Source organism: Halomonas salsilacus (assembly GCF_051216275.1).
Taxonomy (GTDB): domain Bacteria; phylum Pseudomonadota; class Gammaproteobacteria; order Pseudomonadales; family Halomonadaceae; genus Halomonas.
The window spans coordinates 57672-170929 of sequence record NZ_JBPKAQ010000003.1 but is presented as its reverse complement, the minus strand read 5'-3'; the positions used below and the strand labels follow the sequence as shown (position 1 = coordinate 170929).

Annotated in this window: 103 protein-coding genes, 1 tRNA gene and 3 pseudogenes (2 of these 107 cut by a window edge); 54 read left to right on the top strand and 53 right to left on the bottom strand. The window is 66.5% G+C overall.

Features of this window, described 5'->3' with window-relative positions:
• Together ACR80S_RS06320 and ACR80S_RS06315 are read right to left on the bottom strand one after the other, a co-directional pair.
• Window positions 1-2017, bottom strand: partial view of a molybdopterin-dependent oxidoreductase gene (locus tag ACR80S_RS06320; protein WP_435401972.1) — the 5' portion only. The gene continues 467 nt to the left of window position 1, outside the view; 2017 of the gene's 2484 nt are visible here — the first part of the coding sequence; it begins with the start codon at window positions 2015-2017; its stop codon lies beyond the left edge, outside the window.
• A 102-nt stretch (window positions 2018-2119) separates the two neighbouring features.
• On the bottom strand, window positions 2120-3181 hold the full coding sequence (locus tag ACR80S_RS06315; RefSeq protein WP_435401973.1) for a 4Fe-4S dicluster domain-containing protein: 1062 nt from the start codon (window positions 3179-3181) through the stop codon (window positions 2120-2122).
• A 261-nt stretch (window positions 3182-3442) separates the two neighbouring features.
• Here ACR80S_RS06315 and ACR80S_RS06310 point away from each other — a divergent pair, with 261 nt between their 5' ends.
• Window positions 3443-3883 (top strand): hypothetical protein, encoded by a 441-nt coding sequence (locus ACR80S_RS06310; protein WP_435401974.1) that lies wholly within the window; start codon window positions 3443-3445, stop codon window positions 3881-3883.
• 47 nt (window positions 3884-3930) lie between these two features.
• Here the strand turns inward: ACR80S_RS06310 and ACR80S_RS06305 are convergent, their stop codons facing one another.
• The 21 genes and pseudogenes from ACR80S_RS06305 to ACR80S_RS06205 all read right to left on the bottom strand — a co-directional run bounded on the left by ACR80S_RS06305 (window position 3931) and on the right by ACR80S_RS06205 (window position 23310).
• The gene (locus ACR80S_RS06305) at window positions 3931-5016 is read right to left on the bottom strand and encodes an FAD-binding oxidoreductase (protein ID WP_435401975.1); all 1086 of its coding nucleotides are present in this window, start codon (window positions 5014-5016) and stop codon (window positions 3931-3933) included.
• Window positions 5017-5036: 20 nt separating this feature from the next.
• Window positions 5037-5462 carry an OsmC family protein gene (locus tag ACR80S_RS06300; RefSeq protein ID WP_435401976.1) on the bottom strand — a complete coding sequence of 142 codons (426 nt, stop codon included), beginning with the start codon at window positions 5460-5462 and terminating at the stop codon, window positions 5037-5039.
• A gap of 60 nt (window positions 5463-5522) precedes the next feature.
• Window positions 5523-6467: a PLP-dependent cysteine synthase family protein gene (locus ACR80S_RS06295; RefSeq protein WP_435401977.1), complete on the bottom strand. Its 945-nt coding sequence runs from the start codon at window positions 6465-6467 to the stop codon at window positions 5523-5525.
• 289 nt (window positions 6468-6756) lie between these two features.
• Window positions 6757-7125, bottom strand: coding sequence for a tautomerase family protein (locus ACR80S_RS06290; protein ID WP_435401978.1), 369 nt, complete (start codon window positions 7123-7125; stop codon window positions 6757-6759).
• A gap of 157 nt (window positions 7126-7282) precedes the next feature.
• Complete coding sequence (locus ACR80S_RS06285) at window positions 7283-7519, bottom strand: thioredoxin family protein (protein ID WP_435401979.1); 237 nt, start codon at window positions 7517-7519, stop codon at window positions 7283-7285.
• Window positions 7520-7531: 12 nt separating this feature from the next.
• Window positions 7532-8542, bottom strand: coding sequence for a permease (locus ACR80S_RS06280; protein ID WP_435401980.1), 1011 nt, complete (start codon window positions 8540-8542; stop codon window positions 7532-7534).
• Window positions 8543-8629: 87 nt separating this feature from the next.
• Window positions 8630-9181 carry an RNA polymerase sigma factor gene (locus ACR80S_RS06275; RefSeq protein ID WP_435402846.1) on the bottom strand — a complete coding sequence of 184 codons (552 nt, stop codon included), beginning with the start codon at window positions 9179-9181 and terminating at the stop codon, window positions 8630-8632.
• 98 nt (window positions 9182-9279) lie between these two features.
• Window positions 9280-10464, bottom strand: a complete 1185-nt coding sequence (locus ACR80S_RS06270) for a thiolase family protein (RefSeq protein ID WP_435401982.1) — start codon at window positions 10462-10464, stop codon at window positions 9280-9282.
• Between the two features lie 829 nt (window positions 10465-11293).
• Window positions 11294-11575: pseudogene (locus ACR80S_RS06265) on the bottom strand (integrase core domain-containing protein); the annotation flags it as partial.
• A gap of 16 nt (window positions 11576-11591) precedes the next feature.
• Window positions 11592-12676, bottom strand: a pseudogene (locus tag ACR80S_RS06260) (IS110 family RNA-guided transposase).
• A gap of 297 nt (window positions 12677-12973) precedes the next feature.
• Window positions 12974-13833: pseudogene (locus ACR80S_RS06255) on the bottom strand (IS3 family transposase); the annotation flags it as partial.
• A 209-nt stretch (window positions 13834-14042) separates the two neighbouring features.
• Entirely contained in the window at window positions 14043-15275 is a 1233-nt protein-coding gene (locus tag ACR80S_RS06250) for a DUF3422 domain-containing protein (protein WP_435401983.1), read from the bottom strand.
• A gap of 204 nt (window positions 15276-15479) precedes the next feature.
• Window positions 15480-15620 carry an SHOCT domain-containing protein gene (locus ACR80S_RS06245; protein ID WP_435402901.1) on the bottom strand — a complete coding sequence of 47 codons (141 nt, stop codon included), beginning with the start codon at window positions 15618-15620 and terminating at the stop codon, window positions 15480-15482.
• 204 nt (window positions 15621-15824) lie between these two features.
• The gene (locus ACR80S_RS06240; RefSeq protein ID WP_435400392.1) at window positions 15825-16634 is read right to left on the bottom strand and encodes a universal stress protein; all 810 of its coding nucleotides are present in this window, start codon (window positions 16632-16634) and stop codon (window positions 15825-15827) included.
• A 57-nt stretch (window positions 16635-16691) separates the two neighbouring features.
• A complete protein-coding gene (gene arsA / locus ACR80S_RS06235) occupies window positions 16692-18551 on the bottom strand; it encodes an arsenical pump-driving ATPase (RefSeq protein WP_435402845.1) in 1860 nt (619 codons plus the stop codon).
• 4 nt (window positions 18552-18555) lie between these two features.
• The gene (locus ACR80S_RS06230; protein ID WP_435402844.1) at window positions 18556-18849 is read right to left on the bottom strand and encodes a CC/Se motif family (seleno)protein; all 294 of its coding nucleotides are present in this window, start codon (window positions 18847-18849) and stop codon (window positions 18556-18558) included.
• Between the two features lie 3 nt (window positions 18850-18852).
• Window positions 18853-19953 carry an ACR3 family arsenite efflux transporter gene (gene arsB, locus ACR80S_RS06225; RefSeq protein WP_435402843.1) on the bottom strand — a complete coding sequence of 367 codons (1101 nt, stop codon included), beginning with the start codon at window positions 19951-19953 and terminating at the stop codon, window positions 18853-18855.
• Window positions 19954-19966: 13 nt separating this feature from the next.
• Window positions 19967-20692 carry an arsenical resistance protein ArsH gene (gene arsH / locus ACR80S_RS06220; protein ID WP_435400388.1) on the bottom strand — a complete coding sequence of 242 codons (726 nt, stop codon included), beginning with the start codon at window positions 20690-20692 and terminating at the stop codon, window positions 19967-19969.
• Window positions 20689-21183 (bottom strand): arsenate reductase ArsC, encoded by a 495-nt coding sequence (locus tag ACR80S_RS06215; RefSeq protein WP_435402842.1) that lies wholly within the window; start codon window positions 21181-21183, stop codon window positions 20689-20691. The genes arsH and ACR80S_RS06215 overlap by 4 nt, the downstream gene beginning before the upstream one ends.
• A gap of 97 nt (window positions 21184-21280) precedes the next feature.
• Entirely contained in the window at window positions 21281-21943 is a 663-nt protein-coding gene (locus ACR80S_RS06210; protein WP_435402841.1) for an NADPH-dependent FMN reductase, read from the bottom strand.
• A 179-nt stretch (window positions 21944-22122) separates the two neighbouring features.
• On the bottom strand, window positions 22123-23310 hold the full coding sequence (locus ACR80S_RS06205; protein ID WP_435400385.1) for an acetyl-CoA C-acyltransferase: 1188 nt from the start codon (window positions 23308-23310) through the stop codon (window positions 22123-22125).
• Window positions 23311-23455: 145 nt separating this feature from the next.
• Between ACR80S_RS06205 and ACR80S_RS06200 the strand changes: the two genes are divergently transcribed.
• From ACR80S_RS06200 to ACR80S_RS06150, 11 genes are all read left to right on the top strand, one after another.
• Window positions 23456-24025: a TetR/AcrR family transcriptional regulator gene (locus ACR80S_RS06200; RefSeq protein ID WP_435400384.1), complete on the top strand. Its 570-nt coding sequence runs from the start codon at window positions 23456-23458 to the stop codon at window positions 24023-24025.
• Between the two features lie 232 nt (window positions 24026-24257).
• Window positions 24258-25916, top strand: coding sequence for an AMP-binding protein (locus ACR80S_RS06195; RefSeq protein ID WP_435402840.1), 1659 nt, complete (start codon window positions 24258-24260; stop codon window positions 25914-25916).
• 16 nt (window positions 25917-25932) lie between these two features.
• Window positions 25933-26700, top strand: a complete 768-nt coding sequence (locus tag ACR80S_RS06190) for an SDR family NAD(P)-dependent oxidoreductase (RefSeq protein WP_435400382.1) — start codon at window positions 25933-25935, stop codon at window positions 26698-26700.
• A 143-nt stretch (window positions 26701-26843) separates the two neighbouring features.
• Window positions 26844-28655: an acyl-CoA dehydrogenase C-terminal domain-containing protein gene (locus ACR80S_RS06185; protein ID WP_435400381.1), complete on the top strand. Its 1812-nt coding sequence runs from the start codon at window positions 26844-26846 to the stop codon at window positions 28653-28655.
• A gap of 301 nt (window positions 28656-28956) precedes the next feature.
• Window positions 28957-30258 (top strand): LysM peptidoglycan-binding domain-containing protein, encoded by a 1302-nt coding sequence (locus ACR80S_RS06180; protein WP_435402839.1) that lies wholly within the window; start codon window positions 28957-28959, stop codon window positions 30256-30258.
• A gap of 481 nt (window positions 30259-30739) precedes the next feature.
• Entirely contained in the window at window positions 30740-32167 is a 1428-nt protein-coding gene (locus tag ACR80S_RS06175) for an amidase (RefSeq protein ID WP_435402838.1), read from the top strand.
• 193 nt (window positions 32168-32360) lie between these two features.
• Window positions 32361-34376, top strand: a complete 2016-nt coding sequence (locus ACR80S_RS06170; protein WP_435402837.1) for a recombinase — start codon at window positions 32361-32363, stop codon at window positions 34374-34376.
• 480 nt (window positions 34377-34856) lie between these two features.
• Window positions 34857-35822 (top strand): zinc-binding metallopeptidase family protein, encoded by a 966-nt coding sequence (locus ACR80S_RS06165; RefSeq protein ID WP_435402836.1) that lies wholly within the window; start codon window positions 34857-34859, stop codon window positions 35820-35822.
• Between the two features lie 73 nt (window positions 35823-35895).
• Entirely contained in the window at window positions 35896-36777 is an 882-nt protein-coding gene (locus ACR80S_RS06160) for an HTH domain-containing protein (RefSeq protein WP_435402835.1), read from the top strand.
• 5 nt (window positions 36778-36782) lie between these two features.
• The gene (locus ACR80S_RS06155) at window positions 36783-37529 is read left to right on the top strand and encodes a hypothetical protein (protein ID WP_435402834.1); all 747 of its coding nucleotides are present in this window, start codon (window positions 36783-36785) and stop codon (window positions 37527-37529) included.
• Window positions 37519-38379, top strand: coding sequence for a diguanylate cyclase domain-containing protein (locus ACR80S_RS06150; protein WP_435402833.1), 861 nt, complete (start codon window positions 37519-37521; stop codon window positions 38377-38379). The genes ACR80S_RS06155 and ACR80S_RS06150 overlap by 11 nt, the downstream gene beginning before the upstream one ends.
• A gap of 16 nt (window positions 38380-38395) precedes the next feature.
• Here the strand turns inward: ACR80S_RS06150 and ACR80S_RS06145 are convergent, their stop codons facing one another.
• Window positions 38396-38872 (bottom strand): nucleoside deaminase, encoded by a 477-nt coding sequence (locus tag ACR80S_RS06145; protein ID WP_435400373.1) that lies wholly within the window; start codon window positions 38870-38872, stop codon window positions 38396-38398.
• Between ACR80S_RS06145 and ACR80S_RS06140 the strand changes: the two genes are divergently transcribed.
• Window positions 38812-39201 carry a DUF6980 family protein gene (locus ACR80S_RS06140; RefSeq protein WP_435402832.1) on the top strand — a complete coding sequence of 130 codons (390 nt, stop codon included), beginning with the start codon at window positions 38812-38814 and terminating at the stop codon, window positions 39199-39201. The genes ACR80S_RS06145 and ACR80S_RS06140 overlap by 61 nt on opposite strands.
• Window positions 39202-39300: 99 nt before the next feature.
• On the top strand, window positions 39301-39570 hold the full coding sequence (locus tag ACR80S_RS06135; RefSeq protein WP_435400371.1) for a DksA/TraR family C4-type zinc finger protein: 270 nt from the start codon (window positions 39301-39303) through the stop codon (window positions 39568-39570).
• A 252-nt stretch (window positions 39571-39822) separates the two neighbouring features.
• Here ACR80S_RS06135 and ACR80S_RS06130 read toward each other — a convergent pair whose 3' ends face one another.
• Window positions 39823-39972, bottom strand: coding sequence for a hypothetical protein (locus tag ACR80S_RS06130; RefSeq protein ID WP_435402831.1), 150 nt, complete (start codon window positions 39970-39972; stop codon window positions 39823-39825).
• 165 nt (window positions 39973-40137) lie between these two features.
• On the opposite strand from ACR80S_RS06130, the gene ACR80S_RS06125 reads away from it, so the two are divergent.
• A complete protein-coding gene (locus ACR80S_RS06125; protein WP_435402830.1) occupies window positions 40138-40497 on the top strand; it encodes a hypothetical protein in 360 nt (119 codons plus the stop codon).
• A 5-nt stretch (window positions 40498-40502) separates the two neighbouring features.
• On the opposite strand, the gene ACR80S_RS06120 is transcribed toward ACR80S_RS06125, so the two are convergent.
• The 6 genes from ACR80S_RS06120 to ACR80S_RS06095 form a co-directional block, all read right to left on the bottom strand.
• Entirely contained in the window at window positions 40503-41105 is a 603-nt protein-coding gene (locus tag ACR80S_RS06120) for a hypothetical protein (RefSeq protein WP_435402829.1), read from the bottom strand.
• Between the two features lie 244 nt (window positions 41106-41349).
• Window positions 41350-41757: a hypothetical protein gene (locus ACR80S_RS06115; RefSeq protein ID WP_435402828.1), complete on the bottom strand. Its 408-nt coding sequence runs from the start codon at window positions 41755-41757 to the stop codon at window positions 41350-41352.
• Between the two features lie 63 nt (window positions 41758-41820).
• Window positions 41821-42138: a winged helix-turn-helix domain-containing protein gene (locus tag ACR80S_RS06110; protein WP_435400366.1), complete on the bottom strand. Its 318-nt coding sequence runs from the start codon at window positions 42136-42138 to the stop codon at window positions 41821-41823.
• A gap of 33 nt (window positions 42139-42171) precedes the next feature.
• Window positions 42172-43194, bottom strand: a complete 1023-nt coding sequence (locus ACR80S_RS06105; RefSeq protein ID WP_435402827.1) for a hypothetical protein — start codon at window positions 43192-43194, stop codon at window positions 42172-42174.
• A gap of 170 nt (window positions 43195-43364) precedes the next feature.
• On the bottom strand, window positions 43365-44612 hold the full coding sequence (locus tag ACR80S_RS06100; protein ID WP_435400402.1) for an ATP-grasp domain-containing protein: 1248 nt from the start codon (window positions 44610-44612) through the stop codon (window positions 43365-43367).
• Window positions 44613-44756: 144 nt separating this feature from the next.
• Window positions 44757-46745 carry a hypothetical protein gene (locus ACR80S_RS06095; protein WP_435402826.1) on the bottom strand — a complete coding sequence of 663 codons (1989 nt, stop codon included), beginning with the start codon at window positions 46743-46745 and terminating at the stop codon, window positions 44757-44759.
• A gap of 407 nt (window positions 46746-47152) precedes the next feature.
• On the opposite strand from ACR80S_RS06095, the gene ACR80S_RS06090 reads away from it, so the two are divergent.
• Window positions 47153-48469, top strand: a complete 1317-nt coding sequence (locus ACR80S_RS06090; protein WP_435402825.1) for a ferredoxin reductase family protein — start codon at window positions 47153-47155, stop codon at window positions 48467-48469.
• A gap of 662 nt (window positions 48470-49131) precedes the next feature.
• On the opposite strand, the gene ACR80S_RS06085 is transcribed toward ACR80S_RS06090, so the two are convergent.
• From ACR80S_RS06085 to bioB, 3 genes are all read right to left on the bottom strand, one after another.
• Window positions 49132-49216, bottom strand: a tRNA-Leu gene (locus ACR80S_RS06085).
• A 44-nt stretch (window positions 49217-49260) separates the two neighbouring features.
• Window positions 49261-49617, bottom strand: a complete 357-nt coding sequence (gene bioD / locus ACR80S_RS06080) for an ATP-dependent dethiobiotin synthetase BioD (RefSeq protein WP_435402824.1) — start codon at window positions 49615-49617, stop codon at window positions 49261-49263.
• A gap of 2 nt (window positions 49618-49619) precedes the next feature.
• Window positions 49620-50732, bottom strand: a complete 1113-nt coding sequence (gene bioB, locus ACR80S_RS06075; protein ID WP_435402823.1) for a biotin synthase BioB — start codon at window positions 50730-50732, stop codon at window positions 49620-49622.
• 69 nt (window positions 50733-50801) lie between these two features.
• On the opposite strand from bioB, the gene ACR80S_RS06070 reads away from it, so the two are divergent.
• Together ACR80S_RS06070 and ACR80S_RS06065 are read left to right on the top strand one after the other, a co-directional pair.
• Window positions 50802-51518 (top strand): ComF family protein, encoded by a 717-nt coding sequence (locus tag ACR80S_RS06070; protein ID WP_435402822.1) that lies wholly within the window; start codon window positions 50802-50804, stop codon window positions 51516-51518.
• A 64-nt stretch (window positions 51519-51582) separates the two neighbouring features.
• Window positions 51583-52569 (top strand): serine/threonine protein kinase, encoded by a 987-nt coding sequence (locus ACR80S_RS06065; RefSeq protein ID WP_435402821.1) that lies wholly within the window; start codon window positions 51583-51585, stop codon window positions 52567-52569.
• Between the two features lie 67 nt (window positions 52570-52636).
• Here ACR80S_RS06065 and ACR80S_RS06060 read toward each other — a convergent pair whose 3' ends face one another.
• A complete protein-coding gene (locus ACR80S_RS06060) occupies window positions 52637-53182 on the bottom strand; it encodes a hypothetical protein (RefSeq protein ID WP_435400358.1) in 546 nt (181 codons plus the stop codon).
• Between the two features lie 228 nt (window positions 53183-53410).
• Here ACR80S_RS06060 and folE point away from each other — a divergent pair, with 228 nt between their 5' ends.
• The 4 genes from folE to ACR80S_RS06040 all read left to right on the top strand — a co-directional run bounded on the left by folE (window position 53411) and on the right by ACR80S_RS06040 (window position 56446).
• Entirely contained in the window at window positions 53411-53968 is a 558-nt protein-coding gene (gene folE / locus ACR80S_RS06055; RefSeq protein WP_435400357.1) for a GTP cyclohydrolase I FolE, read from the top strand.
• Window positions 53969-53993: 25 nt separating this feature from the next.
• Window positions 53994-54404, top strand: coding sequence for a dihydroneopterin triphosphate 2'-epimerase (folX, locus tag ACR80S_RS06050; protein ID WP_435400356.1), 411 nt, complete (start codon window positions 53994-53996; stop codon window positions 54402-54404).
• A gap of 102 nt (window positions 54405-54506) precedes the next feature.
• A complete protein-coding gene (locus ACR80S_RS06045) occupies window positions 54507-54866 on the top strand; it encodes a hypothetical protein (protein WP_435400355.1) in 360 nt (119 codons plus the stop codon).
• 122 nt (window positions 54867-54988) lie between these two features.
• On the top strand, window positions 54989-56446 hold the full coding sequence (locus ACR80S_RS06040; protein WP_435400354.1) for an NAD-dependent succinate-semialdehyde dehydrogenase: 1458 nt from the start codon (window positions 54989-54991) through the stop codon (window positions 56444-56446).
• A 160-nt stretch (window positions 56447-56606) separates the two neighbouring features.
• On the opposite strand, the gene purH is transcribed toward ACR80S_RS06040, so the two are convergent.
• From purH to dsbD, 7 genes are all read right to left on the bottom strand, one after another.
• Window positions 56607-58187 (bottom strand): bifunctional phosphoribosylaminoimidazolecarboxamide formyltransferase/IMP cyclohydrolase, encoded by a 1581-nt coding sequence (gene purH / locus ACR80S_RS06035; RefSeq protein WP_435402820.1) that lies wholly within the window; start codon window positions 58185-58187, stop codon window positions 56607-56609.
• Window positions 58188-58278: 91 nt separating this feature from the next.
• On the bottom strand, window positions 58279-58611 hold the full coding sequence (gene fis, locus ACR80S_RS06030; RefSeq protein ID WP_435400352.1) for a DNA-binding transcriptional regulator Fis: 333 nt from the start codon (window positions 58609-58611) through the stop codon (window positions 58279-58281).
• A complete protein-coding gene (gene dusB, locus ACR80S_RS06025) occupies window positions 58608-59666 on the bottom strand; it encodes a tRNA dihydrouridine synthase DusB (RefSeq protein WP_435402819.1) in 1059 nt (352 codons plus the stop codon). Before dusB ends, fis begins: the two co-directional genes overlap by 4 nt.
• A 93-nt stretch (window positions 59667-59759) precedes the next feature.
• Complete coding sequence (gene prmA, locus ACR80S_RS06020) at window positions 59760-60680, bottom strand: 50S ribosomal protein L11 methyltransferase (RefSeq protein WP_435400350.1); 921 nt, start codon at window positions 60678-60680, stop codon at window positions 59760-59762.
• Between the two features lie 76 nt (window positions 60681-60756).
• On the bottom strand, window positions 60757-62100 hold the full coding sequence (accC, locus tag ACR80S_RS06015) for an acetyl-CoA carboxylase biotin carboxylase subunit (RefSeq protein ID WP_435400349.1): 1344 nt from the start codon (window positions 62098-62100) through the stop codon (window positions 60757-60759).
• Between the two features lie 43 nt (window positions 62101-62143).
• Window positions 62144-62617, bottom strand: a complete 474-nt coding sequence (gene accB, locus ACR80S_RS06010; protein WP_435400348.1) for an acetyl-CoA carboxylase biotin carboxyl carrier protein — start codon at window positions 62615-62617, stop codon at window positions 62144-62146.
• A gap of 240 nt (window positions 62618-62857) precedes the next feature.
• On the bottom strand, window positions 62858-64708 hold the full coding sequence (dsbD, locus tag ACR80S_RS06005; RefSeq protein ID WP_435400347.1) for a protein-disulfide reductase DsbD: 1851 nt from the start codon (window positions 64706-64708) through the stop codon (window positions 62858-62860).
• Window positions 64709-64919: 211 nt separating this feature from the next.
• Here dsbD and ACR80S_RS06000 point away from each other — a divergent pair, with 211 nt between their 5' ends.
• Window positions 64920-66062 carry a DUF2333 family protein gene (locus tag ACR80S_RS06000; RefSeq protein ID WP_435400346.1) on the top strand — a complete coding sequence of 381 codons (1143 nt, stop codon included), beginning with the start codon at window positions 64920-64922 and terminating at the stop codon, window positions 66060-66062.
• Between the two features lie 130 nt (window positions 66063-66192).
• Here the strand turns inward: ACR80S_RS06000 and ppa are convergent, their stop codons facing one another.
• Complete coding sequence (ppa, locus tag ACR80S_RS05995) at window positions 66193-66723, bottom strand: inorganic diphosphatase (RefSeq protein ID WP_290903649.1); 531 nt, start codon at window positions 66721-66723, stop codon at window positions 66193-66195.
• A gap of 251 nt (window positions 66724-66974) precedes the next feature.
• On the opposite strand from ppa, the gene ACR80S_RS05990 reads away from it, so the two are divergent.
• Window positions 66975-68708, top strand: coding sequence for a protein kinase domain-containing protein (locus ACR80S_RS05990; RefSeq protein ID WP_435400345.1), 1734 nt, complete (start codon window positions 66975-66977; stop codon window positions 68706-68708).
• A gap of 145 nt (window positions 68709-68853) precedes the next feature.
• Here the strand turns inward: ACR80S_RS05990 and ACR80S_RS05985 are convergent, their stop codons facing one another.
• Entirely contained in the window at window positions 68854-70110 is a 1257-nt protein-coding gene (locus tag ACR80S_RS05985) for a 6-phosphofructokinase (RefSeq protein ID WP_435400344.1), read from the bottom strand.
• 206 nt (window positions 70111-70316) lie between these two features.
• On the opposite strand from ACR80S_RS05985, the gene mpl reads away from it, so the two are divergent.
• From mpl to ACR80S_RS05970, 3 genes are all read left to right on the top strand, one after another.
• Window positions 70317-71708, top strand: coding sequence for a UDP-N-acetylmuramate:L-alanyl-gamma-D-glutamyl-meso-diaminopimelate ligase (gene mpl, locus ACR80S_RS05980; RefSeq protein ID WP_435402818.1), 1392 nt, complete (start codon window positions 70317-70319; stop codon window positions 71706-71708).
• Window positions 71701-72339 carry a flavin prenyltransferase UbiX gene (locus ACR80S_RS05975; RefSeq protein ID WP_435400342.1) on the top strand — a complete coding sequence of 213 codons (639 nt, stop codon included), beginning with the start codon at window positions 71701-71703 and terminating at the stop codon, window positions 72337-72339. The genes mpl and ACR80S_RS05975 overlap by 8 nt, the downstream gene beginning before the upstream one ends.
• 67 nt (window positions 72340-72406) lie before the next feature.
• Window positions 72407-73030, top strand: coding sequence for a LysE family translocator (locus ACR80S_RS05970; protein ID WP_435402817.1), 624 nt, complete (start codon window positions 72407-72409; stop codon window positions 73028-73030).
• A 44-nt stretch (window positions 73031-73074) separates the two neighbouring features.
• Here ACR80S_RS05970 and ACR80S_RS05965 read toward each other — a convergent pair whose 3' ends face one another.
• Genes ACR80S_RS05965 through ACR80S_RS05955 form a run of 3 tightly spaced genes read right to left on the bottom strand, consistent with a single transcriptional unit; the run spans window position 73075 to window position 76308 of the window.
• Window positions 73075-74484, bottom strand: a complete 1410-nt coding sequence (locus ACR80S_RS05965) for a bifunctional DedA family/phosphatase PAP2 family protein (protein WP_435402816.1) — start codon at window positions 74482-74484, stop codon at window positions 73075-73077.
• A 35-nt stretch (window positions 74485-74519) separates the two neighbouring features.
• Entirely contained in the window at window positions 74520-75446 is a 927-nt protein-coding gene (locus ACR80S_RS05960; RefSeq protein ID WP_435402815.1) for a diguanylate cyclase domain-containing protein, read from the bottom strand.
• Complete coding sequence (locus ACR80S_RS05955) at window positions 75439-76308, bottom strand: hypothetical protein (protein WP_435400338.1); 870 nt, start codon at window positions 76306-76308, stop codon at window positions 75439-75441. Before ACR80S_RS05955 ends, ACR80S_RS05960 begins: the two co-directional genes overlap by 8 nt.
• A gap of 106 nt (window positions 76309-76414) precedes the next feature.
• Here ACR80S_RS05955 and ACR80S_RS05950 point away from each other — a divergent pair, with 106 nt between their 5' ends.
• From ACR80S_RS05950 to lipB, 11 genes are all read left to right on the top strand, one after another.
• Window positions 76415-77707 (top strand): glutamate-5-semialdehyde dehydrogenase, encoded by a 1293-nt coding sequence (locus tag ACR80S_RS05950; RefSeq protein WP_435402814.1) that lies wholly within the window; start codon window positions 76415-76417, stop codon window positions 77705-77707.
• Between the two features lie 65 nt (window positions 77708-77772).
• On the top strand, window positions 77773-78399 hold the full coding sequence (nadD, locus tag ACR80S_RS05945; protein WP_435402900.1) for a nicotinate-nucleotide adenylyltransferase: 627 nt from the start codon (window positions 77773-77775) through the stop codon (window positions 78397-78399).
• Between the two features lie 128 nt (window positions 78400-78527).
• Window positions 78528-78893 carry a ribosome silencing factor gene (rsfS, locus tag ACR80S_RS05940; RefSeq protein ID WP_435400337.1) on the top strand — a complete coding sequence of 122 codons (366 nt, stop codon included), beginning with the start codon at window positions 78528-78530 and terminating at the stop codon, window positions 78891-78893.
• Window positions 78890-79357 (top strand): 23S rRNA (pseudouridine(1915)-N(3))-methyltransferase RlmH, encoded by a 468-nt coding sequence (rlmH, locus tag ACR80S_RS05935; protein ID WP_435402813.1) that lies wholly within the window; start codon window positions 78890-78892, stop codon window positions 79355-79357. The genes rsfS and rlmH overlap by 4 nt, the downstream gene beginning before the upstream one ends.
• 27 nt (window positions 79358-79384) lie before the next feature.
• Window positions 79385-81292 (top strand): penicillin-binding protein 2, encoded by a 1908-nt coding sequence (mrdA, locus tag ACR80S_RS05930; protein WP_435402812.1) that lies wholly within the window; start codon window positions 79385-79387, stop codon window positions 81290-81292.
• A gap of 3 nt (window positions 81293-81295) precedes the next feature.
• Entirely contained in the window at window positions 81296-82456 is a 1161-nt protein-coding gene (gene rodA, locus ACR80S_RS05925) for a rod shape-determining protein RodA (protein ID WP_435402811.1), read from the top strand.
• A 43-nt stretch (window positions 82457-82499) separates the two neighbouring features.
• Window positions 82500-83558 carry a lytic murein transglycosylase B gene (gene mltB / locus ACR80S_RS05920; RefSeq protein WP_435402810.1) on the top strand — a complete coding sequence of 353 codons (1059 nt, stop codon included), beginning with the start codon at window positions 82500-82502 and terminating at the stop codon, window positions 83556-83558.
• Window positions 83555-84562: a septal ring lytic transglycosylase RlpA family protein gene (locus ACR80S_RS05915; RefSeq protein ID WP_435402809.1), complete on the top strand. Its 1008-nt coding sequence runs from the start codon at window positions 83555-83557 to the stop codon at window positions 84560-84562. Before mltB ends, ACR80S_RS05915 begins: the two co-directional genes overlap by 4 nt.
• 48 nt (window positions 84563-84610) lie before the next feature.
• Window positions 84611-85819 (top strand): D-alanyl-D-alanine carboxypeptidase family protein, encoded by a 1209-nt coding sequence (locus ACR80S_RS05910; RefSeq protein ID WP_435402808.1) that lies wholly within the window; start codon window positions 84611-84613, stop codon window positions 85817-85819.
• A 68-nt stretch (window positions 85820-85887) separates the two neighbouring features.
• Window positions 85888-86199 carry an HP0495 family protein gene (locus ACR80S_RS05905; RefSeq protein ID WP_435400330.1) on the top strand — a complete coding sequence of 104 codons (312 nt, stop codon included), beginning with the start codon at window positions 85888-85890 and terminating at the stop codon, window positions 86197-86199.
• 125 nt (window positions 86200-86324) lie between these two features.
• Window positions 86325-86966: a lipoyl(octanoyl) transferase LipB gene (gene lipB / locus ACR80S_RS05900; protein WP_435400400.1), complete on the top strand. Its 642-nt coding sequence runs from the start codon at window positions 86325-86327 to the stop codon at window positions 86964-86966.
• A gap of 15 nt (window positions 86967-86981) precedes the next feature.
• Here lipB and lipA read toward each other — a convergent pair whose 3' ends face one another.
• Window positions 86982-88037 carry a lipoyl synthase gene (gene lipA, locus ACR80S_RS05895; protein ID WP_435402807.1) on the bottom strand — a complete coding sequence of 352 codons (1056 nt, stop codon included), beginning with the start codon at window positions 88035-88037 and terminating at the stop codon, window positions 86982-86984.
• A 198-nt stretch (window positions 88038-88235) separates the two neighbouring features.
• On the bottom strand, window positions 88236-89219 hold the full coding sequence (locus ACR80S_RS05890; protein ID WP_435402806.1) for a LysR family transcriptional regulator: 984 nt from the start codon (window positions 89217-89219) through the stop codon (window positions 88236-88238).
• 193 nt (window positions 89220-89412) lie between these two features.
• Between ACR80S_RS05890 and ACR80S_RS05885 the strand changes: the two genes are divergently transcribed.
• The 9 genes from ACR80S_RS05885 to ACR80S_RS05845 all read left to right on the top strand — a co-directional run bounded on the left by ACR80S_RS05885 (window position 89413) and on the right by ACR80S_RS05845 (window position 99389).
• Window positions 89413-89547, top strand: a complete 135-nt coding sequence (locus tag ACR80S_RS05885; protein WP_435402805.1) for a hypothetical protein — start codon at window positions 89413-89415, stop codon at window positions 89545-89547.
• A 151-nt stretch (window positions 89548-89698) separates the two neighbouring features.
• Window positions 89699-92152 carry a DUF3141 domain-containing protein gene (locus ACR80S_RS05880; protein ID WP_435400327.1) on the top strand — a complete coding sequence of 818 codons (2454 nt, stop codon included), beginning with the start codon at window positions 89699-89701 and terminating at the stop codon, window positions 92150-92152.
• 246 nt (window positions 92153-92398) lie between these two features.
• Complete coding sequence (topA, locus tag ACR80S_RS05875) at window positions 92399-95038, top strand: type I DNA topoisomerase (protein ID WP_435400326.1); 2640 nt, start codon at window positions 92399-92401, stop codon at window positions 95036-95038.
• Complete coding sequence (locus ACR80S_RS05870; protein WP_435402804.1) at window positions 95035-95499, top strand: DUF6586 family protein; 465 nt, start codon at window positions 95035-95037, stop codon at window positions 95497-95499. The genes topA and ACR80S_RS05870 overlap by 4 nt, the downstream gene beginning before the upstream one ends.
• Before the next feature lie 5 nt (window positions 95500-95504).
• Window positions 95505-95978, top strand: coding sequence for an NYN domain-containing protein (locus ACR80S_RS05865; protein WP_435400324.1), 474 nt, complete (start codon window positions 95505-95507; stop codon window positions 95976-95978).
• Window positions 95979-96120: 142 nt separating this feature from the next.
• Entirely contained in the window at window positions 96121-96585 is a 465-nt protein-coding gene (locus tag ACR80S_RS05860) for a 2-hydroxyacyl-CoA dehydratase (protein WP_435402803.1), read from the top strand.
• A 10-nt stretch (window positions 96586-96595) separates the two neighbouring features.
• Window positions 96596-97027 (top strand): hypothetical protein, encoded by a 432-nt coding sequence (locus tag ACR80S_RS05855; protein WP_435400322.1) that lies wholly within the window; start codon window positions 96596-96598, stop codon window positions 97025-97027.
• Window positions 97028-97245: 218 nt separating this feature from the next.
• Window positions 97246-98838: an ABC-F family ATPase gene (locus ACR80S_RS05850; protein WP_435402802.1), complete on the top strand. Its 1593-nt coding sequence runs from the start codon at window positions 97246-97248 to the stop codon at window positions 98836-98838.
• 128 nt (window positions 98839-98966) lie between these two features.
• On the top strand, window positions 98967-99389 hold the full coding sequence (locus ACR80S_RS05845) for a CopD family protein (RefSeq protein WP_435400320.1): 423 nt from the start codon (window positions 98967-98969) through the stop codon (window positions 99387-99389).
• A 35-nt stretch (window positions 99390-99424) separates the two neighbouring features.
• Here ACR80S_RS05845 and ACR80S_RS05840 read toward each other — a convergent pair whose 3' ends face one another.
• Window positions 99425-99883 carry a DUF2231 domain-containing protein gene (locus ACR80S_RS05840; RefSeq protein ID WP_435402801.1) on the bottom strand — a complete coding sequence of 153 codons (459 nt, stop codon included), beginning with the start codon at window positions 99881-99883 and terminating at the stop codon, window positions 99425-99427.
• 117 nt (window positions 99884-100000) lie between these two features.
• On the opposite strand from ACR80S_RS05840, the gene coxB reads away from it, so the two are divergent.
• The 5 genes from coxB to ACR80S_RS05815 are packed head-to-tail and all read left to right on the top strand — an operon-like array spanning window position 100001 to window position 106712.
• A complete protein-coding gene (coxB, locus tag ACR80S_RS05835; RefSeq protein WP_435400318.1) occupies window positions 100001-101020 on the top strand; it encodes a cytochrome c oxidase subunit II in 1020 nt (339 codons plus the stop codon).
• Window positions 101017-103545, top strand: a complete 2529-nt coding sequence (gene ctaD / locus ACR80S_RS05830) for a cytochrome c oxidase subunit I (RefSeq protein WP_435400317.1) — start codon at window positions 101017-101019, stop codon at window positions 103543-103545. Before coxB ends, ctaD begins: the two co-directional genes overlap by 4 nt.
• A complete protein-coding gene (locus ACR80S_RS05825; protein ID WP_435400316.1) occupies window positions 103542-103898 on the top strand; it encodes a hypothetical protein in 357 nt (118 codons plus the stop codon). Before ctaD ends, ACR80S_RS05825 begins: the two co-directional genes overlap by 4 nt.
• 10 nt (window positions 103899-103908) lie before the next feature.
• Window positions 103909-106290 carry a heavy metal translocating P-type ATPase gene (locus tag ACR80S_RS05820; protein WP_435402800.1) on the top strand — a complete coding sequence of 794 codons (2382 nt, stop codon included), beginning with the start codon at window positions 103909-103911 and terminating at the stop codon, window positions 106288-106290.
• A 50-nt stretch (window positions 106291-106340) separates the two neighbouring features.
• Window positions 106341-106712, top strand: a complete 372-nt coding sequence (locus ACR80S_RS05815; protein WP_435402799.1) for an ATPase, T2SS/T4P/T4SS family — start codon at window positions 106341-106343, stop codon at window positions 106710-106712.
• 40 nt (window positions 106713-106752) lie between these two features.
• Here ACR80S_RS05815 and ACR80S_RS05810 read toward each other — a convergent pair whose 3' ends face one another.
• Window positions 106753-109155 (bottom strand): phosphoketolase family protein, encoded by a 2403-nt coding sequence (locus tag ACR80S_RS05810; RefSeq protein WP_435402798.1) that lies wholly within the window; start codon window positions 109153-109155, stop codon window positions 106753-106755.
• 208 nt (window positions 109156-109363) lie between these two features.
• On the opposite strand from ACR80S_RS05810, the gene ACR80S_RS05805 reads away from it, so the two are divergent.
• Window positions 109364-109978: a L,D-transpeptidase family protein gene (locus ACR80S_RS05805; RefSeq protein WP_435400312.1), complete on the top strand. Its 615-nt coding sequence runs from the start codon at window positions 109364-109366 to the stop codon at window positions 109976-109978.
• Between the two features lie 178 nt (window positions 109979-110156).
• Window positions 110157-110420, top strand: coding sequence for an Lpp/OprI family alanine-zipper lipoprotein (locus tag ACR80S_RS05800; protein ID WP_435400311.1), 264 nt, complete (start codon window positions 110157-110159; stop codon window positions 110418-110420).
• 248 nt (window positions 110421-110668) lie between these two features.
• On the opposite strand, the gene ACR80S_RS05795 is transcribed toward ACR80S_RS05800, so the two are convergent.
• Together ACR80S_RS05795 and mfd are read right to left on the bottom strand one after the other, a co-directional pair.
• A complete protein-coding gene (locus tag ACR80S_RS05795; protein WP_435402797.1) occupies window positions 110669-111694 on the bottom strand; it encodes a L,D-transpeptidase family protein in 1026 nt (341 codons plus the stop codon).
• A gap of 239 nt (window positions 111695-111933) precedes the next feature.
• A protein-coding gene (gene mfd / locus ACR80S_RS05790; RefSeq protein ID WP_435402796.1) for a transcription-repair coupling factor crosses the window boundary here: on the bottom strand, window positions 111934-113258 show its 3' end. The gene runs 2125 nt beyond the window's last position; 1325 of the gene's 3450 nt are visible here — the last part of the coding sequence; the start codon falls outside the window, past its right edge; the stop codon is at window positions 111934-111936.

Genomic DNA, 113258 nt, shown 5'->3' with positions numbered 1-113258 from the left:
CGCGCTCGATGTACTCGGCGTGCTGCTCGAGGAAGCCGGAGCGCACCTCGAACTTGCCGGAGGGCGTCTTGAACAGGTTGTGCTGGACCTCCTCCTCGCTCATCTGACGAGCGTAGCGTTGGCCGTCCCACTCGTAGAACTCGCCACGGATCTGGCGCCACTTGTAGGGCTTCTTGTACCAGACGCCCTTCTCCTTCCAGCTCTCGAAGTCGTTGACGCCGTTGTCGCCCGGATCATCGGCGAAGCCGGCCGCCAGGTGGCGCACCACGTTCTCGATGTTGTCCAGTGCCCGGTAATAGTCGGCGGTGGAGCCCTCGATGCGTTTGCCGAGCTCAATGATCACATCGCCGAACATCTTCGTGTCGTGGATCGGCGCCACGGCCGGTACCCGCAGCGCCGCCATGGGCCAGCCCTCGAAGGGGTAGGTAGGAACGTCCTGCAGGCGCTCGAGATAGGTGCTGTCGGGCAGCACGATATCGGCGTACATGGCCGTCTCGCCGGGGAAGGGCGAGGTGTCGATGACGAAGACGTCCTTGAGCGCCTCCTCCCACACCTTGTTATTGGGCGCCGACCATATCGGGTTGGTGTAGAAAAACATTGCGGTGTCGAGTTTGTAGGGGTCGCCCGCCAGATGGTTGGGGGCGCACTCCTGCATCATGTTGTCGACCATGGGCCAGCGCTCGCTGCCTTTCATGTCGATGCGCGGCTGGTTGCGCCAGTCGCCGTTGCGCGCGTAGTCGTCGAGATAGTCGTCGGCACTGGCCGGCAGCGCTCCATAGGAGGGCCCGACCTGGTAGCCGAGGCCACCCTCGGCGAACAGTGAGCCGACCAAAGCGTTGAGGCTGTGGATCGCCATGCCGTTGTAAGTGCCGTTACTGTGGCCGGTAGCGCCGCGCTCGAAAAGGGCGACCGCCGGGCGGGTGGAGCCGAATTCCATGGCCGTGCGGCGGATGTCGGCGGCCTTGATGCCAGTGACCACTTCGGCCCACTCCGGGGTGCGGTCCTTGAGCTCCTCGTTCCACCAGTCGGCCAGGCCGTGCACCCACTTCTCGGTGAAGTTGCCGGCCGAGATGCGCCGGCCCTCCACGAAGCCCAGGTTCGGGTTGATGAAATCGCCGACGAATTCGCGATCCCACAGCCCCTCGGTGAGTATCACGTGGGCGATGGCCAGGGCGAAGGCGCCGTCGGTGCCGGGCTTGATGTAGAGCGCCCGGTCTGAGGCGGCCATGGTCGGGTTCATGCGCACGTCCACCGTGGTGACCCGAGTCTTGGGGCTTTTAGTGCGCATGTAGCCCCACATCTGCATGACGTTGTTGTAAGGACGGAAGGCCTCAAGGAAGCTCGCCCCGATGATCAGCAGGTAGTTGGTGTTACGGTAGTCGTAGCTGTTGTACGAATTGTTCCCATCAACGGCCTGCTTGGCCTTCTTGGAGCCGTCAGCACACATTGATGAGTGGCCGATGGCCGCGTTGGGCGTGCCGTAGAGTCGGCCGAAGGTGCCCTGCATGCCGGCGTCGGAGGCGCCCCATCCGCGACCGTAAAACATCGAGAAGCGGTGCGACTCGCCTCGGCGGCGCAGGTCGTTCAGGCGCTCGGCCACGGTGTCGAATGCCTCGTCCCAGGAGATAGGCACGAAGCCGGGATCCTCGTCGCGCCCCTTGTTGGGGTTGGTGCGCTTCATGGGCCCCTTGAAGCGATCCGGATCGTAGAGGAAGTAACTGCCCAGGTGCCCCTTGGGGCAGAGCTTGCCGTTGGCGACGGGGTTGCCCGTATCGCCATAGATGGCGTGCACTCGTCCATCGGTGGTGTAGACGTCGATGCCGCAGCGCGCTGGGCACTGGGCGCAGATGTTCTTGGTGATCGTCGTCTCGCCGCGGGGCGTCTGGGCACGCGCTTCCCGCGCAGGGGCCAGGCCGGGCAGGCCGGTGAAGCCCGCCGTCATGGCACCGGCGGCGCCGACGGCGGCCGACGACTGCAGGAAGCGGCGCCGGTTGATCAGGGTCTGGAACAGTTTCATCAGGTCTCCCTCGGGGTGCTCGTCTTGTTGTACGAGTCTTTCTGGAATCGCGGGTGCTGGTCGCCATCGGTCGTTATTGGTCCCTGGGCGCCTTGGCCCGGACTAACCGAAGTGGTCATCAAAGCTCTCCTGCATCAGTGCCGCCTCTCGCCGGCAGGCCGGGCAGGTGGTGGCGTTCTCGATGTCGTCCGGCGTATCCTCGCCGGCGTGCGGGGTGAACGGGCGACCGCACAGGAAGCAGTCAATTCGCCGGGCCTTGCGCAGCGTCACGGTTTCCTTGCCGATTGATTCGCCGGTGGCGAGGGCTCCCTCCGGGCAGGCGGTAAGGCAGTGGCCGCAGTCGAGGCAGGCCTGTGGATCGAAGGTCAGCTCGCCTTCGGGTGTCTCACGCAGGGCCTCGGTGGGGCAGACTCGCGCGCAGACACTATGGGCCCGACAAGCATCGGTATTCAGGGCGAGCCCGGGCAATATCGGTGCGACCCGGGTATCGCCCAGCGCCTCGGCGGCGGCCCGCTGGCGCTGCAGCCGGCGGGCCTTGGGGGCGGCATCATCGTCGGCAATGGCCGGCAGCCGAGGGGCCGGGCGGCCGCGCAGCAGGTCACGGCGGCTCACCGAGGGTCGGGCGGCGCGAAAATCGCTGCTGGCCGGGCTGTTCGAGATGTGACAAAACCGGCGGGCCTGCTCCAGCCAGCGTTCCGGCTCGGCGGGCGCGGCGTCACAGCCGTGGCAGCCCTCGGGCAGGTGGAGCGCTACCGCCTCTGGGGTCGCCCGAGCCGCCAGCGAGGCCAGCAGGTCGGGGCCCAGGGCGTGCAGGCAGTGCAGGCGGGTCAGGGGGGAGTGCTCCGTTTCCATCACCCGGTGGCAGCCCAGGCGCAGCGGCTCACCCTCTGTTTGGCCCACCACCAGGGCTTCGATATCGGCGCTGACCAGGGCCTCGCTGGGGCAGGCCGGCAAGCACTGACCGCAGCCATGACAGGCGTCGCTGGCAAGCAGGGAGACACCGTCGTCATCGTCCTCATGGAAGGCGAGGGCCTCAACCGGGCAGGCGTCAATGCAGCGCGTGCAGGCCAACGGATGGGGCGGTGCCTGCAGGCAGCGCGAGGAGATCCACCCGATGCCGGGTTGGGAATGGCGCAGTGCGGAGGGTGTCAGGAGCGATGGCATGTTGCTCTCGTCGTTGGGCACTCTCGATGCTACATACCCGATGCTGTAAATCGAGAGCATTGAACACTTTGTTATGATTATATGTGGATTGGCATATATGAGAGTCTTGCAGAATTTGGGCAACCTTGCCAACGCCTTTCCCATAAGGTTAGCCGAAATGTCTAGAGCGTCAGGGCGATAAGCTGTCCTGGATCAATTTCATGGCGCCTTGGGTGGTAACGAGCACCAGGAGAGAACGACGAGCACGCAAAGGGGAGCGTCATGGCAGTACTGGTAGAGGCAACGGCGGTGATCGTGCGAGCGGCGGGGGTGGAGCGGCAGATCCCAGGGGGATGGGATGCACTGGGTGCGAGCCTGCCTGAGCAGGGCGTCTGCTCCGACGATGAACTGGTCAGCATCAGCCTGTTCGACCCCGCCGAGGTGCGCCGGCTGGTGGAGCGGCTGGTGGCCCTGGGGCTGCACTTCGAGTGGGAGGGGAATTTCGATGATATTGCCTTCGCCGATCAGAAGCGGGGACTGATTACCCCCTGTGACTGGCTGACCTTCGAGACGGTGAATATCGGCATCGGCGGCACCCCGCCGAGCGTGGCGATCTGCCGGCTAATCGGCAGCCAAAGCCATGAACTGCGGGTGCCGGAGGGTTGGCGCTACCAGGGCTCCCTCAGCGAGGCGTTCGGCGCAGAGGGCACCGGAAAGGCGTAAGGGGGGGGCGGATTGTTCGACGCCACCCCTCCCCACCTGGATCCGATTCAGACCGCGAAAGAATCCACGTGCACGGCGTTCTTGTCGACGCCCTGCTGATCGAGAAAGCGAATTAGCTCGCGCAGCATGGGGGATGGACCGGCGGCATAGATATCGCGCTGCTGGGCCAGCCAGTTCTCTCGACCGAGCACGTCCACGACATTGCCTTGAGCAAAGGATAGACGGTCCGGCGTGGGCGTCGTCTCCTGAGGTATTTGCGTCGCTAATACGACCGATAGCCCCGCCGCCTTCGACGCCAGGGCCTGTAGGGTGTCGAGCCCATAGAAGTCTGCGTCGCTGCGCATGCCCCAGAGCAGCACCATGTCGCGCTCGGGGAACAGCTCGACCTGCTGTTCCAGCAGCGCCAGCACCGGCGCCAGCCCGGTCCCGCCGGCGATGAAAAGAAGTGGTATGCCGGGAACGGAGCGCATGGTGAAATCGCCCAGGGGGCCTCGAGCCTGCAAGGTGTCGCCCACCTTCATGTCGGCAAAGGCCCAGTCCGTGAACCGGCCACCCTCGACACGGCGCAGATGCAGGGTGATACGGCCATCGTCATGGGGGGCGTTGGCAATCGAGTAGGCACGGGAAAGATAGGACGCGCCCGGCTGCCATACCTCGATGTATTGGCCGGGCACGAACTCGCAGAAACACTCCTCGGTGGCAACAGGTGCCAGGGTTACGCGCATGACGTCCGTCGTCGCGGGGTCTATCTGTGCGACGCGAACTGTGATGATGCGGTCGGGATGGGGAATGGTCAGGGGCGAGGCCAGGATGTCGCGGCGCGCCAGCAGATCGTCTTCGATGGCATGGCGCACCTCAGCTCGTCCCTCCATTGCCAGCACGCTGCTCAGGGGTGGAAACTCGATGGCGTTGGCCGGGCAGGTGTTGGCGCAGGTGGTGCAGCCTACCATGCAGTTGAGCGGGTCGACGACCACCGGCTTCTTGCGCTCGAAGTCGTAGCGATACACCAGGCGGCTGCAGCCGGTGACACAGGTGCCGCAGCCGATGCAGGCGTCCTCGATGACGGTCGGGTTCCAGTGAATGTCTTCGCGTGGCACGCCGTGCCAGGGTTTGGCGAATTTGGGGTCGGGCATGTCGGAGCCTCCTGAGTTTGCTATTGAATGGCGCGTCTCAGCACGCCCTGCAACCGGGTCCCCGGGGCCACGGTATTAAAGACGGTGCCGAATTTCCTGATGTTGTCGTGCAGCCGCTCGAGGCGCTGATCGCTCTCGTCGGTATCGACCAGGATCTCGTAGTCGATGCTTTCCATACAGGGTGGCGCGTCCTGGCGCACGCCATGTAAATGGACTTCTACCCTGCGCAGTTCAAACTTCAGGATGGGACTGACGCGCTCGATGCTCTTGAGCATGCAGCCGGCAAGGGCCGCCATCAGCAATTCCGCCGGGTTGAAGGCATCCAGACGACCCGCCAGGTCGGTATCCAGGGTCAGCGCGGCGGACTTGCAGCGGGCCTCGCTGCCGTGGGCATCCAGGCGCTGGGCGGTGACAGTGAAGGTCATCTGGGTTTTGTTTTCGCTCATATCAACTCCTGAATCAATGGCCAGAAGTACACACATAAAATAGCTATTGAACCACCGATATCACTGGTAAGGCCCAAACAATTCTGTCGAAAAATATCGATCCATGCGATCAGGAAAGACCGTTACTACATTGGCATCATGTAGCAAATACCCTACGGCCTGATGTGCAGCAGCAAGGTTTAGTCCCGAACTGGGACCGACGGGGAAGCCGTGGTGAATCAGGGAGTGGGTGGTCTCGATCGCGTCTTCGTCATCAGTAGAAATCTCCACCAATCCCGGCAGTCGTTCAAGGCTGAAAATACTCGAAGTACCATCCATTACGCCTTGTAAGCGCTTACTAAAACTACAGCACTCCACCTCTGAAATGACAGCGTGGCTAACAGGGCGAGCAAGAAAGGGGGTGACGTCGCATCCGCTCTGGAAAATTCCCTCGAATAGCCCCACCAGCGTGCCGCCTGTGCCCACCCCCGATACCACGCCTTCGATAAGGTTTCCGGGTATTTGCGACAGAATTTCCTGCGCAGTCCACAAACGATGGGCTTCTGAATTGTCGGGGTTTTCGAACTGCCGGGTGGTGATACCGCCACGTTCTCTGGTCTCGTGCTCCGCCCGGTTAATCGCATCTTCCATCCCCAGGGATTTGTCCAAGCTGATGACCTCACCACCATAGGCTTTTATGCTCAACACTCTTTCATTGCTTACACCTTCCGGCATCACTGCCAGAAAGCGTAGATCCAGTTGGGCACAGGCCAGCGCCAGCGCCAGGCTGGTGGAGCCACTGGACGCTTCTACTACCCATCCTCCTTGGGTAACATCACCGCGACGCCATGCTTTTTCCAGCATGTGTCGGGCGATACGATCCTTGGTGGAACCGCTAGGGTTAAGAAACTCCAGCTTGCACCAGCTAACGGGTTGACTGGGTTCAAGCTGAACAGGCACCAGTGGTGTTGGTGCCGTGCGCTGAAAGTAGCGTCCGTCCTCAGGAAACAACCGGGTTAAAGACATTTATACGACTCCATTCAGTCAATAGCTGAAGGTTGAACGAGTCCATACTGATCCGGTATGCGCAAAAATTTAGTCAGTAAGACAAAGGAAGTGCATAGCTTCATGATTGTGCTAGGCCGCTCAAAATTCTCCGTGCCGAAGGTCTGATGCAGATCAAGATAGTTCAGTGGGAGCGTTTCGGTAAGGAGTCCGATGATGGCGCATCCCAGCCAGTGGGCGGACTGCTATGGGTCAGCCTTCCCCGAAGCCGAACGCAACACCGGCAGCGCTCCGATGGGGAGGGCGAGCACTACTCTGAACAGAACTGGGCTACCCCATCCTGAAAGGACCAGTCGATGTCATTGTTCTCGGTAATGGTGATAAGCACATTGCCGGGCTCGATCCCGGGATCGCAAGCGAGCAATTCGACTACCCTGGCGTAGAACGCTTTCTTGGCGTCATCCGGTCGACCGCGGCGCATCACCAGATGCATCATCACCCGCTCGGTGTCACGCGTCTGATATTCCAGGCAATCCGGTTCGCACTCATGGATGACCTGATAGCGATCATCATCGGGAAACCCCATGGTGTCGATAACCGCCTTATTGACCCCATCGGCGATCGCCTTGATGTAGGCACGCGACCTACCTTTCAGTAGATAAATATTGACTAGTGGCATCACACCCCCCAGTGGCAGCCAGTGCTCTGACTGTATTGACGTGGAACGTTTCAAGACAGGTCGTTAAACCCTCGAATGTCATCGCCACCCAAGCGGCGGAGAAACCCGATGCCTTGGCCTTAAAGCGCCATTCGGATCAGACCCCGGCATGCGGCGCTCACGCCCTCAGCATGGTCTCGATCTTGCTTCGGTCCGGCACGCTGCCGCTGTGGACGAGCGTACCGTCGATGGCCACGGCAGGCGTTGACATGACCTTGTAGCCCATGATTGCAGACGGGTCGGTCACCTTTTCCACTTCGACGTCGATGCTCAGTTCCCGCGCCACGGCCGCTATCTGCTCGGCGGTGGTGACGCACTTCTTGCAGCCGGTTCCCAGTACTTCGATCTTCTTCATGGTTGCGCTCCTTCAATGAAATCCGCTGAACAGCCAGGGGCTCAGCAGGTTGATCAGCCAGCCAACGATCATGAAATTGACCAGCAGAATGAGAAAAATGGTGGCCAGCAGGCGCCATTTCATGACCTGCTTGAGCATGATGAACTCGGGGAAGCTGGCCGCCACGGTGCTCATGCAGAAGGCCAGGGTGGTGCCCACCGGCAGGCCCTTGAGAATCAGGCTCTCCATCACGGGAATGACGCCGGTGGCGTTGGAGTAGAGTGGGAGTCCGGCCAGCACGGCGACGGGCACGTTCCACCACTGGCCGCTGCCCAGGTTGTCGGCGAACCAGCCATCCGGCACGAAGCCATGAAGGGCGGCACCCAGGCCGACACCAATGATCACCCACTTCCAGATCCGCCCGACAATCTCCTTGAGTTCGTCCCGGGCAAACTCGTGTCGGTCCTTCAGGGTGAGGGAGGGCGCCTCGGGGGCGGGCTCACCGTCGTGGGGCGCCTCGGCGGCCTGCTGGTAGGCCTTGGCAGCGAAATCCTTCAGCCAGCGCTCGCCTTTTAGGGCATCGAGGATCATGCCACCGCCGATGCCCACCCCCATGCCGATGACGACATAGACCAGGGTGAATTCCCAGCCCAGCAGGCTCCACAACATGATCACCGCCACCTCGTTGATAATCGGCGAGGTGAACAGGAAAGCCATGGTAATGCCCAGCGGAATCCCGGCGCTGGTGAAGCCCAGAAACAGCGGAATGCTCGAGCAGGAACAGAAGGGCGTGATGGCACCAAAACCGGCACCCAGGCCGTAGCCAGCCATGCGATGCTTCTGCTGGATGTAGTGACGCACCCGCTCCAGGTTCAGCGAGGCGCGCATCAGGGCAATCACATAGATCATCACTACCAGCAGTGCGAAGATCTTGGTGGTGTCTTCGACGAAGAAGTGCAGCGAGGTCCCGAGCTTGCTTTCGGGATCCAGTCCAGCCACCCCGTAGACCAGCCAGTCGGCCAGCCAGGTAAAGACATCCAGCATCTTCATCCCCTCCGTGTGATAGACGTTGTCACACAAGAAGACGCAGCACGGGGCAAAAGGATGCAGTCTCTATGTGAAATACTTCGCCTATCCTCGGTGAGCGCTGTGGCAACAGATGAGTCCCTGCTCGTCGAAGATGATGTCGCACCGCTCGATCAGGCGCTCACGCAGCCGTTGTCTGGCCCGGCGCAGCCGCGCCTTGGTGGCCGGCAGGCTCAGGTCGTGATGGGTCGCGTAGTCAGCCTGTCGCATCCCTTCCAGATCGCACCGCTGGATGATGTCGGCATCATCCGGAGCGCAGCCGGGCAGCGCACGGTTGATGCAGTCGACGAGGCTCTCCACCGGAGTGGCCGTCTGTGGCTCAAATGCGATCTCGGGTGTCTCCTCTCCTGTCCAGCGCCTTGCGCGTCGCTGCTGATCGATCCATTGATGGTGGGCAACGCGAAACAGCCAGGCACGGGGGTAATCCAACTGGCAGAAATTGGCCCGATGGGCAACCGCCTTGGTATAGACCCCCTGGAGCAGGTCGTCGGCGGCATCACGATCACCGCTATGCCTGAGCAGGAAACCGCGAAGCTCACCTCGGTGGGCCTGCCAGGCGGACTCGATGCAGGGATGGGTGTTCGGCTTGGCCGTCATTTCGACTCTCTATTTAGGCGTATTTTGCCGATGGGGGGGCCGCTGGCACGTCCCCGGGGTGGAGAAGCGCACCAGCGGCCGGTCGTCAGCGGGTTGCTCTAGAGTACTTCCAGCGCCAGGGCAATGCCCTGGCCGCCGCCGATACACAGGGTGACGATGCCACGGCGCTCGCCGTTGCGTTGCATGGCATGCAGCAGGCGGGTGGTCAACACCGCGCCGCTGGCGCCGATGGGATGGCCGTGGGCGATGGCGCCACCCTCGACGTTGACGATCTCCTGCGGCAGGCCGAGCTCGCGCTGGCAGGCGAGGGCGATGGCGGCGAAGGCCTCGTTGATCTCCACCCGATCCAGGTCGCCCACTGACCAGCCGGCGCGCTCGAGCGCCTGCTTGACCGCCGGTACCGGGCCGATGCCGAAGTAGTCAGGTTCAACGGCGCCGACGCCGAAGGCGACCAGCCGGGCCATGGGCGTGAGGCCCTGCTTCTCGGCCCACTCGCGCTCGGCCACGATCATCGCGGCCGCACCGCTGTTGAGCCCCGGCGCATTGCCTGCGGTGATGGTGCCCTCCTTGCGGAAGGCCGGCTTGAGCTTCGCAAGGGACTCTGCGGTGGTATCGCCCCGGTTGTGCTCGTCCCGGGCGAAGGTCGTTGTGCCCTTGCGGCTGGTGAGCTCCACGCCGGCGATCTCGGCGTCGAAGTTGCCGTCCTCCTGGGCCTTCGAGAAGTTCAGCTGGGAGCGCAACGCCCAGGCGTCCTGGTCGTCACGAGAGATGGAATAGCGGGTGACGAGATCCTCGGTGTGCCAGCCGGCGTGCTTGCCGCTGAAGGCGTCGTTAAGGCCATCGAAGAGCATGGTGTCGTGCATGGTCACGTCACCCATGCGCGCGCCCCAGCGCCCCTGGGGCAGTACATAGGGGGCGCGGTCCATGTTCTCCATGCCGCCGGCGATGATGCAATCGGCCATGCCGCTCCAGATCTCCATGGCGGCATTGGCCACGGCCTGGGCGCCGGAGCCGCAGACCCGGTTGATAGTGAGTGCCGGCACTTCCACCGGCAGACCGCCAGCGATCCCGGCCTGGCGGGCGGAATTCATTTTACAGCCCGCCTGGATGACATGCCCCATGATTAACGACTGTACCTTGTCGGGGGCCAGGCCAGATCGAGACAGGGTCTCCTGAATGACCCGGGCGCCCAGGTCGGTGGCGGGGGTGTCCTTAAGGCTGCCGCCGTAGGTGCCAATGGCGGTGCGCACGGGTTGGCAGATGATTACGTCGCGTAATGCCATGAATAGTCTCCGGTTGTCGCGAAAGGATCGGCTCGATGGCCGGGAAAGCCGCCCATCGCAGCACTTCATCTATAGCACGCCGTTGGCGGTCTAGCCCTGATGGATATCAAGCAGCGTGCTCTGATGTCACCACGGCGCAGATCAATCGCCATGGCGTGACCGAGATCAGCCTCATGCAAACGACGACGATGCGCTTCACTGGGTGATTTTCGCTGAACGTTGATGCCCGGGTTGGCTCAAGGTCGCAGGCCGCGTGCTCAAGGTCGGCGGTAGCGGAGATCCGATCACACCGCCGACAGATCAGAGACTTCTGAGAGACTCATCTGGGAAAGAGGGGAGGCATGCTACAGGTTCGAATACACGGCCGCGGCGGCCAGGGCGTCGTGACGGCGGCAGAGATGCTTTCGATCAGCCTTCGAGGAGGTGCGCCACGCCCAGGCGTTCCCCAGCTTCGGTTCCGAGCGCACCGGCGCCCCCGTGGTGTCCTTCTGCCGGATCGACGACCAGCCGATTCAGGTTCGTGAGCCCATCCTCGCCCCGGACGATCCGGTCTCGATCGGCGCGATGGTCGGGCCGGAGGCCTTTATGGAGGTTCGCTATCTGGCGCACGCGAAACAGCTCATGGCGCTTGCGCGGAGACCCGAGATCGCTGTCGAATTCGAGCAGATCTTCGGGCGCAATGCCGGGGGGCTGGTCAGACCCTATCGGGTCGAGGATGCCGAGACCATCGTCGTCGCCCTCGGCTCGGTGGTTGGCACGCTTCAGGAGGTCGTGGACACGATGCGCGACCAGGGCGAGATGTTCTGGTCAAGTCAGAGCGGACACATTTTCAAGCCGCAGCTGCCAGTTCGGTCTCCCTCGGCGTCTGATAGTCCAAGGTCGAATGGAGCCGGCAGCTGTTGTACTCCATCTCGATATAGTCGATCACATCCCGCCGTGCCGCCTGGTGACTTGCATACCGCTGGTCGGCCAGCCACTCGCTTTTCAGTGAGCCGAAGAAGCGCTCGATGACGGCATTGTCCCAGCAATTCCCCTTGCGGCTCATCGAGGCCTGGAATCCGTTCCGGACCAGCGTGCCCCGGTACTCATGCGATGCGTATTGGCTACCGCGGACGCCCTTCTAAGTGTCAAGTGGCGATTTGTGTCTGATGGATCTCTCGATGGCGGTTACGCAGCACATAGTACAGCTCCTGAGCGATATAGCGTTTCAGGCACCTCAGGGCTTCCAGCTTGGAATGCCCCTCTGCTACCCGTCGCGCGACATATGTCTGAGTCATGACATCCAAGCGCAGCCGCCTGATGGCGATGATATGTAGCGCACTGTTGGCGGCTCGGTCGCCACCACGGTTAAGCCGGTGCCGCTGGGTCTTACCTGACGAGGCGGGAATGGGGCTGACGCCGCATAGCGCGGCAAAGCTGGCTTCCGAACCGAACCGAGCCGATCGGGATTGTCCCCGGCCGTGATCAATAACTGTGCCGCCGACTCGTAGCCCACCCCAGTTCGCGAGACCAGGTCCGGTGCCAGTTCATCGACAATGGTGTGAATCATGACATCCAGGTCAGCAATTTCGTCGTGCAGTTCCAGATAGCGCCGCGCCAGGGATTTCAGGGCGATACGGTACGCCACTGTGACGTCCCGATAGCCGCCAAGATCGGGCCGCCATGCCGCCAGGGTTCGAATCAACTGCATCCGTGTCATGGTCCTCAACTGGTCTCGCAGTTCCTCGGGCGCGGAGATCACTTGAGTCTGGGTCATCTGGAGTGCCACTCGGCGAGCCGCCACTGCGGTCTTCCGACATGCCTTCAGTACGCGCAAGGCCTCGGTCATGCCGTCCCGAGTCTTGGGCGTGACAATGCGAATACCCGCTTAGGCGGCGTGGGCGGCGTTCTCCGCATCGATGGTATCGTCCTTGCCACGTTTGCGACGCACGGTCTTATCGGGCGCCGTGACCTCCAGTGCGGTGATGCCCGCGCGCTGCAAATAGCGCAGCAGGCCAGCCCCATAGGTGCCGGTGCATTCGACGCCTACCCGGCAGACCTCGCCGAAAGAGCGCATCCAAGCGAGCATCGTTTTATAGCCATGCCGGGTGGTCGGAAAGCAGGCAGTATCCAGTATGCGATCATGTGCATCCACGACTGCGGCTACGTGCAGGTCCTTGTGAGTATCAACACCCACAACGATGCCATGGGGATCAATGGGTTGAAGTTTCATCTCGAGTCTCCAAGCTAACCGTCTCATGGTGGTCTCACCAAGTTCGATAGCCTGGACATGACAGTAACGAGACAAAGTGTCAGGCCCTTCTTGGGTCACATGCATCGATGAGGTGAAACCCTCACCGCCAGGTGTTCTCGGGATACCGACAGGTCCGAGGAAAGACACGTTGCTCAGGTCGATCGGAGTGCGGGTCAGGAATCCCGAGAAACCTCACGGCACCAGGCCTTCATGAGCAGGTCGTTCGCTGTGAGAGTCAGGTCAACCCTAGAACACCTGGTAACTTGTAGTATTACTATCGCTGTGATGGAGCAGGCCTCTCTCGGGTTGTCGGCGGCCTACGGCCATCTCCAAAGCGTCCAGGACCAGCTGCGTGCGCATGTGGTCGGCCATCGCCCAGCCCACCAACTGCCGGTCGTGGAGGTCAAGCACCGCCGCCAGATAGAGCCAGCCCTCCAGCGTCCAGATTGCCGTGATATCGGCCACCCAGACCCGATTTGGGTCCGCCACAATGAACTGACGGTTCAGCAGGTTGGGGGCTACCGGTAGGCTGTGCTCACTGTCGGTCGTATGACGCCACCGGCGCCGCTGACGTGCCTCTACATCTGCTTCTTGCATCAGGCTTCGAGCCTGGTAACGGCCGATATCGTATCCGCGACGTCGCAGCTCTCTGGCCATACGGCGGCTGCCGTAGCTGCCTCGCTTCTGGCGGTGAATCTCTCTGACCTCGTATAGCAGGGCCTGGCGCTGGTCATCAGGGCCACGTCGTCGCCAGCCATAAAAACCACTCCGGCTGAGCTGCATGACCCGACATAACACGGCCACGGGATAGGTGGCCTTCTCCGACTCGATGAACTGATATCTCAGCTCGACTCTTTGGCGAAGAAGGCCGCCGCCTTTTTTAGAATATCCTTTTCAATCTGAAGCTTGCGGACTTCTTCACGGAGCTTCTTGATCTCGGCATCGCGATCGTCTTCCCTCCGCCCCGGGCTGCCGGAGACCTGCTGACGATGCTGGCGGCACCAGCGATCCAGTACGCTGCGCTCCACGCCCAGGCGCCGGGCGGCCTCCGATACGGAATACCCCCGATCGATCACCAGGCTCACCGCATCCACCTTGAATTCATCGGAAAACCGACGTCGAGTCTGCTTGGTCATGAACACCTCCACTGCCTCGATTATGAGGCTTAACGGGGTGTCCGCTCCAATTGGACCACTTCACCATTCGCTGCAAGATGGCGCCGGCCAGGTATACGAGGATCGGCGGCTGGCACACCACCAGTCCCTCTTCAAGGCCCTTGACATCCCATGGCAAACAGAGAGGCATCTATGGGGCATCTGTCTCGTTCAGGGGTGGTCAGTCGTGATCAGTGATTCTTGGCGCGCTGGATCCGCCAGATCAACAGGACGATGATCCCGAGCCCTAGGGGGGCCAGTACCACAGCGGCGATGCTCGGCGCGATTACCAGGCCAAGGGCGCCGAGGCTTTGTAGCCCCAGCTTGAACAGGCTGAAGAGGTAGTAGCTGATGGCAATGATCGACAGCCCCTCGACAGCCTTCTGGATCTTCAACTGGCTACTAGTGCGCTCATTGAGGCTTTGCAGTATCTCTGAGTTCTGCTCCTCGATCTCCACTTGGGCGCGGGTTCGCAACAGATCGTTGAGACGAGCCACGCTCTCCGCCAGGTTTTCCTGCCGCTGGTTGATCGCGGCGCAGTAGTGCACCGTCGGACGAAAGCGTCTCAGGATGAAGGTTCCCAGGCGAGGGCGGTCGCCTAGGCGCTCCTCGCGCAGCTCCTCGATTCGGTTGAATACGATCCGCGCATAAGCCTCAGTCGCGCTGAAGCGCTGGCGCGATCGGGCACCGGCATGTTCGAGACGCGCTGAGAGCAAGACGATCGCCGTCAAAAGTGGCCTGGGGCTCGCTTCTTCGTCACCATTATTGCGCTCCGAGAGCTCGCCGAGCTCCAACTCATAATCGAGCAGCTCGAGGCTCATCTCCTTGGCCACCGGCAGGGCCAGCGACGCCATCATACGGTAGGTCTCGATCTCCAGCAGCCGCCGGGTCATGCGCCCCAGCCGGAAAGCGTTAAGGCCGCGATTGACTAATAGGATGCGGTTGACACCTTCCGCCGTGAGCCGGAAGTCGCTCCATATGATGGCGTCACCATCGCCCACGCTGGAACCGGCAGGGTCGCGAAAGCCGTAAGCCTCGGCGTCGCCGCCCCAGGAGGCCTCGGCTTCGACCAGGATCAGGCTGGCGGAGATCAGCGCCCGGCTGTGCTTGGCACTGATCTCCGCCAGCAGCGGCGGTGGTGACGGCCAGGGCTCAGCACGGTCTGGGCTTGGCACCAGGAGCGTCACAGTGAAAAATTCGGTGTGACGTTCCCACTTCAGCGTCTGGTCGCCGAGATCAAGTATTTCCTGGGCCGACTCGACGTCAGGAGTCTTTCCGGCCACTTCGGCGATCCGGCCCAATATGTCCTCGGCGACGCCGTCGTCGTCGAGGAAGGCGTAGTGGTGGAGATGTGCCGGCCCCTCGAAGTAGATCGAGGGCCGGGCGTGGAGTTCGTTATGCAGTCGAGCGCGTTGTGAGTGCATGTCGGAGCCAGTAAAACAGGAAAGTCCTTCCAGACTAGAGACTTCTCTCGCCCGGGCCAAGTGCACCGCGTTAACGTGCCGCTCTTGTGCAACCCCCTGTGCAGTGAGTTGCTCAGGGAGCTCAAGTACCAATCATGTCTAACGCGACAATTGATCAGGCTTTTAGTGGTCAAGTTTGACGAGTATTAATCAAGGCTGATGAAGTCAGCTTTGAAGATCTTTTTTCACCTGTTCAAATTCTTCTCGGGTAATGTCACCTTTTGCGTACCGTTTCTTGAGAACATCAATGGCTGTTTCCGAATTCTTGGAGTCGCTCGAAGCCCCATTGCTGTCTTTTCGACACATGGGTCTTGAAGCACCTCGCCTGCAGAAGTAGAACATGGCCACAAACAACACAATCATGAAAATGGGCATGATGGGGAAAAGCCACCACCCGCCCCATGCAAAGGTTCCTGGTCCCATAGGTCACGAACACTCTTGGCATAATGGATTTATCGCTACCTGGGGGTGACTGGCCCAGAACTCAAAGGCAATCATCGACCTCAGGCCTTAGGAGGATTCGCCGGGCACTATCAGCACCGGGCAATGAGCGTCACGCGCGATCGCCTCGGCGGTACTGCCGAGCAAGAATTCCTGAATGCGATTGCGGCCTCGCTTGCCGATCACGATCAGGTCGGCTTTTTCGCGCTTGGCCTCCTCGATGATGGCGCGGCGCGGGTCGCCGTCCAGTACCCGTGTCTCGAGGTCCTCGATGCGTTCAGCGATGCTGTTTAGGTGGCGCTGGGCATCGGCGATCTCCTTCTCGCAGCAGCCCTCGGAGGCACAGCTCGCGGTCACCGCCAGGCGGCGCTGGAACCGCGAGGCGAGCGTCACGGCCTTCGCCTCGGCGCCTGCCACTGCGTCGGAGCCATCGGTGGCAAGCATCATCAGCCGAGAGTCGGCGCCGGTCAGCGCCTCGGCCACCGGTTCCAGCCACAGCGGTTTCCGAGTCAGGCGGGCGGCATCAAGTGCGGTGCTGCCGAGGAAAAACTCGTGCAGACGGTTGTGGCCGCGGCAGCCCATCAACAGCAGGTCGGCGCCCAGTTCGTCGGCGGCCTCGGTCAAGACGGCGCCGGGCTCGCCACTGCGCACCTCGGTATCGATGGTCATCCCCGGGGCGGCGAGATCGCCGGCAAGCTCGGAAAGCTTGGCCTGGTAATGGGGGCGGTGGGTTTCCTCGGGAGTAGCGGGATAGCGTGAACTGAGCACGTAGACCAGCGTCACCCGCTCGGTGCCCCAAGCGGTCAGCGCCTTCAAACGCTGCTGCAACAGCGGCCATGCGGGGGAGAAGTCCACGGCGACCAGAATGTGCTTGAACATGGCGGTTTCCTTTCATGTCTGTGGGGTGTCATCGATCGTCAACGTTCGATCAGTAGTTCAACTCGAGGCGAGTGATCCGGTGGAACCTGCAGCGTTTTTCTTTGTGGCAGCCTGCTCCGGGTCAATCTGGGTGCCCTGGGAAGACGAGGCTGTTTTGCGGCTCGCCAGCGCCATTAACCGTTCGGGACCAACGGGCTCCTCCTCGAGCATCGGCACCAACGCATAGCGCGAGGCGTGATGTTTGGCGATCTGCTCGATCTGACTCACCTCATGGCGAGCACGCTGCAGCAGCAGGGGTGACCGGGGTTGGCTAGCGGCCACGCTGTTGTTGACGACCCAGGCCCAGGGTTCGATGTCGGCGCGGCGCAGGTCGTTCTGCAAGTTGAGCGCCTCGAGAACCGGCGTGGTCTCGGCCAGTGTGACCACCAGCACCTTGGTCTGCTTCGGGTCCTGGAGCTTCATCATCGGCGTGGAGAAATTCATGCCCGTATCGCCCATTTGCCGTGCGATCTCGCGATGATAGGCACCGGTGGCGTCGAGCAGCAGCAGAGTGTGGCCGGTGGGGGCTGTGTCCATGACGACGAACTTCTTGTTGGCCTCGCGAATGGTGCGAGAGAACGCCTGGAAGACGGCGATCTCCTCGGTGCAGGGCGAACGCAGATCCTCCTCGAGCAATGCTCGACCCTCTGCATCCAGCGAGTCCCCTTTGGTGGCAAGCACGCGTTGGCGATACCGTTCGGTTTCAACCTGGGGGTCGATCCTGCCCACCGACAGGTTGGGCATGGCGCCATCCAGGGTTTCGGTCAAGTGAGCGGCGGGATCCGAGGTCGTCAGATGGACCGGTAGGCCACGCTGGGCCAGTTCCACGGCAATGGCCGCCGCGATCGTCGTCTTGCCCACGCCCCCCTTGCCCATCAGCATGACCAGCCCATGCCCGTCCACGGCGATTTCATCCACCAGATGCGCGAGAGTGGCTTGTGCGACTTCGGGCAATGCTTCCCGGGAGTCGTTGGCCTCTGGGTCCCGCGCCGGCTCGTCGGAGAGCATCTGACGCAGCGCATCGAGTCCGATCAGATTGAAGGGCTTCAGGGGCAGCCGATCACAGGGCAGGGCATCGAGAACGCCAGGCATGGCAGCCAGCGCTGCGTTTTCGCGTTCATGGATGGCGAGCGCCAGGGGATCTTGCTGTGCCTCGATGGCAGGAAGAACACCATTGATGACCAGATATTGCTGCGACAGGCCAAGGGACGCGAACTCTTCCTGGGTGCGGGCGACTTCACGCAGGGTCGACAGCTGCGGCCGGGCCACGAGTACCAGCCGCGTGCGCGTCGGATCTGCCAAGGCATTGACGGCGTCCTTGTACTGGTTGCGCTGTTTTTCCAGGCCGGCCAGGGGCCCGAGACAGGAGGCGTCGCCCTTGCCGGCTTCCAGGAAGCCGCTCCAGGCACCGGGTAGCTGCAGCAGGCGAATGGTGTGCCCGGTGGGTGCCGTGTCGAAGAGGACATGGTCGAAATCGGCAGTCAACGAGTCATCGGTCAAGAGAGCGGTGAATTCGTCGAAGGCGGCAATTTCGGTGGTACAGGCCCCGGAGAGGGATTCCTCGATGGTTTTTACCGCGTCATCAGGCAACACGCCGCGCACCGGTTCGACCAGCCGGTCGCGGTAGGCCTGGGCGGCCGCCTGGGGGTCGATCTCCATGGCCGACAGGCGGGGCACCTCGGGAATCAGTGTGATCCGGTTGCCGATGGTGGTATCGAAAACGTGACCGACGTTGGAGGCGGGGTCGGTGCTGACCAGCAGCACCCGCTTGCCTTCGTCGGCGAGTCGAATGGCCGCGGCGCAGGCGAGGGAGGTCTTGCCCACGCCACCCTTGCCGGTGAAGAAAAAGAAGCGCGGGGCCTGTTCCAGAAATTGCATGATGTTACTCCTTGGAACGGGTGGGGGAGACGCCCTCCACCATGAGATACCGGAGGCCCAGGAAGCCCTCGATATCAACCTTCAGGCCCTGGTCGACCAGCGTCGGGTCGATATACAACGTCACGTCATCGAGCTCGAGTCGTTTGTAGCTCCCAGGCTCATCCGGTGTGCGTGCCTCGGCCACTGCGATATCTGCGCTGCCGCCACAGCAGCCGTGGCGGGTCGAGAGGCGCACGGTGGCTACACCACCTTTCTTCTTTAGCCACTCGCGGGTCCGGGCCGTGATCTCGATGGCCATGGTTCAGCCCCTCGCCTCGGCGGCGGCCGTTGCATCGACCGTCGGGAAGTGGTGGCGTGTCTTGTTGGCGATGCGCACCAGCGCCAGCATGATCGGCACCTCCACCAGCACGCCGACCACCGTGGCCAGCGCCGCACCGGATTGCAGCCCGAACAGGGCGATGGCAACGGCGACGGCCAGTTCGAAGAAGTTGCTGGCGCCGATCATCCCCCCGGGGGCGGCGATGTTGTGGGGCACCTTCCAGGCCCAGGCCCAGCCGTAGGCGATGAAGAAGATCAGGAAGGTCTGGATGATCAAAGGGATGGCGATCAGCACGATATGCAGCGGGTTGGCGATGATCACGTCGCCCTGGAAGGCGAACAGCAGTATCAGGGTGATGATCAACCCGATCGGGGTGACCGGCGCCAGGCGCTTCATGAAGACGTTGTCGAACCACTCGATACCGCGACGCTTGATGACCGTCCGTCGGGTCAGGTAGCCGGCACCCAGCGGAATGACGATGTAGAGCACCACCGACAGGATGACCGTGTCCCAGGGCACCTGGATGTTCGACACGCCGAGCAGGAAGACCACGATGGGCGCGAAGGCGAACAGCATGATCAGGTCGTTGACCGCCACCTGGACCAGGGTATAGGCGGCATCGCCGCGAGTCAGGTAGCTCCACACGAAGACCATGGCGGTACAGGGCGCGGCGCCCAGCAGGATGGCCCCGGCCAGGTATTCGCTGGCGCGCTCCGCGGGAATCAGCGGGGCGAAGACCACCATCAGGAAGAACCAGGCAATGGCGAACATGGTGAAGGGCTTGATCAGCCAGTTCACCGTGGTGGTGATGACCAGTCCCTTGGGCTGGCGACGCACGCCGAGGATCGAGGTGAAGTCGATCTGCAGCATCATGGGAAAGATCATCGCCCAGATCAGGATTGCCACCGGGATCGAGACCTGGGCGTATTCGAAACGCGACAGCGTCTCGGGCACCACCGGCGCAAACTGGCCGAGCAGGATGCCGGCGACGATGGCCAGTGCTACCCAGAGTGAAAGGAAGCGCTCGAAGAGACCCATGCCCTCGGAGACACTGGGTGACTGGGTGTCCTGCTGTTTGGTCATGATAAGACTCCTGTCAGATGGCGCGTTGGTTGACGCGAGCGGAAAGCTCTGCCGCCGACTCCCTGCGTTCGGAGTAGCGATCGATGAGTGCCTCGCTGCGTCCGCGCACCAGCAGCGTGAATTTCACCAACTCCTCCATGACGTCGACGATACGGTCATAGAAGGGCGATGGCTTCATGCGGTCGTGGTCGTCGAACTCCATGAAGGCCTTGGGCACCGATGACTGATTGGGGATGGTGACCATGCGCATCCAGCGCCCCAGCACGCGTAGCTGGTTGACGGTGTTGAACGACTGGGAGCCGCCACTCACCTGCATCACCGCGAGGGTCTTGCCCTGTGTGGGGCGCACCGCGCCCAGCGCCAGGGGAATCCAGTCGATCTGGGCCTTCATGATGCCGGTCATGGCGCCGTGACGCTCCGGCGAACACCACACCATGCCTTCGGACCACGCGGCCAGCTCGCGCAGCTCCACCACCTTGGGGTGGGTCGCCTCCTCGGCATCCGGCAGCGGCAGACCGCGCGGGTCGAAGATGCGTGTTTCGGCCCCCATGGCGCGCAGCAATCGCGCCGCTTCCTCTACCGACAGGCGGCTGAAGGAACGACTGCGCAGCGAGCCATAGAGCAGCAGGATACGCGGTGCATGCTTGCCGTCCGCGGGAATGCCCAGACTTGCCGCGTCGGGCACCCGAAATAGTTCGCGGTCGATATTGGGCAGGTCGTCCAGTGGGGATGGGATCATGTTGACTCTCCGTCTTGGCGGGACTGTGTCTGATGGATGGTTGCCAGGGCGTCGTGAAGGGCCTCGGGGGCTAGCTCATCCAGCGGCAGGGCTAGCATGGCCTTGATGCGCTGTCGCAGGGCATTGAAGGTGCTGGCGAAGGCGGCCTCGATCTGGGCCTCGCTTCCCTCAGCCTTCGAGGGGTCGGGCACGCCCCAGTGGACACGAACAGCCTTGCCGAAAAATAGCGGGCAAGCCTCGCCGGCGGCGTCATCGCACACTGTGATGACCACGTCCGGCGCCAGGTCGAGACCCTCCCAGGATTTGCTGGCGAGACCCCGGGTAGGAATGCCTTCCTTTTCCAGCCAGATTACCGTCAGCGGGTTGACCTCGCCGGTCGGATGGCTGCCCGCGCTCCAGGCATGGTGCCGGGTCTCGGTCAGGTAGTTGAACACGGCCTCGGCGTAGATGGAGCGACAGGAGTTTCCGGTGCAGAGGAACAGTACTTTCATGTTGTCACCAATGAAGCTCTCCTCGAGACAGGAGTCGGGGTCAGGGGTCAGGCGATGACTCCGTACAGAATATATGGAAAGGCATATATGCTCAACGTCATCCGTCGGTGGCGGGCGCGTTGCGCTGGTCCGGTGCGCGCTGGAAGGCCGGTGAGACCTCGGTCGGATCCTGTTTGTCGCGATGATGGGCGGCGGCCGTGGCCCACCAAGTGAGCTGGCCCAGGGTACGGCCGAAGTAGCCGGCCCAGCGGTCCGGGTCGTCCTGGAAACGGCCGTCCTCCTCCAGGGCCTCCTGGGCCCTGGGGATGTGGATCATCGCCGACACCGGCAGGCAGCCCAGCTCCGAGAGGAAGGTGCGCATGGCCACTGCCGCCCGGGCGCCGCCCCATTGGCCGGCGGAGTAGGTGACGATGGCGCTGGGCTTGAAGGCGAACAGCGAGCTGCCGAAGTGGTTGAGCAGGTGCGAGAGCGCAGGGCTCATGGAGTGGTTGTACTCGGGGCTGACCATCACATAGCCGTCGGCGGCCTCGATCTTCCCGGCCAGGGCATCCAGCGCCTCGGGAACCCTGGACTTGGCGTAGGCGAAGTGGGGCTTGAAGACGCCCCCGAGCTCGAGTTCGAGCGGGTCGATCAGCTCCACTGTGGCGCCGTCGGCCTCGAGCAGTTGCACACAGGCGCGGGCGACCCGCAGGCCGAGACGGGCGGGGGAGGGCGGCGTGCTCTCACGGGCCGAGCCCAGGAAGACCAGGAAGTGAGCCATGGCAATCTCCTTGATGGGGTGACAGGAGCCTCAGACTAGCAGACGCGGGGTGGCCAACTGGGAAGGAAGACGCTGAAACAGGAAAGGGGCCCGCGGGCCCCTTATGGTTAGGAGAGAGTGGATAGTAAAGAGTGGACAGCAGAGAGTGGACAGCTGAGCGGCTACGCCGACTCGGCCGGTCAGTCGATCAGTTCGATCGCCACCGCGGTGGCCTCGCCGCCGCCGATGCACAGGCTGGCGATGCCCCGCTTGCCGCCCCGGGTGCGCAGGGCATGGATCAGGGTGGCGATGATACGCGAGCCGGTGGAGCCGATGGGGTGGCCCTGGGCGCAGGCCCCGCCGAAGACGTTGACCTTGTCATGGGGAATGTCGAGCCCGTCCATGGCCAGCAGGGTGACCACGGCGAAGGCCTCGTTGATTTCGAACAAATCCACGTCGTCCACGCGCCAGTCGAGCGTCTTCATCAGCTTGTCGATGGCGCCCACCGGGGCGATGGTGAACTCGCTGGGGTGCTGGGAGTGGGTGCTGTGGCCGAGCATGCGGGCCAGGGGCTTGGCACCCAGGCGCTCGGCGGCTGCCGCGCTGGCGAGTATCAGCGCCGAGGCGCCGTCGGATATGGAGCTGGAGTTGGCCGCGGTGATGGTGCCCTCCTTGGCGAAGGCGGGGCGCAGCGAACGGATCTTGTCCAGCTTGGCCTGGAAGGGCTGCTCGTCGTGGTCCACCACGCTCTCGCCCTGGCGAGTGGTGACGGTGACCGGCGCCATCTCGGCCTTGAGGTGGCCGTCGTTGGTGGCCGCCATGGCACGCTCCAGGGAGGCGATGGCGAAGTCGTCCAGGCGCTCGCGGCTGTAGTCGCGGGCCGTGGCGACGTCCTGGGCGAACACGCCCATCAGCTTGCCGGTCTCGGCGTCTTCCAGGCCGTCCAGGAACATGTGGTCCTTGAGCTCGCCATGGCCCAGCCGGTAGCCGGTGCGCGCCTTGGTCAGCACATGGGGGGCATTGGACATGGACTCCATGCCGCCGGCTAGCATCACCTCGGCGCTGCCGGCGCGGATCAGGTCGTGGGCCAGCATGGTGGCCTTCATGCCCGAGCCGCACAGCTTGTTGATGGTGGTGGCGCCGATGGCGTCGGGGATGCCGGCCTGGCGCATGGCCTGGCGGGCCGGGCCCTGCTTGACGCCGCCGGGCAGCACGCAGCCCAGGATGCCCTCGTCGATACTGGCGGCCTCGATACCGGCGCGCTCGATGGCGGCGCGGATGGCCACCGCGCCGAGCTCTGGCGCGGTCATGCTGGCGAGGCTGCCCAGCATCCCCCCCATGGGGGTGCGGGCGGCAGAGAGGAAGACGATATCGTTGGACAGGCTCATGGTGGTTCTCCCGGTATGGTGTTATGGCCCTCGGCGGGGCCGCGTTGTGATTGTAGGTCGGTGCGCGCTGCGTTGACCCGCTGGCGGGGCTGTGCTTTTCTCAGGGTCAACCAAGCAAGCGCTAGTGTAAACGTCGATGAATGTAATGAATGAGTCACCGCGTCGCAAGGAGCTGACCCGGCAGGCCGCCCAGCTGTTCGTCCAGGAGGGCTTCGACCGCACCACGGTGCGCATGCTGGCCCAGGAGATGGGCATCAAGTCCGGTAGCCTGTTCCATCACTTTCGCGACAAGCAGGAGATTCTCGCGGCGGTGATCGAGGAGGGGACCCAGAACGCCCTGGTGATGGCCCGCGACGCCCTGACTCGCTGCGACGCCAGCGCGGACGCCCGGCTGCACGCCATGGCCCGCGCCCACCTGGAGACCCTGCTCACCGACCGCAACGCCCATGTAGTCGCCCTCTACGAGTGGCGTCGGCTCGACCCCGAGGCCCGTGCCCACTTGAGCCACCTGCGCGACGCCTACGAGGCGCTGTGGGAGCAGGTGATCGACGAGGCCCTGGCCGAGGGGCTGATCCACGGCGACCGCTTCCTGGTGTCGCGCTTCGTGATGGGGGCGCTCAACTGGACGGTACGCTGGTACGACCCCGCAGGATCGCGCACCCCCGATGAGCTGGCCGACGAACTGGTGGCCATGATTACCCGCCGTCCCGCCTGATCCCCGCCAGCCTCTTTACTACACAACCTGCCAGAGCGCCCCTATCGAGGCTGGCCGAGCTGACTTTCGGCGGCTCGCTCGACCATGGTCTAGTCGCTCGTCTCGATCCCGGCCTTGCCCTGTTCGCGCGGAGTCGCTAGCTTGAACCTAGCGCTTGATAGGTTGACGCTTACGTTAACTGAATCTATCCAGAGAACCTACAACAACCACAACCTGCCAGATGAGGACTGCCATGAGCACGCCAGCGACCCTTCCCGAGTATCGTGCCTACCTCGAGACCTTCTCCGTCGACGACATGATCGCCCGGCTGGACGATCATCAGGACGGCAAGGCCAACGCCTTCGAATCCACCTGCGGGCGTCACCTGCGTGCCGGGCGCGGCGAGGCACTGGCGCTGGTCCACGAGGACACCCAGGGCAACGTCAACCAGATGACCTACGCCGAGCTGGAGGCCGAGAGCGCCAAGCTGGCCGGCTGGTTCGCCGAGCGCGGCCTGGGCGTGGGCGACCGCATCGCCTGCATGCTGCCGCGCTCCCCGCAGCTGCTGGTGGCGGTGCTGGCCACCTGGCGCATCGGCGCCGTCTATCAGCCGCTGTTCACCGCCTTCGGCCCCGATGCCGTGGACTACCGCCTGGGACGTGCCGACACCCAACTGGTGATCACCGATCACGCCAACCGCTTCAAGTTCGACGGCCTGACCCAGTGCCCGCCGGTGCTGGCGGTGGGCGGCGCAACCGTCGAGCACGGCGACGATCAGGATTGGACTGAGGCGCTGGCCCACTCTCCGATCCAGGCCAACCCGCCGCGTCTTGGCCGCGACGCGCCCTTCCTGCAGATGTTCACCTCCGGCACCGTGGGCAAGCCCAAGGGGGTGGCGGTGCCGCTGTCCGCCATGACCGCCTTCGCTCTCTACATGGAGCTGGCCGTCGACCTGCGCGAGACTGACCGCTTCTGGAACATGGCCGACCCGGGCTGGGCCTACGGCCTCTACTACGCCATCGCCGGGCCGCTGCTGCTGGGCGTCACCACCCACTTCTGCGAGGCGGGCTTCAGCGCCGAGGGGGCCCTGGCCTTCATGAAGCGTCATCGCATCACCAACTTCGCCGCCGCCCCCACCGCCTACCGCCTGATGAAGGCCTCCGGCCTGTTCGACGACGCCCACGAGACCCTGGAGCTGCGCGCGGCGAGCTCTGCCGGCGAGCCGCTCAACACCGAGGTTGTGACCTGGGTGGAGCGCTCCCTGGGTTGCCCGGTCATGGACCATTACGGCCAGACCGAGACCGGCATGACCTGCAACAACCACCATGCCCTCGACCATCCCAAGCACGTCGGCGCCATGGGCGTGCCGATGCCCGGCTACTGCCTGGCGATCCTCGATGCCGAGTACAACGCGCTGCCCCCGGGCGAGCCCGGCGTGCTGGCGGTGGACATCGAGAACTCCCCGGCCCACTTCTTCGCCGGCTACACCTGGCAGGAGAAGCACCCCTTCGCCGAAGGGTATTATTTGACCGGCGACGTGGTGATCAAGAACGAGGACGGCACCTTCCAGTTCGCCGGCCGCGACGACGACATCATCACCACCGCCGGCTATCGCGTCGGGCCGACTGATGTGGAGAACAGCGTGATGACCCACCCGGCGGTAGCCGAATCCGCCGCCGTGGGCCAGCCCGACGAGATCCGCGGCGAGATCATCAAGTCCTACGTGGTGCTGCGCGAGGGCTTCGAGGCCAGCGACGAGCTGGCCGAAGAGATCCGCAAGCAGGTTCGCGAGCGGCTCTCCACCCACGCCTTCCCGCGGGTGATCGAGTTTGTCGAGGAGCTGCCCAAGACACCGAGCGGCAAGATCCAGCGCTTCAAGCTGCGTGCCGATGCCGTCGAGAAAGCCAGCTAACGCCAGGGAATCCCACATGCAAATCCAGCACAACACCTTTCTGATCACCGGCGCCGCTTCCGGGTTGGGCGCGGCCACCGCCGAGCGCCTGGTGGCCGGCGGCGGCCGAGTGGTGCTCTGCGATCTGAGCGACGCGGTCGAGGCCCACGCCGAACGCCTGGGAGACGCCGCCCGGGCGGTGCGCGGCGACGTCACCTCCGGCGACGACATCCAGGCCGCCGTGGACGCCGCCATTGAGCTCGGCGACGGCCGCGGCCTGGCGGGCGTGGTGCACTGCGCGGGGGTGGTCAGCGTGGCCAAACTGGTCGACCGCGAGGGCAACCCCGCCGACCTCGACGCCTACGTGCGCACGATCAACATCAACCTGGTGGGTACCTTCAACGTGATGCGCCTGGCCGCCGCCGCCATGGCGGGCAACGCGCCGGGCGAGGACGGCGAGCGCGGGGTAATCATCAATACCGCCTCCATCGCCGCCTTCGATGGGCAGGTGGGGCAGTGCGCCTACAGCGCCTCCAAGGCCGGCGTGGTGGGCATGAGCCTGCCGGCGGCCCGGGAGCTCTCGCGCCACGGGGTACGGGTGATGGCCATCGCTCCCGGCGTGTTCGAGACGCCGATGATGAGCGAGATCCCCGACGAGGCCGCCCAGGCCCTGGCCGCCGCGGTGCCCTTCCCCAAGCGACTCGGCAGGCCCGAGGAGTTCGCTCGACTCGCCGAACAGATCATTACCAACGCCATGCTCAACGGCGAGGTGATTCGCCTCGATGGCGGAATTCGCATGCAGTAGAAGGGAAATCAAACGAACGCTTGACTCTCGTTGCGGCGGCGGCTAATTTCAAACACATGTTTGAATGCGGCCGCCGCCGCTGTCTTGCGCCCAACTGCTGGCGACACTTTCTAGTGGCCAACCGTGGATTTGGAGAGATCGAGATGCCCGACTATCAGGCCCCCCTGCGCGATATCCGCTTTATCATGGACGAGATGCTGGACTACCCGGCCCATTACGCCCGCCTGCCGGGCGGTGAGGACGCCTCGCCCGACGTGGTGGCGGCCATCCTCGAGGAGGGCGCGCGCTTCGCCCGCGAGGTGCTGCTGCCGCTGAACCAGAGCGGTGACCGCGAGGGCTGCCTGCTGGAGGGCGGCGAGGTGAAGGCGCCCAGAGGTTTCAAGGCCGCCTATGCCCAGTTCGTGGAGGGCGGCTGGCCGAGCCTGGCCGCCGAGCCCGAGCACGGGGGCCAGGGCCTGCCGCACTCCCTGGCCATGGTGCTCAACGAGATGATCTGCTCCACCAACCTGGCCTGGGGCATGTACCCGGGGCTCTCCCACGGCGCCGCCGACGCCCTGCGCCACCACGGCACCGACGAGCAGAAGGCCACCTACCTGACCAAGCTGGTCGAGGGCACCTGGACCGGCACCATGTGCCTCACCGAGCCCCACTGCGGCACCGACCTGGGCCTGATCAAGACCCGCGCCGTGCCCACCGACAACGGTGCCTTCGAAATCACCGGCACCAAGATCTTTATCTCCGCCGGCGATCACGACCTGGCCGAGAACATCGTCCACCTGGTGCTGGCCAAGCTGCCCGATGCCCCAGAGGGCTCCAGGGGTATCTCGCTCTTCGTAGTGCCCAAATTCCTCCCTGATGTCGACGGCAACCCGGGCGAGCGCAACGGTGTGGTGTGTGGCTCGCTCGAGCACAAGATGGGCATCCACGGCAATTCCACCTGCGTGATGAACTTTGACACGGCGAAAGGCTTCCTGGTGGGCGTGCCCAACAAGGGCCTGGCCTGTATGTTCACCATGATGAATGCCGCGCGCATCGGTGTTGGCATCCAGGGCCTGGGCCTCACCGAGGCGAGCTTCCAGAACGCCCTGGCCTATGCCCGTGATCGCCTGCAGATGCGTGCGCTCTCCGGCGCCAAGGCGCCAGAGAAGGCCGCCGACCCGATCATCGTCCACCCGGACGTGCGTCGCATGCTGCTGACCCAGAAGGCCTTCGCCGAGGGCGGCCGGATGCTTGTGCTCTACACCGCCCAGATGATCGACATCGTCGAGCATGGTAGTGACGCCGCCGAGAAGGAGCAGGCCGAGACCCTGCTGGGCCTCTTGACCCCCATCGTCAAGGCGTTCCTCACCGAGGTGGGCTTCGAGGCGACGAATGAAGGTGTGCAAGTCTTTGGGGGACACGGTTTTATCCAGGAGTGGGGCATGGAGCAGTTGGTACGCGACGCGCGCATCACCCGGCTCTACGAGGGCACCACCGGCATCCAGGCGCTGGACCTGCTGGGCCGCAAGGTGCTGATGAGCCAGGGCGAGAGCCTCAAGGTCTTCACGAAAGAGATCCACAGGTTCTGCCAGGCCGAGGAGGGCAACACTGCGCTGGCCGAGTTCGTGCGTCCGCTGGCCAAGCTCAACCAGGAGTGGGGCGAGCTGACCATGAGCATCGGCATGAAGGCCATGAGTGACCGCGAGGAGGTCGGGGCGGCCAGCGTCGACTACCTGATGTACGCCGGCTACGTGACCCTGGCCTACCTCTTTGCCCGCGCCGCCAGACAGGCCCGAGCCGCCCTGGCCGAGGGCACCGAGGAGGCCGCCTTCTACCGCGCCAAGCTCGACACCGCGCGCTTCTTCTACCAGCGGCTGGTGCCGCGCACCCGCGCCCACAAGGCCGCCATCGAGGCCGGCGCCGCACCGCTGATGGCGATCAGCGTCGAGGACTTCGGCCTGGGCTTCGAGATCTGATGAACTGACGGACTCAAGAGCGAACACTCTCTCGATCGGGGACGATCGGGGACTTGGCGGCGGACTCTGGTCCGCCGCTTTCGTCTGTTTGCCTGACGTGATGATTCGAGTGAACGTCATGGCTAAGCATCTATTGGTATCCAGCTCTGAGAGTTCTCACCCCACTGACCGTGATCTGCTGATGCAGCGCAGGCGGTGGCTCTTGTCTAGACTCGAGTGATTGACGATGCAGCTCCCGCATCCCATGCCGATCTTCGTCGGCAGCTTTCATCGGATATCCCACCAGCCACAGGAGACCCACATGCCTGACACCTTGCCCCAGACGTGCCGACGCAAGTTCCGGCGAACCCCCGTGGCGATCGCCATGGCATCCGCGATTTCGCTTGCTCTCCTGCCCGGTATGCTGCTCGCTGAACCCGAGCCGGATACCAATGGATCCCCCGAGGTGGCCGAGCCTGATGTCCGCTCGCAGGAGCTTGCGAACGAGTATCGCAACCTCGAGGAACGTCATGCTGAGCTCGAGGACGAACTCGATCGAGCGAACACAGAGCTTGAGGCTCTCCAGAACCGGCTTGCTGTCAGCGAATCTGAAAGGGAAACACTCGAATCCCGTTTGTCGGAAGCTCAGCAGCAGCGCGATCAGGCTGAGGATGCCATCGCGGCCGCTACGTCCGAGGCGGAGCAGGCGCAGGCAGGACTGGACGATGTCCGTGCTCAGGGTCAATCCGTGGAGGCCGAGCGCGATAGCCTCCTGCAGGAACTCGCGGATGCCCGCGATGAGCTAGAAGCGAGGGAGGAGGTAAGACAAGCACAGCAGTCGGATATCGCGACCTTGGAAGAACGCGCAAGCGGCCTGGAAGCGGATCTTGCACAACAGCGCGAGGAGGCGGATGCGAAGGTGGCCGAGGTTCGCGCGGAGCGTGACGAACTTCGCACCGAGCGTGACGAACTCCAAAGCGGCCGCGATAACCTCCAGCAGAAACTCACTGAAGCCCACGAAGCGCTATCGACAAGCGAGGAGGCAAGGAGGGCGCGTGAGTCGGATGTCGCGACATTGGAAGAACGCACAGACGGCTTGGAGGCGGAACTCGCGCAACAGCGCGAGGAAGCGGAAGCCGAGGTGGCCGAGCTCCGCGCCGAGCGTGATGAGTTGAATGCCGAGCTGACTGAGGTCCGGTCTGAGCGCGATGTGCTCAATCGTGACACCGTGCTTCCCCTTCAGGCCGAGGTCGAGCGGCTTCGTTCTCTGCTTCCCTCCGCCGAAGGGGGCGAGCTTGACCTCGACAGTGCCCAGGCGGCTGCGTCCGAACAGTCCTCTCGACTCCGCGCTGCCCATGAAGCGCTGCGCGCAGGCCGCAGCGACGCCGATGACCCGCAAGCCGAGTACGATGCCATTGTGGCGGACCTGCGGCGTGAACAGTCTCTGGTAACACGGGTCCAGGGGGGGACACTCTACACCGTAGCATCAGGAGAGACATTGGGTGATGTAGCTCGACGCTACTACGGTGATGCCAACCGCTGGCCAATTATTTACGAGGCCAATCAGCACGTCATCGAGAATCCGGATCGGGTGGTGCCGGGTCTCACCGTCATACTGCCCTGAGCCTCACCGCTGATGGCGATCAAGGCCGAGAACTTCGGTCTGAGCTTCGAAATATGAGTTTAAAACCAGCTCTCACTTGAACGGGAAAGATTGGTGTTTGGCGGCGGGATAATCTCCGCCGCCTTTTTCATGTCTCAAGGAAAATTCACGCTATGTTCACCAGCGCACAGATAAGGATTCATCTCCCTTCTATTCTCAAGCTGTAAGTAGCGAGGGAAGTGCCTCTACAAGGAAGTATCATCATGCGCCGCACGATGTGCGGCGCCTCCTTTTTAAAAGTGCGTGACTGCCGTTCAAGGCAAGCCAATAGAGAGGAAAAAAGATAGAAAAGGACTGCAATTGCCTTCGCAGTTGGTGCTCAGGATGGGAGTCTTTCTCTGAAAGTACAACAGCAGATGATCCCGGCAGGTTTGACGATGCTGGGTCGCATCTTCGTGTCGCTTCAGTTAACTGTTAGCACGGTTACAAAGGAATTGACATCATGATAATGCGTGCATCACCCAGGGCCCCGAGCCGTTCGCAAGACCTATGGCGGCACTCCGCCACGACATTGGCAGCCCTCATCAAATCCGGGGACGTATCGAGCCGCGAGGTGGTCGATGCGCACCTGGCGCGGATCGAGGCGGTGAATCCTGAGCTCAATGCCGTCACCATCATGTTGCGCACATCGGCCCGTGAGGCGGCGGACGCGGCGGATGCCCACCGCAAGAAGGCGGGCAAGCGCCATTTGCCAGCCCTGCACGGGGTGCCGATCACCGTGAAGGAGAATATTGATTGCGTCGGCACCCCGACCACCTTGGGTCTTGCCGCGAACGCCAATGCGTTGCCAGAACAGGATGCGCCGGTGGTCGAGCGGATGCGCGCCGCCGGTGCCATTCCCATCGGGCGCACCAACATGCCGGAAATGGGCCTGCGAGTCTCCACCAGCAACCCGTTCAGGGGGCTGACGCGCAATCCGTGGAACGCACAGCTGACCGCGGGGGGCAGCAGTGGCGGCGAAGGCTCGGCCGTGGCGTCCGGCATGTCGCCACTCGGAATCGGTAACGACATCGGCGGATCACTGAGAAATCCTGCGTTCTGCTGCGGTGTCGCGGCATTGAAACCCACCCAGGGGCGCGTCCCCTACGGCAGTGGCGGCGACGGTTTCCTGAGTGCCCAGGTGATGCTGACCGATGGCCCCATGGCCCGCAGCGTGGCCGATCTCAGGCTCGTGCTGGAGCAGATTCACGGGCAGCACGAGCGCGATCCTCGCTCGGTCACGGTGGCGCTGGAAGGCCCGCGAGTCCCGCGTCGTGTTGCCATGGTGACATCGCTGCCCGGCAGTGTGGTCGACCCGGCCATTGTCGCCAGTGTGCGGGCGGCAGGCGAGGCGCTTGCTGCCGACGGTTACCAGGTGGAGGAGGCGATACCGCCGGAAATCGAGCTGATCAACCACCTCTGGACGCAGTTCCAGATGTCCGACCTGAGCCTCACGGCCGAGCCGATACGCCCCATGCTCAGCGCGGAGGCGGCCATGCTCATGGATGCCCTGATCGCCAAGATCGATCCGTTGGTGACGCATGCCGCGCTGCATCAGGAACGTTCGCGTCTCGGCCGTGCCTGGGCGGCGTTCTTTGTGGAGTACCCGATTATTCTGGGACCCGTCTGGCCTTCGGCTCCGTTCGTGCATGATGCCGATGTCGCATCGCCCGCTGGCGGTGACCTGATGCTGAGCATGCAGTGGTTCGTGACCCCCGGCAACTTGCTGGGCATTCCCGCAGCGGTAGTGCCGACTCGGCCGATCGACAACGCCCCGATGACCGTCCAACTCTATGCGGATCGTTTTCGTGACGACTTGGTGCTTGAGGCTGCCGAGAGCATCGAGGCCGCGTTCGGCCCCTGCACGCCGGTAGATCCCTTCGTGGTCTGACCCGGTAGCTGCCTGCCAGTGGAGACTACCGGCAGGCTCGTGTGGTCGACCTTCTCCATGCCCGTTACTCTTTCATACACAACACCCACGCTGATTCGCGAAGAACGCTGCATCATGGGGATCCGCTGGCATCGCTGGCGAGGGGTAGGCATGATCTGCCCTCACTCTGACCCGGCAAGGATTTCCCGCCAGCATGACCACGACGTTCCACCTGGATAACGCCCTGGCCTCCCTGGCAGGGGAGAACCGCCTGGAGGCCTGCCTCGACGCACTGTTTGGCTGGTTGCGTGACGGCAGCCCCGACCGGGTCGCCAAGCGCCTCGATGGCCTGGTCCTCTACCTTCGCGACCACCCCGACAATGCCCGGCTCCTGGCGGAGAGCATTCTCGGCCGGTTTTCCGACCTGGAGCTCTATCCGGCGCTGGTGCGGCTGGGAATCCTCTCGCGGGAAGGGCTGTTCCGGGAGATATCCACGCGGCTCTATGATCGCCTTGTCCCGCCGCCCGTGGACCGGGAAGACTCCCGCGACCTGCTGGCCAGCCTGATCACCCGTCACGACAAGCCCTGGCTGGAGGCCCTGCCGGCCCATGGCTGGCTGAGGCTCGGTCGCGTGCTGATGGCGGCCCTGGAATCCGAGACCCGGGACAAGGCGCGAGTGCATCAGCAGGAAGAGTGCCTCTATGCCCTGGAGATGCTGGCCATCTGGGTGGCGGCCGAGGAGCTCGACCCAGAACTGATGCGCATCGATGAGCGGTTGACCCGCATCGACTCCCCCTTCATCGCCCTGCAGCGTGAAGTGCACGCCTTCGTGGAGTCCCGGGCCTCGGTGGCGGGGGGAACGCGCAGCGACGACTACCCGGCCATCGACCACCTCTGGGTAATGCTGGAACAGTGCAACGAGCAGGTGGCCCGCTTTCGCCGACGCGGCGGCGGCAGCCTGGGGTCCTCGGTCAATGCCTCCCACTTGATCGAGCGCCTGGAAGACACGCTGAAGCGCATCGAGCGCCTGATCGTGTTGACCAGCCCACAGCCCAGGATCGCCTGCACCCGAAGCGGCCTCCGGCTGTGGCAGGAGCTGCTGCTGGCGACGGCGGAGAAGGGCAGCATCGGGGCCATCTGGAGGAAGAGCACGCGCATGATGTCGCGCAGCATCACCCAGAACAAGAGTGACCACGGCGAGCACTATATCTCCCGCGACCTGCCAAGCTACCTTCGCCTGATCGCCACCGCCGCAGGTGCCGGTGTCATCATCGCCCTCATGGCCCTGATCAAGATCAGGATCGAAGCATGGGGGCTGGCGCCGCTCTCCCAGGCCGTGCTGGTCAGCCTCAACTATGGTCTGGGCTTCGTGCTGGTCCACCTGCTGCACTTCACTATCGCCACCAAGCAGCCCGCCATGACGGCTGCCAGCTTTGCCGCCGAGGTTGAGCGCAATCGCCGGGGCCGATCCGTCAGCCGCAAGTTGGCCAGGCTGCTGCTGGACGTGAACCGCTCCCAGTGGGCGGCCGTGTGGGGCAATGTGGCCGCGGCGCTTGCCACCGCCTTCCTCATCACCGCGGTCGCGATGGCGCTCAGCGGCCACTCCCTGCTCTCAAGCGACCAGATCACTTACCAGCTCAGGGCCATCTCGCCGGTCGAGAGCCTGGCCCTTCTCTATGCGGCCATCGCCGGGGTCTGGCTATTCTGCTCGGGGATCATCGCCGGGTTCTTCGATAACCGCGCCGATCACATACAGCTCTCGAAGCGGCTCGTCCGCCATCCTGCCCTGCAGCGCATCTCCGAGGAGCGCCGGGAGAGGCTGGCTCACTATCTTCACGAGAACTACGGCGCCCTGGCGGGCAACTTCCTGTTCGGCGTTCTTCTTGGCATGACCGGCTATGTGGGCCACCTGCTGGGCCTGCCGCTGGACATTCGTCACGTGGCCTTCTCCTCGGCCAACCTGGGTTTTGCCAGCTTCAGCGATTTCCAGGGTTGGGGGAGTCTGCTGGTCGGGCTGCTGTTCGTGTTGACGATCGGCTTCATCAACCTCTGGGTCAGCTTCGCCCTGGCCCTGATGGTGGCGCTGCGCTCTCGTTCTACTCTGATCGAGCCGGGCGTCCTGCTGGTCGGGATCAGGGACGAGTTCCTCGCCAACCCTCTGCGGTTCTTCTTCCCGGTGGGCGCGCGCGTTGGCAAGCACCGTCACGGGGCCGCGCGCCAGAATCGCTAGTGCGGTGATCGGGCACGCGGTGGACCTGTCAACGCTGTTGTTCCACTACCTTGAAGGCTGACAAGCGACGCAGGACACACACCCGCCGCACGCCAACCCACCATTCAGCCATTCAGCCATTCAGCCATTCAGCCATTCAGCCACCCAGCCACGCAGCCACCCAGCAGGGTAGCAGCGTCACTTGCCGCCATATGACGACATCACCAACGACACCTTCCGCGCACGCCAGTCGAGCGGCTGCTCGCCATCGCACGCACCCTGGTGCAGGCCACGTCCTGAGGCAGACCCCCGCCGGCGATTCGGCCTCGAGGTGGGAAGGTCGGGCCGATCGGTCGGCTGGCGCGTTTCGCGTGGGAACGGTAGGAGCGATAGGTGGCTGGGCTCCCGGCGCTGCAATGCTAAGCTGGCAGGAGACGCAGCCTTCAGCCTCTATCCTTTCCCCGGGCACTGCGTCCCCGCGCTGTTAAGGAGCTAATGCCCATGCGAGTCTTCGCCAATCCGGTCGGTCCCGGGTCTCTATGGTTCGACAACCTGGCCACTGCCACGGGTACGCCGCTTGCCTATGATCCGCAGGCCAGGGCCTTCATCACCATGCCGCCGTACTGCGCCAATCGCGACGTGATCGGGTGCAACTGGATCGCCCCCGAGCAGGGGGCCTTCTGCCGCTCCTGTGCAATGACGGCGCTCGCTCCGGATCCCTCCCTTCCCTATGCCATGCCCCACTGGGCCAAGACCGAGGCCGCCAAGCGCTGGGTGATCGATAACCTGGGCCGCTGGAACTGGTTCCGGCCGGAAGATCCCGGCGCTCCCCCGGTGTTCCATATGTTGGCCGAGGGTCCGACGCCTGTTGCCATGGGGCATGCCGGTGGCGTGGTCACCATCAGTGTGGCGGAAGCGGATCCGGTGCTGCGAACCACCCGTCGTGAGGCGCTCGAAGAGCCTTACAGGACCATGATCGGCCATATGCGCCACGAGATCTCGCATATGCTCTGGTGGCGACTCAGCCTGCGAGATGACTTTCTCGAGGCCTTCCGCTCAATGTTCGGCGATGAACGTGAGGATTACGCCGAGGCCCTGCAGCGGCACTATGTCAATGGGCCGCCGGCGGGATGGCGCTCGAGCTTCGTCAGCACCTATGCCTCCGCTCATCCCCATGAGGACTGGGCCGAGACCGCCGCCCACCTCCTGCACCTCACGGATATCGCCGACAGCTTCGTTGCCGCCGGCCTCTCCTCGCCTGACCTGCCATACCCCGGGTGGGACCCCTACATGGAATCGGATGCCGACCGCTTGATCCGCGTGGCGACCCATCAGGTCATGGCGGTCAACCACATCAATCGCTCGATGGGGCTGCCGGATCTCTATCCCTTCGTGCTTTCCGACATCACGCGCCAAAAGCTCGTCTTCATGCACGACTGGCTGCGGCGAGGCGCCCAGGGCCTCTGAGCGCGTCATTATCCTTCTTCGCCGACGTCCACTGCGAGCCACTTCCTGTTGGCCATCCACTCGAGGAACCCGCATGTCCCGACCCACTCGCCTGCAGGACCTGATCCGGGTTCTGCGCCACCACCAGGACCCAATCGGCGGGCCCGACCTCGCCGCCGCCCTGGGCGTCACCCTGCGCAGCCTCTATCAGGACATCGCCGTGCTGCGCGCGGTGGGCGTCGAGGTGGTCAACGAACCCGGCCGGGGCTATGTGCTGCCGCCGGAGGTCCGGCTGCCGCCCGCGGCCCTGGCCGAGCCAACTCAGGAAACGCTGGCTGACGGCAGCGTCACCGAGCCGGCCCGCCCGGCCGACCTCGTCTTTTATACCAACCCGCTCTCCCGGGGCGGCATCGTCCACTGGATGCTCGAGGAACTCGGTGCCACCTATCGCATGGTGACGATGGAGTACGGCGCGGCCATGAAGACCCCGGAGTATCTCGCCATCAACCCGCTGGGCAAGGTGCCGGCCATCCGCCATGGCGAGACGGTGGTCACCGAGGCCGCCGCCATCTGCGTCTACCTGGCCGATGCCTTCCCGGAGGCTCGCCTGGCGCCGCCGCCCGCCGCCCGGGGTGACTACTACCGCTGGCTGTTCCTCAGCGCCGGCCCTCTGGAGAGTGCCATCGCCCTCAACGACCTGGGCGTTGCGCCCACGCCCGAGCAGACGATGCGCCTCGGCTGCGGCGACTACTGGACGCTTGTCGATACCCTGGCCGCCGCCGTGACGGGCAAGCCCTTTATTGCCGGCGACGCCTTCAGCGCGGCGGACGTCTACGTGGGCTCGCACATCGGCTGGGGCATGCAACTCGGCACCCTGCCGCGCCGCCCCGAGTTCGAGACCTACTGGACCGGGCTGCGAGAGCGGCCGGCCCACCAGCGCTGCGAGGCGTTTATCGAGCAGGTGCTGGCCCGGTAGGACCCATGGCGACGGGATGCCCACGCCGTCATTGGCCGAGCGCCTTCCTGCCCTTGGCCCTGCCGGTGCTGGCGCTGCTGCTCTGGTCATTGGCCGGCAGTGCCTGGGCCCGTTGGCTGTTCCTGCCGGCCTGGCTGCTGCTGCTGACCCAGGGGGCTGTCGCTTGGGCCTATGTGCGCCTGCTGGTGGATGCCGATGCGTTGGCCGATGGGCTAGCCGCCACCATGCATGATCGCTATGCCCCGCGTCAGGTAGTATCGGCGCCGGAAGAGGTGGAGGTGAGCCGCTTCGATCTGGACGCCGTGCTGCTGCACGCCCTGAACGATGGTCTGGACCGCTCCCGCTGGAGCGCGGCAGCCTTGGGGGGAGGTGGCATAGGGCTGTTGGCGGGCCGCGCCCTGGTGGTCGGAACGCTGACGGGCGCGGCCACCCTGGCCGCCATCGCCGGGAGCGAATACGACCTGCTCAAGGGGCAGGAGGCACGCCACCGCCCGGCCATGGAGGCGCAGTTGCAGGAGGCCCTCGTCGAGACCCGCGCTTCCCTGGCCCTGACGCTCGAGGCTTCGACCATTGACGCGGCCCGGGCTATGGAGGCGCAGCTCATTAGCGCCGTCCCGCCGGATGAAGCACCGGAGGCTTACCGCATCCTCGACAGGCCGGGAGAGAAGTCCGCAGGTTTCCTGCCGTCTTCCAATATGGTCGGACTAGACTTGGCCCACGTGAATCGGAATCTCCTGACCCATGCCCGTTGACCTGCAAGCCCTCTATCCCAAGCTGATCAACCTGATGCTGGACGCGGTCTTCGTGGTCGACGCGGACAACCAGATCGTCTTCGTGAGTGATGCCTGTGAGGCGCTGCTCGGTTACCGTGCCGATGAGCTGGCGGGCACGACGATCACCGACTACATGCACCCTGACGATTTGGCGGCCTCGCTGGCCTCCATTCGCCGGGTGATGAAGGGCCAGCCCCATGTCGATTTTCGTAACCGCTACATCCGCAAGGATGGTGGTATCGTTTACATCCTGTGGTCTGCCCGCTGGTACGAGGAGGAGGGAGTGCGGATCGGTGTCGCCCGGGACGTGACGGCCCTCAGGCAGACCGAGGAGGAATTACGTTATCTCGCCCATCATGATCCCCTGACGGGGCTGACCAACCGCTCGCTCTTCTACGATCGACTGGATTCGGCGCTGCATGCGGCCCATCGCCACCAGAGTGGCCTGGCCCTGCTGTTTCTGGATCTCAATGACTTCAAGCTCGTCAATGATGTTTATGGCCATGCGGTGGGGGATCGCGTGATCTGCTCGGTGGCACGCCGACTGGAAAGCTGCGTGCGTGAGACGGACACGGTGGCCCGGATGGGCGGTGATGAATTCACCGTCCTGTTGACGGACATCTACTCGTTGGATGCCGTGTCCAGGAAGGTGGAGCAGATCCTCGCGGTGGTGGCCGAGCCGTTGGGCCCTGAACTCGACGGTATCGCGCCGTCCTGCAGTATCGGCGTGGCCTGCTATCCCGCAGACGGGGAGGATGCCGATGCCCTGCTGAGCCATGCGGATAGCGATATGTACCGGATAAAGCGGCGCCGTTCGGCCGTCGGGTAACGAACGGGCAGGCCACTCACACGCCATGACGTCGGCGATGCAGGGCGCGAAGCCGCTCGGCGAATTCCGGCACCGGCCCCTCGACCACGGCGTTCGGCACCACCTGTCGGATCGGCAGCGGCGCCACCGGCGCCGGGTGGGCGCCGATCTCTTGAAGCCAGACGATAAGCTGCTGCGACGAACTGGCGTAGACAATCCTTCCTAGCCCCACCCAGCCGTGGGCCGCCGCGCACATGGGGCAGTGCTCACCCGAGGTATAGACGCTGGCCCGGGCCCGCTCCTCGGGGGTGAGGTACTCTGCCGCCCAGCGCGCCAGGAAGAACTCGGGGTGCCGGGTGGCATCGCCGCCGGCCACGTGGTTATGGTCCTGGGCCAGTACTTCGCCGTCGCCGCTCACCAGCACCGATCCGAAGGGCTCGTCACCCACTTCCAATGCCTGCTCCGCCAGCGCCACGCAGCGCTCCAGAAAGGCCATGTCCTTCTCGTCGATCATCGTCCGGGCTCCATCAATATCGAGTTCCCCCAGCATACGCCTACCACGCCGTTGGCCAACCGAAGCCCACTGAGCTAGGTTGGGGTGCATTACAAACGAAAAACAGCCCGACAACAGGACTGACCCAGGGAGCTGTTAAGTGTCAGCCATGGTTAAGCATCGTTGCATTGATATGGAGAGCAGTGAGTCTAGCTTGCCATAAGCATGCGGATGTGTATCCCTGCCCCGACGTTCTTGTTAGCTATATTTCTAGAATTGATGAGTTCGGAGTCATTGAACCACTACAAATTGCTTGGACAAGTCAAATGAGTTATGCCCTGGGTAAGTGATTCACGCCGGTGCTGTACTACCAAAACAAGGGTGGAACTTTGTGCTCTTTTAAACCTCCAATTGGTTGAATAGTTCTAAATTCAGTTCAGGAGTGCAATATGGCCGGTGGCTGGACCCGCGATGGCGCCGTTCAAGATCAGATCGACGTAAGCATCGATGACGCAGTACAAGAAGCTCGTAGCCGCCTACCCAGCGGTAACAGCTTCACGCATTGTGAAGAATGCGGAGCAGCCATACCCGACGCACGGCAGAAGGCGGTGCCAGGAATCCGTTCATGTGTGACGTGTCAGTCAGAGCGAGATGAAGAGCAAAAGAAGGCTGGCGGTGGGATAAATCGAAGAGGTAGTAAAGATAGTCAGTTGCGGTGACGTTGTTAGTCATAATTTTAGTCTTGAAGAATAAGGGGGACAGGTTTTATTTTCTCTGGCTTCGGGGGGCACGAGATAGAAAATATGTCTCTCCCCTATTGAATGTTGCGTCCCTTAATAAATTGCTCCAGCCGACCGCCTTCGGTTGCGGCTTATCTCAGCATTACATCAGTATATCCTAAATTTATGCTATTGGCCGATTGCTGACATTCACACATTTTTTGGCCGATAATCCTGCATTCCCGTCGCGGTCTACGAGGGATTCGGCGACGGGTGCCGTGAGGCCCGCTCGCGATCACGCCGTCGTTGGCGGGCCAGGGCATTGCCGTTGGCCAGCTGGGTCAGGAACTCGACTTCGTCGTCGCTCAACGGCTCGCGCTGGCGCCGAATGCCCTTGTTCATCCGGGCTCTCCCCTCTTTGATGTGTGTTGTCATGTCGACGCTATCCCCGACAGGTGACAGGGGTGTAACGATGCGATGACAAGGGCATGTGGAAGGCGGGGGTCGGCGTTGACGGCCATGGGTGTGCCACACTGAGACCGACCATCTTTCGACAGGGAGCGCCTGATGAGCAACGGACCCTACGGGAAAATCACCTGTGACTGTGGCGCGCTATCGCTGCTGGTGTGTGGGTCACCCCTTGCCATCGGCCGGGATGTCGGGGGTAAGCCGGTGGCCTTCTGGCCGCTGGAGGCCATCCTGATCGGCCAGGGGGCGGATGAACTCGATGTCTCGCCGGAGGGGCGGGGTGGCGAAACCTGGGCATGCCGGCGATGCGAGGACCGCTTGCTGTATGCCGATGATGAAGCGGGCGTGGCGGTACTGGCGGGGCATCCGGAGGATATCAGCGATCCTGAACCGGCGTTGACGTCATCGGTGCAACGCCGGCTCGAGTCACTGAGCTATCGGGTCGTGTCGGAGCAGTAGCCGGATCAGACATTGCGCAGGTCGCAGCTCACCGCCGGGTTGAAGGATTCCAGGTTGCCCCTGGGGTTGTCGCGAAACCAAACATGCTGGTCGTAGTGGGGCTCGAAGCCGTGGGCCTGATCGCCGGGAACGGCCGGGTCGTCGGCCATGTAGTCCCAGGTGCGGCCCAGGAAACTGGGCGGCTCGCCATGGCCGGCCTCCCGCCAGGCCTGCGCGAACACCAGGTTCTCGACGCCGACCAGCACCATGGAGCCGTCCGCCTGGGGCTCGTAGAGCAGGATGGCGGGGTCCATGAAGTCGGTATGCGTGCCGGTGCCGTTGACCCGCGGCTCGCTGCCGGTGAGGCCGAGCAGGTCGGGGCGCAGGTAGTGGATACCCATGTGTCCGAGCTCCGCCGGCAGGCCGTGTTCCCCGGCCTTCACGCATTCGCCGGTAGGATCCGGGACATAGCCCTCCGCCAGCGCCACGTTCACGTCCTCGAAGCGTTCCGCCGCGGCACGGATCACCGCGATCATGTCGGCAACGTCATCGGCCTGACTGCTGCCGGCAGGCACGCCTGCCGCGGCCAGCCCCGCCGCGATGATGCCACTCCACAGAAAGCCACGCATAAGGGTCTCCTCCAGGTCATGTCGCACCGGCTGGCAGGGAAGGGATGGCGCCAGATGGCACGACCTCGGCCCCTGCGCCGGACGGCGAGGGGCCAATGTGGATAGGGTGGGTCACCTTGACTATAGGCGGCGGGCGGGTGCCGCGTCGGTTGATAAATCCAGCGTGGCCGGTATCAGCCCGGCGGGCCAGAGCCGGATCATCGAGCTGGGTCGGAAGGGTGGCGCCGAGTCAGCCGGTGTCTTCTCAGGAGAGGCGTTTCCAGCCCTGCAGCAGGTAGCGCGTGGCGCTCTGCCAGGGCGAGGCACCGGGAGGCGCCGGTGCATTGGCCAGGGCGTCGATGGCACGCTGCAGAGCCTCGAGAATGGCGTCCAGTTGACGGTGACAGACGGTGCTGTCCAGTCCCCCGGGGCAGCGGGAGAGGAGCTGCTCGCACTCCTCCCGGGCGGTCTCCAGGGCCGCATGGGCCTCAGCGGGGTGGACCGTCTCGTCGCCACACGCCTTGAGCTCGCGGGAGAGCATGCCGAGCATCCGGGTATCGAGCCAGCAGGGCAGGCCGTCGCTCGCCTTTCCGGCCATGGACTGCTTGATGGCGCGGAAGGAGACCTGCAGGAAGACGGTGGTGTAGTACGCCTTGGGGCGCTCTTTACTCATGCGCGCTGTGATCATGGTGTGCTGATGCAAGTAATAACGATTATCAATTGTGGTGGGTTTCCCTCAGCGGGTCAACGTTGCCTCCAGAGGCGGGTAGCCAAGCGCCTGGCGCAGCAACTCGGCACGGGCCGCGACCCAGTCGGGGTCGATGGGGCCCCAGTCGCGAAGCACATAGGCGCCGATGTTGTGGCGCGCGCCTTCGCCCTTCTCGAACTCGCAGACGATGTCCAGCTCGCCCAGGGCGCCGAGGGTGTCCTGGGCGGTGCGCCGAGGCATGCCGGTGACGGCCATCACGTCGGGAATGCTGGCGATACCCCGTGAGACCAGGTGGGCCACGTAGAGGCGACGATAAAAGCTGGATTTCGTCTTGCTGAGCGTCATGGGGCTCCTCGATGCGGGCGGCTCATGTTGAGGTCACAGGCGCACACGGTCGATCTCGCGGCGGAAGTACATTTCCAGGCGCAGGTCCAGCGCCCAGCGCGGTTCTCGGTCCGACTCGCGGGGGAAGTGCAGGGCGGGCGCCACGTCCAGGAAGAGGATGCCCCGATGCAGGTCGCGCCGGTAGCGGGTCTGCAGGTAGGTGTCCTCGATGCTGGGGTTGGAGCCGCTCTCGCCCAGCATCACGGCGCTGTAGCGGATCGCCCGGCGACGATCGATGCGCCGATTGAGCTCCGCCGCCTGGCTGAACTCCAGGTGGTCGACCTCCTCGCGCCACTGGACGTTGCTGATGAAGCGCAGGTGGCGGTTCTCGTCTACGGGGCGACCGATGTCCCAGCGGGTGCGGGCGGAGTAGCCGTCCTTGTTGAACCAGGAGAGGCGGTTGTCGCTCTCCAGCTGCCAGGGCCCGTCGTTGAGGGTCCACAGGCGCTGGGAGATCACTCGGGCGTAGGGATCCAGCGGCAGCCGCACACGAACGCCGGCGCCCACCTGGGTGTTCCAGCGCTCGCTCTTGTCACGCTGGCCCAGGCGGTTGAGGCCGATGCGCAGGCTCTCCACGCCGCTGATGCGGTCGTCCACCAATTGGTTGTCCTGCTCGGCCAGGGTGCCCTGGGTCTCCTCCGGCTCGCTCTCGATGATCAGGCGCAAGCGCTCTTCGGTGGTGGGCAGGTCGAGGCGGAAGCGAGCGCCGATGTCCTGCTGGAAGGAATCGCCTTCCTTCCATCGCCAGCCCTGGCTGATCCGCAGGTAGGAGTCGTTCTCGATGGTGAGGGCATCGGTGGTGCCGAAGAAGCCGTCGATGCGTCGCGAGGTGGTCTCGACCCAACGCGATACGCTGTCGTGCAGGGGGTCGATCTGCTCGTTGGCCCAAAGGGGCAAGTCGCTGTCGTTTTCCGGCATGCTGACGGCATCGAATTCGCCGCCGTGGGGTTCCGCTGAGGTGTCGGCGTGGGCGCCCAGGGCGGCACAGGCAGCCAGTGCGATCAGTACCTTTCTCATCCGTGGGCTCCGTTGGTGTTTTACCTTGGGGTCAGTTTATCCGCGAAAGCGACCGGCGTCGCTAACGCCATGTGTCCCATGAAACGCCGTGAGCCCCATGAAAAGGGGCAGGGCATAGGCCCTGCCCCCGGTCATCTCAGCCTGGGTGCGAGTCGGTATGGAACGCGCCCCTAGACGTAGAAGTCCAGGTCCTCCTGCGCCTTGAGCAGGTCCCGCATCACGATCGGGTCGTCACCGAAGAAGAAGATCAGGCCCCAGTGCGTGCCAAACGCCGCGCGGTCCGGTACCGTCTCTTCGGTCGGCGCTACCAGCTCGTGGTACTCGAAGTAGGGGTGCTCGGTGGTTTCCTTGGGCATCTCCAGCTTGCTGACGACACGACGCCTCGGATAGACGCCAAAGCAGCCCGCATAGCCTTTCGCGTCGACCACTTCGCGGGGGAAGAAGGCTTCGACCTCCTCCTTGGTGCTCTTGGGGTCGAAGACCAGCATCGATGCCTGATAGGCACTGAACCCGTAGGCGCGTTCGATGAGTTCGAAGGCCTTGAAACCGGGTGGGCGGTAGGCGACCTCACCGAAGTACATCTCGCCATCCGCCGCCACGAAATATTCGGGATGGATCAGGCCGAACTGGATGTCGAACGTCTTGATCAACTTCTCGATCTGCTTGGTGATGGCGTTGCGCCAGCTTTCGAGCTCCCGTGTGGCAGGCACGAACACCGAATAGCCCAGGGTCACGTACTCGGAGATATTGAGAAACTTGATCTCGCCATCATGGATCCAGGCCTCGACGGCAAACTCCCAGCCGTCGAGGTGGCTTTCCATCAGCAGGGGATACTCCTCGGCCGGAATGCTGTCGATCTCCTCGATCTTGCGTATCATGCGGTGCCCGAGACAGCCGGCCTTGTCGAAGGCCTTGACGTGGATCGGGTCATCGGGGTCGCCGTCGAGCTTGAGCAGCGTCTGGTTGACGCGCTTCATGAAGCGGATGATGTCTTCCTTCTCATGGGCTTCCTCGAAGATCCCCACGCGAATGCCGCCCAGCTGGGCGCGGCGTTTCATCAGCGCCTTGTCCCTGAACAGGATGGACTGCCCGAACATGCGCGGGTTGTCCATCAGCACGGAGTTGATCGCGCCGGACCATTCAACGGTTTCCTCGAACAGCGGGATGGCCACATCAACGCCTTCCTCCTTGAGCCGCTGTGCGATCTCCATCGAGCGATCGTTCAGGCGCAGGAAGTCCCACTGCATGTAGGGGATCTTGTTGGCTTCGCAGAAATCGGCGGCCCAGTCGGGCGCCACCACCACGTAGCGGCGATCGAACTTCTGTGCGGCCTTGATGGCATTGACGCTCCAGCCCAGCAGGGCGATGTAGCCCTTGTTAGGGTCCTTGGGCGTCTCGGTTCCCTTGACCGAATCCATCGTTGGGTCGATCCAGCTCGAAACGTCCTTGGTGTCCGGGGTTTGTGTTACGGTCGACATCTATTGTTCTCCTTCTGCCTAAGGCAGGAAATTGACGCTCGATTTCGAGCGCACTTGTCGAGCTTGACTGCAAAGCGTTCTTGCCTAGCGCTCCGACGCCCAGCTATCCCGGGCCAGACTCATGGCCCGATCCACTTCAACGGTTGGTATATCGGCCGGCTCGCCCTTCTCGAGCGGGTCATAGTGAAAGACATACAGCCGGGAGGCGAACTGGGCAACTGGTAGCGAGGCCTCTCCAAAGCGCTCGCCATGGCCCTGGGTCGAGGTGACGATGTCCTGTCCCCAATCCTGCCCGCTGTCATTGTTGGGGTTGAAGAAGTACACCCGCATGACCTGGCCGGGATCGAGCGCGAGGCGCTGGATCGTGATGGCGTGCCAGCCGAGGAAGCGCGTGGCGCTATCGGTCACGGCAATACCCGCCGGTTGCGGATTGATCACCGGAATATCGCCGTTATAGAAGGGGTGATAGGCCGCATAGAAGTCACGGATGAACCCATCGAAGTCCTTCAGTTGGCCGGTAAACACATCGACCGCGATACGAAAGCCATGACCCACATGATCCCCGTGAAACTCGGCGTTGACCCACTTGTGCGGGTCCTCTCCGCGGCCGATGCTGCGGCGTCCCATCTCGAAGTAGACGCGGTCGAGGTGCGGCACGGTCAATAGCGAGACCGCATCGACCTCCACCGGCGGCTCGGTGGCCAGGCCGGCGCCCAGCTCCCGGGAAGAGAGGCTGTTGCCTTCGAAACGCATGATCACTTCATCGTCGCGGGCCGCCCAGGCGACGACGCGCAGCAACTCTGCCGGGGTATTGTAGGCCCACATGGACAGGGCGCGGGTCGACTGGCAGGTGGGGTAGTTGCCCTGGCCCACGCCCAGTGGGGAGCCGAGCACGTTGATCACGTCGGCGAGCAGGAAGCATTCCGGCGAGCGCCGGGTTCCGAAGACGGCAACGATCTTCTGCGCCGCGGCATCGCACAGCGACAGTCTCAGCTGCCGCCACAGTGAGGGTGCCACCGGAGGCGAGTACAGGATACCCCGCTCGAGCAGCATGGCCAGGCCATAGGCAGCTTGGCTGGTGTCGGGAAACAGGGCCTCATCGATCAGAGTGTGGATCAGCGCCGAGTAACAATGGAAGGCGTCTGCCCCCGTCTGGCTCAGGCCCAGGGCCGTGGGAATCAGGGCGTTCCATCGTGTTCGCAGGTAGCGGATGAACCCCGGCATGTAGGGCGAGACCAGGCCGGTGCCGTGCATGGCCTGAGCGAAGCCGATGGCTTCCTGCAGGAGGGTTGCGTCGTCCATGCTAGCGAGCCGCTCGGTATAGGCATCGAGGCCGAGATCCTCGCGGCAGACTTCGGTGGGGCCGAAGAGAGAATCGACGAGCTTGCGGGCCTCCTCTCCGGCCTCACCCATCTGAGTGTCCGGTGAGTTCAGGCAGGCGGCGATCTGGGTCACCATCTGCTTGACGCCATCGACCTGGACCGGGCGCTGCGCCAGGATTCGCCACACCTCGGCCACCAGCTGCTCCAGAAGATTCTGGTAGCCGAGGTGGTCGAGCAGGTAATGATACAGGCTCTGAACGGCGAACCCGAGCCGGTCTGGCCGCAGCCGGTCGCTCTCCTGCAGGTCGCTGACCACGATGTCGAGATTCATGGCCATCACCTGGGCGAGAAAGTGATTGGCGTGCCCTGCCGAGACCGAAGGGTGCGAAAAGTCGCCCTTGGCCACGGCCAGCAGGCGAATCTGGCTCAGGCTCTCAACCAGGGTGGCGATCGGGTCGCCATGGCGCACGGTGCGCATGGCGAGTGAGGGCACCAGGGTCTGGGGATAATCCCAGTCGCTTCCGCGGAAGAAACCGGCGGCTTCGATCGCCGGGACGCGCGCATAGAGGGCGTCGAGGCCTCTGGCATCGAACAGCAGGGGACGTGCCGCATCGATGACCTCGAAGACGGGGGAGACTTCTGCAACGGCATTCGCATCTGCCAGCCGCGCGATGGCGGCGTCGAGCTGATTCACTAGCTCGCCGGGAATGTCGTCATCATGGGGGGCGGGTTCGTGAATATTTGCACTCATCACCCCACACTCCGTTCTATCCCGCGGCATGTCAATCAGATTTGGACAGTCTTTAGAGAGACCATTCGCATGACATTACGTAGCGAAGATCGAAGGCGCCGAGGCGGCCACCAGTCGCTGGTGGCCCGGCCAGATCCGCCGTTGGGGTGAGGCGGAAGCCGCGCTGGTCATGGGCGTAGGTCGCGATGCTCTGGGGCGCCGGGCATGGGGCCCGGGGGATGGCGGGTGTTTAAGGGATGAAACCATGGGGCCCTCCGGGTCAAAGATGTCATGATGATACCTCCCCACACGCGAACCAGAGTTTCCACCCCTCCTCCTGGCGCAATGTCGCGTACCCTGTGAGTCAGCAGGAGAGGTATCGGCATCCGGTGGGTTCGCCGTCGACTGGTCGGATCAGGGAGGAGAGGATGAGCAGAGTGACCCGGCGCGCCCTGCAGTGGGGAGCCGTCTATCTCGGGCTGGCGCTGCTGCCGATGGCCGTGGTGTTGGCCCGTCCTCCGGATGAGGCACGCGGCCTGGGGGTGGAGTTCGGCGCCATGCTCGGGCTCTTGGCGCTGGCGGTGATGGCGCTGCAGGCGCTGGTCTCCGGCCGCCATCGCTGGTTCGGTGCGACTCTGGGGTTCGACAACTTGCTTCAGTTCCATCGCCGAATGGGGCTCGTCGCGCTGCTGTTGGTGGTTGCGCACCCTTCAGTGATGCTGGTTTCTCGGCCCGCCTGGCTCGACTACCTGGACCCTCGAGAAGAGACGTTGCGTGCTCTGACCCTGATGGGCCTGCTCCTCGCCACGCTTCTGCTCGTGGCCACCTCGCTTTGGCGGTTGGCCTGCGGACTCTCCTACGAGCGCTGGCGCGCCCTGCATGGCGTGCTCGCGGTGGCGGTGGTGGGCGGTGGCCTCGGTCATGCGCTGATGGTGGGTCATTACACGGCAGGAGGCGCCGGGCTGCTGCTGGCCCTGCTGATCGTCATGTCGCTGCTGCTGGTGGCGGAGACCCGCCTGCTGAGACCCTGGCGGCTGCGGCGTCGGCCCTGGCAGGTCGTCGAGACGCTGCCGGTGCGTGGCGAAGCCACCACCCTGGTACTGGCCCCGGTGGGTCGGCATCGTCTTGCGTTCGCGCCCGGGCAGTTCATCTGGATCACGCTGGGCGACACCCCCTTCCAACTCCAGCAGCACCCCTTTTCCATCGCCTCCTCGGCGGAGCGGCCCGAGCGGCTGGCGTTTACCGCCAAACAGATGGGCGATTTCACCGCGACCCTGCCCGAGGTGGCCGTCGGCACCCGGGCCTTCGTCGAGGGGCCCTTCGGTGCCTTCCTGCCGGATGCCCGCAACCCGTCCGGGGCGGTGCTGATCGCCGGGGGCATCGGGGTCACACCGATGATGAGCATCCTGCGTACCTTCGCCGACCGCAGCGAGCGCCTGCCGCTGTGGCTGATCTATGCCAACCCTACCTGGGAGGAGGCCACCTTCCGTGAGGAGCTGGAGGCCCTGGCCGAGCGCCTGCGCCTGGAGGTGATCCACGTGCTCGACGAGCCGCCGGAGGAGTGGCAGGGGGAGCGCGGGCTGGTCGATCGGGACCTGCTGGCGCGCCGCCTGCCGGCCGATGACGGCCGGCGCGACTACTTCATCTGCGGCCCCGGTCCGCTGATGGATGCCGCCGAGGGGGCGCTCATCGAACTTGGAATCGCACCAACCCGCCTGTACTCCGATCGCTTCGACATCGTGTGATCCTGTCGGAGGAGCCCTGAGCCGGCGCCACGAAACGGAACGAGAGAGCCTTGCCATGCTGCACCGCTACGCCCGCCATGTCGCCACCCTGATCGCCGTGCTGCTGATCATCGCAGCCCTGCTCGTTGCCCTGCTGCGCGGCTGAGGCGGCAGTTGCTCGGCGTCGGAACCAGGCCTTCATTACCGCTGTTATGCGACGCATGTCCTCCTCCTCGAACACGGCGAGGCTCTCCAGCGCCACCCGGCAGGCCAGCGGATTGCCCATGAGGGTAGGGTCGTGCATAAAGGCGTCGCGCTCCCTGCAGATAGTGGGGCGAGGTCATGTTGAGCCCGCCGGCCGCCTGCAGCAGGTGGCGTCGAGCAGCGTCTCGCCGCCCTCAAGAATGAAGCGCGGCCCCTCGCCGCCGACTACCCTGGGTGCCTGGCGCTGGGTCTTGAGATGGGCATAGGGGTGCCAGACGGGGGAGGGATTCCTCTGGAGAGAGGGATTCCCCTGGAGAGAGGGCGTCCTGTTGGATTTGGGGGGGCGAGACGGGTGAGCTCATGAGAGGGCTCCATTGCAGCTTCGAAACGGGAGGACGGGCACGCACAAGCGCCGAGCATCTCGGGAGAGATGACGGTAGATGCGCGTCGATAGCCGGAGAGATAACGTGAAGCAACGATGGTGCGGATGAGAGGACTTGAACCTCCACGCCCGAAGGCACCAGGACCTAAACCTGGCGTGTCTACCAATTCCACCACATCCGCACGGACAGGCAGGCGAGAACATTTTACGGACGCCTCCTCGCAAGTCAATGGACATCGGGCAGTACCAGGTGATCTGCGCCGGCACCCTCCACCAGGGTCAGTCCGCGTTCCAGAGCGAGCAGGGGGCGCAGCCAGCCGGCCAGGTCGGCGAGGCGCACCTCGGCCCCGGCGTGCCGGGCCGCCAGGTGCGGGGCGATGGCGGGGGCGAAGGCGAAGGGGTTGACCGTCGTGTAGTCCGCCACCGGCACGCTCTGGGCCTGCATGGCCAGGGCATCGGCGTTGCGCAGGCCGTCAGGCGTGGCCTCGCTGCCTGAGGCGAAAGGCTTGAGGCCCAGGGTGGTGAGGCCGGCCCGGCGACCCCGGGCCCGGGCGGCGAGTCGGAAAGGCCAGTTGGTGCCCATGTTCAGGCATCGCTGGCGTCGTAAGTCAGCTCAATGACCCGGGTGGCGGCCTGCCGCGCCGCCTGGCGAGCGAGATCGACCTCGATGCTGGCGCCGACCTGGTCGTCATCGGTGCAGGTCCGGCGTTGCTCATGCTGCAGGCCAAGCTTGGTGAACAGCGCCCGGTCGCGCTCCGCCTGGGGGTTGGCGGTGGTCAGCAATCGCTCGCCGTAGAAGATCGAGTTGGCCCCGGACAGGAAGGCCAGCGCCTGGGTGGACTCGTTCATCTGCTCACGGCCGGCGGAGAGGCGCACATGGCTCGTCGGCATCAGGATGCGCGCCACGGCGATGGCACGAATGAACTCGATGGGGTCCAGGTCCTCCACGTGCTCGAGCGGGGTGCCCGGCACCTTGACCAGCATGTTGATGGGCACCGATTCCGGGTGCGGCTCCAGGCGCACCAGCTGCTGGAGCAGGGCGGCGCGATCCCGGGGCGCCTCGCCCATGCCCAGGATCCCGCCGGAACAGACCTTCATGCCGGCCTCGCGCACATGGCCCAGGGTCGCCAGGCGATCGGCGTAGGTGCGGGTGGTGATGATCTCGCCGTAGTACGCCGGCGAGGTGTCCAGGTTGTGGTTGTAGTAGTCGAGCCCGGCCTCGGCCAGGCGCCCGGCCTGGTCGGCGTCCACCATGCCCAGGGTCATGCAGGTCTCGAGCCCCAGTGCCTTGACCCGACGCACCATCTCCAGCGCCACGGTGAGGTCCTTCTCGCGGGGGCTCTTCCAGGCCGCACCCATGCAAAAGCGGCTGGCGCCGGCCTCCCTGGCGGCGCGGGCTTGCTCCACCACCATCTCGATCTCGAGCAGCTTCTCCTTGCCGAGCCCGGTGGCGTAGTGGCCGGACTGGGGGCAGTACTTGCAATCCTCCGGGCAGGCGCCGGTCTTGATCGAGAGCAGGGTGGAGACCTGCACGGCATTGGGATCGAAGTGGGCGCGGTGCACCCGCTGGGCGTGGAACAGCAGATCGTTGAAGGGCAGGGCGAAGAGCGCCTCGATCTCGTCGAGGGTCCAGTCGTGGCGGGGCTGAGCCGTGGCGGCTAGGGTCAAGGGATCGGCGGTCGAGGTCGCGTCGGACATGGGAGGCTCGCTATGGTCAACTTCGATGTCGTGAAAAAGTTGACGGAAAGCCTATCCCAGTGGCGCGCGTTGTCAACCCGAGCAGGAGCCAAGGTTGACCAGTGCCTTCGCCGCCAGCTGCCCGGACGCTGTGCCTTCTGCCTCGGCAAGGCCGAGCGGGAACGCCCCTGGTGTGGGGCCTGCTTCGCCGCACTGCCCTGGAACCTGCCGGCCTGCCCGCGCTGTGCAGAGCCCTTGCCCGGGCGGCCCGATGCCCGACTCTGCGGACGCTGCCTTCGCCACCCGCCATCGTTCGACCACAGCCGCGTGCCACTGCGCTACGAGCGGGAGGTGGCGGGTCTGGTGCAGCGCTTCAAGTTCGAGGCCTCGCCCCGGGCCGGCGCGGTGCTGTTGGCGCTGTTCGAGGCCGGACTGCCCGGCGTGTCGCAGGAATGGCCCCAGGCACTCGTGCCGGTGCCGCTGCATCCCCGTCGTGCTCGCGAGCGCGGCTTCGACCAGGGCGAGTGGCTGGCGCGGCGTCTGGCACGCCGGCTCGAGCTGCCGCTGGTGCGCGCCCGGCGCTGCCGCGATACGCCGACCCAGCGTGGGCTGGACCGTGACGAGCGGCGCCGCAATCTGAACCGCGCCTTCGTGATCGAGGCGGCGCTGCCACTCCGGGTGGCGCTGGTGGATGACGTGATGACCACCGGGGCGACCCTGGGGGCCCTGGCCGCGGCCTGCCGGGTGGCCGGTGCCCGGGAGGTCGAGGCCTGGTCGGTCGCGCGCACGCCGCTGCAGGAAAGCTGACGGGTTTCTGCAGCAAAGCCGACGGCTCTGTTAGCATGCGGGTTTTACCGCCTGGACTGTCCCCATGGAAACGTCGCCCCATCCCTTCGCCAGCCTCTCTCCCGCCCGGGTGGTGGCGGCGGTGGAGTCGCTGGGCTTCTGGCTGCCCGGGGAGCCCTTCACCCTCAACAGCTACGAGAACCGCGTCTACCTGGTGCACGACGAGGAGCGGCGGCGCTGGGTGGTGAAGTTCTACCGCCCGGAGCGCTGGAGCGATGCGCGCATCCAGGAGGAGCACGATTTCCTCGCCGAGCTCGAGGCGGCGAAGGTGGCGGTGGCCGCCCCCTGGCGGGATGCCGAGGGCGTGAGCCTGCATCGCGCGCAGGGCTTTCGCTTCTCGCTCTTCCCCTGTCTGCCGGGCCAGGCCCCAGAGCTGGAGAACCCGGCGCACCTGTTCGCCCTGGGGGGGGTGATCGGCGCCGTGCATGCGGTGGGCAAACGCGGTCGCTTCGTCCATCGCGGTGCCATGGACCTGGACGAGATGGTGCTGGAGGCCCGCGAGCGAGTGTTGGGCAGCGCCTGGCTGGGTAAGCGCCAGCGCGAGGCCTATGCTCGGGTCACCGATGCGCTGCACGAGCGGCTGGCCGACCACGCCTGGCTGGCTGAGCGGGCGATCCGCGTCCACGGCGACTGCCATATCGGCAACATCCTGGGGCGCGATGAGCACTTTGCGCTGGTGGACTTCGACGACTGCCTGATGGCCCCGGCGGTTCAGGACCTGTGGATGTTGATCACCGCCGAGCGCGACGAGGAGCGCCACATGCAGCTCTCGGAGGTGATGGAGGGCTACGAGGAGCAGCGCGAGTTCGACCGCAGCGAGCTTTCCCTGATGGAGCCGCTGCGCACCCTGCGGCTGCTGCGCCACAGCGCCTGGCTGGTGGCGCGCTGGGAGGATCCGGCCTTCCCGGCGGCCTTTCCCTGGCTCGCCGATGAGGGCTACTGGGATGGCCAGATCCGCTCCCTGGAGCAGCAGCGACAGGTCCTGGAGCGCGAGCCCCGCTGGCTGGGCTGATGCCGGGCCGCCGCCCAAATCCACAGGGCCCCCTCGAGAGGGGGCCCTGTGCAGCGCGGGCGGGTGCTTACTGGTCCGGGTCGGGACGCTCGGCGGGAATCGGGTTGGCCACGCCGGCACCGTCGGCCTGGCGGCGCTGGATGTTGATCCGCTCGGAGAGGTTCTCCTGCTCCTCGATGGAAAGCTCGCTGGCCAGCCGCAGCTCGAAGGTGTGTTCGGGGGTGATCTCGCAGCGCGGACCCTCGCAGGCGGCGATGCCGAAGCTGTCGTCTGCGCCAAAGGCCGCTGCCGACATCTCGCCACTGTAGATCTCGCTGTCGCCGCCGTCGGTGGCGATACAGGTCACCGACTTGACCGTGATGCGAACCCGCTCGCCCTCGATCAGGGCATCGCCAACCATGATGCAGTGGCTCGGCAGTTCGTGGGAACCCTGGCCGTTGACGACCGGGCGCAGCAGGATGTCATCAAGGCGTGGAGCGTCCTGGTCCAGGATAAGCGAATCGATCACCTGCACCTCGAGTCGCGCCTCGGCAGGCAGTTCCAGGGTCGCGGCCAGCGCCAGAGACGGGGTGAACAGGGCGGCCAGCAGCAGAATCGCAGGGGTCTTGGTCATGTCGAGCTCTCGGAAGAAGTCGTGCACTGCATGAGAGCCAGGATTCTAGCACAGGGGAGTGAAGCCCTCCCATTCGCCGGGGCCACCGGGTGCGGCAGGTTGTCACGTGGCGGGCCTGCGCCGCGGTGGGGCTTGCGCTAGAATGCGGAATCAAGGCAAATTATATTGTACAACACAGTTTTCATGTATATATTTTGTACATGAATAGCGACCAGGACGGGCTCGACCATGACCGAAGACATCGCCAACCACTATCGGCAGATCCTCCTTGCCCTTGGCGAAAACCCCGAGAGAGAGGGCCTGCGTGACACGCCCAGGCGCGCGGCCAAGGCGATGCAGTTCCTGAACCACGGTTACCTGCAGTCGTTGGAGGAGATCGTCAACGGGGCGGTGTTCGAGTCGGAGACCGACGAGATCGTGTTGGTCAAGGACATCGAGCTCTATTCCATGTGCGAGCACCACCTGCTGCCCTTCATCGGCAAGTGCCACATCGGCTACCTGCCCAGTGGCAAGGTACTGGGACTCTCCAAGTTTGCGCGCATCGTCGACATGTTCGCCCGCCGCATGCAGATCCAGGAAAACCTGACCCGCCAGATCGCCGAAGCGGTGCAGCAGGTGACCGACGCCCGCGGGGTGGCGGTGGTAGTGGAGGCCAAGCACCTGTGCATGATGATGCGGGGCGTGGAGAAGCAGAACTCGAGCATGACCTCCTCGGTGATGCTGGGCACCTTCCGCGACAACCCCTCCACTCGCCACGAGTTCCTGACCCTGGTCAATGGACGCTGAGGCCCACCCGCCAAGGAGATCGGCCATGCCGCTGCACGCCATCGATGATCAGCACTTCGATCATGATCTGGCCACCATTCGCATCAAGAACCTCCGCCTGCGCACCCATATCGGAATCAAGGAGGAGGAGATCCAGAACCGCCAGGACGTGGTCATCAATGCGGTGATACGTTACCGCGCCGACAATGCGGTGGCCTTCAACCATATCGAGCAGGCCCTCAACTACCGCACAATCACCAAGCAGGTGATCACCCATGTGGAGGGCAACCGTTTCCTGCTGCTCGAGCGCATGACCCGGGAAGTACTGGACCTGATCATGGCCCATGAGCAGGTGCTCACCGCCCAGGTGGAAATCGACAAGCCTCACGCGCTGCGTTTCGCCGATTCGGTCTCGATCACCCTCTCGGCCAGCCGCGAGCCCCGCCGCACCTCCTGAACGGCCAGTCGTGCTGTTCCCCGGGCCCCGTCGCTTTGAGCGTCGGGGTCTTTGCGCTTAGCATGTGGCGTCTATCATGTGTCTGGTCGAGCTGGAGCCCTCTTGAACGCCGATAACCCTTCCCCGGTGCACGCCCGGCGCCGCTACTCGCCCTGGGCCATGGGCGCCATGGTCTGCGCGCTGCTGGCCCTGCTGCTACAGGGGGTGCTGGTCCCCCTCAATCTGGCCGTCGCGATCATGGCGCTGATCGGCCTGCGCCAGATCCGCCGTGAGCCCTCTCGCTACATCGGCCGAGCCTTCTGCTGGCTGGCCATCGCCCTGGTGCTCATCCTCGCCGTTCTGACCGCCATGGTGGAGCCGACTGCTCCGCAGCCGCCGGCCCAGCAGATGGTGCCCGATACAGAGCAGAGCATGCCCGATGACAAGCCGATGGCGCCCGACCGGGGTGTCGGCGGCGGCTGAGAATTGCCGGCAAGAAGATGGCGCCCGCCATCCTGCGTCCCGTATCCTGTGCTGTGAGTCTGACCGACGCCGCACTCTCGCCGCCGTCCATAACAATACCGCCTTGCCCTCAGGAGATGCCCATGGAAGCCCTCAAGGAAACCCAGCTCTACTGTCCCTTCGCCTACATCGATGGCAGCTGGGTCGCCGCCGACAGCGGCGAGCAGATCCAGGTGCTCAATCCGGCCACCGGCAAGCCCATCGGCGATGTGCCGCGTCTGGGCCGCGTGGAGACCGAGCGCGCCATTGCGGCCGCCCATGCCGCCCTGCCAGCCTGGAAGGCGCTGACCGCCCAGGAGCGTGCCGACATCCTGATGAAGTGGCACGACCTGATGCTCGAGCATCAGGACGATCTGGCCATGATCATGACCTTCGAGCAGGGCAAGCCGCTCAAGGAGGCCGCCGGCGAGATCGTCTATGCGGCCAGCTTCCTGCGCTGGTTCGCCGAGGAGGCACGGCGTGTCTACGGCGAGACCATCCCTGCCGCCAAGGCCAACCAGCGCCTCCTGGTCACCAAGCAGCCGGTGGGCGTGGTGGGGGCCATCACCCCCTGGAACTTCCCCGCGGCGATGATCACCCGCAAGGCGGGCGCCGCCCTGGCCGCGGGCTGCACCATCGTGTGCAAGCCGGCCAGCCAGACGCCGTTCTCCGCCACCGCCCTGGCGCTGCTGGCCGAGCGCGCCGGCGTGCCCCGCGGCGTCTTCAACGTGGTCCCGGGCCGTGCCGGCGAGATCGCCGCGGCCATGACCGAGTCGCCGCTGGTGCGCAAGATCACCTTCACCGGCTCCACCGAGGTGGGCCGCGAGCTGATGGCCAATGCGGCCCAACACATCCAGAAGATTTCCCTGGAACTGGGCGGCAACGCGCCGTTCATTGTCTTCGAGGATGCCGATCTGGACGCCGCGGTGGAGGGCGCCATGGCCGCCAAGTTCCGCAACGCCGGCCAGACCTGCGTCTGCACCAACCGCTTCCTGGTGCAGTCCAGCGTGGTCAATGCCTTCTGCGAGAAGCTCGCCGTGGCCATGCACAGCGAGCTCAGGGTGGGCGACGGCACGCAGACCGGCATCAACATCGGCCCGCTGATCGACGATAACGCCGTGGCCAAGGTCAGTGAGCACGTCCAGGATGCCGTGGACAAGGGCGCCGAGCTGCTGATGGGTGGCCACCCGCACCCGCTGGGCGGCAACTTCTTCACCCCGACCCTGATCAGCTTTGCCAACTCAAGCATGAAAGTGGCCAAGGAGGAGACCTTCGGGCCGCTGGCCGCGGTGTTCCCCTTCGACGACGAGGAGAGCGCGGTGGCGATGGCCAACGACACCGAGTACGGCCTCGCCGCCTACTTCTACTCCCGCGACCTGGGCCGCGTCTGGCGCGTCGCCGACGCCCTGGAGTACGGCATGGTGGGCATCAACACCGGGCTGATCTCCAACGCCGCCGCGCCGTTCGGCGGGGTCAAGGCGTCGGGCCTGGGCCGTGAGGGTGGCCACCAGGGGCTGGAGGAGTACCTCGAGACCAAATACCTCTGCATCGATCTGGGGTAACAGGGCCCAGGACCGAGCCCCCTATCGCAGGTTAAAACGAAACCCCCGCTGGCTCGAGGCCGGCGGGGGTTTATTTGACAGATCAACGGTGGTTGACAGCCTTCCTTGGCCCTTGGCCCTTGGCCCTTGGCCCTTGGCCCTTGGCCCTTGGCCCTAGGTCTCAGTGCCTGAAGTGACGCATGCCGGTGAAAACCATGGCGATGCCGGCTTCGTTGGCGGCGTCGATCACTTCCTGGTCGCGCATTGAGCCGCCTGGCTGGATCACCGCTGCGATGCCGGTGGCGGCGGCGGCGTCGATGCCGTCACGGAAGGGGAAGAAGGCGTCACTGGCCATCACCGAGCCGGGCACCGAGAGGCCCTCGTCGGCGGCCTTGATGCCGGCGATCTTCGCCGAGTAAACGCGACTCATCTGGCCGGCGCCGACGCCGATGGTCTGGCCGCCCTTGGCGTAGACGATGGCGTTGGACTTGACGTACTTGGCCACCTTCCAGGCGAACGCCAGGTCACGCAGCTCCTGCTCGGTGGGGACCCGCTCGCTGACCACGGTAAGCTCGTCGCGGCCGACCATGCCGAGATCGCGGTCCTGGACCAGCAGGCCGCCGGTGACGCGCTTGAAGTCGTGGGCGTGCTCACGCTCGCCGGGCCAGTGAGCGCCCACGTCGAGCAAGCGCACGTTCCGCTTCTCGGCGATGATCGGCAGGGCATCCTCGGCGATTCCGGGGGCGATGATCACCTCGACGAACTGGCGGTCGATGATAGCCCGGGCGGTGTCGGCATCAAGCGGCACGTTGAAGGCGATGATGCCGCCGAAGGCACTGGTGGGGTCGGTGGCAAAGGCCTTGTCGTAGGCCTCAAGGGCGCTGGCGCCCACCGCCACGCCACAGGGGTTGGCGTGCTTGACGATCACGCAGGCGGTGTCGGTGAAGGCCTTGACGCACTCGAAGGCAGCGTCGGTATCGGCGACGTTGTTGAAGGAGAGCGCCTTGCCCTGGAGCTGGGTGGCGGTGGCCACGCTGGCCTCGCGCGCATCGGCCTCTACGTAGAAGGCCGCATTCTGGTGCGGGTTCTCGCCATAGCGCATGGCCTGCTTCTTCTCGAACTGCAGGTTGTAGGTGCGCGGGAAGCCATCCTCGCCGCCAGGCACCCGGCTGCCCAGGTAGTCGGCGATGGCGGCGTCGTAGCCGGCGGTGTGCTCGAAGGCCTTCACGGCGAGGTCGAAGCGGGTGGCGTCACTCACCGCGCCGTCCTGGGCAGCGATTTCACCCAGCACCCTGGCGTAGTCACCGGCGTCCACCACGACGGTGGTATGAGCATGGTTCTTGGCGCAGGCGCGCACCATGGTGGGGCCGCCGATATCGATGTTCTCGATGGCATCCGTGAGGGTGCACTCCGGCCTGGCCACGGTCTGGGAGAAGGGGTAGAGGTTGACCACCACCATGTCGATGGGCGCGATGTCGTGTTCGGCCATCACTGCGTCGTCCTGACCGCGGCGAGCGAGGATGCCACCGTGGATCTTCGGGTGCAGGGTCTTGACCCGGCCGTCCATGATCTCGGGGAAGCCGGTGTGCTCGGACACCTCGGTGACGGCGATGCCGCTCTCCTGAAGCAGGCGGAAGGTGCCGCCGGTGGAGAGCAGTTCGACGCCGCGCTCGCTGAGGCCACGGGCGAAGTCGACGATGCCGGTCTTGTCCGAGACGCTGATCAGGGCGCGGCGGACCGGGGTGGGGGAGGCTTGAGCCATGGGGTCACTCTCTGCTGACGGGTGGGACGAAGATTCCGGTTGGCATGCGCATGACATGCCGAAGGGAGCCCGGGGCTCCCTTCTTGAACGTTCAGATCAGGTCGTACTGCTTGAGCTTCTTGCGCAGGGTGCCGCGGTTGAGGCCGAGCATCTCGGCGGCGCGGGTCTGGTTACCCTGGGTGTGGTCGAGCACGGCGGCGAGCAGCGGTGCCTCGACCTCGGCCATCACCATGGTGAATAGCCCGGTGACCTCGCCGCCATCCAGGTGGGCGAAGTAGCAGCGCATGGCGAGGTCCACCGCCTCGCGTAGCGGGCGCTGGCCAACGGATTCGTCGAGCGCCTGCGGGCGTTCGCCGTTCAACCCGGCGAGTTCCTTGCGATCTCCAGACAGCTCGGGGTTCGGGGGAAAGGCGTGGCTGGTCATGCGGCTCGGGTTCCTTTCGACGTCACGTGCTCCTGCGGCGCGGCGGCCGGCGGGCAGGCGTGACGAACGCAGTCGTCGATGAAGCGATGCTGGGCGACGGCGCCCTCCAGGCCGTTGAAAGTGGCCCTGAGCTCGCGCTGTGCCTTTGCCGTCAAGCGGCTATCGTCGGCCAGGTACCAGCCGACGTGCTTGCGCGCGATGCGCACGCCCATGTGCTCGCCATAAAAGTCGTGAAGGGCCCCGAGGTGATCGCGCAGCACGGCCGCGCGCTCCTCGCCGGCCGGGGGCGCCAGGCGCTCCCCGTGACGCAGGTAGTGGTCGATCTCGCGGAAGATCCAAGGGTTGCCCTGGGCGCCGCGGCCCACCATCACCGCATCTGCCCCAGTATAGTCGAGGACGGCGGCGGCCTTCTCAGGTGAGTCGATATCGCCGTTGGCGAAAACCGGAATGCCCACCGCAGCCTTGATCTCGGCGATGGTGTCGTATTCGGCATGGCCGGTATAGCGCTGCTGCCGATGACGGCCGTGCACCGCCAGGGCCCGGATGCCGGCGGCCTCGGCCAGGCGGGCGATGCGCACGCCGTTGTTGCTGTCGGCACACCAGCCGGTGCGGATCTTGAGCGTCACCGGTACCTCCACCGCGGTCACCACCGCCTCGAGGATCTCGACCACCAGGGCCTCGTCGCGCAGCAGCGCGGAGCCCGCCGCCTTGTTGCACACCTTCTTGGCCGGGCAGCCCATGTTGATGTCGATGATCTCGGCGCCCTGGGCCGCATTGAGGCGTGCCGCCTCGGCGAGCATCTCGGCGTCGCCGCCAGCGATCTGCACCGCTCTGGGGCCGGGCTCGCCCTGGTGGTCCATGCGCAGCCGCGACTTGCGGGTATGCCACAGGCTGGGGTCCGAGGTGACCATCTCGCCTACCACCAGGCCCGCGCCCAGCCGCCGGCATAGCTGGCGGAAGGGGCGGTCGGTGACGCCGGCCATCGGCGCCAGTATCACCCGGTTGGGCAGCTGGTGGGCACCGATGCGGGGCAGGGGCAAACGGGTCTCGGGCATGATGGTGGACGGTGGTAGCAAAGGGGGGACATATCATACGCCCCTGGCCGGATGGGGTGAAGTGGCCAGGGGGCGCGCCCTGGCAGGGAGCGGTTAATGGCCGACGGCTCGCCTTCCGGTAAGGCGAACCCAGCCTTCACTTGCCACCGGCTCGTCCATGCGCAGGCCCTGGTCGCGGTAAGCGTCGAGCACCTCCTCGGCCTGGGCGGCGAGGATGCCGGAGAGCGCCAGGCGCCCGCCGGGGGCGAGATGGCCGGCGATCATCGGCGCCAGCTCGACCAGCGGGCCGGCGAGGATGTTGGCCACCACGATGGGAAAGGTCTCGGCGTCGTCGAGCTGCTCGGGGTAGCAGAGCCGAAAGTCAGGCTCGCGGATGCCGTTGCGCTCGGCGTTGTCGCGGCTGGCCTGCAGCGCCTGGGGGTCGATGTCGGTGCCCACGGCGCGGACGGCGCCGAGCTTCAGGGCGGCGATGGCCAGGATGCCGGAACCGGTGCCGATGTCCAGCACCGGTTGATGGTCGAGTGCCTCGGTCACCCCCAGGCCGTCGAGCCAGGCCAGGCAGAGCGCCGTGGTGGGGTGAGTGCCGGTGCCGAAGGCCAGGCCCGGGTCCAGGTGCAGGTTGACCGCGCCGGGTTCGGGCGGCTCGTGCCAGCTCGGCACGATCCATAGCCGCTCGCCCATCTGCATGGGCTGGAAGTCGTCCATCCACTCGCGTTCCCAGTCGCGGTCGGCGAGCAGTTCCACCTCGATCTCGGGGCAGGGGTCGTCCGGCAGTTCGGCGGCCCAGGCCTGGCGGACTCGCTCCAGCATGGCGTCGATCCCCTCCAGGTCGTCGTAGAGACCGGTGAGCACCGTCTCGTTCCACAGCGGAGTGCTGCCGCGCTCCGGCTCGAACACCGGATCGTCATGGGCGTCCTGCAGGGTGATGGCGGTGGCGCCCTCGTTGAGCAGCAGCTCCTCGAGGGTCTCGGCCTGTTCGGGGGGGATATGGGCCTTGAGTTGCAGCCAGGGCATGAGTGTCTCCCGATGAAAAGGGGCGTCAACGCAAGCGGGGCGGCCAGGGCCGCCCCGCAGGGAACGCATCGCGGGCCTAGAGACCCAGCTTCTTCTCCAGGTAGTGGATATTGACCCCACCCTGTCGGAAGTAGCCGTCGCGCACCAGGTCCTTGTGTAGGTCGGTGTTGGTCTTGATGCCCTCCACCAGCAGTTCGTCCAGGGCGACGCGCATGCGGATCAGCGCGGTCTCGCGGTCTGCGCCCCAGGTGATCAGCTTGCCGATCAGGGAGTCGTAGTGGGGTGGCACCGTGTAACCGGTGTAGATATGAGAGTCCACGCGGACCCCGAGGCCACCCGGCGGGTGGTAGAGGGTCACCTTGCCGGGGGAGGGCATGAAGGTGCGCGCGTCCTCGGCGTTGATGCGGCATTCGAAGGCGTGGCCGGTGAGCTTGACCTCCTCCTGGGAGATCGACAGCGGCAAACCGGAGGCGATGCGCAGCTGTTCGCGGACGATGTCTACGCCGGTCACCATCTCGGTGACCGGGTGCTCCACCTGAACGCGGGTGTTCATCTCGATGAAGAAGAACTTGCCATCCTCGTAGAGGAACTCGAAAGTGCCGGCGCCACGATAATTGATGGTGATGCACGCCTGGCGACACGCCTCGAGCACTTCCGCGCGGGCGGCCGGGTCGATGCCCGGCGCCGGGGCCTCCTCGATCACCTTCTGGTGGCGGCGCTGCAAGGAGCAGTCCCGGTCATAGAGGTGGATGGCGTTGCCCTGGCCGTCGGCCAGCACCTGGACCTCCACGTGGCGGGGGTTCTCGAGGAACTTCTCCATGTAGACGGTGCCGTCGCCGAAGGCCGAGTGGGCCTCGGTGCGGGTCACGTTGACCGCGGAGAGCAGGTGCGCCTCGGTGTGCACCACGCGCATGCCGCGACCACCGCCGCCGGCTGCCGCCTTGATGATCACCGGGTAGCCGATGCGCCGGGCGATGGCCACGATCTCGCCTTCGTCGTCCTCGGGCAGCGGGCCGTCGGAGCCAGGCACCGTGGGCACGCCGGCCTTCTTCATCGATTCGATGGCGCAGACCTTGTCGCCCATCAGGCGAATGGTCTCCGCCCGTGGACCGATGAAGGTGAAGCCGGAGCGCTCGACCTGCTCGGCGAAGTTGGCGTTCTCGGAGAGGAAGCCGTAGCCGGGGTGGATGGCGCTGGAATCGGTGACCTCCGCGGCGCTGATCAGCGCCGGGATGTTGAGGTAGGACTGGGCCGAGGAGGCCGGGCCGATGCAGACGGCCTCGTCGGCCAGACGCACGTGCATCAGCTCGCGGTCGGCCTTGGAGTGGACCGCCACCGTCTTGATGCCCAGCTCCTTGCAGGCGCGCAGGATGCGCAGGGCGATCTCGCCGCGATTGGCGATGAGTACCTTGTCCAGCATGAGGAATCCGCCAGTGTCAGGTGAATGAAGAAGCGCTGCGCTATCAGCCGAGCACGAGAAGCGGCTGGTCGAATTCCACCGGTTCGCCGTCGTCGACCAGGATCGCCTCGACCACGCCGTCGCGGTCGGCCTCGATCTGGTTCATCATCTTCATGGCCTCGACGATGCACACGGTGTCGCCCTTCTTGACGCTGGAGCCCACCTCGATGAAGGGCTTGCCGCCCGGTGCCGGGCTGCGATAGAAGGTGCCCACCATGGGCGAGGTCACGGCCTGGCCCTGGTAGCTCGGGCCCTCATCGGCTTCGACGGGGGCGGGGGCCGCCGGCGCCTGGGGGGCGGGCTGTGCCGCGGGGGCATAGCCCTGGGGGGCATAGCCCTGGGGCATGGCGGGCTGCCAGCTGGCGCCGTTGGGGTGACGGCTGATGCGCACCGACTCCTCGCCCTCCTGGATCTCGATTTCGCTGATGTTGGACTCTTCGAGCAGCTCGATCAGCTTCTTGACCTTGCGGATATCCATGACGTTGTCTCGATCGCTTGGGTGCAGTGAATAAGGCCGGCCCGGCGGCGCTGTCAACTCGGGCCAACTTGCCCTAGATCGCGGCAAGATGGCGTCTCTTGCCCCTCTAATGGCAGTGAAAAAGGGATAACGCCGGAGTTTGCCCAAAATCCCGGGGGATGTCCAGTAGGGCGCAGAACAGCGTTCGAAGCGGGGATTTAAACGACTGTTTTACGACGTTCGCGCCCGCACCCGCGCTGGTCAGCTTCGGCTGCCGTGCAGCCAGTCGAGCACGCCTTGCAGATGGGAGGCGAGCCCCGGGGCGCGCACCTCGCCCTGGATACGCGCCTCGCGGAGCTCCTCGTCATCGTGGAAGAACAGCAGGCTGGGCGGCCCGAACAGGCCGAAGTGGTCGAGCAGTTCCCGGCTGGCGCTGCCCGTGTCGGTCACGTCGACGTTGATGCGTGCGAAGGCCGAGAGCGGTTCGGCCACCCGCGGATCGGGATAGACCTGGCGCTCCATCTGCTTGCAGGAGATGCACCAGTCGGCGGTAAAGTGGACGAAGGCGGGGCGGCCACGCCCCACCGAGGCCAGCGCCCGCTGCAGCTCGTCGAGTCCTTCCACGGTGGTGACCTCGGCGGGCGCCACCCCGCCGTTACTGCTGCCGCCCAGATTGGCCAGCGGACGCAGCGGGTCCTGGGCGCCGCTGGCGGCCCCCAGCGCCAGGGCCAGGCCCCAGGCCAGCAGCAGCAGGCCGGCGGCCTGGCGAGCCCGGGGCCAGCCCTGGGGCAGGTTGACCGACATGGCGCCCAGCGCCAGGGCGCTGCCGATGGCCAGCGCCGCCCACATCAGCAGTGCCACCGCCGAGGGCAGCAGACGCTCCACCAGCCAGATGGCCACCCCCAGCAGCAGGATGCCGAAGGCAATCTTCACCCCGTTCATCCAGGCGCCGCTGCGCGGCAGCAGAGTAGTGCCAAAGGTGCCCACTAGCAGCAGCGGCACGCCCATGCCGAGGCCCAGGGCTAGCAGGGCAGCGCCGCCCATCACGGCATCGCCGGTGGTGGAGATGAACACCAGGGCGCCGGCCAGGGGCGCGGAGACGCAGGGAGAGACGACCAGCACCGACAGCGAGCCGGCCAGTGCCAATCCTCCCGGGCCGCTCTGCTGGGCCCGGGTCTGCCAGGCATCGATGCGCCCAGCCAGGCCCGGCGACAGGCGCAGCTGGAAGGCCCCGAACATGGCCAAGGCGAAGAGGGCAAAGAGCACGGCGAAGGTGATCAGCACCGGCGCCGACTGCAGCCGCGCCTGGAGATTGAGCCCGGCGCCGAACAGCCCCATCAGCACACCCACCGCTGCATAGGTCAGCGCCATGCCGGCTACGTAGCTGGCGGAGAGCGCGAAGGCCCGGGGGCGGCCGGGGTTCTGGCCGACGATGATCGAGGAGAGGATCGGCACCATGGGCAGCACGCAGGGGGTGAAGGTCAGCCCCAGGCCGGCCAGGAAGAACAGCCCCAGCACTAGCGGCAGGCTGGCATCACTCATCAGGCGCTGGAAACGACCGTCGTCACTCTGGGGAGCGGCAGGCGGCACCGCGGCGCTACTCCCATCGCCCGAGCCGGCCGCGGCGTCGCCGTTGCCACTGATCAGGGCGGTAAAGGCGCGCGGCGCCTCGCGTTCCGGTGCCTCCAGGGAGACCCGCTCCGGCGGGTAGCAGAGGCCGGCGTCGGCACAGCCCTGGAAGGTGAAGGTAAGGGGGAACACGCCGCTGGCGCTCTCCTCGAGGGGGATCTGCAGCACCATGTCGTCGCGGAACACATAGACGTCGCCCAGGAACTCGTCACTGGTGAATTCCCCCCCGGGAACCTCGGACTCGCCCAGGGTCACCGCATCGGACTCCACCGCGAACTGGTGGCGGTAGAGATAGTGCTCGGGCGTGACCTCCACCCCCACGTAGAGGGTCTCGCCATCGTGCCAGGCCTGGGGCTGGAAGGCCTCGAGGACCGGCAGGAAATCCCGGGAGTTGGATGACGAGAACCACTGCGCCTGGGTGGCAAGCGGCAGCAGCATCAGCACAAGCAGCAGGGCGAGGCGTCGGGCGATCAAGTTGGTCATCCTTATCCTTGCGGGTGTCAGGGCGAGCTCGGACGTCAGACCCGTGGCAGGTGGCGCGGTTCCCCGCGTTGGCCGCCGGGGCGCTGGAGCTTTCGGTCAGTGCTAGGATATCGCAGAAGCAGGCCGTTGTTAGCCTGCCGCGTCCCTCTGTGATGCGCCGCATTGTCGCATCGCCAGCGGGTTCAAGTTCATCATCAGGGATTATCACGACATGGCCTGGAAAAGCTGGCGCGCCTCCCGGCGTCGCAGGAAGGAGGAGGCGCTGGAGCGCCCCCAGTACGGCTGGATCTGGAAGCCGCTGCTGGCGCTGGCAGGGCTCTACCTGCTGGTCAGCGTCGGCCTGGGCATCTGGTGGAGCCAGCCACCGGCGCCCTTCGACGTCGAGCAGGCCACCCTCGAGCGGCGTGGCGAGGCCGCCTACACGCCGGGCGCCAGGGGCACGGTGACCCTGGCCACCCTGGCCACCAGCGTGGCGACGCTGCTGGAGAAGCCGGGGGGCTACCTGCGCAACGACATCGCCCCGCCAGGCGTGTGGCTCGATAACATGCCGAGCTGGGAGCTGGGGGTGCTGGAATCCTCCCGGGACCTGGCCCGGGCTCTGCCGCAGATGGCAGGCGGCGAGAGTGCGGATCTCGAGGAGGCGCGCGAGGCGCTGATGGGGGATGACCGCGACTGGTTCTATCCCGGCACCGAGCAGCATCTGGGCGAGGCGCTGGAGGCCTTCGACCGTCAGCTGGCCGCCCTGGATGAGGAGGAGGCGGGCTTCGTGCCCGGGCAGGGCCTGGGTGACTGGCTGCAGTCGCTGGTCGCCCGGCTGGATGACCTCGCCCTGCGACTGGCGGCGAGCGTCGGCAGCCATGAGGCGCTGATCGAGCTTGCGGTGGATGCCGAGTCTCTGCCGCCGCGCACCCCCTGGCACCGGGTCGATAACATCTTCTTCGAGGCCCGCGGCACCGGCTGGGCGTTGTCGCAGCTGCTCCAGGGCGTCCAGCGTGACCAGGCCGATGTGCTGCACGAGGCGGGGGTAATCGCCGAGTGGGAGCGCCTGCTGGCGGAGCTGGGGATGACCCAGCGGCGGCTGTGGAGCCCGGTGGTACTCAACGGCTCCGGCTTCGGGGTGTTCGCGAACCACTCCCTGGTGATGGCACTGCACATGACCCGGGCGCGGGATCTCGCCGCCCACCTGGCCGAGCGCCTCGCCGAGCCGCCACTGTCGCTGGCGTCACCGGCGCCCCCCGCTGAGCCCCCTGTGGAACCGCCGGTGGTCGAGGTCGAGACGATCGAGGAGGCGCCGGTGGCGCCGGCCCCCGAGGCACTGGCCGCTCCCGAGCCGGAAGCGGGTCAGCCCGAGTAGCCGAACCGCTCTCCCGACGTGTTTCTCCTACGCATCAGGGCCGCCCCATGGGGCGGCCCTGATGCGTAATCTGTCATGCTGGGGCATGGCATGCCGCCCCCCCCCCCTCTGGTCGCGGCCGGGGAGAGGATCAGGCCTTCTCGTAGGCGACTACGGCCTTCTCGATGGCCTTGCGGGCGGCCTCGACGCCTTCCCAGGACTCGACCTTGACCCACTTGCCCTTCTCGAGATCCTTGTAGTTCTCGAAGAAGTGGGCGATCTGCTGGCGCAGCAGTTCGGGCAGATCGGTGACTTCCTGGACGTCGTCGTACAGGCTGGTGAGCTTGGCGTGGGGCACGCAGACCAGCTTGGCGTCTTCGCCTGCCTCATCGGTCATGTTGAGGATGCCGACCGGGCGGGCGCGGATGATGCAGCCGGGCTGGACCGGGTAGGGGGTCACCACCAGGGCGTCCAGGGCATCACCATCATCGGCCAGGGTGTGGGGGATGAAGCCGTAGTTGGCCGGGTAGAACATCGGCGTAGCCATGAAGCGGTCGACCAGCAGGGTCCCCATGTCCTTGTCAATCTCGTACTTGATCGGGGCATGGTTGGCCGGGATCTCGATCGCCACGTAGACGTCGTTGGGGAGGTCCTTGCCGGCGGGGATGTTGTCGAAGTTCATCGTCGCTTCCTTGGGTTGGAAATCAGCTAGGCACATCGCTGAGCGAAAAAATCTGCGGAAGTATACGGAGCGGGCGCAGGGATTACCAATGCGACATAGGTGTCGCGACCTGGGCAAGATGCTGCGGCTATGGTTGACACCACGCGGAGACGACGGAAGTGTATCATGGGCGCCGGCGGGGTTCGCCGGCTGCCGACCAGGGTGGCCGGCGACCCCAGGGAAGATCGACCCGGCGGTCAAGGAGAAGCCTCTTGGGATCTGCGCAGCTGTCATTGAGTTACGGCCAGGCCTTTGTGGCGCCGGACCGACGCCACCACCGCAGCTCCATGTCGGTGCTCCTGCCCCAGGCAGGGCAGCTCAATGCCAAGGGCGCCTGCGCGGTGATCAGCGACTCCACCCAGCGCAACTCCATGGCCAAGCAGGCCGGCGACCTCAGCGTGCGCGGTTTCCTGGCCGACTACTACTCCACACCGGATCACTGGGACGTCAAGACCTCGGCCACCCGGGTGCTGCGCGCCCTCAACGGCTGGTGCTATAGCCAGAGCCAGTGGGTCACCGAAGGGAACTATGTCTCGTCGCTGTCGGCGATGATCTATCGCGGGCGTAACGCGCACCTCTTCCATCTCGGCGACACCCTGGTATTTCGCCTGCGCGGCGCCGAGTTCGAGCAGCTCAGCCGCGACCATGTCACCGACCTCGGCGGTTACCGCTATCCCTCTCGGGCGCTGGGCATGGATGGCAGCATCGACATCGACTACGCCCAGTTTCCCATCAAGCAGGGCGACATCTTCCTGTTCACCACCCAGGCGGTGCTGGGCACCCTGATGCCGTCGGAGTACGTTCAGCTGATTCGCCAGGATGTCAGCGACCTCAACGCCGCCTGCGATCGACTGGCCGAGGCGGCGGTGCAGCGGGCACAGGCCCGAGGCTACGGCGCCGAGCAGTTATGCTTCCAACTGGTGCGCATCGATGAGCTGCCTGACGAGCAGCCCGACCACCCGGGCCGTGCCTATGGTGATCTGCCGATCCCCCCCGAGCTCTCGCCGGGGGATCGCCTCGATGGCCTGGAGATCAAGGCGGTGCTGTCGCGAACCGCCCAGTCGCGGGTCTACCGGGTCCGCGATATCACTACCGAGCGGGACATGGTGATGAAGGCGCCGAGCCCCGAGCTCTCCAACCGCAACGTCTACCTGGAGCATTTCCTGCTTCAGCAGTGGGTGGTGGAACGGGTCAAGTCGCCCTTCGTGGTGAGGATCATGGAATCGTCGCGGCCGCGTCGCTACCTCTATTACCTGATGGCCTATGTGGAGGGGGAGACCCTGACCGAGTGGGCCCGGCGCCATCCCCAGGCGAGCCTGATGCAGCGCCTGGATATCGCCAACCAGCTCGGCAAGGCGATCCAGGCGCTGCACCACCGCGATATCCTGCACCAGCAGGTGCACCCCGGTAACGTGATGATCGACCGCCATGGCCAGGTGGTGCTGACCGACTTCAGCGCCTGCCGGGCCCGGGAAGGAGGCGGGCACCGAGAGGCCCGGGAGCTGTTGCGTCAGGTGGGGTTGACCGAGCACAGCGCCCCCGAGTATGCCCTGGACGACTCGGTCGGCCGGCGCAGCGACCAGTACTCCTATGCCTCCACCGTCTACTGGCTGCTCACCGGGGAGCTGCCCTACGAGCTCGCGCCCAACCGCCTGCGCAGCCACACCGACCTGGAGCAGCTGGCCTATCGCGTCGCGCGGACCCGCAACCCCGAGGTGCCGCCGGCGCTGGACGAGGCGCTGCGGCGTGCGCTGGATCCCCAGCGCTCGCTGCGCTACCGGCGCATGTCGGAGTTCCGGCGCGAGCTGCGTCTGCCCCTGGCCTCGGATCGACGTGACGCCTCTGCGCCCGGCGGCCGGCGCTTCTTCCGCGACCCTGGCCACTTCTGGCAGGGCGTGGCCGGCATCCTGTTGTTGCTGCTGATCCTCACCTGGTTGTTGAGATGATGCGCCGAGAGCCCAGGACCCAGGATCCTATCGCAGGTTAAAACGAACCCCCCGCTGGCTCGAGGCCGGCGGGGGGGGGGGTACAGATCAGCGGTGGATGACAGCCTTCCTTGGCCCTTGGCCCTTGGCCCTTGGCCCTGTCAGATCAGATAGTGAAAGCCGGCAGCTTGCGCTCGACCCGGTGGAGGGCAAGCTTGGCGACCTTGGGCAGGCCGTTCTCGAAGGGCGGGAAGTCCTCGCCCTGGATCAGCGGCGACAGGTACTGGCGGCAGGCCCCGGTGATGCCGAAGCCGTCCTTGCGGATGTACTCCTTGGGCATGAACTTCTCGCGATTGGCGACCTCCGCCAGCGGGGCGGGCTCGATGGTCCAGGCGTAGGGGGTCTCGGAGACCCGCTTGATGGCCGGCATCATCGAGTTCTTGCCCGCGAGCGCAAGCTCCACCGCCTTCTCGCCCACTGCGTAGGCCTGCTCCACATCGGTCCTGGAGGCCAGGTGGCGGGCGGCGCGCTGCAGGTAGTCGGCCACCGCCCAGTGGTACTTGTAGCCCAGGTCCTGCTTTACCATACCGGCGAGCGTCGGGGCCACGCCGCCCAGCTGGCGGTGGCCGAAGGCATCGGTGTTGCCGGAGTCAGCCAGGAAGGTGCCGTCCTCGTAGCGGGCGCCCTCGGAGACCACGATCACGCAGTAGCCGTAGGTCTTGACGGCCTCCTCGACCCTGGCCATCACCGCCTCGCGGTTGAAGGCCACCTCGGGGAAGATGATCAGGTGGGGCGGTTCGCCCTCGCCCTGGCCGGCGAGCCCCCCGGCGGCGGCGATCCAGCCGGCATGGCGACCCATCACCTCGAGCACGAACACCTTGGTGGAGGTGGCGCACATGGAGGCGATGTCCAGGGAGGCCTCCAGGGTGGAGGTGGCGATGTACTTGGCCACGCTGCCGAAGCCCGGCGAGTTGTCGGTGATCGGCAGGTCGTTGTCCACGGTCTTGGGCACGTGGATGGCGGTGAGCGGATAGCCGAGCTTCTCGGAAAGCTGGGAGACCTTGAGACAGGTGTCGGCGCTGTCGCCGCCGCCATTGTAGAAGAAGTAGCGGATATCGTGGGCGCGGAACACCTCGATCAGCCGCTCATACTGGGCGCGGTGGCTCTCGATGTCCTTGAGCTTGTAGCGGCAGGAGCCGAAGGCACCGCCCGGGGTATGGCGCAGGGCCGCGATGGCCTCATCGGACTCCCGGCTCACGTCGATCAGGTCCTCGGTGAGGGCGCCGATGATCCCGTTGTGGCCGGCGAAAACCTTGCCGATCCGGTCCGGGTGACGACGGCAGGCCTCGATCACGCCGCAGGCGCTGGCGTTGATCACGGCGGTGACGCCGCCGGACTGGGCGTAGAAGGCATTGTGGGCCATGGCGCTGTTCCTGCTCCTGGTCGCTGTTGTTCGGGAATGGAGTGACGAAAGTCGAAGGAGTCTAGCCGAAAGCGGCCGAGGCTGCATCCGGCGCCCGACTTTCCTGGCAAGTGTCGGGCGCTGGAGGGGCATCTGGCGCCATGCTAGTCTCGCCACACCCTGCCGCGGTGGGATGCCGCGGCGCAAGTCGGCAGTCAGGAGAGCGCATGCACGTCCATATCCTCGGTATCTGCGGCACCTTCATGGGCAGCCTGGCGCTGCTGGCCCGGGAGCTGGGCCATACCGTCAGCGGTTCGGATGCGGGCGTCTACCCGCCCATGAGCACTCAGCTCGAGGAGGCGGGCATCGCCCTGCATGAGGGCTATTCGCCGGCCAACCTCGCGCCGCCTCTGGATCTGGTGGTGATCGGCAATGCGCTCTCCCGGGGCAACCCGGAGGTGGAGGCGGTGCTCGATCACGGCCTGCCCTATGTCTCCGGCCCCCAGTGGCTGGCTGAGCAGGTGCTGCCCGGTCGGCGGGTGATCGCCGTGGCCGGCACCCACGGCAAGACCACCACGGCGAGCCTGGTGGCCTGGCTGCTGGAGTCCGCGGGCCAGGCGCCGGGCTTTCTGATCGGTGGGGTGCCGCGCAACTTCGGCCTCTCTGCGCGCCTCGGTGCGTCCGGGGGCCCCTTCGTGGTGGAGGCGGACGAGTACGACACCGCCTTCTTCGACAAGCGCTCCAAGTTCGTCCATTACCGGCCCGAGGTCGCGGTGCTGGGCAATCTGGAGTTCGACCACGCCGACATCTTCCCCGACCTGGCCGCCATCGAACGACAGTTCCACCACCTGGTGCGCACCGTGCCGGGCAGAGGGCGGCTGCTGGTCGCCGACGGTGAGCTGGCGCTGGACCGCGTGCTGGCCATGGGGGCCTGGACACCGGTGGCCCGCTTCGGCAGCGCCGAAGAGAGCCCCTGGCGCTTCGAGCTCGAGCGCGAGGATGCCTCCCGCTTCCGGGTGATTCACCAGGAGGGTCAGGGAGCGCAGCGCGTCGACGAGGACGCCGTGGTGGACTGGCCGCTGACCGGGGCCTACAACGCCAAGAACGCCCTGGCGGCGCTGGCCGCCGTGCATGCCTGCGGGGTCGATCTCGCCCGGGGAGCGGCGGCCCTGGCGCGCTTCGAGACCCCCCGGCGTCGCCAGGAACTGCGCGGCGAGGTGGGCGGCATCCAGGTGATCGATGACTTCGCCCATCACCCCACGGCCATCGCCGCCACCCTCACGGGGCTGCGCGCCGCCACCGCCCGGGGGCGGCTGCTGGCGGTGATTGAACCGCGCTCCAACACCATGCGCCTGGGCAGCCTGCGCGACCGCCTGGCCGACTGCGTGGCCGCCGCCGATGCGGCCTTCTGGTATCAGCCGGCAGGACTGGACTGGTCGCTCGCCCCGGTGCTCGCGGCCAGCCCGGTGCCGGCGCAACTGGAAGAGGATCTCGACGCCCTGGTGGCGGCGCTGGTAGCCGAGGCGCGGCCCTATGATCGCATCGTGGTGATGTCCAACGGCGCCTTCGGCGGCATCCACGAGCGGCTGCTCACCGCCCTGGAGGTGGCCCATGGCTGAGTCGCCTGACCTCTTGGCAGAGGCGGCGTTCGGCCCCCCGGTGACGGTGGCTCTGACCGGCGCCTCCGGCGCCCAGTATGGCCTGCGGCTGATCGAGGCCCTGGTGGCTGCCGAGCGCGAGGTGTGGGTGATGATCTCCAAGGCGGCGCACCTGGTGATCGCCACCGAGACCAATGTCGAGCTGCCGGCGCGGCCCGAGCGACTGGCCGAGGCGCTCGTCGCACGCAGCGGGGCCCGGCCCGGGCAGATCCGCTGCTTCGGCCGCGAGGACTGGATGTCGCCGGTGGCCTCCGGCTCCGGGGCGCCGTCCTCCATGGTAATCTGCCCCTGCTCCACCGGCACTCTCTCGGCGGTGGCCACGGGAGCCAGCAACAACCTGATCGAGCGCGCCGCCGACGTGGCCCTGAAGGAGCGTCGCCAACTGATCCTGGTGCTGCGGGAGACGCCCCTCTCGGCGATCCATCTGGAGCACATGTTGAGCCTCAGCCGGCTGGGCGCCGTGATCCTGCCCGCGTCGCCGGGCTTCTATCATCAGCCGACGTCGATCGATGACCTGATCGACTTCATCGTGGCGCGCATCCTCAACCAGCTCGGCATTGCGCACCACCTGGTGCCGCGCTGGGGGGAGTGATCGCCCGGTATCACCTGGGCATTACGACATTCCGACATGCTCAAGACTCACGGATGAGGGGGTGCCGATGATCAAGCTTTCCCTGCTGTCGGTGTTCGTGCCGACCTTCCTGTTCGTCTCCATCACCCCGGGCATGTGCATGACCCTGGCCATGGTGCTGGGCATGACCCAGGGGGTGCGTCGCACCCTGTGGATGATGGCCGGGGAGTTGGTGGGGGTGGGCCTGGTGGCCGCCGCCGCTGGGGCCGGGGTGGCCGCCTTGATGCTGCGCCAGCCGGAGTTCTTCGCGCTCTTCAAGTGGCTGGGAGGCGCCTATCTGGTCTATCTGGGGGTGATGATGTGGCGCTCTCGGGGACGCATGGCAGTTCCGCTGGAGAGCTTGGCGCTGGCGCCGGTGAGCCGCGCCCAACTGGCCCTGCAGGGGTTCGTGACCGCGGTGGCCAATCCCAAGGGTTGGGCCTTCTTCGTGGCCCTGCTGCCGCCGTTCCTCGACGCCTCGCGCCCCCTGGGCGGTCAGCTCGTCGTGCTGATCGCCATTATCCTCGTCATCGAGTTCGCCTGCCTGACTCTCTATGCGGTCGGCGGTAGCCGGCTACGGCGTTTGCTTGGCCGGGATGGCAATGTGCGCCTGCTCAACCGCATCGCCGGCGCGCTGATGGTGGGCGTTGGCCTGTGGCTGGCGCTCGGCTGACACCGCCGCGCTGGATCGGCCCCAGCGGTGGAGCAGCGGCAGCGCTAGACAGGCGGCAGCCAGGCGATGCGTGCGGCCACCAGCGCCAGCGAGCCCACCCCCAGCCAGGCCCATGGGCAGGGGGCGAGGGGCGCGCGTGGCCTGGCCTGCCAGGCGAGCTGGACCAGCGCGCAGACCACCAGCCCCAGCAGGGCGCCGCCCACCAGGTCGCTGAACCAGTGCACGCCGATCGCCAGCCGCGACAGCGCCATGATCATGACGAACAGGATGGCGCCCCAGTAGACCCAGTGGCGCTGCCGATGGGGCAGCTCACGGGCGATGAAGGCGGCGGCGAGCCCGGCCAGCACCACCGCCGTTGAGGTGTGGGCGCTGGGATAGGCCATGGAGCCGGTCAGGTAGTCCGGAGTGCCGGGGCGGGGGCGGTCGAAGAAGGCCTTGCCCCAGGTGTTGAGCAGGGCGATCAGGCCGAGCCCGCCGGCGATATGCGCAAAGGCGTCCAGGCGCCGTCGCCACAGCAGCCAGCCCCCCCAGGGCAGCACCAGGGCCAGCACGCCATAGGTGTCCCCCACCCGCGCCAGGGCCTGGCTCAGCGCCTCCAGTCTCGGGCTAGCCAGATAGGCGAAGAGCGCATTGATGTGCGCATCCATTACCAGCGGACCATCGGCTCCGTGCTGCATCACCATCAGCGTCCATCCCGATACGCCTCCCAGCGACAGGATCAGCAGCAGCCAGCTGGCCAGAGGCACCTCGCCCCGGGCCCGGGCGCTCTGGGACAGCCAGAGTCGGCGCATTAACGGGTGGCGACGGGCGCCCACGGCGAGCAGGCGGTAGAGCCGCCCACTCCGGCCGACCTGCTGGCGCAGCCAGGAGAACACCAACGCCAGCGCCACCAGAATGGCGGCCAGGGCCACCAGCAGCGGCTGGGCCCCCTCGGGGATGTCGAGCAGCTGCTGCCAGGTGCGCCCAAGCAGGTAGCCCGGCAGCACGTAGGCGGGTGCCCACAGCGACGCCGAGGCGAGGTTGGCCCAGGTGAAGGCTCGCGGTGACATCCTGAGCATGCCGGCGATCAGCGGTACCATCGGGCGCACCGGGCCGACGAAACGTCCGAAGAAGACCGACAGGGTGCCGTAGCGCTGAAAGAAGCGCGCCCCCCGGGCGAGCCATTCGGGATGTCGCGACAGCGGCCACAGCCGGGTCACCCGCTGATGCTGGGTATAGCCCAGCCAGAAGCTGGCCCAGTCGCCGAGCACCGCCCCGATGAAGGCGGCGAGCATGATGGCCGGCAGCGCCATCTCCTGGTGCCCCGCCAGGGAGGCGGCGGCGGTGATCAGCACCACTCCGGGCACCAGCAGGCCGACCAGCGCCAGGGATTCGACCAGGGCGATGGCCGCGATGATCAGCAGCAGCAGGGTAGGCGAGGGCGTCAGCTGGTAGAGGGCGTCGGCAAGGTTCAAGTAAGACTCCGTGTCGGTCTGGCCTGGGGGCAGTATCAGGACTCGGCGTGTCGCTGGACGGTGGCCTGCAGCCGCTGGATGAAGCCCAGTGGTGACTCGTCCCGGCCCAGATGGCAATCGGTCAGGCGCGACTCCACCGGGCCGGTGTCCAGCAGCACCTTGCGATGCAGCGCCTCCTCGAGGCGCTGGCGAACCAGCAGGGCGCCGTTTTCGGAGGTATCCGGCAGCACCAGCCAGAAGTCGGCATCCCCCTCGCGCCCCAGCAGGTCGTGGTCGCGGCTGCAGCTGACCACCGTATCGCACAGGGACTTGAGCAGGGCTCGTCGGGCCCCGGCGCCGAACTGCTCGCCGGCCATCTCCAGCTGCGGCAGGTGGATGACCAGCACCGCCAGGCGCTGGTCGAGCAGCTCGGCACGCTCGCATTCGCTGTGCAGGCGATCGTGCAGGGCGCTGCGCCGTATGGCATCGCACTCCTCGTCGAGCGGGTCGGTCGCCTGCAGCAGGGCCCGTTGATGGAGGATCTCCCAGGGGGCCAGGCCGGCCACCATCACCAGGCTCAGGTAGCCGAGCGCCAGGTCGAAATCGAGCAGGCTCTCGCCCAGCAGAAGCCAGACCGGCGTCAGGGTAAGGTTGAGCAGCATGGCCGGCCCCAGCGGCAGCAGCAGCAGGGTCAGCACCGGTGGCAGGCCCAGCCAGAAGGGGGCCAGTGACGACTGCATGGGCAGCTCCATGGCGACCAGCAGGTAGCCGCACACCAGCACAAGGTAGGCCGAGAGCCGGGCGGTCTCGGGCTGGCCCAGGCGCATCAGGCCGGCCGTGATCAGCAGCGGGGCGAGCAGGGCCGGCAGCAGGATGCGGTCGTAGTCGCCGACCAGATATAACCAGCCGGCCTGGCCGACCAGCAACAGGGCGGCGAGGGAGTAGAGGCCGGCGTGAAGCCTGGCGTGCTGCAGTTCAGCCATGCTCCGCTTCCTTCTTCACGTCCGCCGCGACGGTCTGTCGTTCCAGCGCCCGGCACTCTTCCGCCAGCGAGACCACACGGGCCAACGGCGTGGCACGGAGCCGCTGGATAGGCCCCAGCTGGGCCAACAGGTCGGCACGGCGCCGTTCGGCCTGTTCGGGATCCGGAGAGAGCAGCAGGGCGGCCAGGGTACGGCCATCGAGTCGGTAGCAGTGCTCGAAGCTGCGGGTCAGGGCGCACAGCCGCTGGGCCTGGGACCAGAAACTCGACCGTCCGGTGCGCAGCAGCAGGAGTTCGCCATGTACCCCGTCGCGGTAGACACGGGCCCGCTCCCGGGTGAGATCGCGGCTCAGCTGGGCGCGAGGCCACAGGCGCAGGTCTGGCGCCAGGTGAGCACGCCGGCGGGCCACGCCGCGCAGCGGCGCCAGATCCCGGGAGCGGGAGAGTCCCAGCAGCAGCAGCGCCGCCAGCACGGCGCCGGCGAAGGCCGCCTGTTCCGGCGGCATGGCACGGGCGAGCCAGCCCCAGGAGAGCGTGGCCAGCAGCAGGTTGAGCCCGGACATCCAGGCCGGCTGGGGGAGCATGACCAGCGCCCCCCAAGCCCACAGCCAGAGCGGGAAGCGCTCGGGGGCGGTGAACAGCAGGGAGGTCATCAGCAGGCTGGGCAGCAGCTGCCAGGGCACCAGGGGCGGGCGGCGGTGGCTGAACTCCACCAGCGCCGCCGAGACGGCCAGCCAGCCGGCGGCCATCCACAGCAGCAGGGCCTCGGTCACATTCTCCGAAGCCGCCGCCATCAGCGCCGGCAGCAGGGCCGCCAGCAGCAGGTTGAGGCGCAGCAGGCCAACTTTGTACTTGCTCTGCATGGTGACTTACTATGACTCCCTTATCCCGAATTTGCGTGGCCTGGCCGCGCCAGTATAACGCCGTGGCTGGTCCGTCTGGCCACGCTCACAGGAGACCCCTTTCGGCATGTCAGCACAAGTCATCTCCACCGACGAGGCGATCCGGGACGTCGATGCCTACATGACCGGCCTCGGTCAGGCAGCCCGCAAGGCCGCGGCGGCCATGCGCCGCGCCTCCAGCGGTGCCAAGAACGCCGCCCTGCTGGCCATCGCGGCGCACCTGGCGGCACGCCGCGAGGCGATCGCCGCGGCCAACGCGGAGGACATGGTCCGCGGTAGGGCCGGGGGGCTCGATGCCGCGCTGCTCGACCGCCTGGAACTTACCCCGGCGCGCATCGACGCCATGATAGAGGGGCTTCACCAGGTGGCGGCCCTGCCCGATCCGGTCGGCGAGATCGACGGCCTGCGCTTTCGGCCGAGCGGCATCCAGGTGGGGCAGATGCGCGTGCCGCTGGGGGTGATCGGCATCATCTACGAGTCGCGGCCCAACGTCACCGTGGAGGCGGCCAGCCTGTGCCTCAAGTCCGGCAACGCGGCGATCCTGCGCGGCGGCAGTGAGGCGCGTGATTCAAACGCCGTCATCGCCGAGTGCCTGCGCGATGGTCTGGCCGACGTCGGCCTGCCCGAGGGCGCCGTGCAGGTGGTGGCCACTACCGACCGCGCCGCCGTGGGCCGGCTGATTGCCATGCCCGAGTACGTCGACGTGATCATCCCCCGCGGCGGCAAGTCGCTGATCGAGCGGATCTCCCGCGAGGCCCGGGTGCCGGTCATCAAGCACCTGGACGGCGTCTGTCACGTCTACGTGGACGCCACGGCGGACCTCGACAAGGCCTTCGCCATTGCCGTCAACGCCAAGACCCACCGCTACGGCACCTGCAACACCATGGAAACCCTGCTGGTGGATGCGCCAGTGGCCGAGGCCCTGCTGCCCCGTCTGGCCGGCGCCTACGCCGAGCACGGCGTCGAGTTGCGCGGCTGCGAGCGCACCCGGGCGATCCTGCCCCAGGCGGCGGCTGCCAGCGAGGAGGACTGGGGTGCCGAGTACCTGGCCCCGGTGCTCGCGGTGCGCGTGGTGGATGGCATCGAGGCCGCCATCGAGCACATCGAGCGCCACGGTTCCCATCACACTGATGCCATTGTCACCCGCGACTACGGCCTGGCGCGGCGCTTCCTGGCCGAGGTGGACTCCAGCTCGGTGATGGTCAACGCCTCCACCCGCTTTGCGGACGGTTTCGAGTATGGGCTGGGTGCCGAGATCGGCATCTCCACCGACAAGTTGCATGCCCGCGGACCGGTGGGCCTCGAGGGGCTCACTACGCGCAAGTATGTGGTGCTGGGCGACGGCCAGATCCGCCAGTGAGCGAAGGCACACACCTGCCGCTGCCGGCGGGTGCGGTTGACCCGCCCAGGCCGGTGCGCCTCGCCATGCTCGGCGGTACCTTCGACCCGGTGCACCTGGGCCACCTGCGCAGCGCCGTGGAGCTTCGCGAGTTCCTCGAGCTGGACCGGGTCCACATGATCCCGGCCTGCGTGCCGCCGCTGCGCGGCGAGCCGCGGGTCTCCCCGGAGCAGCGCCTGGCGATTCTGCGCCTCGGCATCGGCGACACCCCCGGCCTGGTCGCCGACCCCCGGGAGCTGCACCGCGATGGCCCCTCCTTCAGTGCCGACACCCTTGCCTCGCTGCGCGAGGAGGTCGGCGGGCAGGCGCGCCTGGTGATGGCGCTGGGTCATGACGCCTTCCTGCGCCTGGCCGACTGGCACGAGCCCGAACGGCTCTTCACCCTGGCCCACCTGGTGGTGATCGACCGGCCCGACTTCGAGGCGCCCCTGCCCGCGCCCCTCGAGGCGCTGATCGCGGGCCGCGAGGTGGCGGACGCGGAGGCGTTGATGTCGCGCCCCGCCGGCGGCCTGCTGCGCCTGGCGCTGCCCTCGCGCATGGCGATCTCGGCCACCGAGGTGCGCCGACGCCTGGCCGAAGGCAGGAGCGTTCGCTACCTGCTCCCAGAGGCGGTAGAGCGCCACCTGATGCAGCACGGCCTCTACCGATACTGACTTGAGCACACCGCCGAGGGGGTAGCCCCGAGGGGTGTGGCAAGCCAAAGAAGGGAGGGAACGGGCGCTGCCAGCGCGCGGTCAACCCGGTACAATGATTCATCAACGACATTCAGACAGAAGACCCTATGCATACTGACGCACTCAAGACTCTGGCGATTGACGCGCTGGAAGACCTCAAGGCCAAGGACATCGCCCTGCTGGATGTCTCGCACCTGACCAGCGTGACCGACCTGATGGTCATCGCCAGCGGCACTTCCACCCGTCACGTGTCGGCACTGGCCAATAACGTGGTCCAGAAGGCCAAGGAAGCCGACCTCCAGCCGCTGGGCGTCGAGGGCGAGAATGGCGCCGACTGGGTGCTGGTGGATCTGGGTGACGTGGTGGTCCACGTGATGCTGCCGGAAACCCGCCAGCTCTATGACCTCGAGCGCCTGTGGGCCGATCTGCCCAGCGACGCTGAACGCAGCGAGGGCGAGGCCACCGGCGCATGAGGGTCCGGCTGCTGGCGGTGGGCACCCGCATGCCCGCCTGGGTCACTGAGGGCGTCGAGGAGTACCGCAAGCGCCTACCGCGTGACTTCCCCCTGGAGGTGGAGGAGATCGCCCCCGGCCAGCGCGGCAAGAATGCTGACATTCCCCGTGCCATGGCCCAGGAGGCCGAGCGGATTCGCGCCCGACTGCGCGGTGACGAGCATGTCGTGGCCCTGGAGGTGGGCGGCAAGCCCTGGAGCACCGAGCAGCTCGCCGAGCAGGCTGAGGCCTGGCGCCTCGCCGGGAGCGACGTGGTACTGCTGGTGGGCGGCCCCGACGGCCTCGAAGCGGGGCTCTCCACTGCCGCCGACCAGCGTTGGTCGCTGTCGCCCCTGACCCTGCCTCACCCGCTGGTGCGGATCCTGCTCGCCGAGCAGCTCTACCGCGCCTGGACCCTGATGGTGGGCCACCCCTACCACCGCTGACCGGGCCGCCGTCCGGCCGAGAGAGCGATGCGCAAGAGCCACGACAATCTCAAGAGCCCCGAGCAGGAGCTGCGCATCTTCCGGGTGCGCGCCCTGCTGGCCGTGGTGCTGGTCTTCGCATTGACCGGCCTGCTGATGGGTCGGCTGGCCTACCTGCAGGTGGTCCAGCACGAGGTCTACAGCACCCGCTCCGAGAAGAATCGCGTGAGGGTCGAGCCCTTGCCGCCTACCCGCGGGCTGATCTACGACCGCAACGGCGCACTGCTGGCCGAGAACCGACCCACCTACAACCTCACCCTGGTGCGCGAGCGGGTCGACGACCTGGACGCCACCCTGGCGTTGCTGGTGGATCTGCTCGAGCTGCCCGACGAGGAGGCCGAGGCGTTCCGGCTGCGCTCCCGTCAGCGCCAGCGCCCCTTCCAGCCGGCGCTGCTGATGAGCGATTTGGACGAGGATCAGATCGCTCGGCTGTCGGTGAACCGGCATCTGCTGCCCGGGGTCGAGGTGGAGGCCCAGCTGCTGCGCTACTACCCGGATGCCGAGGTGATGGCTCATGCCCTGGGCTATGTGGGACGCATCAACGCCGAGGAGATGGCGACCCTGGACACCGGTCGCTACGCCGGCACCCACTTCATCGGCAAGACCGGCGCCGAACGTTTCTACGAGGAGGAGCTGCACGGTCAGGCGGGACTGCGCAAGGTCGAGACCAATGCCCGCGGGCGGGTTCTGCGCGAGCTGGGGCGCACCGATCCGGTGCCGGGCCAGCACTTGACCCTGACCCTCGACAAGAAGATGCAGAAGCTGGCCTTCGAGCTCATGGATGGCCGACGGGGCTCCATCGTGGCCATCGCGCCGCAGACCGGGGAGATCCTGGCCATGGTCTCGGCCCCGGGGTTTGACAGCAACCAGTTCGTTACCGGTATCGACGTGGCCTCCTACCGGGGGCTGCAGGAGAACCTCGACCTGCCGCTCTACAACCGGGCGATCCGCGGCCACTACCCACCGGGCTCCACCATCAAGCCCTTCCTGGCCTATGCGGGCCTTGCCGAAGGGGTGATCACCCCGGATCGGACCATCAACGATCCGGGCTTCTACCAGCTGCCGAACGATACCCGGCGTTACCGCAACTGGCTGCGCTGGGGACACGGCCGGGTCGATATGGAGCGCTCCATCGCCGTCTCCAATAACACTTACTATTACTCTCTCGCCCACGAACTGGGCATCGACCGGCTCCACGAGAACATGAGTGCTTTCGGTTTCGGACAGCGGGTGGGCCACGACATCTTTGGCGAGAGCACGGCCCTGATGCCGTCGCGGGACTGGAAACGGGGTCGCTTCAACCAGCCCTGGTACCCGGGGGAGACCCTCTCGGTGGGCATCGGGCAGGGCTACTGGCAGGTCACGCCGCTGCAGCTGGCCACCGCCACCGCGGTGCTCGCCAACCGCGGCCAGTGGGTCAAACCGCGCATGGCCAGCCGCATCGGTGATGTGCCGGTGCCCGAGCGGGTACCCGAGACCCCGGCCGACATCGCGATGCCCAACGACGCCTGGTGGGACCGTATCTTCTCCGGCATGGAGAAGGTGATGACCGGCCACGAGGGCACGGCGCGGCGCACCGGGGTGGGGCTCGAGTACCGCATGGCCGGCAAGTCCGGTACCGCCCAGGTCTTTTCGCTGGGCCAGGACCAGCGTTACAACGCCGAGGAACTGGCCGAGCGGCTGCGCGACCACGCGCTGTTCATGGCCTTCGCCCCCATCGAGGACCCGCAGATCGCGGTATCGGTGATCGTCGAGAACGCCGGCGGTGGTAGTACCCACGCCGCCCACCTGGCCCGGGCCATGACCGACGCCTGGCTGCTCAGGGATCGCGAGCCCGACGTGGAAGAGCTACGCGAGGCAATGGAGGATGACGATGGCCGAGTCGCGGGGAACTGACCCATGGGCATGATCGACCTCTCCCGGGTGCTGCGACCCCACCCGGTACGCGCCCCGGCCAGCGGGATCTCCCGTCGCCGCAGCCTCTGGGAGCGCCTCCACCTGGACCCCTGGCTGCTGGGCATGCTGCTGGTGCTGATGGCGGCGGGCCTGGTGGTGCTCTACAGCGCCAGTGGCCAGCGCATCGAGGCGGTGTTCGCCCAGAGCATCCGCTTCGGGGTGGCGCTTACCGTGATGTTTTTCCTCGCCCAGCTGTCGCCGTCGACCCTGCTGCGCTGGGCGCTGCCGGTCTATGGTCTCGGCGTGATGCTGCTGGTGGCGGTGGAGCTGTTCGGTGACGTCGGCATGGGCGCCCAGCGCTGGCTGGTGATCCCCGGCGTCATCCGCTTCCAGCCCTCGGAGATGATGAAGCTGGCCGTGCCGCTGATGGCGGCCGCCTACCTGAGCCGCCAGGAGCTCCCCCCGCGGCTGCGTGACATCGCGGTATGTCTAGTGCTAATCGCCGTGCCGGTCGTGCTGATCGCCAAGCAGCCCGATCTGGGCACCTCGCTGCTGGTGACCTCGGCGGCGGTGTTCGTGGTGCTGCTGGCGGGGCTCTCCTGGCGCTTCATCGCTGCCCTGGCGGTGATCGCCGCCGCGGCGCTGCCGCTGCTGTGGATGAACCTGCACAACTACCAGCGCCAGCGGGTGCTGACCTTCCTCGATCCCAACAGCGACCCCCTGGGGTCGGGTTGGAACATCATCCAGTCCACCACCGCCATCGGTAGCGGCGGGGTGTTCGGCAAGGGCTGGCTGCAGGGCACCCAGTCCCAGCTGGAGTTCCTGCCCGAGCGCCATACCGACTTCATTGTCGCCGTGCTCGGCGAGGAGTTCGGCCTGGTCGGCATCGTGGCGATCCTGCTGCTCTACCTGATGATCATCAGCCGTGGCCTGTGGCTGGCCGCCGGCGCCCAGGACACCTTCGGGCGCCTGGTGGCGGGCAGCATCATCCTGACCTTTTTCATCTATGTCTTCGTCAACGTAGGCATGGTCAGCGGCATCCTCCCGGTCGTCGGCGTGCCGCTGCCGCTGGTCAGCTACGGCGGCACCTCCAGCGTGACCTTGATGGCGGGTTTCGGTATTCTCATGGCCATTCACGCGCACCGCCGCTTGCTCCCGCGCTAGGGCCGCTGCGGGCATCCGGGTGCCGAATCAGGGAGAGAGCTGCATGTTACGGATTCGAAACCATGGCGTGAGGGCGCTGGTCGCGATGGCCGCCCTGGGCGTGTCGATGAGCCCCCTGGCGGCGGACTTCGATCCGCGCCGCCACGCCGAGACGCGCGAACTGGTCGAGGAACTGGCCGGCAAGGGCATCGAGCGCGACTGGCTGGAGGCTGCCATGGCCTCTGCCGACTTCCAGCAGGGCGTGCTGGACGCCATGGCCGGCGCCGCCGAGCGTCGCCTGCGCTGGGACGAGTACCGCGAGATTTTCTTGCAGCCCGAGCGCATCCACCGCGGCGTCACCTTCCTCGAAGTGCACCGGGATGCCTTCGAGCGGGCCGAGGCGATGTATGGCGTGCCCGCCGAGGTGATCGCCGCCATCATCGGCGTCGAGACCAGCTATGGTCGCTTCACCGGCCGCCACCGGGTGATCGACTCCCTGGCCACCCTGGCCTTCCACCACCCGACCCGCGGCGGCTTTTTCCGGGGCGAGCTGGCCGCTTTCCTCGAAATCACTCATGAGCAGGGCTTCGAACCCGGCGAGCTCACCGGCTCCTACGCTGGGGCCATGGGCTATCCGCAGTTCATTCCCACCAGCTACCGCGCCTACGCCGTGGACTTCGACGACGACGGCCTCCGCGACCTCTGGACCAACCCGGTGGACGCCATCGGCAGCGTGGGCAACTATTTTGCCGAGCATGGCTGGCGCGCCGGCGAGCCGATCTACCACAATGCCGAGGGGCCCTCGACGCCGCCAGAGGGCATCGACTTCAACCGCGCGGCGCGCCCGCCGGCCGTTCCGGCGAGCGCCGTGGCCGAGGCAGGCATCACCGTGCCCGACGAGCTCGACGTCGACCGGCCGCTGCTGCCGGTCTCCCTGGAAGACGGCGAGGGCCACTGGCGCTATGTGCTGGGCGATCACAACTATTACGTGATCACCCGCTACAACCACAGCCACCTCTATGCCATGGCGGTCACCGAACTTGCCGAGGCCATCGCCGCGGCGCGGGCGCTGGATGCCCACTGGCTGGATGCCGTCCATGCCGACGGGGAGGAGCGCTCATGACGTCTCGTGTGTGGCTTGCGGCGGCGGCGGTGGTGCTGCTGGCGGGCTGCGCCGGCGGCGGCCAGGCCCCGTCGGAGTCTGGCGAGTCTCGGACCGTCTCTTCGACGTCGCCCACAGGTGGGGGCGGGCGCTACGCCATGTCCGGCGATGCCTATCCCATGGATCCCCCGGACGTTAGCCGCATTCCCGATGCGGTGCCGCGCCTCGAGGCACCCTCCAGGGGCGGCAATCGTTCGACCTATGAGGTTTGGGGCAAGACCTACCGGGTGCTGCCTGATGCCCGCGGCTATGCCCGCCAGGGCACGGCGTCCTGGTATGGCGAGAAGTTCCACGGCTACGCCACCTCCAACGGCGAAATCTACGACATGTACAAGATGAGCGCCGCCCACCGCTCGCTGCCGCTGCCCAGCTACGTGCGGGTCACGAACCAGGACAATGGCCGCTCGGCCATCGTGCGGGTCAACGACCGTGGCCCCTTCCACAACGACCGCGAGATCGACCTCTCCTATGCCGCCGCGGCGCGCCTGGACATCCTGGATCGCGGTACCGGCCGGGTGAAGGTGGAGGCCATCGACGTGGAGCAATGGCTGGCCGAGAACGGCGGCGGGTCGCGCAACGCCGCCTCGCGTAACGGCGCCGCGACTGTTGCGGCGGCCCCACCGGCCCGCCATGCGACCCGCCAGGTGGCGGCTGCCTCCGCTTTGCAGGTCGCCCCGGTGGCCGATGCCTCGTCGACGGTCGCCAGCAGCGCCAGCGCCAACCGGGGTTCCACCGAGAGCCCCATCTTCCTGCAGATTGCCGCCCTGGGCTCCGCCGAGAGCGCCCAGGCGCTGCAGGCCAGGCTTGAGGCCGAGCTCTCGCGCCCAGTGCGGGTGGCGACCTCGACCGGCGTGCACCGGGTGCAGGTCGGCCCGTTGGCCAGCGCTGACCAGGTGGAGCCGGTGCGAGGCGAGCTGCGCCGCGCCGGTTTCGAGCAGAGCTTTGTTGTCAACGGCGCCGACTGATCGGCGCCCCATTCCTTTTTCCCTGAGCGTTCCATGAGACCTGTCCCGATGAGAGAGTTGTTATCCCTTCGCCGCCTGCGGCTGATCCCGGCGCTGCTGGCCTGCCTGCTGATGGCATCGACGCTGGCCTCGGCCCAGAGCGTGCCGGTGCCCCAGCCCCAGGTCATGATTCCTTCGCCGCCCCAGCTCGCCGCCAAGTCCTGGTTCTTGATGGATGCCGACAGTGGCCGGGTGCTGGTGGAGAACAATGCCGACGAGCGCCTGCCACCGGCGAGCCTGACCAAGTTGATGACCGCCTACCTGGTGGAGCGCGAACTGGACCGAGGCAACATCACCATGAAGGACATGGTGCGGGTCAGCGAGAACGCCTGGCGCACCGGGGGCTCCAAGATGTTCATCGAGGTGGACACCCAGGTCTCCATTCGCGACCTGCTCTACGGCATCATCATCGCCTCCGGTAATGATGCCAGCGTGGCCGTGGCCGAACACCTGGCGGGGGGCGAGGTGCCCTTCGCCGACCTGATGAACCAGCACGCCACCCGCCTGGGCCTGCACAACACCAGCTTTGCCAACGCTACTGGCCTGCCGCATCCGGAGCAGTACTCCTCGGCCCGCGACATGGCGCTGCTCTCCCAGTACATCATTAACGACTACCCCGAGCACTACGCGATCTACGCCGAGAAGTACTTCACCTTCAACGACATCCGCCAGCCCAACCGCAACCGGCTGCTGTGGCGCGACCCTACCGTGGACGGACTGAAGACCGGCTGGACCACCGAGGCGGGCTATGGCCTGGTGGCCTCCGCCAAGCGCGACGGCATGCGGCTTATCTCCGTGGTGATGGGCACCAGCTCCGAGGAGTCCCGCGCCCAGGAGACCCAGAAGCTGCTGAGCTACGGTTTCCGCTACTTCGAGACCGTCAAGCTCTATGACGCCGACTCGGTGCTCAACACCCCCCGCGTATGGGGCGGCGAGAGCAATCAGCTGCCGGTGGGCGTCGACCGCGATGTGATGATGACGGTGCCGCGGGCTCGCAACGAGGAGCTCACCGCTCGCCTGGATATCCAGGGCGACCTGGCCGCGCCCATCGAGGCCGGTCAGCGGGTCGGCACCCTGGAGGTGCGCCTCGGCGAGGAGGTAGTGGGCGAACAGGCGCTGGTAGCGCTCGAGTCGGTGGAGGAGGGCGGCTTCGTCAAGAAGCTGGTCGACCAGGTCCGCCGCTTCTTCTCCAACCTGGTCGGCGGTTGGTTCGGCTAGGCCTTCGGTGGTCTCTCTCCGGCGGGTTGCGTAAAATGTCTGTATATCCACGACCCGCTGGAATCCCCATGAACGACAAGTCCCTGCGCGACCTGCGCCAGCCGAGCCGGCCGGTCGCCGGCAAGCCGCCGAAGATCACCTTCCCCTGCCGCTATCCGCTCAAGGTAGTCGGCGATGCCGCCGAGGACTTTGCCGCCATGGTCTGCCAGGTGGTCGCCCGCCACGACCCGCACTTCGACGCCACCAACCTGCGGGTGGTGGACAGCCGCAACGGCCGCTTCCAGTCGGTGCGCCTGGCCATCCGCGCCACCGGCGAGGCTCAGCTCCGGGCGCTGTTCGTGGAGCTCAAGGCCACCGGCCGCGTGCATATGGTGGTGTGATGGGGTCAAGCGCCTCTTCGTCGCCTGCTGAGCAGCCCTCCCGAGATTCATCGCGACCCCAGTCGTTGCCGCCCATCGAGTTGCACCGCCTGGGTCGGCGCCCCTATGCGCCGGTGTGGCAGGCGATGCGCGACCTCACCGACAGTCGCGACGCCCAGACACCGGACCAGTTCTGGCTGGTGGAGCATGAACCGGTATTCACCCAGGGGCAGGCGGGCCGTCCCGAGCACCTGCTGATGCCCGGCGATATTCCAGTGGTGCAGACTGATCGCGGCGGTCAGGTGACCTACCATGGGCCCGGCCAGGTGGTGCTCTATCCGTTAATCGACGTGCGCCGCTCGCGCCTGGGCGTGCGCGATCTGGTGAGCGGACTGGAGAACGCGGTGATCGCGCTGCTCGCCGAGCAGGGCATCGCGGCACGGGCGCGCCCCGATGCGCCGGGTGTCTATGTGGAAACGGACATGGGCGAGGCCAAGATCGCCTCGCTGGGGTTGCGCATCCGCCGCGGCGGAAGCTTCCACGGCGTGGCGCTGAACGTCGATGGCGACCTCTCCCCCTTCCTTCGCATCAACCCCTGCGGCTATGCCGGCATGGCGATGACGCGCCTGGTGGATCTCCTCCCCTCCCGCCCCGGCATGGAGGGAGCGGGGGAGGCGTCGTCTGGGATGGAGGCACCTGGGGTAGAGTCAGTAGGGGAGCGCCTGGCGGAGTGCCTGGCGCTCGAGCTGGGGCGGCAGCTTGTCAGGGCCCTCGGTCCTGGAACCTAGGCCTGGGCCTGGGCACTACCCGACGTTGATGGCGTCGATACGATCGGGATCCGGCGTCTGTCCCGGCACCGCGGCCGGGGCGGCCAGGCCCAGGTTGTTCTTCTCGAACACCCGGTCGGCGCGGTAGCTGGAGCGCACCAGCGGGCCAGAGGCAACCTCCATGAAGCCCTTTGCCAGTCCGATCTGACGATAGCGCTCGAACTCCTCGGGGGTGACCCAGCGCTCAACGGCCAAGTGGTTGCGGGTGGGACGCAGGTACTGGCCCAGGGTGACGATATCCACGCCGATCTCGCGCAGGTCGTCGAAGGTGGCGAGGATCTCCTCGTCGCGCTCGCCCAGGCCCAGCATCAGGCTGGTCTTGGTCAGCACCTGGGGGCGATGGCGCTTGGCATGGGCCAGCACGTCCAGGGTCTTGCGGTAGCCGGCGCGGGGGTCGCGCACCCGCTGGGTCAGACGCTGCACGGTCTCGACGTTCTGGGCGAAGACCTCGAGGCCCGAGTCGACCACCTGCTCGATGGCGGCATGGGCGCCGTCGAAGTCCGGCGTCAGCGCCTCCACGACCACCTCAGGGGTGTTGGTCTTGATGGCGCGGATGCAGGCCGCGTAGTGGGCGGCGCCACCGTCGTCCAGGTCGTCGCGGTCCACCGAGGTGAGCACCACGTAGCGCAGCCCCATCAGCTCCACCGACTTGGCGGTGTTGGCCGGCTCCTCGGCGTCCAGCCAACCGCCGGGGTTCCCGGTGTCCACGGCGCAGAAGCGGCAGGCGCGGGTACACACCGAGCCCATCAGCATGATGGTGGCGGTGCCGTTGCTCCAGCACTCGCCCATGTTGGGGCAGTGGGACTCGGCGCACACGGTGCTCAGGCGATGCTCGCTGACGTTGCGCTTGACGGCCTCGAAGCGCTCGCCGCCGGGAATCTGGGCGCGCAGCCACTTGGGCTTGCGGCCCGGGTCGGCGGCCTTCTCCTCCGGCTCTCGGCGCTGCTTGATGCCGTCCTTGATGGCGGCAAAGCCCTGCTGGGTGCGGAACTTCTCGCCGCTGGGGACGTGTTTCGAGGTGCTGTCGCTCATGGGTGTGAGCCCCTTCGCTCGGCCCGCCCCGGGGATCGTGGACGCTTCTTGCGGGCAGGCTTGCCGGCAAGGGGTCAGAGCCGCGGGGCGCGCTGATGGTTACTGGGTATCGGCCCAATAATCTACCATAGTCGCGGCGCCTGGGCATCGCCGCGTGGGCGGTGCCGGCATCTGCCATGACCCGGGCGAAGGTTGGGGTCAGTTCGACAGCGGCAGGCAGACCACATTGTGGTTGGGCAGCGGGCGGGGCGGCGCCTGGAAGTGGGCATGGAACTCCGCCAGGTGCTCGCGCACAAAGCGCAGGAACAGCTCGGTGACCGGGGTGGGAAAGCGATCGCGTGGATAGACGGTGCACCAGGAGTGGCGCAGCGGAAAGCCGGGCAGGCTGAGCGCCTCGAGCAGCCCGGCCTCAAGCTCCAGACGCACTGCCAGGCGCGGCAGTACGGCCACCCCCAACTGGGCCATCACCCCCTGCTTGATGGCCTCGTTGGTGCCCAGCTCGATGCGGTGGGCCAGGCTCACGTCCTGTTCGGCGGCCAGCTCCTCGAAAGCGCTGCGCACGCCTGAGCCGGGCTCGCGCATCAGCACATAGTGACGAGCGAAATCCTCAAGGGTCGGCGCAGCCACCTGCAGCAGTGGGTGGCCGGGCCACACCAGCGGGATCATCTCGTTGTCGAGGATCGGCATGATCACCAGGTCGCGATCCTCGGGCACCCGAGCCATGATTACCAGATCGTCGCGCCGCTCCGCCAGGCGCTCCAGGGCCTGGCTGCGGTTGCACACCTTGAGGCGCACCTGGACGTTGGGGAAGTGGGCGCGGAAGCGCGCCAGCAGGTGAGGCACCACGTACTGGGCGGTGGAGACCGCCGCCAGATTGAGTTCGCCACGGATGGTGCCCGACATGTCCGAGAGGGCCATCTGAAGCCGAGAGACCTGGCCGAAGATGGCGCGTACCGAGGCCGCCAGCGCATCCGCCGCCGGCAGCACGTGCAGGGTCTTGCCGGCATACTTGAACAGCGGCTGGCCCAGCGCCTGCTCCAACTGGCGGATCTGGGCGCTGACCGCGGGCTGGGTCAGCCCGAGCTGCTCCGCCGCCCGGGAGTAGGAGTGCTGGTCGTGCACCGCCTGGAACACCTGCAGCTGGCGAAAGGTCAGCTTGTTGAGCAGCTTGGGAGTGGTCATGATCGCTTGCCGGATGGCGCCGCCGGCCTCTTGTCGGTCCGAGATTCATGCTAGCACCGCCGGCCCCGCCGGGGCCATCGCCAAGGAGACAGCCATCACGTGAGCATCTTCCGCCCTCCCGGGCCCGGGGCGCCGCCGCCCCGGATCGCCCTGGCTGCCGTCGGGATTGGGCCTGCGCCTGGACCGCGCCCCCGTGACGGGGGGAGAGGCACGCCTCACGGCCTGGGGTCGCACCCCCGATGAGGCGCGGCGCCGTGGCCGGCGCGGCCTCGAGGAGCTGCTGGGCGTGGAAAGTGCCGCCTCGCTTGTGGGGCCGCTGAACGTATAATCAAGTCCGTAAACCTTGTATAGCGCTACAGGTCAATGAGGTTTCACTCGCCGTATCGTTGTTATTACGTTATATTGCATTGCAGCAAGGTTCGCGTATTATCCGCGGCCCGATGTCCCCCTTCCTCTGACCGCAATGCCAGGAGCTCGCGATGAATCTTCCGATGCCGACTCCCCCGGCCGCCACCTTGACGCTGCTCGACCCCTTCGGGTTCGGACGCGCGGCGGGCCGCTACTGGTTGGATGCCTTCGAGCGCAGCGTGCTCTTCATGGATGTGATGCGCGTACGTGGTAACCAGTACCTCGAACACATCGAACAGACCAAGCCCAGCGTACTGGGCTTCGATGCCGAGGTATTGATGGATGGCCGCGACCTGTCGCGTCCGGTCAACTATGAACTGCTGCGTATCCTGCCCCCCTCGGGATACCCCACCGACCCACAGATGCGCCCCTTCGTGGTGGTCGATCCCCGTGCCGGACATGGCCCGGGGATCGGCGGCTTCAAGCCCGACAGCGAGCTAGGCGTGGCCCTACGTGCCGGCCACCCCTGTTACTTCATCGGCTTTCTGCCCTACCCGGAGCCGGGTCAGAGCGTGGAAGACGTGGTGGAGGCGGAGATCGCCTTCGTGCGTCACGTCAATCGCCTCCACGGCGAGCTCGGGGCCGAAAAGCCCATGGTGGTGGGCAACTGCCAGGCCGGCTGGCAGATCATGATGGCCGCGTCGCTGGAGCCCGACCTGTTCGGGCCGATCCTGATCGCCGGTGCGCCGCTCTCCTACTGGGCCGGCCAGCGCGGCAATGCCCCGATGCGCTACGCCGGGGGCATGACCGGCGGCAGCTGGATGACCTCCCTGTTCAGCGACCTGGGTGATGGCCAGTTCGACGGCGCCTGGCTGGTGCAGAACTTCGAGAACCTCAATCCGGCCAACACCTTCTGGACCAAGCAGTATCGCCTCTATGCCAACATCGACACCGAGGCCAGCCGTTACCTGGAGTTCGAGCGCTGGTGGGGCGGTCACGTGGTGCTCGGCGGCAACGAAATCCAGTACATCGTCGACAATCTGTTCGTCGGCAACCGTCTTTCCACCGCCCAGCTGGTCACCTCCGATGGCCGGCGCATCGACCTGCGCAATCTGCGCTCGCCGGTGGTGGTGTTCTGTTCCAAGGGCGATGACATCACGCCGCCGCCCCAGGCGCTGGGCTGGGTGCGCGACCTCTATGAAGACGTGGATGACATCGTGGCCAGCGAGCAGACCATCGTCTATTGCGTCCATGACACCACTGGCCATCTGGGCATCTTCGTGTCGGGTAGTGTCTCCCGCAAGGAGCACGCCGAGTTCACGGCCAATATGGACTATATCGACGTGCTGCCGCCGGGACTCTATGAGACCACCGTGTCGGATGCCGCCCAGCGCGACGACGCCGAGCTGATCGAGCGCGACTATCTGCTGGAGTTCACGTCCCGCAGCATCGAGGAGCTCGACGAAGTGGTGCAGCACAGCCCCGAGGACGATACCCGCTTCGCCACCGTGGCGCGACTGTCGGAGATCAACCTGGGCCTCTATCGGCTCTTCGTGCAGCCCTGGGTGCGCGGCATGGCCACCCCCGAGTCGGCTCACTGGATGCGCCGCATGCATCCCAACCGGATGGGCTATCGCCTCTTCTCCGACCGCAACCCGCTGATGAACGCGATCCCGGTACTGGCCGAAAAGATTCGCGCCGACCGTCACCTGGTGGACGAGGAGAACCTCTTTCGGGTCCTGGAGTCTATCGCCTCCAGCCAGGTCACCGGCAGCCTCAACGCCTGGCGTGACCTGCGCGACGGCGCCACCGAGCGACTCTTCCTGGATGTCTACGGCCAGCCGCTGCTGCAGTCGTTGGTGGGCCTGGGCGGTGACGCCCACGTGCATCGTCGCCGCCCGGGGTCAGAGCCGGAGCACCGCCGCTTCATCGCCCGTCGCCAGGCCGAACTCAGCGAGCATGTCGCCGAGGGCGGCAGCCACGAGGCTGTGATCCGGGCGCTGATCTTCGTGCTGGGTGGGGCGCCCTCCACCGACGAGCGCAACTTCAAGCGCCTGCGAGCTACCCATGCCGAGTTGGAGCCTCAGCTCACCGTGGCAGACTTCAAGCGGCTGATGCGCGAGCAGTTCTTCATCCTCAAGCTCGATCGGGAGGCGGCCGTCGAGGCGCTGCCCGAGTTGCTCAAGGGGCAGACGGCGGAGCAGATCGCCGGCCACCTCAAGCACATCGAGCACGTGCTGGCGGCCAGCGGTGAGCTCTCCGAGCACTCCACCGAGCGCCTGGCTCGGGTGCAGGGTCTCTTCGAGCAGGCCATCGACCAGGCGCCGATCCTCGAGGCTGAGGCGCGGGCCGAGGCCCAGGCCTGGGTAGCCAGCCAGGCCGAGGCCCAGCGCCTCGCCCTGACTGACCTGGAGGGCCTGATGGAATCCCAGCCCGTCGCCAAGGCCGAGCCCGTCGCCAAGGCCGAGCCCGTCGCCAAGGCCGAGCCCGTCGCCAAGGCCGAGTCCGTCGCCAAGGCCGAGCCGGCCGCCACGCGGCGCCGGACCACGACCACGCGTCGCAAGCCGGGTGGCAACAAGCGCTGATCCTGGCTTTGCGCCTCCCCTCGCAGCGCCCCTGCCACTTTGTGGCGGGGGCGCTGTCTTTGATGGCGGGCTTGCCCTCTCACGAGAAGGCGGTCTAGGGTCAGTAGGCGCCAACCCGGAGCGTCCACTGGCGCGACGGGGGACGCTGGGGTAGGGTAGGCGCATTTTTCGCCCGCCGTATCAGGGCGGTATGGCATTGTCAGGCGAGGACTCGAGGTCCACGCCGTGCACTTTCAGTGGAGCACTATGGGAAAGTCACTGGTCATCGTCGAGTCCCCCGCCAAGGCCAAGACGATCAACAAGTATCTCGGCAACGACTTCATCGTGAAGTCGAGCGTGGGTCATATTCGTGATTTGCCGACCAGCGGCTCGGGCAAGGCGGCCTCGGATCCCAAGGAGCGCGCGCGCCAGGCCGCGTTGACCCGCAAGATGTCGCCGGACGAGAAGGTCGAGTACAAGAAGCGCAAGTCCCGGGAGCAGCTGATCCGGCGCATGGGCATCGACCCCGAGCATGGCTGGGAGGCCCACTACGAGATCCTGCCGGGCAAGGAGAAGGTGGTCGCCGAACTCCAGAAGTTGGCCCAGAAGGCCGAGACCGTCTACCTCGCCACCGATCTCGACCGCGAGGGGGAGGCCATCGCCTGGCACCTTCGCGAGACCATCGGCGGCGACGACGCGCGCTACAAGCGCGTGGTTTTCAACGAGATCACCAAGAACGCCATCCAGGAGGCCTTCCAGGATCCCGGCACCCTGAATATTCCGCGGGTCGAGGCCCAGCAGGCGCGGCGCTTCCTGGATCGGGTGGTCGGCTTCATGCTCTCGCCGCTGCTGTGGGCCAAGGTCGCCCGGGGCCTCTCGGCCGGGCGGGTTCAGTCGGTGGCCATGCGCCTGATTGTCGAGCGCGAGCGCGAGATCCGCGCCTTCGTGCCGGAGGAGTTCTGGGACGTCCACGCCGACCTGGTCCCGGCGTCCGGGGCATCAGACGAGGAGCCGGTGCGCTTCGAACTGGTGCGCCAGAACGGCAAGGCCTTCCGGCCAACCTCCGAGGCCGAGACCCTGGAGCGCATCGCCGCGCTGCGCCAGGCGTCGCTTGCCATCACCTCGCGGGAAGACAAGCCGACCAGCTCCAGGCCCAATGCTCCCTTCATCACCTCGACGCTGCAGCAGGCCGCCAGCAGCCGGCTGGGCTACTCGGTGAAGAAGACCATGACCCTGGCCCAGCGCCTCTATGAGGCGGGCTACATCACCTATATGCGGACTGACTCCACCAACCTTTCGAAGGATGCGGTGGAGAGCGTGCGCGAGTTTATCGGCGAGGAGTTCGGTCCGCGCTACCTGCCCGAGGCCCCCAATCGCTACTCGAGCAAGGAGGGCGCCCAGGAGGCCCACGAGGCGATCCGTCCCTCCGACGTGGGGCACCGTGCCACCGACCTGACCGGCATGGAACGCGACGCCGAGCGCCTCTACGAGCTGATCTGGCGCCAGTTCGTGGCCTGCCAGATGACCCCGGCCGAGTACCTCTCCAGCACCCTGACCGTGGAGGTCGACGGCTACGAGCTCAAGGCCAAGGGCCGCGTGCTCAAGTTCGACGGCTACACCCGCGTGATGAAGCCGGCCGGCAAGAACGAGGACCAGTCCCTGCCGGACCTTGCCGAGGGCACGCCCATGACCCTGGCCTCCCTGGACCCGCTGCAGCACTTCACCAAGCCCCCGGCCCGTTACACCGAGGCGAGCCTGGTCAAGGAGCTGGAGAAGCGCGGCATCGGCCGGCCCTCCACCTACGCGGCAATCATCTCCACCATCCAGGATCGCGGCTACGTCAAGCTGGAGAACCGGCGTTTCTATGCCGAGAAGCTCGGCGACATCGTCACCGAGCGCCTCAAGGAGTCCTTCCCCGACCTGATGGACTTCTCCTTCACGGCGCGCATGGAGGACGGTCTCGACGAGGTGGCCGAGGGCGAGCGCAACTGGCGCGCGCTGCTTGACGCCTTCTATGCCGAGTTCAAGAAGGAGCTCGAGGAGGCCGAAAGCGAGGCAGGCATGCGCCCCAACCAGCCGGTGCCCACCGATATCGATTGCCCCAGCTGCGGGCGCAAGATGCAGATCCGCACTGCCTCCACCGGGGTCTTCCTGGGCTGCTCGGGCTACAATCTGCCGCCCAAGGAGCGCTGCAAGACCACCATCGACCTGCTGCCCGGGGAGGAAGCGGTCGCCGCCGACGCGGACGAGGAGGCGGAGACCGACGCCCTGCGCGCCAAGCACCGCTGTTCGAAGTGCGGCACTGCCATGGACAGCTACCTGATCGACGAGACCCGCAAGCTGCATATCTGCGGCAACAGCCCGGACTGCGATGGCTACGAGGTGGAGAAGGGCAGGTTCCGCATCAAGGGCTATGATGGCCCCACCATCGAGTGCGACAAGTGTGGCAGCGAGATGCAGCTCAAGTCCGGTCGCTTCGGCAAGTATTTCGGCTGCACCGGCAGCGAGTGCAAGAACACCCGCAAGCTGCTGCGCAGCGGTGAGGTGGCGCCGCCCAAGATGGATCCCATCGACATGCCGGAGCTCGAGTGCCAGAAGGTCGATGACCACTACGTGCTGCGCGACGGGGCCAGCGGCCTGTTCCTGGCGGCCAGCAAGTTCCCCAAGAACCGCGAGACCCGCCCGCCGCTGGTCAAGGAACTCAAGGCCCACGTCGAGGAGCTCCCCGAAAAGTACCGCTATCTGCTCGACGCGCCCAGCGAGGACCCGGACGGCCGCCCGGCCCAGATCCGCTTCTCGCGCAAGGCCAAGGAGCAGTTCGTGATGACCGACGAGGAGGGCAAGGCCACCGGCTGGAAGGCCACCTTCGACGGCAACCGTTGGCAGGTGGAGGACAAGCGCAAGTGACGCCCCGCTCCCGCACTAACCAGCTGCTCTACCAGGCCGAGCTGCTGCTCGACCTGCCCGACAGCACCGACGAGCACGCCGAGGCGCGGCGCATGGCGGCGGAGGAGGGCGCCCTGGCGCTTTTCGAGCTGGCGCTGCAGTCGCTGCTGCGCGAGGTCACCGAGCACGCTCGGCTCGAGCGCCATGACTGGCGCGAGCTGCTCGGCGCCGAGGGGGCCGGCATCGCCGAGCTGCACCGCCTGCGCGAGCTGGCCGCCCAGTCCGCCAGCTGGCTGGCTTGGCTGATCGCCAGGCTCGAGGCGCTGCACGCAAGCGAGGGTGTGGCCCGCCGCGGCACCGGGGCCTCCGCCGGGCTGATCGCCGTGGGCAGCGGTGCGGCGCTGGGAGAGGAGCTGCGCTGGTGCCTCGCCGAGGCCAAGGCCGAGCTCGCCGCCCTGCGCGAAACCAGCCAGGAGTGGTAGAGCGAGTGGAACGTATCGCCCTCTTCATCGACGTCCAGAACGTCTACTACACCACCCGAGATGCCTTCGGGCGGCACTTCGACTACCACGCCTTTTGGGCGCGCTTCGCGGCGGGCCGGGAGGTGGTGGTGGCCAACGCCTACGCGGTGGAGCGCGGTGACCCCCGCCAGCGTCAGTTCCAGGCCATCCTGCGCGGCATCGGCTTTGACGTGAAGCTCAAGCCCTTCATCCAGCGCAGCGACGGCTCCGCCAAGGGCGACTGGGACGTAGGTATCACCCTGGACGCCATCGAGGCGGGGCCGCTGGTCGATCATCTGGTGCTGGTCTCCGGCGACGGTGACTTCGATCTCTTGGTGAGCCGCCTGCGCGAGCGCTTCGGGGTCAAGGTGACCGTCGTCGGAGTGGCGCCCCTCACCGCAGACTCCCTGGTGCGCGCGGCCAGCGACTTCGTGCCCGTCGACGCCTCCCTGCTGCGCTAACGCTGCCATCAGTTCCGACATCAGCGCCCTTCATCGTCTGTCGTTGATACACGTCAAGCACGCCGCCCCGCCCTTGGCTAGGATGAAGACAGGAGCAGGGCGGCACCGCGCCCGCGACGATAACGACGAGAGAGGAGGTGCCATGCGATTCCATCAGGTAAAGGAACTGGTCGACTGGGCGGCCGGCTACCATCGGCGGCTCGCCGAGCAATACTCCACACTGGCCGGGGGTGGCGTGGACGAGCGGGTACGCATGGCGCTGGACTACCTGGCCGAGCGCGAGCGCAAGCAGGAGAACGACCTCACCGGCTATCTGGCGGATGGCAGCGATCACAGCAAGGTGCTGGAGACCTGGTTCGATGATCCGGCGGACTTTCCCCATCCACCGGTGCTCGAGCGCCTGCCCGGCTGCATCGACTGCGAGACCGTGCAGAGCGTGCTCTCCACCGCCCTCACGGCTCACCGCACCCTCCAGGACCTCTACGTCCATCGCATGGAATTGGCGGGGGGCAGCGACGAGAAAGCCTTCTTCGAGTCCCTTTCCAACGGCCACGAGGCCGAGGTAAGGCGCATCGCCCGCGATATGCAGCGGCTCGAGGACTACTGAGGAGGTCATCATGAGCGAACAGATCCTGTCCCCCAAGATGCTTGGCTACTGGACCGAGGAGACACTGAAGGAGGTGCCGGACGAGTCCGGCATCTACTGCGTGTTCCGCGCGGCGAAGGACCCCGAGACCGAAGAGATGGACGTCCAGGAGCTGCTCTACGTGGGTGAGCACCGCGGCGCCCGTCATGGCCTGCAGCATGACGGGCATCGTGACAGGTGGCACACTTTCCCGCAGCCCGACGAGGAGATCTGGTATGCGGTGGGCCTGTGTGGCAGCGCCAATCGGGAGCGCCTGGCGGCGGCCATGATCAACGCCCACAAGCCGCGCTTCAACGCCGACAGCCCCTATCTTGAACGCTTTCCCTTCGACGCCACCACGGTGCATCTCTACGGCAAGAAGCACAAACTGCAGAGCATCTTCAATGTCGAACGCCACGACTGAGCAGCCTCTTAGTGAGAGGCGGCGGGGACAGGTCGTAGAGGGGGTCCTACGCCAGGGATGGCGTCGGTAGCGCCCAGGGAGGGGTTCACAGCGCCCACTTGTCGGTCCGGCGCTCCGGGACCTGTCGCCGGAATAACCTCGAGCGTCTCCAGACGGTGTGAACGGCGCCCATAACCGGTACAATCTTGCCCCCTCCATGCACCGACCGGACCCTCTCCTTGATCGCGACCGCCAACATCACCATGCAGTTCGGGGCCAAGCCCCTGTTCGAGAACGTCTCCATCAAGTTCGGCAACGGCCACCGCTACGGCCTGATCGGGGCCAACGGCTGCGGCAAGTCCACCTTCATGAAGATCCTCGGCGGCGACCTGGAGCCCTCCGGGGGCCAGGTGATGGTCGAGTCCGGCGCCCGGCTCGGCAAGTTGCGCCAGGACCAGTTTGCCTACGAGCAGGATCGGGTCATCGACACCGTGATCATGGGCAATGCCGAGCTTTCCCGGGTGGCCGCCGAGCGCGAGCGCATCTACTCGCTGCCCGAGATGAGTGAGGAAGACGGCATGGCGGTGGCCGACCTGGAGGTGCGCTTCGCCGAACTCGACGGTTATACCGCCGAGGCCCGGGCCGGCGAGCTGCTGCTGGGGCTCGGCATTCCGCTTGAGCAGCACTATGGTCCCATGAGCGAGGTGGCCCCGGGCTGGAAACTGCGCGTGCTGCTGGCCCAGGCACTGTTCGCCGATCCCGACGTGCTGCTGCTGGACGAACCCACCAACCACCTGGACATCAACACCATCCGCTGGCTGGAGGGGATGCTGAAGGCGCGCAACAGCACCATGATCATCATTTCCCACGACCGCCACTTCCTCAACAGCGTCTGTACCCACATGGCGGACCTGGACTACGGCGAGATCCGGCTGTTCCCGGGCAACTACGACGAGTACATGACCGCGGCCACCGCCGCCCGCGAACGCCAGCACGCCGACAATGCCAAGAAGAAGGCGCAGATCGCCGATCTGCAGGCCTTCGTCAGCCGCTTCTCGGCCAACGCCTCCAAGGCCAAACAGGCGACGTCCCGGGCGCGCCAGATCGACAAGATCAAGCTCGAGGAGATCAAGCCCTCGAGCCGGGTCAGCCCCTTCATCCGCTTCGAGCAGGCACGCAAGATCCATCGCAATGCGGTCAACGTGGAGGGGCTCACCCAGGGCTACCCCGGCGAGGCGCCGCTGCTCGAGCGCTTCGGCATGACCGTGGAGGCCGGCGAGCGCATCGCCATCATCGGCCCCAACGGCATCGGCAAGACCACCCTGCTGCGCACCCTGGCCGGCGAGCTTGCGCCGCTGGCCGGCAGCGTGAAATGGACCGACAGCGCCGAGCTCGGCCACTTCGCCCAGGACCACGCCGACGACTTCGTCAATGACGCGACCCTGTTCGAGTGGATGGCTCAGTGGACCGACGGCGGCGAGCAGGTGATCCGCGGGGCACTCGGGCGCATGCTCTTCTCCAGCGACGACATCGGCAAGTCGGTCAAGGTGATCTCCGGCGGCGAGCAGGGACGCATGCTGTTCGGCAAGCTGATCCTGACCCGGCCCAACGTCCTGCTGATGGACGAGCCCACCAACCACCTGGACATGGAGTCCATCGAGGCGCTCAACCTGGCCCTGGAGAATTACCCGGGCACCCTGATCTTCGTCAGCCACGACCGCGAGTTCGTCGCCTCCCTGGCGACCCGCATCCTCGACATGAGCGAGACGGGGATCACCGACTTCAGCGGCAGCTACGACGACTACCTGAGAAGCCAGGGCCTTTACGGCTGAGCCGCAGCTCCCACCAGGAGTGGCTCACCAGTCGTCTCGATAGTTGAGTGCAACATGGCCGTGAGGGCGCGCCTGGACTAGGGTGAAGGTGTTGCCGGCCGGGAGCCGGCTCCGCCGCAAGGACGCCCATGCCCTGGATCAAGTTCCTTCATATCATCGCCCTGGTGAGCTGGTGCGGGCTGCTGCTCTACCTGCCGGCACTGCTCTGCCAGTTGGCCCGGCCGGAGCGAGTGGCCCAGGGTTTTTCGCCCGCCGCGCCGCCGCTTCCCCGTCTTTTCTACAACAGCCTGGCAAGCCCCGCTGCGCTGCTCACCATTGCCTCAGGGACCCTGCTGTTCCTGATTCACGGCATCCTAGGCCCCTGGCTGGTGCTGAAGCTGATGGCGGTGAGCGCCATGGTGCTGGCCCACGGGCTGTGCGGCTGGCTGCTGCTGCGCCTGGAGCATGGTCAGCCACGGTGGGTGGCCGCTGGCGCGCTCGTGGCTGGCGGCGTGGCCGGGCTCGCCATGCTGGCGGTGGTCGGTCTGGTGCTGGCCAAGCCGCCACTCTGAGCCCGGGAGAAGAGCGAATGCCGAAGTCTCACGCCTCAGTCGTCCAGATCCACGCCCACCGCATGCTCGTAGACCAGCTGCCCGCCGAGGAAGCCGGCCAGGGCGATCAGCGCCGCGGTGGCCAGGGTCAGGGCCAGCCCCCAAGGGAGCAGGGCCTCGCCTGCGAAGCGCCACAGCCAGTTCAGCGAGGCCAGCGACAGCAATACCACCGCCACCATGGCGTGGCTCCAGGCGGTGATCAGGCGGCGAATGCGCTTGACTGTCACCAGGTCGATGAGCCCGGCCAGGCTTGCCACCCAGCCGCCGAAGGCGCCCACCCCGGCCAGCCACAGCGAGGCGCGGGCCCAGAAGGGGTCCTGCGTGACAAGAAAGCCCAGGTCGCTGGCGACCAGGCCCAGCAGGGCGGCCACCGGGAAGTGGATCATCACGGGATGCAGCGGGTGGCCGGCAACGGCGGCGCGGCTGTGGATGGAGCGCTGGGGCGTGGGGGGCATGGCGGCGTCCCTGTCGGTGGCGTTGGGGGTGATCACGTTAGAGACAGTGAAGGCCGCTGCGCCCCGCGGGTCAACCTGAACTCGCCACCCTCGGCGCTGCCCACGTTGCTTTTCCCGATGCTGGTCACGTCGCTGTCCATGGGGTTGGCCGGCTGCAGCGGCAGCCACTCGATTCTCGACCCCGCGGGGCCCGCGGCCCGGGACGTGGCCTGGCTATGGTGGGGCATGCTGATCGGCTTCGGCCTGGTGTTCCTGGCGGTGGTGGCACTGTGGCTGGCCGCCTTCCGCCCTCGTGATCGTGCCGCGCGAAGCCCCGGCCAAGCCTACAGCCCCGGCCAACGCTATAGCCCCGATGAGGAGCGCCGCCTGGGGCTTCGCTGGATACTGGGCGGCGGCATCCTGCTGCCGGGGGTAACCATCCTGGTGCTGCTGGCCTTCGGGGTGCCCACCGGTCAACGCCTGCTGCCCCTGCCGCTGCCCGGAGGGGAGGCGCCCAGGGTGATCGAGGTCACCGGCCACCAGTGGTGGTGGGAGGTGCGCTACCCGGACGACGAGGGCGAGGTAATTACCGCCAACCACCTGGTGATGCCCGCCGGCGAGCCGGTGGACTTCCACGTCACCGGCGCCGACGTCATCCACGCCTTCTGGGTGCCGCGCCTGGGCGGCAAGATCGACATGATTCCCGGGCGCATCAACCGCATCCGCCTTCAGGCCGATACGCCTGGGGTGTTCGGCGCCCAGTGCGCCGAGTACTGCGGCGCCCAGCACGCCCATATGCAGCTCCACCTGGAGGCCGTGCCGCCCGAGGAGTTCGAGGCCTGGCTGGCGGCCCGGCGCGTGTCTCCTCCCGAGCCTGCCGACGCTCATGCCCCGGCCCGCGACACCTTCACCGAACAGTGCGCCAGCTGCCACCGGGTGGCGGGGCTCAGTCTGGGAGACGTGGGGCCGAATCTCTCCGACATCGGCGCCCGCGCCACCCTCGGCGCCGGCACCCTGGCCATGGAGGAGGGCGCCATTGCCCGCTGGCTTGCCGAGCACCAGCGCCTCAAGCCCGGCAACCGCATGCCCGCCCATGACCAACTCTCGCCCGAGGCACTCGAGGCCCTGGGCGCCTGGCTGGAGACCCTGCGCCCATGAGCGAATCGATGCGACCCACCCCCGAGGCCGAGCACCTGCACCGCGAGATGGAGGCGGTGTGGGGCAACCCGCCCGGCTGGCGCGGCCGGCTCAGCGTGGTCAATCACAGTACCCTGGGGCTGCGCTTCATGGTCACGGGCCTGGTGTTCTTCCTGCTCGGGGGCGTGCTGGCGATGCTGATTCGCACCCAGTTGGCGCTGCCCGATCAGGACTTCATGTCGCCGGAGATCTACGCCCAGGTCACCACCATGCACGGCACGCTGATGATGTTCCTGTTCGCCATCCCTATGCTGGAGGGGCTGGCGATCTATCTGATCCCCAAGATGATCGGCGCCCGGGACCTGACCTGTCCGCGGCTCACCGCCTTCGGCTACTGGTGCTACCTGTTCGGCGGGATCATCCTCTTCGCCAGCCTGCTGCTGGAGATGGCCCCGGACAGCGGCTGGTTCATGTACACCCCGCTGAGCAGCAGCGAGTATGCTCCCGGGCCCGGTTCGGACTTCTGGCTGCTGGGCATCACCTTCGTGGAGATCTCGGCGCTGGCCGCCGGGGTTGAGCTCACCGTGTCGATCCTGCGCACCCGGGCGCCGGGCATGGCGCTGCATCGCATGCCGCTGTTCGCCTGGTACATCCTGGCCATGGCGCTGATGATCGTGGTGGGCTTCCCGCCCTTGATACTCGGCAGCGTGCTGCTGGAGCTGGAGCGCGCCGCCGGGATGCCCTTCTTCACGGTGGCCGGCGGCGGTGACCCCATCCTCTGGCAGCACCTCTTCTGGCTGTTCGGCCACCCCGAGGTCTACATCATCTTCCTGCCGGCGGCGGGCATTGTCTCGACCCTGATCCCCGTGTTCGCGGGGCGCCCCATCGTCGGCTACGGCTGGGTGGTGGCAGCCATCGCCATCACCGGCTTCATCAGCTTCGGCCTGTGGGTCCACCACATGTTCACCGTGGGCATTCCCCAGCTCGCCCAGGCCTTCTTCTCGGCGGCCAGCATGCTGGTGGCGGTGCCCACCGCCATTCAGGTGTTTGTGTGGCTGGCGACCCTATGGCTGGGCCGACCGCGCATGACCCTGCCGATGCTGTGGATCACGGGCTTCCTGGTGATCTTCGTCTGCGGCGGGCTCACCGGCGTCATGCTGGCGCTAGTGCCCTTCAACTGGCAGGTTCATGACACCCACTTCGTGGTGGCCCATCTGCACTACGTGCTGGTGGGCGGCATGTTCTTTCCGCTGCTGGCCGGGGCCTACTACTGGCTGCCGCTGGTCACCGGGCGCATGCCCTCCGAGCGCCTCGGTCGGCTCGGCTTCTGGCTCACCTTCCTGGGCTTCAATCTCACCTTCCTGATCATGCACTGGACCGGCCTGCTGGGTATGCCGCGGCGCGTTTACACCTACGACAGCGCCATGGGATGGGACCTCTATAACCTGATCTCCTCCATCGGCAGTTTCATGATGGCGGCGGGCATCGCCGCAGTGCTGGTGGACCTCGTACTCCACGGCCGCTACGGGCGCCGTGCGCCGCCCAATCCCTGGGGCGCCGATACCCTGGAATGGAGCTTGGCGATGCCGCCGGCCAACTACAACTTCGCCAGCCTTCCCCGGGTGGAGAGCCGCCATCCGCTGTGGGAGCGCCCCACCCTGGGGGACGAGATCGCCCGCGGTGAGCATGCCCGGCCCGGCGCCGCCCACGGCCGCCGCGAGCTGTTCGGCAGCGAGGCCCTGACCGGTCGGGTGCGCCAGGTGATCCATCTGCCCGGCAACAGCCTGCTGCCGCTCTACGCCGCGCTCTGCCTGGCAGTGGTCTGCGTGAGCCTGCTGGTGCGCCTCTATCCGCTTTCGCTGCTGGGTCTGGCGGGGGCGGGGGTGCTGCTGCTGCGCTGGTCCTGGGAGAACGGCGGCCACTCCCGGGCCGCCCCCCTGGGGCATGACGAACCCGAGGAGCCGCCGCTGCACTCGCGCACCGCCGATGGCCCCGGGCGCTGGACCATGGGGGTAACGCTGCTTGCGGACGGCGCCTTCTTCCTCTCGCTGCTGTTCGGCTGGTTCTATCTGTGGACGGTGTCGCCTGAATGGCAGATGCCCGCTCAGTCGCCGCTTTCGCTGCCGCTGCTGCTGGCCTCGGGGGCGGCCCTCACCCTGGGGAGCCTATGGCTGGAGCGCCGGGTGACGGCGCTGCGGCGTGGCCGGGAGGCGGGACTCACCCTGGTCCTCTCCGCCATCACCGCGCTGGGCGGGCTGCATGTGGCGCTGCTGGTGCTGGTACTCATGGCCGCGGGACTATCGCCCACCGCCACGGCCCACGACGCCACCCTGCTGGTGGGCCTCGCCTATCTGCTCGCCCACGGCGGGTTGGCTACCGTGCTGGCTGCCCTGCAGGCGTGGCGGGCGGGGCTCGGCCTGGTCAGCGCCCGGCTGCCCTTCGAGCCCGGCGTGGTGGCGCTGCTGTGGCGCTACCAGGTGGGCGTCTACTGGATCCTGATGGCGGCCATCGCCCTGCTGCCTCGGTTGACGGGAGCCGGCCCATGAATCTGCTGCGCCGATGGCTGGCACCGAGCCACCCCGTCCATCTGCTGCTGGGCCTGACCCTCTGGAGTCTGTGTTTCGTGGCGCTCTACGCCGGTCTCTCGGTGGCTTGTGAACTGGCGCCGCCATTGCCTGGGCAGGGCGCCCTCACCGCCATCAACGCCTGGCTCGCCGTGCTTACCCTGGCCACCCTGGCGCTGCTCGGCTGGCTGGCCTGGCGGGGGCTGCGCTTCGGCCGTGGCGTCGTCGGCAGGCCGCGCTTTATCGCCCTGGTGGGAGCCGGTCTGCATCTCTACTCGGCGGCAGGGGTAGCCTTCTTGGGGTTGCCGCTGGTGGCTCTGCCGCCCTGCCTGTAGGGGAGGGGCCATGTCCGCTCGTGACGCCTCCCTCGATACCGAACGCGATTTCCTGACTGCCTCCGATTCGGCCGCGGCCGATCCCGTCGCGGGCGGCGATGCCCAGCTGCTGCGCTCGGTGGAGGGCATGTGGTGCACCAGCTGCGCCCTGGCCATCGAGCACCGCCTGCGCCGCCTGCCGGGGGTGAATCGTGCGGGGGTGGACTACCTCTCCGCGACCCTGCTGGTGGAGGGGGCGCCTGAGGCCGTGACGCCTGAGCGTATCGACGTGGCGGTGGGGCGGCTCGGCTACCGGCTCTGCGCGCTCGAGTCGGCGCCGGATGCCCGCACTCGCCTGGACGCGGAGAGCCGTGACCTGGCGGGTCGGCTGATGCTGGCCGCGGCGTTTGGCATGTGGACCATGCTGGCGTCGCTCTTGATCTACGCCGGCGCCCTGCCCGAGCCGCGACTGGAGCGGGTGCTGGCCTGGGTCTCCGGCGCCTTCGCGCTGCCGGTGGTGACCCTGGCCGCCGGGCCATTCTACCGCGCCGCCTGGCGCACCCTGCGCGCCGGGCGCCCCGGAATGGATGCCCTGGTCTCGCTGGGCGTCATCGGGGCGCTTGCGGTCTCCCTGTGGCTGCTGGGGCGCGGCTCCGCGGAGGTCTACTTCGATACCGCGGTGATGTTGGTGCTGCTGCTGCTGGCGGGGCGCTGGGTGGAGACCCTGGCGCGCTACCGCGGGCTGCGTGCCCTGGAGGGGCTGGCCCCGCTGCCCGATCGCGTCTATCGGCTGAGTGAAAGTAAAGGCGAGGATAGCCCACGCGGAGAAAGGAGAAACGAGGAGGCAGTGCTCGCGGCCGAGGTGGCCCCCGGCGAGAGGATTGTCGTCGCGACGGGGGAAACCCTGGCCCTTGACGGCGAGTTGCAGGACGCCGAGGCGCGGCTGGATCTCGCCCTGCTCACCGGGGAGAGCCGTCCCCGCCTCCTGACCCGGGGGGCGGTGCTCACGGCGGGCTGTCGCAACCTGGGGGCGCCCTTCACCCTGCGCGTGACCGCTGGGGTGGGCGCTCGCCGCCTGGACGGCCTGCACCGCCAGGTGCAGGCCCTGCAGGCAGGCAAAGGGGAGCTGCGCCGCCTGGCCGAGCGCTTCGCCGCCTGGCTCAGTCCCGTTGCCCTGGCACTGGCACTCATGACCCTGGTCGCGCTGCTGCTGGCCGGAGTGTCTGCGGAGGAGGCCGCCGTGAGGGCGCTGTCGGTGCTGGTGGTGGCCTGTCCCTGCGCGGTGGGCCTGGCGGTGCCGATGGCCAGCCTGGCCGGCAGCGCCCTCGCGCTGGAGGCCGGCGTGGTGTTTCGCGACCCGGGGGCCCTGGAGTTCGCCGGCCAGGCCCGCGCCGTGGCCTTCGACAAGACCGGCACCCTGACCCGCGGCACCCTGCGCCTCGCCGCCCTGTTCCCGGCCCCGGGCATGAGTGACGAGCGCATCAGCGACGAGCGACTGCTGGCCCTGGCGGCCCGGGCCGAGTGGGGCAGTGAGCACCCCATGGGGCTGGCGATCCGCGCCGCCGCCGCCGAGGCGGGGATCGCCCCGGGGCAGGCGCCAGCGGCGATCACCGAGCACCCCGGGCGGGGGCGCGAAGTGCGGGACGCCGACGGCAAGACGCTGCGCATCGGTGCTCCCGGCTGGCGGGTCCGTGAGTTAAAAGACCGGGGTGCGGACCCACTCGAGCGCGAGGCGGGGCCGCCCTGGGCCAGCGAGGTGGCGCTCTGCCGTGACGGGGCGTGGCTGGGCACCCTGTGGCTCGAGGACGAGCCCGACCCATCGGCCCCGGCGACCCTGACGGCGCTGCGCCTCCAGGGGCTGGCGCTGGCGCTGATCAGCGGCGATCGTCCGGCTCTGGTGCGCCGCCTCGGTGGGCGCCTGGGGCTCGAACCAGAGGCCTGCTTCGGCGGGCGCTCCCCGGAGGCCAAGCGCCACCTGGTGGCGGCGCTGCCGAGGCCGGTGCTCTACGTGGGGGACGGCATCAACGACGCCCCGGCCCTGGCCGCGGCGACGGTGGGGGTGGCCACCGCGGATGCCAGTGTCGCCGCCAGGGACGCGGCGGCGATCCAACTGTTGGGGAGTGGCGTGCAGGGCGTGCCGGCGGCTATTGCCATTGCCCGCGCCACCCGTCGGGTGATGCACCAGAATCTGGCGCTCTCGGGGCTCTACAATGCCCTGGCCCTGGGGCTGGCCGCCTGGATGGTGATCCCGCCCCAGGTGGCGGTGCTGGCCATGGTGGCCAGCTCGCTCTCGGTGGTGGGCAACGCCGCTCGGTTGGGGCTGGGCGGGTCTGCCGAAGTGCCCGCCCCACGCCCCGTCCCTCGGCCTGCCGCGCCTGGCCCCGGGCGGGCAGGCCCTGGCGATCGCACCTAGGCTGATAGGGTCCGCACCCGCGACGGGTGCCCCGACGGATGAGGATCCCAATGGCCGACGAGACGACCCGACACGCCAACCGCCGCCTGCTGCCCAGGCTGTGGCCGCTGCTCGAGACCCCGCCGGGGGCGGGGCAGGAGGTGCTGGAGGCCCATGCCCTGCTCGAGGAGACCTGGCTGCCCGGCGGCTGCGATCGCTGCGACGGCCTGGGCTTTCGCGGGCGCACCGGGGTCTTCGAGGTGTGGCAGCCCACCGCGGCCGATCACGGCCTGATCCTGCGCAACGCCGATGAGTCGCGGCTGCGCCGCGCCCTGCTGGAGCGCGGCGAGACGCTCATGCTGCAGGAGGGCCTGACCAAGGCCGAGCAGGGGATCACCAGCCTGCGCGAGGTGCTGCGCATGGGGGCGCTGCTGCCCAGTTGAGGCCGCCGCACGTTCAGGGGGTCATGGTAGGTGCAGTGGGTCAGGGGTGGCGCAGCACCTCGGGGTCGCCCTCGCCGGCCAGGGCGTCGCGCTCCGCATCGCCGAGCAGGGCCTCGAGATCCAGCCCGGCCACTTCGCTCGCCGCCTCCAGCACGTGGGCCCAGGTGGCGCGGTTGGCAAACAGCATGCCGAAGGTATCCAGGGTGCCCCCACGGTTGCGGTAACCCAGGAAACGCGTGCGCGCGCCGGTATCCAGCGGGCGCAGCACGCCGGCCAGGGGCTCCGGCCGGCAGTGGGCGAGAAACACCCGGGCGGCGACCTCGGGCACCAGGGTGCTGAGCCGGCACTGGCTGAGCACCGCGCTTGCTTCGCCCTCGTCCCGGGCCTCACGCAGCTTGCCCGGTGCCTGGATCACGTAGAGGCTCGTCGCGATGCCAGCGGCCTCCAGGCGAACCAGGGCATGGCGCATCTCGATCAGCTGGTAGGCGCCCACGGCGAACAGCTGCAGGCGCGGCGATTCGGCCTCATGCAGGCAGAGCAGGCCATCCTCGGCGAGTCTCACGGCCTGTTCGGCGTCCAGGGACACCGGGACCGGGCTCTTGGGCACCACCATCACCGCGATGCGTCCGCGGCTGGCATAGAGATCGAGAAGAGCAACGGCGGCGCTGGGGGCGTCGACGGGAAAGAGCGTGGGCGCCACGTCGTCCATCTCGCCCAGCCACGCCTCGCAGAGGGTCGGGTCCTGGTGGGATTGCTCGTTCTTGCCGTTCTCCCAGGTGTGGGAGCTGGCCAGCACCGGCAGCGACAGCCAGCCGGGGGGGCGGCCCGCCTCGCGGCAGTGGCGGGCGAAGAGGATCTCCTGACGCATGGCGCCGAGCATCTTGACGGCGAAGGCCTCGTAGCTGGCCACCAGGTTGAGCCCCTGCTTGTTGGCCAGTGCCGCGCTGACCACCGCTTCCTCGTTCAGCGCGGTGATCACGCAGCCGTCCAGGGCCTCGGCCACGCCGTCCTCGGGCTCGGTTACCCGGTGCCTGAGGCGGTCGAGGGTGCGGTTGAGCCGGTTCGAGCGCATCTCGTCGGGGTTGCCGACCCGCACCCGCAGGTCGGGGTTGGCCTCCACCAGGGCCACAAAGGCGTCGTCGATGGCGGCCATGGGTGAAACGGCCTCACCCAGGGGCCAGTCGGGTAGCTCGGGGCGCACGGGAAGGGCCGGGTGAGGGTCTGCCAGGGGGTGGTCGCGCTCCCGGGCGCGACCGCTCTCGGCGTGGTTGTTGAGCACGGCGATGGCCGCGCGCAGGTCGTCCTCGGGCACGTGCAGCGCCCGTGCGCCTTCGTTGAAGGCAGACCGGGCGGCATCGTCCGACGAGGGGTTGCCGCCCAGCGGCAGGTTATGGGCGGCGTTGGTGCCGGCCCCGGGGAAGCCGAAGCCCTTTACCGTCTCGGCGATCACGTAGGGCAGGCGCAGCGGGTAGCGAGTCCGGCCGGCGTGCACCTGCTCGGCCTGGTCGGCCAGCTCCTCCTCGGCGGTAAGGATCGCCCAGACGAAAGCGGCGGGGTCGCGGCCGTCGATGGTCAACGGCGCGAAGCCGTTGAGCACCAGGTGGTCCTCGAACCAGTCGGTGCCGCCGGACTGGCTCATGGTGGTGCGCTGGTCGATGCGCCGGCCGTTGGCGATCATCACCGGCACCACCGGGCCTGAGTCATCGGCGCGCCACCAGCGCGAGGCCCAGTCGCTGCCGCGTTGCTCCTCGAAGGCGCCGTCGCTGAGGAAGGCCACCAAGTGCTGGCCAGGCAGCGGCATGTGCACGTACTGCAGCCCGGCGAAGCCGAGATAGCCGCCCTCGCCGATGCCGCCGGCGGTGTGGGCGTTGACGTGGCTGCCCAGCGGCGAGACGGGGTGACCATCGGCGTCCACGGTGCAGCGGTAGAAGTCGTTGACCAGCCGGGTCAGGCCGGCCTCAGTCAGGGCGTAGCGGGTGGCATGGGCGGGACCCATGTTGTCCATTAGCAGGTTGACGGCGTCGATGGCCGCCACGCAGTGCCCCTGGCCCATCAGCCAGCTGCGGGTCAGCTCGCTCATGGCGTTGGCGCCGAGATAGCCCACGTAGGCCGGCACCATGTTGAGCGCGCCGCCGGTGTGCCCCTCGGGGATGGGCTTGAAGTCCTCCGCGGTCAGCGACTCGCCGTCCAGGCGCACGCGCCGGGCATAGGTCATGTGGGCGACCAGCCACATGCCCATGCAGGCGAGGCGGTCGGCGGCGATCAGGCGCTCGAGCCAGGCCCGACGGCGTGCCGGGTCCCGGGCGTGGCGGCGGAGCAGCTCGGCGATGCGCTCCACGGTCACCGACTCATGGCGGATCACGCCGTGGCCTGCGACCCAGGTGGCGAAGGCCGTATCGTCGGCGAAGGCGGCGGGGAGGGCGGGGCGATTCGGTCGGGTCATGCGGGACTCCTTGTCCATGAACGGAGGGTCCGGACGCGTGAGGCGGAGGGGGGCTGCCGTTCACCACAGCCTAGATGGCGGTGCGTCGGGTGGCCATGCCCTCGATCCGCCCAGGCTTCCTTGAGGGCCCGGGACCTGACAGGAGGGGGGCGGATGCGCTATAAACGACGACGAGTCTCCAATTTGTCCCACCCCGAGTGTTATCCCGATGAGCCCCTTATCCCGCCGCCGCTTCACCCTCATGGCCCTGGGCGCCCCCCTGGCGCTGCTCGGCACCCAGCAGGCGTCAGCCAACCTGATCGACACCCTGTTGTCGCGAGCCCATGTGCCCCGTCATGACAACGAGGTTTGGGTGCTGGTAGACGACCGCGAAGCGACCCTCACCCTCTACCGCGGCAACCGCCAGTTGCACCAGTTTGCCCCGATCTCGCTCGGGCGCGGTGGCGCCAAGTCGGCGCGACTGCGTGGCAGCAACGTGACGCCTCGGGGCGAGTTCCGCGTGAATCGCTTCAACCACAAGAGCGACTGGCACATCTTCATCGGGATTGATTACCCCACGCCGTCCCATGCGCGGATGGCACTGGAGGAGGGTGTCTTCACCCAGCAGGACTACGACGACTACTACGACTACTACCGGCGCCAGGGGTATCCGCCCCAGCAGACCGCCCTGGGCGGCTTCATCGGTATCCACGGGATCGGCAAGGGCGACCCCGCTATCCACCAGCAGTTCCACTGGACCCAGGGGTGCGTGGCGGTGACCGATGACCAGATCGAACGGCTCGCCTCGCTGATCGACATTGGCACCCGCGTCGTGATCCGCTAGGCTGTTACGTGCGCAAGGGAAGATCAAAGCTATGGACAAGCGCGTTTGTCTATAATAAAACAGCGTTTGACTCCTGTGCTAAGCAGCACAAGTCGCTGCATCATAGCCTGCTCGTGCAGGAAGCCTGATCTCAGGCAATCACCAACGCAGTACCCAAGGAAGACTCAAGGAGAACACCATGACTCTGAAGACCACCCTGAAGATCACCGTCGCCGCCGCCTCCCTGGCCATTCTGGCTGGCTGTGCCTCCAGTGGCGCCCTGGAAGAAGTCCGCCAGACCGCCGAGTCCGCACAGGCCGACGCTGCAGAAGCCCGCAGCATCGCTACCCAGGCTCAGAACACCGCCAACCAGGCTCAGCGCGACGCCCAGGCGGCCCTGCAGATGTCCGAGCAGAACCGCGACGAAATGAACCGCATGTTCCAGCGCTCCATGCAGAAGTAATTCTGTCGGAGTGCCGGCGCTGCCCTCGGGCAGTGGCGGTTCTGCAAAACGAGAAGACCCCGCCGAGGCGGGGTCTTCTCGTTTTGCAGGGCCAAGGCCAAGGGCCACAAGGGCCAAGGGCCTAGGCCCTCTTTCCTAAGCCCTCTTTCCTAGGCCCTTGGCCCTCTGCCCTTGGCCCTTGGCCCTCTGCCCTCTGCCCTTGGCCCTCTGCCCTTGGCCCTCTGCCCTTGGCCCTCTGCCCTTGGCCCTCACCGTGCGCTGAGCTCCAGTTCGCCGCCAAACAGGTTTTCCACCTCAGGAGCCGGCGTGGCGGGGGTGGGGGCTTCGTCGGCGGTGTGCAGCAGCGACACGATCAGGCCGTCGGGCTGCTCCACCAGTTCGCGCAGCCGGGCGTAGTCCACGGGGGGCTTCTCGTCGCCGAAGGCCCTGGCCACCGTCTCGATGGCGTTGAGCAGCGGCTCGAAGCTGCCCTCGTTCTCCTCCAGCGGCGGGAAGGACTGGGCATAGAGGGTGCCATCCGGGGCCCAGCCGGCCTTGAAGGGCTGGTCGATGATGTTGACCCGGGTGCCACTGGGCACACGCTCGTAGAGTGACTCGATGTCCTCGGGGAACATGCGGATGCAGCCGCGGCTGGCGCGCATGCCGACGCCGTCGGGACGGTTGGTGCCGTGGATCAGGTAGCTGGGGAGGCCCAGCAGGATGGCGTGACGGCCCAGCGGGTTATCCGGGCCGGGGGGGACCACCGCGGGGACCGGCTCGCCGCGGGCGGCAGCTTCGGCGCGCATGGAGCGAGGCGGTGACCAGGCCGGGTCCTTCACCTTCACGGTGGTGCGGGTCACGCCCACCGGGGTGCCGAAGCCGTCGCGGCCCACGCTGATCGGGTAGGTCTCCACGACCCCCGGAGCGGAGTAGTAGTAGAGCCGCATCTCGGAGAGGTTGATGACGATGCCCTCGCGCTCCGCGTCCGGCAGGATGTGTTGGTCGGGGATCACGACCTCGGTGCCCTCGAAGGGCGCCCAGATGCTGACGTCGGGGTTGGCCATGCGGATGGCCTCGTATCCCACGTTGTAAGTACGGCCCAGATCCACCAGGGTGTCCCCCTCCTGGACGGTGACCGTGTAGTTCTCGCCGATCACGTTGCCGGATTCCGGCAGCGCGAAATGGCCTCGCGGCCTGTCGCGCTCCTCGGCCAGGGCGCCGGTGGCGAGCAGGGCGGAGAGGCCCAGGGTAATGGCGCCGCGTACCGTGCGCCTTGTCAGTATCGTGGTGTTCATCAACGTCATTCTTCTCGTGTGGGGCGCCGCCCCCCTGGGGTTGGCGTCATCCATCGTCGGGGGCGCCGGGCGCTCCTTGCACGGTGCCATTGGTTTTCGGCAGCGATCAAACGCTTTGCCGACAGTATAGAGTGCCCGGGGCCCATAGGGCAGGGGGGAGGACCCCCTCACCATACGCCTAGGACCTCGGCCCTTGGCCCTAGGCCCTAGGCCCTTGGCCCTTGGTTCTCGACCCTCTGTCAGGCGGCCTCGGCCTTGCGGTTGAGGGTCTCGAGCAGTTGCTCCACCGCCTGGAAGCGGGCCTCCTCGTTGCCCATGGTCGCCTCGAAACGCAGGGTGTCGGCGCCGTCGAAGCGATAGCGCGCGGGGTCGCGCTGAATCAGTTCCACCAGGGTCAGCGGATCGACCCGGGTGTGGCCGCCGAAGATCACCCGGCCGCGCTCTGGGCCCGCTTCGAGCTTGACGATGCCCAATTGCTCGGCGCGCTGTCGCAGTTTCGTCTGGCGCAGCAGGGTCTTGACCGGCGCCGGCAGCAGGCCGAAGCGGTCGATCATCTCCACCCGCAGCTCCTTGAGCGCCGCTTCGTCGGCGGCGCTGGAGATGCGCTTGTACATCACCAGACGCTGCTGGACGTCGTGCAGGTAGTCGTCGGGGATCAGCGCCGGCAGGTTAAGGCTCACCTCGACCCCCTCGTCCAGCGGTGATTCGATGTTGGGCGTCTTGCCGGCGCGAATCGCCGCCACGGCGCGGTCGAGCATCTGCATGTAGAGGCCGTAGCCGATTGCCTCCATCTGGCCGCTCTGCTCCTCGCCGAGCAGCTCCCCGGCGCCGCGGATCTCCATGTCGTGGCTGGCCAGGGTGAAGCCGGCCCCCAGCGCCTCGGCCCCGGCGATGGCGTCCAGGCGCTTGATGGCGTCCTTGGTCATGGCGCTGGGCGGCGGCGTCAGCAGGTAGGCGTAGGCCTGGTGGTGGCTGCGCCCGACCCGGCCCCGCAGCTGGTGCAGCTGGGCCAGGCCGAACTTGTCGGCGCGCTCGATGAGGATGGTATTGGCGCTGGGCACGTCGATGCCGGTCTCGATGATGGTGGAGCAGACCAGCACGTTGAAGCGCTTGTGGTAGAAGTCCGACATGATGCGCTCGAGGGCCCGTTCCGGCAGCTGGCCGTGGGCCACCCCGACCCGCGCCTCCGGCACCAGTTCGCGCACCGTCTCAGCGGCGGTCTCGATGGTCTTGACCTCGTTGTGGAGGAAGTAGACCTGGCCGCCCCGCAGGATCTCGCGCAGGATCGCCTCCTTGATGATCGGCTCCTCGCGGCGCTGGACGAAGGTCTTGACCGACAGGCGTCGCGCCGGGGGCGTGGCGATGATGGAGAGATCGCGGATGCCGCTCATCGCCATGTTGAGGGTGCGCGGAATCGGCGTGGCGGTCATGGTCAGAATATCGACCTCGGCGCGCAGGTGCTTCAAGCGCTCCTTCTGGGCGACCCCGAAGCGGTGCTCCTCGTCGATGATCAGCAGGCCCATCTTGGGCAGCTTCATCGACTTGGCGAGCAGCTTGTGGGTGC

Bases quoted from the DNA above. Each gene is read 5' to 3' on its own strand.
- ACR80S_RS06315 (WP_435401973.1), bottom strand. From the start codon at position 3,181: ATGCCATCGCTCCTGACACCCTCCGCACTGCGCCATTCCCAACCCGGC.
- ACR80S_RS06310 (WP_435401974.1), top strand. From the start codon at position 3,443: ATGGCAGTACTGGTAGAGGCAACGGCGGTGATCGTGCGAGCGGCGGGG.
- ACR80S_RS06305 (WP_435401975.1), bottom strand. From the start codon at position 5,016: ATGCCCGACCCCAAATTCGCCAAACCCTGGCACGGCGTGCCACGCGAA.
- ACR80S_RS06300 (WP_435401976.1), bottom strand. From the start codon at position 5,462: ATGAGCGAAAACAAAACCCAGATGACCTTCACTGTCACCGCCCAGCGC.
- ACR80S_RS06295 (WP_435401977.1), bottom strand. From the start codon at position 6,467: ATGTCTTTAACCCGGTTGTTTCCTGAGGACGGACGCTACTTTCAGCGC.
- ACR80S_RS06290 (WP_435401978.1), bottom strand. From the start codon at position 7,125: ATGCCACTAGTCAATATTTATCTACTGAAAGGTAGGTCGCGTGCCTAC.
- ACR80S_RS06285 (WP_435401979.1), bottom strand. From the start codon at position 7,519: ATGAAGAAGATCGAAGTACTGGGAACCGGCTGCAAGAAGTGCGTCACC.
- ACR80S_RS06280 (WP_435401980.1), bottom strand. From the start codon at position 8,542: ATGCTGGATGTCTTTACCTGGCTGGCCGACTGGCTGGTCTACGGGGTG.
- ACR80S_RS06275 (WP_435402846.1), bottom strand. From the start codon at position 9,181: ATGACGGCCAAGCCGAACACCCATCCCTGCATCGAGTCCGCCTGGCAG.
- ACR80S_RS06270 (WP_435401982.1), bottom strand. From the start codon at position 10,464: ATGGCATTACGCGACGTAATCATCTGCCAACCCGTGCGCACCGCCATT.
- ACR80S_RS06250 (WP_435401983.1), bottom strand. From the start codon at position 15,275: ATGCACTCACAACGCGCTCGACTGCATAACGAACTCCACGCCCGGCCC.
- ACR80S_RS06245 (WP_435402901.1), bottom strand. From the start codon at position 15,620: ATGTGTCGAAAAGACAGCAATGGGGCTTCGAGCGACTCCAAGAATTCG.
- ACR80S_RS06240 (WP_435400392.1), bottom strand. From the start codon at position 16,634: ATGTTCAAGCACATTCTGGTCGCCGTGGACTTCTCCCCCGCATGGCCG.
- arsA (WP_435402845.1), bottom strand. From the start codon at position 18,551: ATGCAATTTCTGGAACAGGCCCCGCGCTTCTTTTTCTTCACCGGCAAG.
- ACR80S_RS06230 (WP_435402844.1), bottom strand. From the start codon at position 18,849: ATGGCCATCGAGATCACGGCCCGGACCCGCGAGTGGCTAAAGAAGAAA.
- arsB (WP_435402843.1), bottom strand. From the start codon at position 19,953: ATGACCAAACAGCAGGACACCCAGTCACCCAGTGTCTCCGAGGGCATG.
- arsH (WP_435400388.1), bottom strand. From the start codon at position 20,692: ATGATCCCATCCCCACTGGACGACCTGCCCAATATCGACCGCGAACTA.
- ACR80S_RS06215 (WP_435402842.1), bottom strand. From the start codon at position 21,183: ATGAAAGTACTGTTCCTCTGCACCGGAAACTCCTGTCGCTCCATCTAC.
- ACR80S_RS06210 (WP_435402841.1), bottom strand. From the start codon at position 21,943: ATGGCTCACTTCCTGGTCTTCCTGGGCTCGGCCCGTGAGAGCACGCCG.
- ACR80S_RS06205 (WP_435400385.1), bottom strand. From the start codon at position 23,310: ATGAGCCTGTCCAACGATATCGTCTTCCTCTCTGCCGCCCGCACCCCC.
- ACR80S_RS06200 (WP_435400384.1), top strand. From the start codon at position 23,456: ATGAATGAGTCACCGCGTCGCAAGGAGCTGACCCGGCAGGCCGCCCAG.
- ACR80S_RS06195 (WP_435402840.1), top strand. From the start codon at position 24,258: ATGAGCACGCCAGCGACCCTTCCCGAGTATCGTGCCTACCTCGAGACC.
- ACR80S_RS06190 (WP_435400382.1), top strand. From the start codon at position 25,933: ATGCAAATCCAGCACAACACCTTTCTGATCACCGGCGCCGCTTCCGGG.
- ACR80S_RS06185 (WP_435400381.1), top strand. From the start codon at position 26,844: ATGCCCGACTATCAGGCCCCCCTGCGCGATATCCGCTTTATCATGGAC.
- ACR80S_RS06180 (WP_435402839.1), top strand. From the start codon at position 28,957: ATGCCTGACACCTTGCCCCAGACGTGCCGACGCAAGTTCCGGCGAACC.
- ACR80S_RS06175 (WP_435402838.1), top strand. From the start codon at position 30,740: ATGATAATGCGTGCATCACCCAGGGCCCCGAGCCGTTCGCAAGACCTA.
- ACR80S_RS06170 (WP_435402837.1), top strand. From the start codon at position 32,361: ATGACCACGACGTTCCACCTGGATAACGCCCTGGCCTCCCTGGCAGGG.
- ACR80S_RS06165 (WP_435402836.1), top strand. From the start codon at position 34,857: ATGCGAGTCTTCGCCAATCCGGTCGGTCCCGGGTCTCTATGGTTCGAC.
- ACR80S_RS06160 (WP_435402835.1), top strand. From the start codon at position 35,896: ATGTCCCGACCCACTCGCCTGCAGGACCTGATCCGGGTTCTGCGCCAC.
- ACR80S_RS06155 (WP_435402834.1), top strand. From the start codon at position 36,783: ATGGCGACGGGATGCCCACGCCGTCATTGGCCGAGCGCCTTCCTGCCC.
- ACR80S_RS06150 (WP_435402833.1), top strand. From the start codon at position 37,519: ATGCCCGTTGACCTGCAAGCCCTCTATCCCAAGCTGATCAACCTGATG.
- ACR80S_RS06140 (WP_435402832.1), top strand. From the start codon at position 38,812: ATGCCTGCTCCGCCAGCGCCACGCAGCGCTCCAGAAAGGCCATGTCCT.
- ACR80S_RS06145 (WP_435400373.1), bottom strand. From the start codon at position 38,872: ATGATCGACGAGAAGGACATGGCCTTTCTGGAGCGCTGCGTGGCGCTG.
- ACR80S_RS06135 (WP_435400371.1), top strand. From the start codon at position 39,301: ATGGCCGGTGGCTGGACCCGCGATGGCGCCGTTCAAGATCAGATCGAC.
- ACR80S_RS06130 (WP_435402831.1), bottom strand. From the start codon at position 39,972: ATGAACAAGGGCATTCGGCGCCAGCGCGAGCCGTTGAGCGACGACGAA.
- ACR80S_RS06125 (WP_435402830.1), top strand. From the start codon at position 40,138: ATGAGCAACGGACCCTACGGGAAAATCACCTGTGACTGTGGCGCGCTA.
- ACR80S_RS06120 (WP_435402829.1), bottom strand. From the start codon at position 41,105: ATGCGTGGCTTTCTGTGGAGTGGCATCATCGCGGCGGGGCTGGCCGCG.
- ACR80S_RS06115 (WP_435402828.1), bottom strand. From the start codon at position 41,757: ATGAGTAAAGAGCGCCCCAAGGCGTACTACACCACCGTCTTCCTGCAG.
- ACR80S_RS06110 (WP_435400366.1), bottom strand. From the start codon at position 42,138: ATGACGCTCAGCAAGACGAAATCCAGCTTTTATCGTCGCCTCTACGTG.
- ACR80S_RS06105 (WP_435402827.1), bottom strand. From the start codon at position 43,194: ATGAGAAAGGTACTGATCGCACTGGCTGCCTGTGCCGCCCTGGGCGCC.
- ACR80S_RS06100 (WP_435400402.1), bottom strand. From the start codon at position 44,612: ATGGATTCGGTCAAGGGAACCGAGACGCCCAAGGACCCTAACAAGGGC.
- ACR80S_RS06095 (WP_435402826.1), bottom strand. From the start codon at position 46,745: ATGAGTGCAAATATTCACGAACCCGCCCCCCATGATGACGACATTCCC.
- ACR80S_RS06090 (WP_435402825.1), top strand. From the start codon at position 47,153: ATGAGCAGAGTGACCCGGCGCGCCCTGCAGTGGGGAGCCGTCTATCTC.
- bioD (WP_435402824.1), bottom strand. From the start codon at position 49,617: ATGGGCACCAACTGGCCTTTCCGACTCGCCGCCCGGGCCCGGGGTCGC.
- bioB (WP_435402823.1), bottom strand. From the start codon at position 50,732: ATGTCCGACGCGACCTCGACCGCCGATCCCTTGACCCTAGCCGCCACG.
- ACR80S_RS06065 (WP_435402821.1), top strand. From the start codon at position 51,583: ATGGAAACGTCGCCCCATCCCTTCGCCAGCCTCTCTCCCGCCCGGGTG.
- ACR80S_RS06060 (WP_435400358.1), bottom strand. From the start codon at position 53,182: ATGACCAAGACCCCTGCGATTCTGCTGCTGGCCGCCCTGTTCACCCCG.
- folE (WP_435400357.1), top strand. From the start codon at position 53,411: ATGACCGAAGACATCGCCAACCACTATCGGCAGATCCTCCTTGCCCTT.
- folX (WP_435400356.1), top strand. From the start codon at position 53,994: ATGCCGCTGCACGCCATCGATGATCAGCACTTCGATCATGATCTGGCC.
- ACR80S_RS06040 (WP_435400354.1), top strand. From the start codon at position 54,989: ATGGAAGCCCTCAAGGAAACCCAGCTCTACTGTCCCTTCGCCTACATC.
- purH (WP_435402820.1), bottom strand. From the start codon at position 58,187: ATGGCTCAAGCCTCCCCCACCCCGGTCCGCCGCGCCCTGATCAGCGTC.
- fis (WP_435400352.1), bottom strand. From the start codon at position 58,611: ATGACCAGCCACGCCTTTCCCCCGAACCCCGAGCTGTCTGGAGATCGC.
- dusB (WP_435402819.1), bottom strand. From the start codon at position 59,666: ATGCCCGAGACCCGTTTGCCCCTGCCCCGCATCGGTGCCCACCAGCTG.
- prmA (WP_435400350.1), bottom strand. From the start codon at position 60,680: ATGCCCTGGCTGCAACTCAAGGCCCATATCCCCCCCGAACAGGCCGAG.
- accC (WP_435400349.1), bottom strand. From the start codon at position 62,100: ATGCTGGACAAGGTACTCATCGCCAATCGCGGCGAGATCGCCCTGCGC.
- accB (WP_435400348.1), bottom strand. From the start codon at position 62,617: ATGGATATCCGCAAGGTCAAGAAGCTGATCGAGCTGCTCGAAGAGTCC.
- dsbD (WP_435400347.1), bottom strand. From the start codon at position 64,708: ATGACCAACTTGATCGCCCGACGCCTCGCCCTGCTGCTTGTGCTGATG.
- ACR80S_RS06000 (WP_435400346.1), top strand. From the start codon at position 64,920: ATGGCCTGGAAAAGCTGGCGCGCCTCCCGGCGTCGCAGGAAGGAGGAG.
- ppa (WP_290903649.1), bottom strand. From the start codon at position 66,723: ATGAACTTCGACAACATCCCCGCCGGCAAGGACCTCCCCAACGACGTC.
- ACR80S_RS05985 (WP_435400344.1), bottom strand. From the start codon at position 70,110: ATGGCCCACAATGCCTTCTACGCCCAGTCCGGCGGCGTCACCGCCGTG.
- mpl (WP_435402818.1), top strand. From the start codon at position 70,317: ATGCACGTCCATATCCTCGGTATCTGCGGCACCTTCATGGGCAGCCTG.
- ACR80S_RS05975 (WP_435400342.1), top strand. From the start codon at position 71,701: ATGGCTGAGTCGCCTGACCTCTTGGCAGAGGCGGCGTTCGGCCCCCCG.
- ACR80S_RS05970 (WP_435402817.1), top strand. From the start codon at position 72,407: ATGATCAAGCTTTCCCTGCTGTCGGTGTTCGTGCCGACCTTCCTGTTC.
- ACR80S_RS05960 (WP_435402815.1), bottom strand. From the start codon at position 75,446: ATGGCTGAACTGCAGCACGCCAGGCTTCACGCCGGCCTCTACTCCCTC.
- ACR80S_RS05955 (WP_435400338.1), bottom strand. From the start codon at position 76,308: ATGCAGAGCAAGTACAAAGTTGGCCTGCTGCGCCTCAACCTGCTGCTG.
- ACR80S_RS05950 (WP_435402814.1), top strand. From the start codon at position 76,415: ATGTCAGCACAAGTCATCTCCACCGACGAGGCGATCCGGGACGTCGAT.
- nadD (WP_435402900.1), top strand. From the start codon at position 77,773: ATGCTCGGCGGTACCTTCGACCCGGTGCACCTGGGCCACCTGCGCAGC.
- rsfS (WP_435400337.1), top strand. From the start codon at position 78,528: ATGCATACTGACGCACTCAAGACTCTGGCGATTGACGCGCTGGAAGAC.
- rlmH (WP_435402813.1), top strand. From the start codon at position 78,890: ATGAGGGTCCGGCTGCTGGCGGTGGGCACCCGCATGCCCGCCTGGGTC.
- mrdA (WP_435402812.1), top strand. From the start codon at position 79,385: ATGCGCAAGAGCCACGACAATCTCAAGAGCCCCGAGCAGGAGCTGCGC.
- rodA (WP_435402811.1), top strand. From the start codon at position 81,296: ATGGGCATGATCGACCTCTCCCGGGTGCTGCGACCCCACCCGGTACGC.
- mltB (WP_435402810.1), top strand. From the start codon at position 82,500: ATGTTACGGATTCGAAACCATGGCGTGAGGGCGCTGGTCGCGATGGCC.
- ACR80S_RS05915 (WP_435402809.1), top strand. From the start codon at position 83,555: ATGACGTCTCGTGTGTGGCTTGCGGCGGCGGCGGTGGTGCTGCTGGCG.
- ACR80S_RS05910 (WP_435402808.1), top strand. From the start codon at position 84,611: ATGAGAGAGTTGTTATCCCTTCGCCGCCTGCGGCTGATCCCGGCGCTG.
- ACR80S_RS05905 (WP_435400330.1), top strand. From the start codon at position 85,888: ATGAACGACAAGTCCCTGCGCGACCTGCGCCAGCCGAGCCGGCCGGTC.
- lipB (WP_435400400.1), top strand. From the start codon at position 86,325: ATGCGCGACCTCACCGACAGTCGCGACGCCCAGACACCGGACCAGTTC.
- lipA (WP_435402807.1), bottom strand. From the start codon at position 88,037: ATGAGCGACAGCACCTCGAAACACGTCCCCAGCGGCGAGAAGTTCCGC.
- ACR80S_RS05890 (WP_435402806.1), bottom strand. From the start codon at position 89,219: ATGACCACTCCCAAGCTGCTCAACAAGCTGACCTTTCGCCAGCTGCAG.
- ACR80S_RS05880 (WP_435400327.1), top strand. From the start codon at position 89,699: ATGAATCTTCCGATGCCGACTCCCCCGGCCGCCACCTTGACGCTGCTC.
- topA (WP_435400326.1), top strand. From the start codon at position 92,399: ATGGGAAAGTCACTGGTCATCGTCGAGTCCCCCGCCAAGGCCAAGACG.
- ACR80S_RS05860 (WP_435402803.1), top strand. From the start codon at position 96,121: ATGCGATTCCATCAGGTAAAGGAACTGGTCGACTGGGCGGCCGGCTAC.
- ACR80S_RS05855 (WP_435400322.1), top strand. From the start codon at position 96,596: ATGAGCGAACAGATCCTGTCCCCCAAGATGCTTGGCTACTGGACCGAG.
- ACR80S_RS05845 (WP_435400320.1), top strand. From the start codon at position 98,967: ATGCCCTGGATCAAGTTCCTTCATATCATCGCCCTGGTGAGCTGGTGC.
- ACR80S_RS05840 (WP_435402801.1), bottom strand. From the start codon at position 99,883: ATGCCCCCCACGCCCCAGCGCTCCATCCACAGCCGCGCCGCCGTTGCC.
- coxB (WP_435400318.1), top strand. From the start codon at position 100,001: ATGCTGGTCACGTCGCTGTCCATGGGGTTGGCCGGCTGCAGCGGCAGC.
- ctaD (WP_435400317.1), top strand. From the start codon at position 101,017: ATGAGCGAATCGATGCGACCCACCCCCGAGGCCGAGCACCTGCACCGC.
- ACR80S_RS05825 (WP_435400316.1), top strand. From the start codon at position 103,542: ATGAATCTGCTGCGCCGATGGCTGGCACCGAGCCACCCCGTCCATCTG.
- ACR80S_RS05820 (WP_435402800.1), top strand. From the start codon at position 103,909: ATGTCCGCTCGTGACGCCTCCCTCGATACCGAACGCGATTTCCTGACT.
- ACR80S_RS05815 (WP_435402799.1), top strand. From the start codon at position 106,341: ATGGCCGACGAGACGACCCGACACGCCAACCGCCGCCTGCTGCCCAGG.
- ACR80S_RS05810 (WP_435402798.1), bottom strand. From the start codon at position 109,155: ATGACCCGACCGAATCGCCCCGCCCTCCCCGCCGCCTTCGCCGACGAT.
- ACR80S_RS05805 (WP_435400312.1), top strand. From the start codon at position 109,364: ATGAGCCCCTTATCCCGCCGCCGCTTCACCCTCATGGCCCTGGGCGCC.
- ACR80S_RS05800 (WP_435400311.1), top strand. From the start codon at position 110,157: ATGACTCTGAAGACCACCCTGAAGATCACCGTCGCCGCCGCCTCCCTG.
- ACR80S_RS05795 (WP_435402797.1), bottom strand. From the start codon at position 111,694: ATGAACACCACGATACTGACAAGGCGCACGGTACGCGGCGCCATTACC.